General features: G+C 58.5%; 109 protein-coding genes and 6 pseudogenes (1 of these 115 running past the window's edge). 58 read left to right on the top strand and 57 right to left on the bottom strand.

Going from position 1 to position 114,296, the window contains the following annotated elements; all coding sequences use genetic code 11:
• From EOS_RS38260 to EOS_RS38210, 11 genes are all read left to right on the top strand, one after another.
• A protein-coding gene (locus tag EOS_RS38260) for an aldehyde dehydrogenase (protein WP_047897411.1) crosses the window boundary here: on the top strand, positions 1-415 show its final stretch. It extends 1,079 nt beyond the left edge of the window; only the last 415 of its 1,494 coding nucleotides appear in the window; the start codon falls outside the window, past its left edge; it ends in the stop codon at positions 413-415.
• A 127-nt stretch (positions 416-542) separates the two neighbouring features.
• The gene (speB, locus tag EOS_RS38255; protein ID WP_047897450.1) at positions 543-1,505 is read left to right on the top strand and encodes an agmatinase; all 963 of its coding nucleotides are present in this window, start codon (positions 543-545) and stop codon (positions 1,503-1,505) included.
• Between the two features lie 177 nt (positions 1,506-1,682).
• Positions 1,683-2,531, top strand: coding sequence for an ABC transporter ATP-binding protein (locus tag EOS_RS38250; protein WP_268760392.1), 849 nt, complete (start codon positions 1,683-1,685; stop codon positions 2,529-2,531).
• Positions 2,532-3,059: 528 nt separating this feature from the next.
• Positions 3,060-4,055, top strand: coding sequence for a YncE family protein (locus tag EOS_RS38245; RefSeq protein ID WP_047897410.1), 996 nt, complete (start codon positions 3,060-3,062; stop codon positions 4,053-4,055).
• 262 nt (positions 4,056-4,317) lie between these two features.
• Positions 4,318-5,040 carry an FCD domain-containing protein gene (locus tag EOS_RS38240; RefSeq protein WP_047897409.1) on the top strand — a complete coding sequence of 241 codons (723 nt, stop codon included), beginning with the start codon at positions 4,318-4,320 and terminating at the stop codon, positions 5,038-5,040.
• A gap of 241 nt (positions 5,041-5,281) precedes the next feature.
• A complete protein-coding gene (locus tag EOS_RS38235; protein ID WP_235443097.1) occupies positions 5,282-6,202 on the top strand; it encodes a substrate-binding domain-containing protein in 921 nt (306 codons plus the stop codon).
• A 37-nt stretch (positions 6,203-6,239) separates the two neighbouring features.
• Positions 6,240-7,250 (top strand): tripartite tricarboxylate transporter substrate binding protein, encoded by a 1,011-nt coding sequence (locus EOS_RS38230; protein ID WP_235443096.1) that lies wholly within the window; start codon positions 6,240-6,242, stop codon positions 7,248-7,250.
• A gap of 70 nt (positions 7,251-7,320) precedes the next feature.
• Positions 7,321-7,701 (top strand): VOC family protein, encoded by a 381-nt coding sequence (locus EOS_RS38225; protein WP_047897407.1) that lies wholly within the window; start codon positions 7,321-7,323, stop codon positions 7,699-7,701.
• A 72-nt stretch (positions 7,702-7,773) separates the two neighbouring features.
• Positions 7,774-8,283, top strand: coding sequence for a tripartite tricarboxylate transporter TctB family protein (locus EOS_RS38220; protein WP_047897406.1), 510 nt, complete (start codon positions 7,774-7,776; stop codon positions 8,281-8,283).
• A gap of 18 nt (positions 8,284-8,301) precedes the next feature.
• Positions 8,302-9,843, top strand: coding sequence for a tripartite tricarboxylate transporter permease (locus EOS_RS38215; RefSeq protein WP_047897405.1), 1,542 nt, complete (start codon positions 8,302-8,304; stop codon positions 9,841-9,843).
• A 210-nt stretch (positions 9,844-10,053) separates the two neighbouring features.
• Positions 10,054-11,199, top strand: a complete 1,146-nt coding sequence (locus tag EOS_RS38210) for a porin (RefSeq protein ID WP_047897404.1) — start codon at positions 10,054-10,056, stop codon at positions 11,197-11,199.
• 167 nt (positions 11,200-11,366) lie between these two features.
• Here EOS_RS38210 and EOS_RS38205 read toward each other — a convergent pair whose 3' ends face one another.
• Positions 11,367-11,681 carry a DUF4148 domain-containing protein gene (locus EOS_RS38205; RefSeq protein ID WP_047897403.1) on the bottom strand — a complete coding sequence of 105 codons (315 nt, stop codon included), beginning with the start codon at positions 11,679-11,681 and terminating at the stop codon, positions 11,367-11,369.
• Between the two features lie 349 nt (positions 11,682-12,030).
• On the opposite strand from EOS_RS38205, the gene EOS_RS38200 reads away from it, so the two are divergent.
• The 11 genes and pseudogenes from EOS_RS38200 to EOS_RS38150 all read left to right on the top strand — a co-directional run.
• Positions 12,031-13,971: a sensor histidine kinase gene (locus EOS_RS38200; RefSeq protein WP_053064191.1), complete on the top strand. Its 1,941-nt coding sequence runs from the start codon at positions 12,031-12,033 to the stop codon at positions 13,969-13,971.
• 7 nt (positions 13,972-13,978) lie between these two features.
• A complete protein-coding gene (locus EOS_RS38195; protein ID WP_047897402.1) occupies positions 13,979-15,322 on the top strand; it encodes a sigma-54-dependent transcriptional regulator in 1,344 nt (447 codons plus the stop codon).
• 386 nt (positions 15,323-15,708) lie between these two features.
• The gene (locus EOS_RS38190; protein WP_047897401.1) at positions 15,709-16,854 is read left to right on the top strand and encodes a porin; all 1,146 of its coding nucleotides are present in this window, start codon (positions 15,709-15,711) and stop codon (positions 16,852-16,854) included.
• Positions 16,855-16,951: 97 nt separating this feature from the next.
• The gene (locus EOS_RS38185; protein WP_152693257.1) at positions 16,952-18,118 is read left to right on the top strand and encodes a YncE family protein; all 1,167 of its coding nucleotides are present in this window, start codon (positions 16,952-16,954) and stop codon (positions 18,116-18,118) included.
• Between the two features lie 23 nt (positions 18,119-18,141).
• On the top strand, positions 18,142-18,912 hold the full coding sequence (locus EOS_RS38180) for a molybdate ABC transporter substrate-binding protein (protein WP_053064188.1): 771 nt from the start codon (positions 18,142-18,144) through the stop codon (positions 18,910-18,912).
• 81 nt (positions 18,913-18,993) lie between these two features.
• On the top strand, positions 18,994-20,034 hold the full coding sequence (locus tag EOS_RS38175; protein ID WP_047897400.1) for a fumarylacetoacetate hydrolase family protein: 1,041 nt from the start codon (positions 18,994-18,996) through the stop codon (positions 20,032-20,034).
• Positions 20,035-20,170: 136 nt separating this feature from the next.
• Positions 20,171-21,202 carry an alpha/beta fold hydrolase gene (locus EOS_RS38170; RefSeq protein ID WP_053064187.1) on the top strand — a complete coding sequence of 344 codons (1,032 nt, stop codon included), beginning with the start codon at positions 20,171-20,173 and terminating at the stop codon, positions 21,200-21,202.
• A gap of 318 nt (positions 21,203-21,520) precedes the next feature.
• Entirely contained in the window at positions 21,521-21,751 is a 231-nt protein-coding gene (locus EOS_RS38165; protein WP_047897443.1) for an antitoxin, read from the top strand.
• An 11-nt stretch (positions 21,752-21,762) separates the two neighbouring features.
• A complete protein-coding gene (vapC, locus tag EOS_RS38160; protein ID WP_200908749.1) occupies positions 21,763-22,152 on the top strand; it encodes a type II toxin-antitoxin system tRNA(fMet)-specific endonuclease VapC in 390 nt (129 codons plus the stop codon).
• Positions 22,153-22,490: 338 nt separating this feature from the next.
• A complete protein-coding gene (locus EOS_RS38155; protein ID WP_047897398.1) occupies positions 22,491-22,937 on the top strand; it encodes a DUF29 domain-containing protein in 447 nt (148 codons plus the stop codon).
• A gap of 588 nt (positions 22,938-23,525) precedes the next feature.
• Positions 23,526-24,168 (top strand): annotated as a pseudogene (locus EOS_RS38150) (terminase large subunit domain-containing protein); the annotation flags it as partial.
• Between the two features lie 175 nt (positions 24,169-24,343).
• Here EOS_RS38150 and EOS_RS38145 read toward each other — a convergent pair.
• Together EOS_RS38145 and EOS_RS45250 are read right to left on the bottom strand one after the other, a co-directional pair.
• A complete protein-coding gene (locus EOS_RS38145; RefSeq protein WP_047897397.1) occupies positions 24,344-24,610 on the bottom strand; it encodes a BrnA antitoxin family protein in 267 nt (88 codons plus the stop codon).
• On the bottom strand, positions 24,570-24,860 hold the full coding sequence (locus EOS_RS45250) for a BrnT family toxin (RefSeq protein ID WP_087882055.1): 291 nt from the start codon (positions 24,858-24,860) through the stop codon (positions 24,570-24,572). The genes EOS_RS38145 and EOS_RS45250 overlap by 41 nt, the downstream gene beginning before the upstream one ends.
• A 467-nt stretch (positions 24,861-25,327) precedes the next feature.
• Here EOS_RS45250 and EOS_RS38140 point away from each other — a divergent pair, with 467 nt between their 5' ends.
• The 3 genes and pseudogenes from EOS_RS38140 (at position 25,328) to EOS_RS38130 (ending at position 27,245) form a co-directional block, all read left to right on the top strand.
• On the top strand, positions 25,328-25,582 hold the full coding sequence (locus EOS_RS38140) for a type II toxin-antitoxin system HicA family toxin (RefSeq protein WP_047897396.1): 255 nt from the start codon (positions 25,328-25,330) through the stop codon (positions 25,580-25,582).
• Positions 25,579-25,914 (top strand): type II toxin-antitoxin system HicB family antitoxin, encoded by a 336-nt coding sequence (locus EOS_RS38135; protein WP_047897395.1) that lies wholly within the window; start codon positions 25,579-25,581, stop codon positions 25,912-25,914. The genes EOS_RS38140 and EOS_RS38135 overlap by 4 nt, the downstream gene beginning before the upstream one ends.
• 271 nt (positions 25,915-26,185) lie before the next feature.
• A pseudogene (locus tag EOS_RS38130) lies at positions 26,186-27,245 on the top strand (IS630 family transposase).
• A 43-nt stretch (positions 27,246-27,288) separates the two neighbouring features.
• Here EOS_RS38130 and EOS_RS38125 read toward each other — a convergent pair.
• The 5 genes from EOS_RS38125 to EOS_RS38105 all read right to left on the bottom strand — a co-directional run bounded on the left by EOS_RS38125 (position 27,289) and on the right by EOS_RS38105 (position 29,396).
• Entirely contained in the window at positions 27,289-27,549 is a 261-nt protein-coding gene (locus EOS_RS38125; protein ID WP_047897394.1) for a hypothetical protein, read from the bottom strand.
• 57 nt (positions 27,550-27,606) lie between these two features.
• Positions 27,607-28,242, bottom strand: a complete 636-nt coding sequence (locus tag EOS_RS38120; protein ID WP_047897393.1) for an AAA family ATPase — start codon at positions 28,240-28,242, stop codon at positions 27,607-27,609.
• A 106-nt stretch (positions 28,243-28,348) separates the two neighbouring features.
• Entirely contained in the window at positions 28,349-28,561 is a 213-nt protein-coding gene (locus EOS_RS38115) for an ogr/Delta-like zinc finger family protein (protein WP_047897392.1), read from the bottom strand.
• Positions 28,558-28,821 carry an ogr/Delta-like zinc finger family protein gene (locus tag EOS_RS38110; protein WP_047897391.1) on the bottom strand — a complete coding sequence of 88 codons (264 nt, stop codon included), beginning with the start codon at positions 28,819-28,821 and terminating at the stop codon, positions 28,558-28,560. The genes EOS_RS38115 and EOS_RS38110 overlap by 4 nt, the downstream gene beginning before the upstream one ends.
• Positions 28,815-29,396, bottom strand: coding sequence for a hypothetical protein (locus EOS_RS38105; protein ID WP_047897390.1), 582 nt, complete (start codon positions 29,394-29,396; stop codon positions 28,815-28,817). Before EOS_RS38105 ends, EOS_RS38110 begins: the two co-directional genes overlap by 7 nt.
• Before the next feature lie 462 nt (positions 29,397-29,858).
• On the opposite strand from EOS_RS38105, the gene EOS_RS38095 reads away from it, so the two are divergent.
• A complete protein-coding gene (locus tag EOS_RS38095; RefSeq protein WP_047897388.1) occupies positions 29,859-30,131 on the top strand; it encodes a BrnT family toxin in 273 nt (90 codons plus the stop codon).
• A gap of 1 nt (position 30,132) precedes the next feature.
• Positions 30,133-30,396 carry a BrnA antitoxin family protein gene (locus EOS_RS38090; RefSeq protein ID WP_407639222.1) on the top strand — a complete coding sequence of 88 codons (264 nt, stop codon included), beginning with the start codon at positions 30,133-30,135 and terminating at the stop codon, positions 30,394-30,396.
• Positions 30,397-30,684: 288 nt separating this feature from the next.
• Here the strand turns inward: EOS_RS38090 and EOS_RS38085 are convergent.
• Positions 30,685-30,888, bottom strand: a pseudogene (locus EOS_RS38085) (IS110 family transposase); the annotation flags it as partial.
• 147 nt (positions 30,889-31,035) lie between these two features.
• Between EOS_RS38085 and EOS_RS38080 the strand changes: the two are divergent.
• Complete coding sequence (locus EOS_RS38080) at positions 31,036-31,872, top strand: SOS response-associated peptidase family protein (protein ID WP_053064185.1); 837 nt, start codon at positions 31,036-31,038, stop codon at positions 31,870-31,872.
• A 46-nt stretch (positions 31,873-31,918) separates the two neighbouring features.
• Here EOS_RS38080 and EOS_RS38075 read toward each other — a convergent pair whose 3' ends face one another.
• A complete protein-coding gene (locus tag EOS_RS38075) occupies positions 31,919-32,164 on the bottom strand; it encodes a hypothetical protein (RefSeq protein WP_047897385.1) in 246 nt (81 codons plus the stop codon).
• A gap of 154 nt (positions 32,165-32,318) precedes the next feature.
• Here EOS_RS38075 and EOS_RS38070 point away from each other — a divergent pair, with 154 nt between their 5' ends.
• Together EOS_RS38070 and EOS_RS47305 are read left to right on the top strand one after the other, a co-directional pair.
• Positions 32,319-32,567: a hypothetical protein gene (locus EOS_RS38070; RefSeq protein ID WP_152693256.1), complete on the top strand. Its 249-nt coding sequence runs from the start codon at positions 32,319-32,321 to the stop codon at positions 32,565-32,567.
• A 73-nt stretch (positions 32,568-32,640) separates the two neighbouring features.
• The gene (locus EOS_RS47305; protein WP_047897383.1) at positions 32,641-32,946 is read left to right on the top strand and encodes a hypothetical protein; all 306 of its coding nucleotides are present in this window, start codon (positions 32,641-32,643) and stop codon (positions 32,944-32,946) included.
• Here EOS_RS47305 and EOS_RS48505 read toward each other — a convergent pair.
• Positions 32,947-33,087: pseudogene (locus EOS_RS48505) on the bottom strand (phage late control D family protein); the annotation flags it as partial.
• Positions 33,088-33,157: 70 nt separating this feature from the next.
• Entirely contained in the window at positions 33,158-33,682 is a 525-nt protein-coding gene (locus EOS_RS38060) for a MarR family winged helix-turn-helix transcriptional regulator (protein WP_047897441.1), read from the bottom strand.
• A gap of 336 nt (positions 33,683-34,018) precedes the next feature.
• Between EOS_RS38060 and EOS_RS38055 the strand changes: the two genes are divergently transcribed.
• From EOS_RS38055 to EOS_RS38025, 7 genes are read left to right on the top strand one after another with little or no spacing between them, the layout of a single operon-like run.
• Positions 34,019-35,281: an amidohydrolase/deacetylase family metallohydrolase gene (locus EOS_RS38055; protein ID WP_047897382.1), complete on the top strand. Its 1,263-nt coding sequence runs from the start codon at positions 34,019-34,021 to the stop codon at positions 35,279-35,281.
• Between the two features lie 21 nt (positions 35,282-35,302).
• On the top strand, positions 35,303-37,705 hold the full coding sequence (locus EOS_RS38050; protein WP_047897381.1) for a xanthine dehydrogenase family protein molybdopterin-binding subunit: 2,403 nt from the start codon (positions 35,303-35,305) through the stop codon (positions 37,703-37,705).
• Positions 37,702-38,523, top strand: coding sequence for an FAD binding domain-containing protein (locus tag EOS_RS38045; RefSeq protein WP_047897380.1), 822 nt, complete (start codon positions 37,702-37,704; stop codon positions 38,521-38,523). Before EOS_RS38050 ends, EOS_RS38045 begins: the two co-directional genes overlap by 4 nt.
• Entirely contained in the window at positions 38,520-39,047 is a 528-nt protein-coding gene (locus EOS_RS38040) for a (2Fe-2S)-binding protein (protein ID WP_047897379.1), read from the top strand. The genes EOS_RS38045 and EOS_RS38040 overlap by 4 nt, the downstream gene beginning before the upstream one ends.
• 14 nt (positions 39,048-39,061) lie before the next feature.
• Positions 39,062-39,712: an SRPBCC family protein gene (locus EOS_RS38035; RefSeq protein WP_047897378.1), complete on the top strand. Its 651-nt coding sequence runs from the start codon at positions 39,062-39,064 to the stop codon at positions 39,710-39,712.
• Positions 39,699-40,868: an oxamate carbamoyltransferase subunit AllG family protein gene (locus tag EOS_RS38030; protein WP_047897377.1), complete on the top strand. Its 1,170-nt coding sequence runs from the start codon at positions 39,699-39,701 to the stop codon at positions 40,866-40,868. Before EOS_RS38035 ends, EOS_RS38030 begins: the two co-directional genes overlap by 14 nt.
• Before the next feature lie 22 nt (positions 40,869-40,890).
• The gene (locus tag EOS_RS38025; protein ID WP_047897376.1) at positions 40,891-41,721 is read left to right on the top strand and encodes a phytanoyl-CoA dioxygenase family protein; all 831 of its coding nucleotides are present in this window, start codon (positions 40,891-40,893) and stop codon (positions 41,719-41,721) included.
• Positions 41,722-41,778: 57 nt separating this feature from the next.
• Here EOS_RS38025 and EOS_RS38020 read toward each other — a convergent pair whose 3' ends face one another.
• Genes EOS_RS38020 through EOS_RS38005 form a run of 4 tightly spaced genes read right to left on the bottom strand, consistent with a single transcriptional unit; the run spans position 41,779 to position 44,800 of the window.
• Positions 41,779-42,624: an amino acid ABC transporter ATP-binding protein gene (locus tag EOS_RS38020; RefSeq protein ID WP_047897375.1), complete on the bottom strand. Its 846-nt coding sequence runs from the start codon at positions 42,622-42,624 to the stop codon at positions 41,779-41,781.
• On the bottom strand, positions 42,621-43,277 hold the full coding sequence (locus EOS_RS38015; RefSeq protein WP_047897374.1) for an amino acid ABC transporter permease: 657 nt from the start codon (positions 43,275-43,277) through the stop codon (positions 42,621-42,623). Before EOS_RS38015 ends, EOS_RS38020 begins: the two co-directional genes overlap by 4 nt.
• A complete protein-coding gene (locus EOS_RS38010; protein ID WP_047897373.1) occupies positions 43,277-43,921 on the bottom strand; it encodes an amino acid ABC transporter permease in 645 nt (214 codons plus the stop codon). The genes EOS_RS38015 and EOS_RS38010 overlap by 1 nt, the downstream gene beginning before the upstream one ends.
• 12 nt (positions 43,922-43,933) lie before the next feature.
• Positions 43,934-44,800 carry a transporter substrate-binding domain-containing protein gene (locus EOS_RS38005; RefSeq protein ID WP_082163673.1) on the bottom strand — a complete coding sequence of 289 codons (867 nt, stop codon included), beginning with the start codon at positions 44,798-44,800 and terminating at the stop codon, positions 43,934-43,936.
• Between the two features lie 442 nt (positions 44,801-45,242).
• On the opposite strand from EOS_RS38005, the gene EOS_RS38000 reads away from it, so the two are divergent.
• Positions 45,243-45,749: a MarR family winged helix-turn-helix transcriptional regulator gene (locus EOS_RS38000; protein WP_235443094.1), complete on the top strand. Its 507-nt coding sequence runs from the start codon at positions 45,243-45,245 to the stop codon at positions 45,747-45,749.
• A 178-nt stretch (positions 45,750-45,927) separates the two neighbouring features.
• On the opposite strand, the pseudogene EOS_RS45240 reads toward EOS_RS38000, so the two are convergent.
• From EOS_RS45240 to EOS_RS37960, 8 genes and pseudogenes are all read right to left on the bottom strand, one after another.
• A pseudogene (locus EOS_RS45240) lies at positions 45,928-46,292 on the bottom strand (IS21 family transposase); the annotation flags it as partial.
• Between the two features lie 150 nt (positions 46,293-46,442).
• The gene (locus EOS_RS37990; protein ID WP_047897369.1) at positions 46,443-47,369 is read right to left on the bottom strand and encodes a 2-hydroxyacid dehydrogenase; all 927 of its coding nucleotides are present in this window, start codon (positions 47,367-47,369) and stop codon (positions 46,443-46,445) included.
• A gap of 72 nt (positions 47,370-47,441) precedes the next feature.
• Positions 47,442-48,536 (bottom strand): NAD(P)/FAD-dependent oxidoreductase, encoded by a 1,095-nt coding sequence (locus tag EOS_RS37985; RefSeq protein WP_047897368.1) that lies wholly within the window; start codon positions 48,534-48,536, stop codon positions 47,442-47,444.
• A gap of 100 nt (positions 48,537-48,636) precedes the next feature.
• A complete protein-coding gene (locus EOS_RS37980) occupies positions 48,637-49,368 on the bottom strand; it encodes an ABC transporter permease (protein WP_047897367.1) in 732 nt (243 codons plus the stop codon).
• Between the two features lie 2 nt (positions 49,369-49,370).
• On the bottom strand, positions 49,371-50,084 hold the full coding sequence (locus EOS_RS37975) for an ABC transporter permease subunit (protein WP_047897366.1): 714 nt from the start codon (positions 50,082-50,084) through the stop codon (positions 49,371-49,373).
• A gap of 18 nt (positions 50,085-50,102) precedes the next feature.
• Positions 50,103-50,912: a transporter substrate-binding domain-containing protein gene (locus EOS_RS37970; RefSeq protein WP_082163672.1), complete on the bottom strand. Its 810-nt coding sequence runs from the start codon at positions 50,910-50,912 to the stop codon at positions 50,103-50,105.
• Positions 50,913-51,012: 100 nt separating this feature from the next.
• The gene (locus tag EOS_RS37965; RefSeq protein WP_087882052.1) at positions 51,013-51,825 is read right to left on the bottom strand and encodes an ABC transporter ATP-binding protein; all 813 of its coding nucleotides are present in this window, start codon (positions 51,823-51,825) and stop codon (positions 51,013-51,015) included.
• Between the two features lie 167 nt (positions 51,826-51,992).
• Positions 51,993-53,393 carry an aminotransferase gene (locus EOS_RS37960; RefSeq protein ID WP_047897364.1) on the bottom strand — a complete coding sequence of 467 codons (1,401 nt, stop codon included), beginning with the start codon at positions 53,391-53,393 and terminating at the stop codon, positions 51,993-51,995.
• 316 nt (positions 53,394-53,709) lie between these two features.
• Here EOS_RS37960 and EOS_RS37955 point away from each other — a divergent pair, with 316 nt between their 5' ends.
• Complete coding sequence (locus EOS_RS37955; protein ID WP_047897363.1) at positions 53,710-54,192, top strand: Lrp/AsnC family transcriptional regulator; 483 nt, start codon at positions 53,710-53,712, stop codon at positions 54,190-54,192.
• 15 nt (positions 54,193-54,207) lie between these two features.
• On the opposite strand, the gene EOS_RS37950 is transcribed toward EOS_RS37955, so the two are convergent.
• The 5 genes from EOS_RS37950 to EOS_RS37930 are packed head-to-tail and all read right to left on the bottom strand — an operon-like array spanning position 54,208 to position 58,234.
• Complete coding sequence (locus EOS_RS37950; protein WP_047897362.1) at positions 54,208-55,305, bottom strand: FAD-dependent oxidoreductase; 1,098 nt, start codon at positions 55,303-55,305, stop codon at positions 54,208-54,210.
• Positions 55,306-55,359: 54 nt separating this feature from the next.
• On the bottom strand, positions 55,360-55,935 hold the full coding sequence (locus tag EOS_RS37945; protein WP_047897361.1) for a cysteine hydrolase family protein: 576 nt from the start codon (positions 55,933-55,935) through the stop codon (positions 55,360-55,362).
• Positions 55,932-56,702: an amino acid ABC transporter ATP-binding protein gene (locus tag EOS_RS37940; RefSeq protein ID WP_047897360.1), complete on the bottom strand. Its 771-nt coding sequence runs from the start codon at positions 56,700-56,702 to the stop codon at positions 55,932-55,934. The genes EOS_RS37945 and EOS_RS37940 overlap by 4 nt, the downstream gene beginning before the upstream one ends.
• Before the next feature lie 15 nt (positions 56,703-56,717).
• Positions 56,718-57,374: an amino acid ABC transporter permease gene (locus EOS_RS37935; RefSeq protein ID WP_047897359.1), complete on the bottom strand. Its 657-nt coding sequence runs from the start codon at positions 57,372-57,374 to the stop codon at positions 56,718-56,720.
• A gap of 59 nt (positions 57,375-57,433) precedes the next feature.
• Complete coding sequence (locus EOS_RS37930; protein ID WP_047897358.1) at positions 57,434-58,234, bottom strand: substrate-binding periplasmic protein; 801 nt, start codon at positions 58,232-58,234, stop codon at positions 57,434-57,436.
• Between the two features lie 347 nt (positions 58,235-58,581).
• On the opposite strand from EOS_RS37930, the gene EOS_RS37925 reads away from it, so the two are divergent.
• The 3 genes from EOS_RS37925 to EOS_RS37915 are packed head-to-tail and all read left to right on the top strand — an operon-like array spanning position 58,582 to position 62,290.
• Complete coding sequence (locus tag EOS_RS37925; RefSeq protein ID WP_047897357.1) at positions 58,582-59,913, top strand: NAD(P)/FAD-dependent oxidoreductase; 1,332 nt, start codon at positions 58,582-58,584, stop codon at positions 59,911-59,913.
• 44 nt (positions 59,914-59,957) lie between these two features.
• On the top strand, positions 59,958-61,460 hold the full coding sequence (locus tag EOS_RS37920; protein WP_047897439.1) for an NAD-dependent succinate-semialdehyde dehydrogenase: 1,503 nt from the start codon (positions 59,958-59,960) through the stop codon (positions 61,458-61,460).
• Complete coding sequence (locus tag EOS_RS37915) at positions 61,433-62,290, top strand: cupin domain-containing protein (protein WP_152693255.1); 858 nt, start codon at positions 61,433-61,435, stop codon at positions 62,288-62,290. Before EOS_RS37920 ends, EOS_RS37915 begins: the two co-directional genes overlap by 28 nt.
• 70 nt (positions 62,291-62,360) lie before the next feature.
• On the opposite strand, the gene EOS_RS37910 is transcribed toward EOS_RS37915, so the two are convergent.
• Entirely contained in the window at positions 62,361-63,842 is a 1,482-nt protein-coding gene (locus EOS_RS37910; protein ID WP_047897356.1) for an aldehyde dehydrogenase family protein, read from the bottom strand.
• A gap of 669 nt (positions 63,843-64,511) precedes the next feature.
• Here EOS_RS37910 and EOS_RS37905 point away from each other — a divergent pair.
• The 4 genes from EOS_RS37905 (at position 64,512) to EOS_RS37890 (ending at position 68,514) form a co-directional block, all read left to right on the top strand.
• Positions 64,512-65,417 carry an ABC transporter substrate-binding protein gene (locus EOS_RS37905; RefSeq protein WP_053064183.1) on the top strand — a complete coding sequence of 302 codons (906 nt, stop codon included), beginning with the start codon at positions 64,512-64,514 and terminating at the stop codon, positions 65,415-65,417.
• 92 nt (positions 65,418-65,509) lie between these two features.
• On the top strand, positions 65,510-66,772 hold the full coding sequence (locus tag EOS_RS37900) for an aspartate aminotransferase family protein (protein WP_047897355.1): 1,263 nt from the start codon (positions 65,510-65,512) through the stop codon (positions 66,770-66,772).
• A gap of 1 nt (position 66,773) precedes the next feature.
• Entirely contained in the window at positions 66,774-67,730 is a 957-nt protein-coding gene (locus EOS_RS37895) for an amino acid ABC transporter permease (RefSeq protein WP_047897354.1), read from the top strand.
• A 7-nt stretch (positions 67,731-67,737) separates the two neighbouring features.
• Entirely contained in the window at positions 67,738-68,514 is a 777-nt protein-coding gene (locus tag EOS_RS37890) for an amino acid ABC transporter ATP-binding protein (RefSeq protein ID WP_326972972.1), read from the top strand.
• 251 nt (positions 68,515-68,765) lie between these two features.
• On the opposite strand, the gene EOS_RS37885 is transcribed toward EOS_RS37890, so the two are convergent.
• The 9 genes from EOS_RS37885 to EOS_RS37845 form a co-directional block, all read right to left on the bottom strand.
• Entirely contained in the window at positions 68,766-69,719 is a 954-nt protein-coding gene (locus EOS_RS37885) for an ABC transporter ATP-binding protein (RefSeq protein WP_047897353.1), read from the bottom strand.
• Positions 69,719-70,753, bottom strand: a complete 1,035-nt coding sequence (locus EOS_RS37880; protein WP_047897352.1) for an ABC transporter ATP-binding protein — start codon at positions 70,751-70,753, stop codon at positions 69,719-69,721. Before EOS_RS37880 ends, EOS_RS37885 begins: the two co-directional genes overlap by 1 nt.
• Positions 70,753-71,532 carry an ABC transporter permease gene (locus EOS_RS37875; RefSeq protein WP_235443093.1) on the bottom strand — a complete coding sequence of 260 codons (780 nt, stop codon included), beginning with the start codon at positions 71,530-71,532 and terminating at the stop codon, positions 70,753-70,755. Before EOS_RS37875 ends, EOS_RS37880 begins: the two co-directional genes overlap by 1 nt.
• A gap of 118 nt (positions 71,533-71,650) precedes the next feature.
• Entirely contained in the window at positions 71,651-72,598 is a 948-nt protein-coding gene (locus tag EOS_RS37870; protein ID WP_047897350.1) for an ABC transporter permease, read from the bottom strand.
• Between the two features lie 36 nt (positions 72,599-72,634).
• Entirely contained in the window at positions 72,635-74,209 is a 1,575-nt protein-coding gene (locus EOS_RS37865) for a nickel ABC transporter substrate-binding protein (RefSeq protein WP_235443092.1), read from the bottom strand.
• A gap of 181 nt (positions 74,210-74,390) precedes the next feature.
• Positions 74,391-75,530, bottom strand: coding sequence for a porin (locus EOS_RS37860; RefSeq protein WP_047897349.1), 1,140 nt, complete (start codon positions 75,528-75,530; stop codon positions 74,391-74,393).
• A gap of 32 nt (positions 75,531-75,562) precedes the next feature.
• Positions 75,563-75,907, bottom strand: a complete 345-nt coding sequence (locus EOS_RS37855) for a DUF3088 domain-containing protein (RefSeq protein ID WP_047897348.1) — start codon at positions 75,905-75,907, stop codon at positions 75,563-75,565.
• Between the two features lie 87 nt (positions 75,908-75,994).
• Positions 75,995-77,497: a PepSY domain-containing protein gene (locus tag EOS_RS37850; RefSeq protein WP_047897347.1), complete on the bottom strand. Its 1,503-nt coding sequence runs from the start codon at positions 77,495-77,497 to the stop codon at positions 75,995-75,997.
• Between the two features lie 276 nt (positions 77,498-77,773).
• Positions 77,774-78,490 carry a PDR/VanB family oxidoreductase gene (locus EOS_RS37845; protein ID WP_326972971.1) on the bottom strand — a complete coding sequence of 239 codons (717 nt, stop codon included), beginning with the start codon at positions 78,488-78,490 and terminating at the stop codon, positions 77,774-77,776.
• A 355-nt stretch (positions 78,491-78,845) separates the two neighbouring features.
• Here EOS_RS37845 and ftrA point away from each other — a divergent pair, with 355 nt between their 5' ends.
• The 3 genes and pseudogenes from ftrA (at position 78,846) to EOS_RS49065 (ending at position 80,745) form a co-directional block, all read left to right on the top strand.
• The gene (gene ftrA / locus EOS_RS37840) at positions 78,846-79,826 is read left to right on the top strand and encodes a transcriptional regulator FtrA (protein ID WP_047897345.1); all 981 of its coding nucleotides are present in this window, start codon (positions 78,846-78,848) and stop codon (positions 79,824-79,826) included.
• Positions 79,827-80,068: 242 nt separating this feature from the next.
• A pseudogene (locus EOS_RS49070) lies at positions 80,069-80,329 on the top strand (hypothetical protein); the annotation flags it as partial.
• Between the two features lie 215 nt (positions 80,330-80,544).
• Entirely contained in the window at positions 80,545-80,745 is a 201-nt protein-coding gene (locus EOS_RS49065) for a hypothetical protein (RefSeq protein ID WP_047897343.1), read from the top strand.
• Between the two features lie 614 nt (positions 80,746-81,359).
• On the opposite strand, the gene ampC is transcribed toward EOS_RS49065, so the two are convergent.
• Complete coding sequence (gene ampC, locus EOS_RS37825; protein WP_053064193.1) at positions 81,360-82,547, bottom strand: class C beta-lactamase; 1,188 nt, start codon at positions 82,545-82,547, stop codon at positions 81,360-81,362.
• A gap of 267 nt (positions 82,548-82,814) precedes the next feature.
• On the opposite strand from ampC, the gene EOS_RS37820 reads away from it, so the two are divergent.
• Positions 82,815-83,723 carry a LysR family transcriptional regulator gene (locus EOS_RS37820; protein WP_047897342.1) on the top strand — a complete coding sequence of 303 codons (909 nt, stop codon included), beginning with the start codon at positions 82,815-82,817 and terminating at the stop codon, positions 83,721-83,723.
• Positions 83,724-83,740: 17 nt separating this feature from the next.
• Here EOS_RS37820 and EOS_RS37815 read toward each other — a convergent pair whose 3' ends face one another.
• Positions 83,741-84,397 carry a TetR/AcrR family transcriptional regulator gene (locus EOS_RS37815; RefSeq protein ID WP_047897341.1) on the bottom strand — a complete coding sequence of 219 codons (657 nt, stop codon included), beginning with the start codon at positions 84,395-84,397 and terminating at the stop codon, positions 83,741-83,743.
• 158 nt (positions 84,398-84,555) lie between these two features.
• Between EOS_RS37815 and EOS_RS47655 the strand changes: the two genes are divergently transcribed.
• On the top strand, positions 84,556-84,897 hold the full coding sequence (locus EOS_RS47655; protein WP_167348985.1) for a hypothetical protein: 342 nt from the start codon (positions 84,556-84,558) through the stop codon (positions 84,895-84,897).
• Between the two features lie 47 nt (positions 84,898-84,944).
• On the top strand, positions 84,945-85,343 hold the full coding sequence (locus EOS_RS37805) for a DUF3331 domain-containing protein (protein WP_047897339.1): 399 nt from the start codon (positions 84,945-84,947) through the stop codon (positions 85,341-85,343).
• A 29-nt stretch (positions 85,344-85,372) separates the two neighbouring features.
• Here EOS_RS37805 and EOS_RS37800 read toward each other — a convergent pair whose 3' ends face one another.
• Positions 85,373-87,013, bottom strand: a complete 1,641-nt coding sequence (locus EOS_RS37800; protein ID WP_047897338.1) for a tannase/feruloyl esterase family alpha/beta hydrolase — start codon at positions 87,011-87,013, stop codon at positions 85,373-85,375.
• Between the two features lie 202 nt (positions 87,014-87,215).
• Positions 87,216-88,076, bottom strand: a complete 861-nt coding sequence (locus EOS_RS37795) for a LysR family transcriptional regulator (protein ID WP_047897337.1) — start codon at positions 88,074-88,076, stop codon at positions 87,216-87,218.
• A gap of 126 nt (positions 88,077-88,202) precedes the next feature.
• Here EOS_RS37795 and EOS_RS37790 point away from each other — a divergent pair, with 126 nt between their 5' ends.
• The gene (locus EOS_RS37790; protein ID WP_047897336.1) at positions 88,203-89,588 is read left to right on the top strand and encodes a DHA2 family efflux MFS transporter permease subunit; all 1,386 of its coding nucleotides are present in this window, start codon (positions 88,203-88,205) and stop codon (positions 89,586-89,588) included.
• 83 nt (positions 89,589-89,671) lie between these two features.
• A complete protein-coding gene (locus tag EOS_RS37785; RefSeq protein WP_047897335.1) occupies positions 89,672-90,676 on the top strand; it encodes an aldo/keto reductase in 1,005 nt (334 codons plus the stop codon).
• 57 nt (positions 90,677-90,733) lie between these two features.
• On the opposite strand, the gene EOS_RS37780 is transcribed toward EOS_RS37785, so the two are convergent.
• From EOS_RS37780 to EOS_RS37770, 3 genes are all read right to left on the bottom strand, one after another.
• Positions 90,734-91,393 carry a Rossmann-fold NAD(P)-binding domain-containing protein gene (locus EOS_RS37780; RefSeq protein WP_047897334.1) on the bottom strand — a complete coding sequence of 220 codons (660 nt, stop codon included), beginning with the start codon at positions 91,391-91,393 and terminating at the stop codon, positions 90,734-90,736.
• Positions 91,390-92,319 (bottom strand): SDR family oxidoreductase, encoded by a 930-nt coding sequence (locus EOS_RS37775; RefSeq protein ID WP_047897333.1) that lies wholly within the window; start codon positions 92,317-92,319, stop codon positions 91,390-91,392. The genes EOS_RS37780 and EOS_RS37775 overlap by 4 nt, the downstream gene beginning before the upstream one ends.
• Before the next feature lie 83 nt (positions 92,320-92,402).
• Positions 92,403-92,987 carry a TetR/AcrR family transcriptional regulator gene (locus EOS_RS37770; protein ID WP_047897332.1) on the bottom strand — a complete coding sequence of 195 codons (585 nt, stop codon included), beginning with the start codon at positions 92,985-92,987 and terminating at the stop codon, positions 92,403-92,405.
• Between the two features lie 235 nt (positions 92,988-93,222).
• Between EOS_RS37770 and EOS_RS37765 the strand changes: the two genes are divergently transcribed.
• Positions 93,223-94,293: an AI-2E family transporter gene (locus tag EOS_RS37765; protein WP_047897331.1), complete on the top strand. Its 1,071-nt coding sequence runs from the start codon at positions 93,223-93,225 to the stop codon at positions 94,291-94,293.
• Between the two features lie 91 nt (positions 94,294-94,384).
• Here EOS_RS37765 and EOS_RS37760 read toward each other — a convergent pair whose 3' ends face one another.
• The 9 genes from EOS_RS37760 to EOS_RS37715 form a co-directional block, all read right to left on the bottom strand.
• Positions 94,385-95,905, bottom strand: a complete 1,521-nt coding sequence (locus tag EOS_RS37760) for a SpoVR family protein (RefSeq protein WP_407639221.1) — start codon at positions 95,903-95,905, stop codon at positions 94,385-94,387.
• Positions 95,906-96,033: 128 nt separating this feature from the next.
• A complete protein-coding gene (locus EOS_RS37755; RefSeq protein ID WP_047897329.1) occupies positions 96,034-97,299 on the bottom strand; it encodes a YeaH/YhbH family protein in 1,266 nt (421 codons plus the stop codon).
• Positions 97,300-97,545: 246 nt separating this feature from the next.
• Positions 97,546-99,468 carry a PrkA family serine protein kinase gene (locus EOS_RS37750; RefSeq protein ID WP_047897328.1) on the bottom strand — a complete coding sequence of 641 codons (1,923 nt, stop codon included), beginning with the start codon at positions 99,466-99,468 and terminating at the stop codon, positions 97,546-97,548.
• Between the two features lie 724 nt (positions 99,469-100,192).
• Positions 100,193-100,954 (bottom strand): 2-keto-4-pentenoate hydratase, encoded by a 762-nt coding sequence (locus EOS_RS37745; protein WP_047897327.1) that lies wholly within the window; start codon positions 100,952-100,954, stop codon positions 100,193-100,195.
• Between the two features lie 434 nt (positions 100,955-101,388).
• On the bottom strand, positions 101,389-103,116 hold the full coding sequence (locus EOS_RS37740) for a methyl-accepting chemotaxis protein (RefSeq protein WP_152693254.1): 1,728 nt from the start codon (positions 103,114-103,116) through the stop codon (positions 101,389-101,391).
• A gap of 503 nt (positions 103,117-103,619) precedes the next feature.
• Positions 103,620-104,723 carry a LacI family DNA-binding transcriptional regulator gene (locus EOS_RS37735; protein WP_082163669.1) on the bottom strand — a complete coding sequence of 368 codons (1,104 nt, stop codon included), beginning with the start codon at positions 104,721-104,723 and terminating at the stop codon, positions 103,620-103,622.
• A gap of 430 nt (positions 104,724-105,153) precedes the next feature.
• Positions 105,154-106,788, bottom strand: coding sequence for a sugar ABC transporter ATP-binding protein (locus EOS_RS37725; protein WP_047897324.1), 1,635 nt, complete (start codon positions 106,786-106,788; stop codon positions 105,154-105,156).
• Between the two features lie 322 nt (positions 106,789-107,110).
• Positions 107,111-108,103 (bottom strand): sugar ABC transporter substrate-binding protein, encoded by a 993-nt coding sequence (locus EOS_RS37720; protein WP_047897323.1) that lies wholly within the window; start codon positions 108,101-108,103, stop codon positions 107,111-107,113.
• A gap of 289 nt (positions 108,104-108,392) precedes the next feature.
• Positions 108,393-108,674, bottom strand: coding sequence for a hypothetical protein (locus tag EOS_RS37715; RefSeq protein WP_047897322.1), 282 nt, complete (start codon positions 108,672-108,674; stop codon positions 108,393-108,395).
• A gap of 552 nt (positions 108,675-109,226) precedes the next feature.
• Between EOS_RS37715 and EOS_RS37710 the strand changes: the two genes are divergently transcribed.
• The 3 genes from EOS_RS37710 (at position 109,227) to EOS_RS37700 (ending at position 111,268) form a co-directional block, all read left to right on the top strand.
• Positions 109,227-109,535, top strand: coding sequence for a PsiF family protein (locus tag EOS_RS37710; RefSeq protein ID WP_047897321.1), 309 nt, complete (start codon positions 109,227-109,229; stop codon positions 109,533-109,535).
• 277 nt (positions 109,536-109,812) lie between these two features.
• Positions 109,813-110,289: a hypothetical protein gene (locus tag EOS_RS37705; protein ID WP_047897320.1), complete on the top strand. Its 477-nt coding sequence runs from the start codon at positions 109,813-109,815 to the stop codon at positions 110,287-110,289.
• A gap of 388 nt (positions 110,290-110,677) precedes the next feature.
• Positions 110,678-111,268 (top strand): BPSL1445 family SYLF domain-containing lipoprotein, encoded by a 591-nt coding sequence (locus tag EOS_RS37700; RefSeq protein ID WP_047897319.1) that lies wholly within the window; start codon positions 110,678-110,680, stop codon positions 111,266-111,268.
• A gap of 131 nt (positions 111,269-111,399) precedes the next feature.
• Here EOS_RS37700 and EOS_RS37695 read toward each other — a convergent pair whose 3' ends face one another.
• Both EOS_RS37695 and otsA read right to left on the bottom strand, forming a co-directional pair.
• Positions 111,400-112,467, bottom strand: a complete 1,068-nt coding sequence (locus EOS_RS37695) for a glycosyltransferase family 4 protein (RefSeq protein ID WP_047897318.1) — start codon at positions 112,465-112,467, stop codon at positions 111,400-111,402.
• A 264-nt stretch (positions 112,468-112,731) separates the two neighbouring features.
• On the bottom strand, positions 112,732-114,138 hold the full coding sequence (gene otsA / locus EOS_RS37690) for an alpha,alpha-trehalose-phosphate synthase (UDP-forming) (RefSeq protein WP_047897317.1): 1,407 nt from the start codon (positions 114,136-114,138) through the stop codon (positions 112,732-112,734).
• Positions 114,139-114,296: the final 158 nt, after the last annotated feature.

The following is a 114,296-nucleotide window of genomic DNA, read 5'->3' as shown; positions in this document are numbered from 1 at the left end:
CAAGGAAGCGAAGCTGCTGCTGGGTGGCGAGCGCGTGGATCAGGCGAGCGGGGGGTATTACATCGAGCCGACCATCTTCGACATCACTTCGTCCGATGCGAAGATCGCACGCGAGGAAATTTTCGGGCCGGTGCTGTCGGTGATTACCTTCGATACTGCTGAGGAAGCGGTCAGGATCGCTAACGATAGCGACTATGGACTTGGCGCCGCCGTCTGGACCTCGGATCTCACGACCGCTCATGAAATGTCGCGAAGCCTCCGGGCCGGTACTGTCTGGGTTAACTGCTACGACGAAGGGGGAGACATGAACTTCCCGTTCGGCGGTTATAAGCAATCGGGCAACGGCCGCGACAAGTCGTTGCACGCGCTGGAGAAGTACACCGAGTTGAAGTCGACTCTGGTGCGGCTGCGCTAAAGGATTCGCAAGCCAGCGCGACGGGTACCGCCCGGGTGCCCGTCGCGTTCCCAATGAATCCGTCGTCCGCTTTGGCGTACCAACCTGACCCATGCGCCATTGCGGTCTGTTCCACAACAAGGCAATCATGACTGAACGCCACCTTGGCGACGGCGCCATCCGTCGCTCGTCGCTGTACGGTTCTTCCACTGAAAATACTTATGCCGGCGCGCTGTCGTTCATGCGCCGTAATTACACGCGCGTGCTTGACGGCGTTGATGTGGTTGTCTCCGGCATACCGCTCGATCTCGCCACTACCTTCCGTCCAGGTGCACGCTTCGGACCGGCCGCGGTCCGCGCAGCGAGCGTGCAGCTTGCCGAACTCAACCCGTACCCGTGGGGTTTCAACCCCTTCGACGATCTCGCCGTGACCGACTATGGCGACTGCTGGTTCGACGCGCACAATCCGCTCACGATCAAGCCCGCGATAGTCGAGCACGCACGCACGATCCTGCGATCGGACGCCCGGATGCTCACGTTCGGCGGCGATCATTTCATCACGTATCCGCTGTTGATCGCGCACGTGGAGAAGTTTGGCAAGCCTCTCTCGCTGATCCACTTCGATGCCCATTGCGACACCTGGGCCGACGATAGCCCCGAGAGCCTGAACCACGGTTCGATGTTCTACAAGGCGGTGAAGGACGGCTTGATCGACCCTGCCCATTCGGTGCAGGTGGGCATCCGCACCTGGAATGACGATTTCCTCGGGATGAACATCCTGGATGCGGCATGGGTTCATGATCATGGCCCGCGCGCGGCGATCGAGCGCATTGTCTCTATCGTGGGGGAACGTCCTGCGTATCTGACGTTTGATATCGATTGCCTCGATCCCGCGTTCGCGCCAGGCACGGGCACGCCGGTGGCGGGCGGGCTGTCGTCGGCGCAAGCGCTGGCGATCGTGCGTGGGCTCGGTGCGGTGGATATTGTCGGCGCGGACGTGGTGGAGGTCGCGCCCGCGTACGATCATGCTGACATCACTGCTATCGCCGCCGCGCATCTCGCGTGTGATCTGCTGTGTTTGTGGCGTGAAAAAAAGGTGAGACTGCTCTGATGCAATTCGCGAGGGCGTGTCGATTGAAGGGTCACGGTGACCGATTTGATCGCCAGCGATAAGCAAAGTCAGAGGGTAGGGACGGTCTGTTCGCGGACCGTCCCTACAGCAATCCGAGCATCGTGGACATAAAGCTAGCCAACACCGGCGAGATCTCAACCGGTTGAACGCTTGCCGGTGGAACGGCGGGAGATCGGCATGGTGTTCCAGAACTATGCGTTGTTCCCGAATATGAACGTCGCGGACAACGTCGCGTTCGGATTGTCGGTGCGGCATGTCGACAAGAGCGAGATCAAGCGGCGGGTGGGGGAGGTGCTGGATCTGGTGCAACTCGGCCGCATGCATGGACGCCGCATTCATCAATTATCCGGTGGCCAGCGCCAGCGGGTCGCGCTGACCCGCGCGATTGTCACGCGGCCCCGCGTATTGCTGCTCGACGAACCGCTGAGCGCGCTGGACAAGTCGCTGCGCGTGGACATGCAGGTTGAATTGCGCCGCATCCAGCGCGATGTCGCGATCACCACGGTATTCGTCACGCATGATCAGGAAGAAGCGCTTACGCTAAGCGATCGTGTAGGTATCCTACGCGATGGCCGGATGATCCAGGAGGGTAAGGCACGGGAACTCTACGATCAGCCGCCGAGCGAATTCGCTGCGAATTTTCTCGGTGATGCGAACATTCTCAATGGACGACTGGAGACGGGCGGCATGCGCATCGACGACGTCAACCTGATTCGTTTTGGGTCGCGTTCCACGGCGTCCAATCAGACAAAGTGTGCGGTTCGTCCGGAGAAAATCGCTCTCGAGCGTGCGGCAGGCGGGCCGATTCCGAGTGCGAGTGCGAATAACCGGCTGACGGCACAGGTCGTCCATCACGTTTTTGCGGGTATCAACACGACCTATATGCTCGACTGGTGCGGTCAGCGGCTCAAGGTCCATGTGCAAAACTCCGGCGATGACCTGATTCCAGTCGACTCGAAAGTGACATTGAGTTGGTCACCCGACAGCACGATCCTGGTTCACTAGTAAACGGTTGGAACAAGTTGCGCGGTGGTGCTGCGGAGAAAAAAGACCCGACTAGCGGTCATTTGCATCGTCGGGTCAAACGGGGTAGCGCCGCCCGTGGAACGCAGGCGACGCACTTCGTTAACAGCCCGGCGCTGGATAAATTCCTTCCAGACAAAACTCGAGTGCCACTCGGCGGCGTGGTACCTACTACGCGAGCGAGTCGCGGCTCAAGGCCTCTGCCGGCGATCACCGGCAACAGGTCGAGTCGCTAGACGATCGCACCTGCCGGCTGTGTGGCGGTTGAAGCGCTCGAACGCTAAGCGTAACCACCTATTCGTCAACTGTTGACAGTTTGCAGATTGCGACGATAATTCAGTCTGTCAACACTTAACAGTTTGCAATTAGAGACATGCGTGGTCCTTAACTCCTGCGGGCCTGGGCTGTATCCGTACAAAATCGCCGTCCCATGCGTCAAGACGCGCCGGGCGTCCCTCCGCTTTGCCGCTTGGGGGATCTCGATTCACGCTACTAGATAATAGGAATCACATGAAGACCTTCAAGCCTGCGCGATCGATTCGCTTAATGGTGGTCAGCGTGCTCGCACTAGCAGGTATAGCAAGCGCTAATGCCCAATCTCATTACAGTTTGATCAAAATCATCGATCTTCCCGGACAGGGTGGTCACGGCGATTGGGTTACGTACGACGAACAAACAAACACGGTATGGATTGGCCAGGCACCCGCGCATAATGTCATTGTCATAGATGCCGAAAAGCTGGCGGTCAAAGCAACGATTTCAGGTGTTCAGGAAGCTAATGGGATCGATATCGGTGACACTTATGCCTTCGTCTCCGATGCTAAAAGCAATACCCTGGTGGTGATCGACAAAAGAACTTTCGAGAAAGTGGCAACGATTAATTCGGGAGGGGAGGCGCCGGATGGCGTGAGCGTCGACGGACAAACGGGCAAGGTTTTTGTAGCGAACGACGACACAGACAACGAAGTTTTGTTCGATGGCAAACCGCCGTTTGCACAAGTCAGTACCGTGACCTTGAAGCCGCATCCCGCGAGACACGGGCCGGACGTAGGCTTGTATGTAGCGCAATTCGATCGGCTTTATCAACCAGTCGACAACATGATCGACGTTATCAATCCAAATACTAACCAGATCGAAGCTGTATGGGATCTGGGAGTCAAGACCGACGCCAAGCCTATGGTCTATGACGACAAGACAAAGCACCTCTTAATAGGAACTCGGGATCAGAAGATGTTAACAGTTGATCCCGCGACTGGAGAACTCGTTAATACCATGCCGTTCAAAGGTGGCGATGTTGATCAAACTGCGATCGATGTCATTGCGCGGCGAGCTTTTATGGGCGATAAATCTGGTAACGTCGAAGTTGTGGATCTTGATAGCAATTCCATAATCGACCATATTGCATCTGAGAAAAACGCACATACATTGACCGTTGATCCGAAAACTCATAGAGTTTTTATATACTTTAATGTCAGCAATAAGGTGGCGGTCTTTCAGCCGACTTGAGTGCCGATGATTAAACGAATTTAATTGCCCATTGACGAGCAAGCAGGAACGGAAGTGGAGCGGAAAGTCTCGATCAGCGAAGAATGCCGAATTGAAGGCGTTCGAAAGTAAAGGTAATAAGTGCGACGCATCGAACCCGATTGTTCTGATCAACTGCAGAATGCAGGAGACAGTTCGAGGTCGGAGCGGGGGCAATCGGATCGCAAACGAAATGGATGTGAGAAGTGTTGACAGTTTGCAATGTGCAATCTATTCTTGATGCATGAAAACCGATTACAGCACCTCTACCGTCACCGTCGCGGAACTTCAATCGCATACCCTCACCGGGGTGGTGCAACACGAGATCGAAAAAATGATCTTACGTGGCGAGCTGATACCTGGACAGCGCCTGAATGAGAAGCTTGTGGCCGACAAGCTGTCGGTCAGCCGCGGACCGGTGCGCGAAGCCTGCCGGGCGCTTGCGGAACTGGGTCTTGTGTACCTGATCCCGAACCGCGGTGTGTTCATCAAGCGGTTGACCAAGAGCGATGCGATTGAAGTCTACGATCTGCGCGCGGGCCTGATCGGACTGTCGGCGTCGTTGCTGGCGCCGATCCTGTCCACGCAGAGCGCGGCGAAGCTGGATGGATTCGTAGAAGAGATGGAGGACGCGGCCGAGAAGGGCGATTTCTCCCGCTTCGATCCCGTCAACCTCGAGTTTCACGACTTCATCGTCCGCTCGACCGAGAACACGCGACTGATCAAGCTGTATCGTGGCCTGGTGAAAGAATTCCATCTCTTTCGCACGTACGGGCTGGTGCAGCGCGGGGCATTGCTGCAATCGAATCGCGAGCATCGCGAGATCGTCGCGGCGCTGAAGTCAAAGGACGCGGAGTTGAGCTACAAAGCGAGTTTCAGTCATGTCGCACACGGCAAGGCGCGCATGCTGATGGCCCTCGACGGGCTCACGAAGGAGGGGAGCGCAGTTGCCGGCGACCTGAAATGAGCGGCACGGTCGTTTAGTGCGTCACGACTGGCCGATGAAGATCGGGATGTAATCAGAAACGACCGACTGTGATCGGTCGGCCTAGATATTACGGTGTACGAATCGTATTGGACGAGCACGCCTGGCAGCAATGGCCAGGGCGCCATGAAAAGAGGCTACCGGAGGGTTCGCCAATACCATGCTTGAGATTTCGTTAGCATGCCAAATCACGGACCGGACGCGAGCGTTGGTCGACGGTAGCGTGTCAATTGGGGGATGCAGGATCAACTTCATTCACGGTCCTGCGGAGGAGCTGTTTCAAAGGGCGTTCCGCCATGAGGAATTCGACGTCGCGGAACTTTCGCTCGGCACGCACCTGCTGACCACAGCGCGCGGCCAGAGTTACTACATCGGTGTGCCGGCTTTCGTGTCGCGCTCGTTCCGGCATTCGGCCATTTACGTGCGCTCGGACCGAGGCATCGACTCAGCGGAGGCGTTGCGCGGCCGGCGGATTGGAGTTCCTGACTTCCAGCAGACGGCGGGTGTCTGGGTGCGCGGTTTTCTCGACGACGAGCACGGTGTACGCACCCGTGACGTCCACTGGCTCACAGGCGGTCTCGAGCAGGCCGGGCGTGAGGTGCGCATGCCGCTCGACCTGCCGGCAGACATCAGCATAGTGCCGATTGCCCGGACCGCCACGTTGTCGAACCTGCTCGACGCTGGTGACATCGATGCGATCATTGCGCCCAAGCCGCCGTCGTGCTTTGGCCGTAACGAACGCGTGCGGCGGTTGTTCCCCGATTTCCGCGAGGCTGAAGAGGCGTATTTTACGAAGACGCGATTGTTCCCGCCGATGCACACTATCGGCATACGGCGCACGCTCGTAGAAAAGCACCCGTGGCTGCCGGTGAACGTTTTCGCAGCCTTCCTGAAAGCAAAGGAAGCTGCCATGACCGAACTGTCGATCACCGACACGCTGCGCATCACCCATCCGTGGATCAACGCTGAGATTGAACGGGTAAAGGTGCTGATGGGCGAGGACTACTGGCGCTACGGCGTAGAAGAGAACCGTCACGACCTGAGCGCGCTACAACGCTACGCCCGGACCGACGGGTTGATCAGAGAAGACGTACCGCTGGACCAGCTGTTTGCCGCGACCACGTTTGACGGCTTCAATTTTTGAGTCTGGCGAAAACACAAAATAATCAGGAGACGATGTGATGGGTAAGTCCAGTATCAGAAGCGCGAAACTACGCGGCGCGGTGCTGCTGTCGTGCACCGTACTGCTGTGCATGCAGACGCTCACCGCGAATGCGGCCGACACATGGCAACCGCACCGCCCGATCGAGATCGTCGTGCCGAGCGCGCCGGGCGGCGGGCTCGATCTCGTCGGCCGCACGCTGCAAAGCGTGATCCAGCAGGACAAGCTGTCGAGCAAGCCGGTGACGGTGATCAACCGTCCGGGCGGTGGCGGTACGGTCGGTATTGCGTACATCAATTCGCACTCCGGCGACGGCCACTACGTGAGTGTGCAGGCGCTGCCGCTCATCACGAACCGTGTCACGGGCTTGAGCACGGTCGGCGTCGACGACGTCACGCCGCTCGCCGTGTTTGTGACCGAGCCGGTGGTGTTCGCGGTCGCGGCGGACGGACCGATCAAAAACGGCAAGGATCTAGTTGCGATGCTGCACAAGGACCCATCGGCGGTGAGCATGGCGGTGTCGAGTTCGCCGGGCGGCCAGAGTCACGCTGCCGCCGCGCTCGTCCTGAAGGCTGTCGGGCAGGACCCGAAGAAGCTGAAGATCGTCTTCTTCGATTCGGGCGGCGAGGCAGTCACTTCGCTGATGGGCGGACACGTCACGGCCAGCGCGACGCCGGCTGGCGTCGTGCTGGGGCCGAGTCAGGCGGGGCGCGTCAAGATGATCGGGATTCCTTCGGATGTGCGACAGGCAGGCGATCTCGCCAACGTGCCGACGTGGAAGGAGCAGGGCGTCGACGCCGAGTTCAGCACGTGGCGCGTACTCGTCGGGCCGAAGGATATGACGGCCGCCGAGATTGCCTGGTGGGATGACGTCCTGAAGAAAGCCACAGCGTCGCCCGAATGGGCCGCGGCGGTAAAGCGCAACCTCTGGACCGCCGACTACAAGGATAGCGCCGACACTAAGGTCTTTCTCGCGGGTGAGCAGAAGCGGCTCACGTCGCTGCTCACCGACCTCGGCCTCGCGAAGTAACCGGGTAACAGAAGCATCCAGGTAGTAGCTGATTTTTTCCACTGTAGCAATCAACGCCATGGAGATCCATATGTCACGCATCGTCCACCTCGCCGTCAAAGTCAACGATCTCGAAGAGGCGACCAAGTTTTACTCCGAAGTATTCGGCTTCACGGAAGTGAAGACGGGCCGCAATCGCGAGCACATCTCGCGCCACATGACCGACGGCCATATCGACTTCACGCTGATGAAGTACGACAGCGAGGATTCGCACGAAGCCACCCTCGCCGGCGAAGGGCCGCGCCTGCACCACTGGGGTGTGACCGTCGACGACCAGGAACTTGCTGCCGAGAAGATCAAGCAGTACGGTGGCACGATCCTCTCGCAGAAGGGCGAAGGCGCGCTCAAGTTTCGCGCACCGGACGGCACCATCGCCGAGGTCGTCAAGCCGGGCCGGTACAACGAGAAGTAGGCCGGATCAGCCAGAGCCGGCGACCTGCGCAAAGATCGCGTGCGCCGGCGTGCAGAACGCTAGGGAGGAGACATGAAAAGCTTAAGAGGTGACGCGCAGCTTGCTATTGGCGTCATCGTGCTTGCGTGCGTCTATCTGTACATGGACATGCGGCTGCCCGAAATGCGCCTGGGCGACCCGCTCGGGCCCAAGGCCTTTCCGACGCTCGTCGGCATTGGACTGATCGCGTCCGCGCTGTTGCTGCTGATCGAACGGCGCCACAAGGTGCGCATCGATCCGCTGTCCGCAGCCAAGGCTGCACCGCCTCACGACGAACCTGGCACCAACCCGGGCGACGGCGTGAAGCATTCGCCGTTGGTTCTCGTCGGCATGGTCATGTGGACGGCGCTCTACTATTTCTGCTTCGTGCGCGTGGGCTACCTGATTGCGACTACGGTTTTCCTGCTGGGTCTTCTGACCTATTTCAACCGCAAACGCTATAAGACGAACATCGCAGTCGCGCTCGGTTTCACGCTCGTCTTCGATCTGCTTTTTTCCCTGGTGCTGGGCGTTCCGATGCCTGCCGGCTTGTTATCGATCTGACGCGGAGCGCGCCAAAAAATGGAAAGCTTGTACGGGATTCTGCATGGATTGGCCGTTGCCATCCAGCCGACCCATCTCCTCTACACACTGATCGGCGTGTTCATCGGCACGATGATCAGCCACCTGCCGGGCATCGGGCCGTCAGCGGGCATCGCGCTGCTGATTCCAGTTACGTTCGGAATGGACCCGATTACCGCGCTGATGATGTTGACCGGCATCTATTACGGGTGCATGTACGGCGGTGCGGTGACTGCCATCCTGCTCAACACGCCCGGCGACGCCGCCGCGGTGATGACCGTGCTTGACGGTTACCCGATGGCGCGCAGGGGCCGGGCAGCAGCCGCGCTTGCGATTGCCGGAGTGAGCTCGTTCATCGCCGGCATGATCGGTGTAACGTGCCTGTCTTTCGTTGCCGTGCCGCTTGCCGCGGTCGCGCTGCACTTTGGACCGACCGAATACTTTGCGCTGATCTTCTTCGCGCTTTCCACCGTGGGTGCGCTGAACGGCAACTCGATCGCCAAGGGCATGATGGCGGTGTTCATGGGACTGGGGCTGGCAACGATCGGTATCGACCTGCAAAGCGGCGTGCCACGTTTCACGATGGGTCTCTCGCAACTGCAGGACCGGGTGAGCTTCCTCGTTGTCGTGGTGGGGCTGTTCGCCATTGCGGAAGTGAGCCGTATGGTGGAAGGCACGCTTGGCGGCACCCTGCACTCGGTAAAAGTGGAAGGCAAGCTTTGGTTCACGAAGAAGGAATGGAGACGCGCTCGGCCGGCGATCTTTCGCGGCACGGCGGTGGGTTTTCTCTGTGGCGCCGCGCCTGGTCTTGGCGGCACGCTTGCCGCCATGCTGTCCTACGTTCTGGAAAAGAAGATCTCGAAGCACCCCGAGGAGTTTGGTAAGGGTGCGGTCGAGGGCATTGCGGCGCCGGAGGCGGCCACCAATGCGGACACGTGCGGCGCGTTCGTCCACCTGTTGGCCCTCGGCGTGCCGGGCTCCGGTGCCACGGCCGTCATCATGGGCGCGTTCATCATGTACGGCATCCAGCCAGGGCCGATGCTGTTTCATACGCAACCTGATTTGGTATGGGGACTAATTGCGAGCATGTACATCGGCAATATCATGCTGCTGGTGCTGAACCTGCCGCTGGTGGGCATCCTCTCGAAGATCCTCTATGTGCCGCCGGGTATTCTGCTGTGCCTGATTCTCGGCATTGCGTCCGCTGGCGTGTACTCATTCAACAATGACGTCTTCGATCTCTACCTCGCGCTCGCCTTCGGCGTGCTCGGCTATCTGTTCCGCAAGCTCGACGTGCCGAAGGCACCGTTGCTGTTCGGCCTGATCCTCGGGCATACACTCGAGCAGTCGTTTCGGCAGGCGCTGACCATCTCCAACGGTGACCCCACCGTGTTTTTCCGCAGCCCGATCGCCGCTGGCCTGCTGCTCTGCGCGGCAGTCATGGTCGCCGCGTCGGTCTGGAGCAAACGTCGTCCTGTGAAAGAGTTGCAGCAGGCCGAAGAGCGCATCGCACAGCAGCGGCTTGCGGAAGAACAGCGCTAACGATCATGTGATTGCGTGGCCGTTGGTTCACATAAATGAAAGGACCGGCGGCAGGTGTGTGAAATGGACGAGCACTCGGCGTAGGCGACTGCTGGTCAACAGTAACCGTAACGACGTATTCCATGGAGAAATGGCAGCCAGGCTAAATACATCGGTGTACTAAGTAAATAAACCGTAACTAAAAAAATCTACGATATTTATGGAGATGGTATGAGACGCCTCGCAATTGTCAGCCTCCCCTTGGCGGTATTAAGCGGGATTCCGGCTGCCCAAGCTCAAAGTAGTGTGACGCTGTATGGTGAAATAGATAACGCGTTCGCCTATTACAACAACGTTGGTCACCATTCTTTAGTCGCCTTACAAGGCGCTGACTTCACGGCTAACCAATGGGGGTTGAAGGGCAAGGAAGATCTTGGAGGAGGCTTCCAGGCAATCTTCAACCTCGAAAATGGATTCGATATCAATACGGGTACGCTGCGACAAGGGGGACGCGAGTTTGGTAAAAACGCATGGGTAGGGCTTGCGTCCAAGTCCCTTGGCTCAGTGACGATCGGTCGACAGCTCGATCCGACGGTTGATCTGGTTCAGCCACTCACAGCCGATGGCTATGGCCCGGCGTTTACGACTCCTGGCGACGCGGACAACAATGACAATACCTTTCGCGTCGACAACTCCATCAAATACACAAGCCCGACGTACGGCGGACTTCAGTATGAGTTGATGTATGGATTGGGCGGTGTACCGGGCAGTGTCTCGTCTCAGGAGACTTCTTCTGCGGCGGTCGCTTACACCCGAGGCCCCTTAAGTTTGGCGGCCGGCTACATCTTCGCAAAAAACGACGGTGTGGCAGGCGTAGGTACGGCTGATCTGACGCATAACAATTCTGTTACGCCATTGTTCGGTAGCGTCCCATTCATCGGATCGCGTTCGATTGCACATGTCGCAGCGCAATACGTGATAGGTCCTTTCACTGTCAACATCCGGTATAGCAATGCGCAATGGAAACCGTATGTGAAATTGGCCGCTTTCAACAGGACTGAAACGTTCAATACCGGAGCGACGTCACTGGAATACCTGATATCACCTGCATTTGCCGTGAATGCCGGGTACACCTACATGAGATCGAGCGGCGCATCTTCGGCCACGTATCACACGGTCGCCGTAGGTACAGAGTATTTCTTGTCGAAGCGAACCACTCTGTACGCGATCAGCGCCTACTCTCATGCGCGCGGTACCACATTCAGCTCGGACGGCAACTCCTTGGTAGCCGCCGGCGGAACAGTCGGCGACCTCGAGTCGAGTTCCGGCACGCCTAATCAAGTAGCCGTCATCCTGGGCATAACGCACAAGTTTTAACGCGAACCGGCGCCGCACCGCACATCTCTCTATCCAGGGCGACTGTGGATTGCCGGAGCGCCGAAGCTGCTGTCGAGAGCCACTACAAAGGGATTCAATACGATGGATGCATGCTTGATTCGAGTGACCTGGTCGGAGAACGCGCGGGTCGTAGAGCGTGATGCGCGTCAGTTTGATGCGGCGCGTGTGCGGGTAGCCTGAGTATCCGGTCCGGAACTGGAACTCGACACCGAGCCTTGGTCCATCGATCCGTATGAGGTATTTGCAACACCGTTTTGAGCACGAAGTCGAGCTTCGGCGGCTTCGATGTTATAGGGATAACCGTTTTTGTCGGTGGAGGGCCGATAGCCGGCCTCTCGCAGTTGCGCAAGCTCGTTTTCCAATTGTGCCCGCGTGACAGGTTGGGTGACTTGCGCCACCGCCAAGCTGTGGACCACAAGGGTCGTCGTGACAAGCGACGCGGAAATCAAGGGTTTGAGCATAGCGAATTCCTGTGAGATGAATTGACAAGCGTCGACTGACGGACTTTTCGCCTGTCGTCCGAGTTGCCTAATCTAGGGCAAAACCCTTAAGAGAGACTTATGACTGAGCTTATCGCCTGGAATTGCGGCGCTGTTGTGTCAGGTCTGTGCAATGAGAAGGTAATTAAGCCGACGAAGTAATCCGGTAGTTCATGCAATACGACAAACCATTCAAGGTTTGCAGGAGACAGAAATGAATGTGAACGCAGGAGCACGGCTGGACTGCCTCCTCGAAGACCTTCAACCGGCGGATGCGCTTGCGCATCTTGATGCCGGTGCCGATGCGCGGGTGTTTAGCGAGAGCTAACACATGTCACTCGGTGGCCTTCAACCCGTGGTGGGTGTGCGCGACCGGCCGGTGCGGAGCTGGCTCCGCCAGCGTTTGCGTGCTCGCCACGGCTTGTGGAGCCATATTTGCGTCCTGTTGCTCATTACTGCGGGCATTTACTGGTCCTATAGCTACACAGAGCAACTCGGCATCGAAACTATTCGCAGCGCGGCGATCCATCGCGTCGAAATCTACGACACGGCGCTAAAGAGCGAACTGGCGCGCTATGCCTACTTGCCGTCGCTCGTGAACCTCAACCCCGAAGTCGTTCGACTGCTGCAGGAGCCTGACGATGTTGCGCTCACCGGTCAGGTCGATCGATATCTGGCCGCGGTCAATCGGGGGGCGCATTCGGACACTCTGTACATCATGGATGTGCAGGGCAACACCCTGGCGTCGAGCAACTGGGACCAGTCATATAGTTTCGTCGGGATGAACTACGGCTACAGGCCCTATTTCCGGAAAGCGCTCTCGACTGGCAGTGGCTCGTTCTATGGCTTAGGGGCCGCGAGCAAGGAAGCTGGCTACTTCTATGCCGAGCGCATCTACGCCAGCGGCAAAGTCGTCGGCATCGCGACCGTCAAGATCAACCTCGACAAGATCGAGCAAATTTGGCGACGCGCGGGCGATACGGCAATGATCAGCGATGCTCACGGCGTTATTTTTCTATCGACCCAGGACCGCTGGAGATTCAAGTCACTCGGCGTTTTATCGCAGGATGCTCGCGCGACGATCGCCGCCGATCATCAATATGATGCGCCTGGCGCATTGGAACCCGTCGGCTTGATTAGGCAAAAGCCAGAAGGCGACATGGCCAGTATCGCCAGGTTCGCGTCTGACGCGATTCTGGGCCCACATGCTCCGTCATTTCTAACATCGCGCTTTTTGCTATTGAGTCGCCCGGTGCCAGGCACAAGCTGGACGATCAACACGCTGTCCGATATTAAATCGGCTAGGGTTGCCGCAGTGAATGTCGCCCTTGGGGTCGGGTCGGGGATGACGTTGGTGACGGTTTTCGCTTTGTATCTTTTGCAGCGGCGGCGGATCATCGCGCAGGAACTTGCTGCCAAGGAAAACCTGCGCCACATGAATGAAGAGCTCGAACGCAAGGTGATGCGCCGAACCGATGCGTTGAATCGAATCAACAAGACGTTGAAAATCGAGATTGCGGAGCGCCACCGTGCGGAAGCCGTACTCAAATCGACGTTGCAGGAGTTGGTCCAGGCCGGAAAAATGGCAGCGCTCGGGCAGATGTCCGCAAGCATTACGCATGAACTCAATCAACCTTTGGCGGCGCTCCGGACCTTGTCGTCGAACGCGCTGATGTTCATGCAGCGGCTTGAACTCGACGAGGCGCAGCAGAACCTGCGGGTCATTTGCGACATGACCGAACGCATGGGGAAAATCACTAGCCAGCTCAAACGCTTTGCGCGTAAATCGCCCACCTACCTGGAACGGGTGCTGGTTGGCTCTGCCATCTCCAATGCCATTTTTCTGCTTGATGCCCGGATTCGTAGCGGCGATGTCGAGTTGGTGCGCGAGGAGCCACAAGACAACTTGTACGCAATCGCGGAACCCAACCGGCTTGAGCAGGTATTGATCAATCTGATCGGCAACGCGCTGGATGCGATCGCCGAAGTCGACATCGACCACTCAGCTCGAGCGCGGGTGCTGACAATTACCGTTTGTGGCGAAGAGGATCACGTTTCGATTAGCGTGCGCGACACCGGTGTTGGCATATCGGACGAGGTCCGCAGTCACTTGTTCGAACCGTTCTTCACGACTAAAGATAAGGGCGAAGGGCTGGGATTAGGTTTGACGATTTCGATCGGCATCATCCAAGAGTTCGGAGGTACTCTGGTCGCCCAAAACAGGCCTGACAGCACTGAATTCACCGTCAGGCTAAAACGGACCACACTGTGAGGAGACGATGTCTAAAAATCTAAAAGTGCTATTTGTGGAAGATGACGCGGCGGTGCGCCTCGGCGGCATGCAAGCGCTTCGTTTGAGCGGCCTGGAGGTCCAGTCGTTCGAGCGGGCCGAAGATGCCCTGCGTTATATCGAGTTTGGTTTCCCCGGCATTCTGGTCAGCGATATCCGGCTGCCCGGTATGAGCGGCCTCGCGTTACTGGAGCATGCGATTGGAACCGACGCGTCGCTACCGGTCATCCTCGTGACCGGACACGGCGATATTCCAATGGCGGTCGACTCGATGCGTCGGGGTGCTTATGATTTTGTCGAGAAACCCTACTCGTCGGAGCAACTGGTCGACGTTTCACGCCGTGCGCTGGAAAAACGTCGCCTGACGCTCGAACTTGCAGCCGTGCGCCAGACACTTGCCCATCGCGATAGTATAGAAGCGAAAATTCTTGGACGTTCTCCTGTCATCGAACGTCTGCGCCGAATGATCCTGGAGCTTGCCGACACCGACGCGAATGCGCTGATTTTCGGCGAAACCGGAACGGGCAAGGAACTGGTCGCCCGTTCCCTGCACGATTACGGGCATCGAAAGGCGAAGAACTTCGCGGCGATCAATTGCGCGGGTATCCCGGAGCTATTGTTCGAGAGCGAGGTGTTCGGCCATGAGGCTGGCTCCTTCACCGGTGCGATCAAACGGCGTATCGGAAAAATTGAGTACGCTCAGGGAGGCACGCTGTTTCTTGACGAGATCGAAACAATGCAGATGTCGCTTCAAGTAAAACTGTTGCGCTTGCTGCAGGAGAAAAAATTCGAGCGTGTCGGCTCCAACGAACTGCTCCAGATGGACTGCCGGATCGTTGCCGGGTCCAAGGCGGATCTATTGGCGCTGTCTTCGCTAAATCATTTTCGCGACGATTTGTACTACAGACTAGGCGTTATCGTGCTTGAGATTCCTCCGCTGCGGGAACGCCGCGAGGATATCCCGCTATTGTTCGAGCACTTCGTCTTACGTGCTGCTGCTGAATACAACAAGCCGATCCCGGATATCTCGTCCGCGCAAATGCGCGACCTGATGTCAAGATCGTGGGCGGGAAACGTAAGGGAATTACGTAATGTGGCCGAACGCTTTACATTAGGTATGCCGACGCGCGTCGACGCAGCGAGTATCGACGACAGTACTGAGAAACCCTCCCTCGACACGAAACTTAATCTGTTCGAGCGCCAGTTGATCGAGGAGGCATTGCGCGAATGTTCAGGCCGCGCGGTTGTGGCGTGCGAGCGTTTGGGTGTTCCCAAAAAAACGCTATACGACAAGATGCGTCGTCTGGGCATCAGTTCCGAGGAGTTCAAATGAACGTTCTGGATTACCGTTTGGCAGCGCTTGACACTTTTTCCAGCCATTAGATAGCCGCTTGTCTGGTTTTTCGCAATAAGGCTGAGTGAACGAAGCGCTAATGCGCTTCAAATCAATAGCTTAGTATCCCTTTATACTGGCACGCCGCTTGCATTGTTGTTTCCAGTAATGTTAAAAACAACCGAGACCCGTGTATGACTGCGCGCATCAGAGTGTATCAACCTAACCGAATCCCCTTGCTGCTCATGCCTTAAAACGCTTAGCCAACCGATCCGCTGCCGTGCAGCACGGCGGCGTACGGTGCTAGGGTTTTTACGCAATTTAAATCGGTGTACTAACTTAACCGATTTGTGAATTTCTTATACCTATAATATTTCGGAGATTTTATGAGACGACTCGCAATTTCGAGTTTTACCCTGGCTATGCTATCCGTAGCTTCGACCGCCCAAGCCCAAAGCAGTGTCACGCTTTACGGCGAGATTGATAACGCACTGGCGTACTACAACAATGTAGGTCACGCATCCTTAGTGACGATGCAGGGCGCTGACCTGACCACTAACCAGTGGGGCATTAAAGGCAAGGAAGACCTGGGCGGAGGCTTCCAGGCGATCTTCAACCTCGAAAACGGTTTCGACATCAACACCGGGAAGTTGAGGCAGGGTGGCCGCGAGTTCGGCAAGAATGCATGGGTTGGCCTGGCGAGCACCTCCCTGGGCACGGTCACCATCGGTCGCCAGTTGGATCCAACAGTTGATCTGGTTCAACCCCTTACAGCCGACGGTTATGGTCCCGCGTTCACCACCCCGGGCGATGCCGACAACAATGACAATACCTTCCGGGTCGACAATTCGATCAAGTACACGAGTCCGACGTATGGCGGCCTGCAGTATGAATTGATGTACGGCCTGGGCGGTGTGGCGGGCAACGTATCGTCGCAGGAGATGTCCTCGGCTGCTGCATCTTACACCTACGGTGGCCTGAGTCTGGCAGTTGGTTACGTCTTCGCCAAGAACGACAGTGCAACTGGTGTGGGCACTGCCGACCAGACCCAGAACAACTCCGTCACGCCGCTCTTTGGCGGCGTCGCGTTTGTCGGCTCACGGATGATCACGCATGTGGCAGCTCAGTATGTTATCGGTCCGTTTACCGCTAACGTGCGCTACAGCAATGCGGAGTGGAAGCCCTATGCACACTTCGCGGCATTCAACCGTACTGAAAACTTCAATACCGGAGCGACCTCCCTCGAGTACCAAGTGACGCCATCGCTTGCGGTGAATGTCGGCTACACCTATATGCGGTCAAGCGGCACCTCTTCGGCTACGTACAACACCGTTGCGGCGGGCACGGAATACTTCCTGTCCAAGCGCACGACCGTCTATGCAATCGGCGGTTACTCGCATGCACACGGCACCACGTTCAGCGAGGACGGCAATAGCATCGTCGCTGCCGGTGGGTCGGTGGGTGACCTCGAATCAAGCTCAAGTACTCCAAACCAGGTCGCTCTCATCTTGGGTATTACCCACAAGTTCTGACGTGATAGCGCGTCAGTACCCGGAATCGTCGCCAGAACGGCGCTCGATTCCGAGTTGCACCTGTCCTGTAGAGCGGCGCAGGAAGTGCCTTCTTTCGATGCTTCCGCAAGACACCCCTCGGCGAAAAACATCGGCCGTTAACCCTGAAACAGGCAATGGCAACAATACAAAATGGATGGAGATGATGTCACACAAGCTCAAGTCGCTAGCGCTGCTCGGCAGCCTGTTCTCTTGTGTTCTGACCGGCCATGTCGGTGCCGCTGAACTCAAGATGATTTCCAAAGTACAGGTTCCGGGCGCCCCGCTGGATTCGTTCGACATCAGTTATGTCGATCAAAAGACAAACCGGTATTACCTGGCCGACCGCAGCAACAAGGCCGTTGATATCGTCGATGCAACAACAGGGAAGGTGATGGGCCAGATCCCCGGTTTCGTCGGCTTTGACAAGGACAACGATACAGCGGGGCCTAACGGCGTCCTGGTAATCGGCGATGAAGCCTGGGCCGGCGATGGGGATAGCTCGGTCAAAGTCATCGACCTGAAGTCCCAGAAAATCGTCGATACGATCAAGACGGGCGGGAAAAACCGCGCTGACGAAATGGCGTACGACCCCAAGCACCATATCTTTATCGTCACCAACGATGCGGATGATCCTCCCTTCGTGACGCTGATCTCGACCAAGCCAGGACATAAGATCCTCAAAAAGATCGTCTTCAATGACGCGACCGATGGAATCGAGCAGCCAATCTATTACGCGCCGAAAAGCATCTTCCTGATGACGGTTCCGGAAATCAAGGGCGACAAGTCAACGGGCGGAATCGCTTTGATCGATCCGCTTAAGGGCGAAGTCACGAATGTCATGAAGGTTTCCGACTGCACACCTGCCGGGCTGGCACGCGGGCCGGGAAAGAATCTGGTGATCGGTTGCAACGCCGGCGGCAAGAAGTCGACGCTCAAACCGGTTACGCTGATCGTCAACGGAGATAGCGGGGCGGTCGTCGCCACGGTTCCCGATATGGGCGCATCTGACGAAGTGGCTTATAGCGCTAAAAACGGGCAGTACTACATTAGCGGCCGGCAGATGCCGAATGGTCCGGTTCTGGGCGTGATCGATGCCAAGACCAACACGCTCTTACAGAGTATCCCGACGGGAGGTAATGCCCATTCGGTTGCCGCGAGCGACGTGAATGGACATGTGTTTGTGCCGCTTCCTAAAACAGGTGGTCCGTGCGGTGGTTGCATCGGCGTCTACAGTACTCAATGAGGCTCATCGTGAGGACAGTTCTCATGAAAACCAAGGCGGGATTTTTAATCGGTGTGCTGCTCGCTGTGATTCAGCCGGCTCACGCAGCAGATCTGGTAGTTTTTTCGGCGGCGGCGCTGAAGGGCGCTCTTGAGAAACTGCCCGAGCAATACTTTGCGGCGAGTGGCGATCATGTACGCTTGATCTATGGCACCGCAGGCCAGGTGCACGATCGGGCGGTGTCGGGGGAAGCTTTCGATCTCGTCATTGTTCCTCCCATGCCGCTGGCCAATTTGGTCGAGCGTCATCTGGTGCAGGAGGGATCGGAAAGAGACCTCGCGCGCGTGCGACTCGGTATAGCGGTCAAAACCGGCACCGCCGCGCCCTGGATCGGGGATGACCAGGCGTTCGCGCATGTCCTGCTCGACGCTCCGTCGATCGGGATGGCCAACCCGGCAACCGGAGCGACTTCGGGCATATATCTCGCCAAGCTGATCGACCGCCTCGGGATTGGTGACCGGGTAGACGCCAAGATCAAGTACTACGCCGAAGGACAAACCGCTATGGAGGCCATGGCGCGGGGCGAGGTATCCCTCGGACTGGGGCAGATCAGCGAAATCAAGCCTGTTCATGGCGTCACGCTCGTCGGGCCTATTCCAGAAGACCTGCAGCTCAAAACGACCTACGCAGTGGGTATCGGCACCAACAGCGCGTCACAGGAAGCGGCAAAAAAGCTGCTCTCTTATCTCACCGGACTGGCAGTGGAGGCGTCGTTGAAAGCGAACGGATTCGACCTCGTTTCGCCGGCGAACTAGCTGGAGCCGGACCTCGTTAGCCACACGTTGCCAGGTTTCCCAGGCACTATTATCTAGGTTTGCTACTTAGAAGGAGCGATCTTGGACAAAGCGCGCCGCACCCTCCTTAAAATAGGCACGGGGCTCGCCCTCAGCTCGGCAGTGATCACTCGAGCTGGAGCGACTCCTGCAGCAATCAAGGTTCCCGTAGAGCCAGGACCGGCCGGCAATGCATTGCGGTTGGTGACCTATCGCCATGCTGCAGCAGAGGCGCCGCGCCTTGGCGCGGTGACGGCGCAGGGCATGGTAATTGACCTCGGCGCGACCGCCCGGGACTTGGGTATGACGCTGGCCTTCGACCCGGCGAACATGGTCTCGTTGATCACCGCCGGGCCCGATGCCATCGCGCAGGCGCGTCGATGCGCTGCCTCCGGGCGGCCGCACGCGTCGCTTGACAACGTGCGGCTCTTGGCGCCGATTCCGGTTCCTGCCCGCAACGTCTACGCTGTTGGGTGGAACTACCTGGAGCATTTCGGTGAGAGTCTGACCGCAAAGCAGGCAGCTCTGCCGAAGCACCCGGTGTTCTTTACCAAGGGCACGCACACCATCAACGGTCCCTTTGACCCCATCCCCTTCAATCCGTCGGTGTCCGTGAAGATCGATTGGGAGGGCGAATTGGCGGTCATTATTGGCAAGCGTGGCTATAACATCGCGGAAGCCGACGCGATGCAGTACGTGTTCGGCTATGCCGTAATCAACGACACGACCGCGCGTGACATGCAGGTCGATCACGGCGGCCAATGGTTCAAGGGCAAGAGCCTGGACGGTCACGGCCCGATTGGCCCCTGGATCATTCCGGCCAGCGACATCGACTACAACAACCTGCAACTGACCACGCGTGTGAACGGTGTGGTGAAGCAGCAAATCAACACGAGTCAGATGTATTTCAAGGTGCCGCGCATCATCGCCGAGTTGTCTCTGGGTCTGACCCTCGAGCCCGGCGACATCATCGCAACGGGGACACCATCGGGCATTGGCGCCGCTCGCAACCCGCCGGAGTTCCTGAAACCTGGCGACGTGATGGAAACCGAAATCGATCGGATCGGCGTGATTCGCAATGTGATTCGTCAGGTCACTGCGTAGCGGCAGGTGTCGCGAGGGAATAGGGGGAAGTCGCCGCCGGGGCAATTGACTTGGCCGGCGGCCTGATCGACAGGCCGGCGTTGGCGTGGTCAAAGCTGGCGTGGTCAATATAGTTGGACAGTCATAGGGAATCAGAATGAGCGATGTGGGCGATGTGAGTGAGAAGCAGAACGTATTACAGCGACGTCGTTTTTTGCAAGGCGCAGCACTGACATTGGTCACCACGGCCGTGATACCGATAAGCACCAGCGCTGCAACCACCCAGATCGTTGCCGAAGATTATTGGGCGCAAAAAGGCGCGGTGAAACTGTACCTGTACCGCAAGCGCCTCGCAGACGGCGCAAACGCAGGTGCGGGCCCGAAGCCGGTATTGTTCCTGGTGCATGGCTCGTCGTTCTCGGGGCGGGGCGGTTTTGACCTGCAGGTACCCGGATCGGCAAACTACTCGTTCATGGACGAGTTCGCAAGATACGGCTTTGACGTCTGGACCATGGATCATGAGAACTACGGCCGTTCGTCCAAGACCGAATCGAACTCCAATATCAGATCTGGCGTCGAAGACTTGAAAGCCGCGCTGCCGATTGTCGAACACGTTACGGGACAGAAGAAGGTCATGTTCTACGGCCAGTCTTCTGGCTCGATTCGTCTGGGTGTCTTTGCAATGGAAGAGCCGGAGCGAGTCGATCGCATTGTGCTCGATGCGTTCACCCATACCGGGGAGGGCGCGCCCGAGATCATGAAGCGGCGCGCGAACATTGCGAACCTTACAGCCAGCAATTTCCGGCCGACCTCGCAAGCGAGCTTTGACGCCATTTTTTCGCGCGATGACCCGTCGACGGTCGACCCGGCAGTACCGAAAGCCTTGGGTGACTACGAGCTGAAGCTGACGAACCGGACGCCGAACGGAACCTATGTCGACATGGCGATCCACATGCCGATGGTCGACCCCAAAAGGCTTCAGTGTTCCGTTTGCATGACGAGAGCCGAACACGACGGCAATGCGACGGATGCTGAATTGCTCGATTTCTTCTCGCAACTGCCGAACAAAGACAAACAATTCTGTGAGATCAAGGGGGTCGCCCATGTCGCGGTGCTTGGCATCAACCGGCACCGCATCTGGCACGCCATGCATGCCTTCTTCACGATGCCGCCTCAACGTACCGCGTAAGCGAGTGACTTGCCTTGTAATTACCCAAGCGGGCCGGGGTCAAGAGAGCAGTCAATACCATGGCCGCGCCGGCGGCCAGTTTCTGTTGCTGCGTCCCAATCGCAGGGGCTGAACGCGCCCGGTTCTTCACATCATGGCTGCGACGGATCGCGCCACACACCCATTAGGATCAAGCGGTGCCGTGCGTCATGAGCAGAAACATCAGCGCGGCAGTCACAAACAGGCCGAATGGTTGCCGTGCGAGCTATAGTAGATATTGACATACCTACTATAGTAGCTATACTTGTAGCTACGTTGATTCATGGACCGGAGTTCGACATGTCTCGTATTGCAAAGTTATTCACTAGCGGCGGCAGCCAGGCCGTTCGGCTTCCCGCCGAATTTCGTTTTGAGGGAAAAGAGGTCTTTATCAGCCGTGATGGGGAACGCATTGTTCTTTCTCCGAAGCCGGACTCGTGGGCCGAATATCTTGCGTCGGGGCCGCGTGCAACGCCTGACTTCATGGAGGACGTGATCGATTTGCCTGTTCAGGACCGGGAGCCGATCTGATGCAGTTGTACATGCTCGACACTGACACGTGTGCATTTGTAATGCGTGGCCCGTCCGAAAATCTACGCGGGAAGCTGCTGGCAACGCCGATTGATGAACAAGCGATTTCAGTTATCTCTCTTGCGGAGTTGCTGTTTGGTATCAAGTTGTCGTCGCAGGCAAAACGCAATCGGCCGGCGCTGGACGCCTTTGTGAAACACTTGACAGTAATGGAGTGGCCTGAAGAAGCCGCCGAGCACTATGCGGAGATTCGCGCGCATCTACATAAAAGCGGTCAGATGATCGGCGCGAACGATCTCTTGATCGCTTCACATGCACGCTGCGTCGGCGCTGTTGTGGTCACGAATAACGAGCGGGAGTTCCGGCGCGTGCCGGGGCTGAAAGTTGAGAACTGGCTGTAGCAGACACAACGGAAAAGCGCAGCCTTTGCACGGCGCACACCAATAAGGGGACGGTCGCGAGTTCACGGCGAACGTCACCAGTTCGGTTGGCTGCATGGCGAGCTCCCATCGTTGGATTGGAGGCTCCCAGCATCGCACCAGCACCAAAACACGACATTTCTATTTGGCTCAAGATGTCGCGAGCGATTGGGGCTACTTCTGGCAAACGGGGCTAATTTCGGCAGTGCGCAACGGCTCTGGAACGACGGGAGCGGGGTGTTCTGGATGGCGACCGGGAACACCGTCTGAGCGGATGCTATACTTTTTTCGTGTGCCAATAGCTTGAATGGGGTGATCTGATGGCTGCGACTCATGACGCGCTTTATGAGCGGGATTTTTATGGCTGGGCGAACGAGCAAGCAGCGTTGTTGCGCGAAGGGCGGTTGGCCGATGCCGATCTTGGTCATATTGCAGAGGAAATCGAGAGCATGGGGCGCAGTGAAAAGCGTGAGCTGGTGAATCGCCTGACGGTTCTGTTGACGCATCTGCTGAAATGGCAGTTTCAGTCTGCGTTTCGGGGGCGTAGCTGGCAACTGACGGTGATTGAGCAGCGGCGTAAGGTTGCGGCTCATTTGGATGACAATCCAAGTTTGGCGTCGGTGTTGCCTGCTGCGTTTGCGACGGCTTATGGCTATGCGCAGATTGAGGCTGAGCGGGAAACGGGCTTGCCTGAAAGTACGTTTTCGGATGTGTGTCCGTATACGATCGAACAGACGTTGGATGAACGCTTTTGGCCGGGCGCGTGAAGCTGCGGCGCTGCCAATATGAAACCCGCTGCTGGCGGGTTTTTTTACGCTCGTGGAAGGCCGGCGCATTCGCATTGATCACGTATGCGTCTGCGTTTGCTGCGGGTTCACGTCGGTGGTCTTTGGTGGCGGGTTCGTCCAGGTCGCGTGTGACGCCCATTTCGTCGAGCTTCAGTTCGTGTTCAAGGGTTTGCAAACGTAGGACGGCCACGGCCCATGTTGGAATGATTCGTGTGCCGTTGAATCATTCGGTGATGGTCCGGTTGCTGCGCTGTAGAAGTCGGCAAAGGATCGGCAGCGGTATGCCGGTGCGTAGTAGGAAAATTCGGTGACTGGCGAGGCGTTGTGGCGGGTGAGGATTTTCCGTGTGGAGGGTGTCATGATGGGCTCGACTGACAGCGGAAAAAAAAGACCGGATAGGTGCCCGGTCCTATGTTTACGGCTGCAATCAACGAGCGCTTAACTTTGAATTATCTGGACAACTTAAAAGTTGATAATTTATGTTATGTCAAATTTTAAACGCCGTAAGAGGCATCTCCAAAACACAACATATTCCCTCCTTCTAGCCGCCTGATCTGGCGCGCTTCTCTTCCAGTTTCCAGCACTTCAATCGAATCGTGGAAGCAGCGCGACGGCTGGGACAAAGCGACGATTGCCGAGAAAGTCGAGGCGTCGCTTGAAACGCGCCTGATCGTGCTGATTGCCAAAGAAGTCAAAGACCCGGTTGACTTCAAAGAGATTGACTTGCTCGGCCGCGAGCTTGAACGCATGGCACGTGTGCGCAAATACAGCGACACAGGTAAAGAGTCGGACCTGAACCCGGCAATCAAGGCGCGCAATGAAGGACCGAAGAAAAAAGCGGTGCGCAACCAGATCACCGAGGAACAACAAGCGAAGCTGCACGACGCGTTTCTCAAATCGCAGTTCGACTATCAAAAGGTCTGGTATCGCAACGGCCACAATCGCACGCGCAACTTGCTCAAGTCGCGGCAGATCGGCGCGACCTACTATTTCTCGCATGAAGCGCTCGAAACCGGCCGCAATCAAATTTTCTTGTCGGCAAGCAAGGCGCAGGTGCACGTGTTCCGGCAATACATCTGCGCGTTCGCTCGTGAAGTAGCCCAAGTGGAGCTAACCGGCGACACCATTCTCTTGCACCAATGGTGCCGAACTGATTTTTCTGAGCACCAACGCAAAGACCGCGCAGAGCTATCACGGCAACTTCTATTTCGTGGATTTACATGATGCCGTAGGTCATCTTTACCATCTTCACGTTTTGGCTTCGGCCCAGGATTAATGTGATTAGACATGTTTTTCTCTCATAGGAAAATAAAACAATTTGCCCTCTACGAGAGGTCACTATGTCTGTTTTAAACGGCTCCGTGCGGCACAAAGTTAAACAATTGTTATAACGGATGCTCTTTGAGGTACGTGCGCAACGCATCGTTCATTCGTGTTTGCCACCCGTCACCCTGGGCCCTGAAGCGCTCGATAATGTCGGCGTCGTACCGGCTGGTGACAAGCACCTTCGGGTTGTCTTTGGGCGGGCGGCCCATGCGCTTTTTTTCCAGCAATTCCGAAAATGGCCGCATCGCCTTGATGTTGGCGCTCGGCACTTCGGCGGAATCGAACTCATGTTCGATTTCCGCAGGGGTTTTTTCTCGCTTGCTCATAGTCTCTCACCTCTCTAGCGTTTGCTTTGCGCAGGCTAATGACGCGCATCGTTTCATCTCGGAACGTGAACGCGACCATGTGGAGCCGACCACCGATGTAGCCGAAGCCGCGATAGCGTTCCTCGCCATAATTGAACCGGGTATCGACTTCATACCGCAGGCTATCCCAATCGAAGCGGCACGCATCGGCAAGCGAGATGCCGTCATGCCCTTTTTGGTTGATGGCGTCTTTCGCCGGGTCGAATGTGATTTACATGCACATATTGTAGTAACAAAAAGTCTCACCCTGAAAACCGGGCGCAACGCGTGTAAACGTTGCATCAGAACCCCGCTTTTGCGCGTCAAGATGCGTCATTTTTACAATATCCGATGCGGCTCAAGCCCTAGCACCCGCGCGGCTCGCGCCGAATTCACGGCTGCATCAAAAGTAGGCAGACAAGAACCGGGCAGGCGTGGAGGGGGGACCGCCGCTAGTCGGCTGGAACGGACGGCACGAACCGCACGAGAGATGGGTCGGGCTGGGCTTGAATTACCCCTCCCTACTCCATTCCGGCCCCTTGGCGGCTCTCCCACGTCGCTCTTGGCGAAGTCCACGCCCCGACTTACCTCCATCGAACCTAGACCCCGTGACGATGACTCGCCCGTGAAACGCCTCATGCGATATCAAACGATGATTGCAATCTTGAAAGTGATATCACTTTATGCTATCGTTTCGGTATGAAATCCAAACACGCCAAGACGCTAGAAGCGATATTCAGGAAGCCCACAAACAGCAACATCGTGTTTGCGGAAATCGAATCACTGGTTACCGCGTTGGGCGGTGAGGTAAGGGAAGGTTCTGGCTCGCGGGTAGCCTTCGAACTGAAGGGGCATCGACGATATCTGCATCGACCGCATCCGGGCAAGGATGCGAAGAAGTATCAGGTGGAAGAACTGCGAGAGTGGTTTATCGAATTGGGGGTAAAGCCGTGATAAACGCAATGAGTTACAAAGGGTATTTGGCGCGGGTTGAGTTTGATCCGCGCGACAACATTTTTGTCGGGCACGTGCTTGGCGTGTCGGATCGCATCAGTTTCCACGGCGAGACCGTGCAGGAACTGACAACGGATTTCCATGAAGCCGTCGATCACTATCTCGATGACTGCGCGAAGACCGGCCGTGATCCACAAAAGCCTGCATCGGGTAAGCTTATGCTGCGAATTCGGCCGGAGGTGCATGCCGCCGTTGGTGTTGCTGCCGCAGCAGCCGGCAAGAGCATCAACCAGTGGGCTGACGAGGTGTTAGAACGCGCCTCGCACGCGTGACGGGTGGGCGTAAAAGCATGGCCGTCTAAATAGTATTAGTCGACGACACGCTTTACCGCAAAGGATCGCTCGATTACACGCTCGGAAAAATACATCACACATACAGCCTTACCGATCATGTAATGCGCTCTATGATTGAGGACAAAAATATCTACATAGATGCATTCGTCGGTTTCAATCGAGGCGATTTCTGCGACGTGTGCGCTGCTAGGGGGATCGAAATGCTGTACTAGTTGGTTGAACCATTGAAATTGCACTGATCTAACGGTGCATGGACAAGATGAATCTGAGCGAAGCCGAGCGCGAGGAATTGATGGCGATGCAACGCAGTCGCACGATGGCCGTAGGTCAAGTGCGACGTGCGCGGCTGATCCTGCCGCTCGACCACGGGGCCTCGCGCGAGGCGATCATGAATGAGTTGCGATGCGACTCGCGCTTCATCACGACCTGGAAAACCCGCTTCGCGAGCGAGCGTCTGGCGGGACTGTCTGGGCGACATCCGGGCCGTGCGCCGCGCCGGGATCTAGCACGCCTGGAAGCCCGGGTGCTTGATTACACGCTCAGACGTAAGCCGCAAGGACGGCTCGACCCACTGGAGCAGTCGCAAGCTCGCCGCGCCGTTGGGCGTGCCGTTCATGACGGTGCAGCGCATCTGGCGCAAGCACGATATCCGTCCTCATCGACTCGACACCCACATGGTGTCCAACGATCCCGACTTTGAAACGAAGGCGGCCGACGTCATCGGGCTGTACCTGAACCCGCCGACGCATGCGGTGGTGTTCTGCGTGGACGAGAAGACCGCGATTCAGGCGCTGGACCGCAAGGACCGGATGTTGCCGCTCTCGCCCGGGCGTGCCGAGAGTCATGGCTTCGAATACAAGCGCAATGGCACCCTGAGTTTGTTCGCCGCGCTGAACACGGCCACCGGCGAAGTGCTGGGCAAGACTGCATCGCGCCACACCAGTGCCCAGTTCGTCGCCTTTCTCACTGAGGTCGTGTCGGCCCACCGCACCACGCAAGAGATTCACGTGATCTGCGACAACGTCAGCAGCCACAAAACACCGGCTGTCCAGACGTTCCTGCTCGATTATCCCAACGTCACGATGCATTACACACCCACCTATTCGTCATGGCTGAATCAGGTTGAGAGCTGGCTTGCACGCATTCAGCGCGATGTCATCACGCGCGGCGTGTTCACCAGCACCAAAGACCTCGACAAAAAGCTCATGCGCTATATCCGCCAGTACAACAAGCAAGCCGCACCGTTGAAATGGAAGTACGCCAACCCCAAGCGCCGCATCCGGTGCGATTCATCGGGTTCAATGGACTAGGAGGGGCAAATCTTCCGCCTCCCCTAGTGTTGCGCCCTTTGCTTCACGCATTACTCGCAGTCTTATCTTCCATTTCGATGAAGCGCGACATCGCAAGCGCTATCGTTGCCGCCCGACTGATCCCGAGCCGGGACGAATGGCGATCGATGCGCGCAAGTAGTGCCGGGTCGATGCCTAAGCTGATTGTTTCTTTGCGGCGTTTTACCGGTTCCGCTGCACTGCCCCTCCCTGCGTCCGGCGCGCGACCTATGAATTCCTCGATCGTTGTGGCATTGGCGACCGCGGGACGTTTCGTGATTGTCATATCGGATTCCCATGCATTGGATATTGAATCGATAGCGATTCCATATTGATTCAATGGTTAAGCAGCAAACACTGCATCTTTCAGACGTTCGATTTCCGCGCATGCGACCGGGTCTCGGTGCTTCATCTCTTCGACGTGCAACCCTGCACCGCTGGCATTAGAGAACGCCTTGCGCCGGTTCAACCGGTACGGTAATAGTTCGATCGATGAAAAATCGCGGATAGCGGCCGCTGCATCGCGGTTGTCCGCGCCTTGCGGATCGGCCGCATTCATGAACGCAAGCGGCTTCAGATCGTGAACGGCGCGCGCCTCTTCCACCAACTCGGCGATATCGTGCAGCGCCCACACGTCGAACGAGCGTGGCAGGAACGGGATCAGTACCGCGTCGGAGACGGTCAGAGCAGCGCGCAGCGCGCTCGAATCGCGCCCGCCTGCATCGATGATGATGTGATCGTAGGCATGGCGCTGTGCCTGCACCTGAGTGCGCAGCGTCGCCCCGTTCGCGTACGCCGATGCTGCGATCGGTGCTCGGCCGCTGTCTGTACGGATCGTGATTGCCGTCACGCTCGTTTCCTGGCGGTCACCATCGACTAACCAGACGCGCGCGCCGTCAAGCGACAGGCCCAAGGCGAGTTGCAACGAACTAGTCGATTTGCCGACGCCACCCTTTGAGTTTCCGACTGTGACAATCATGTGCTCCCCCGAGCGTAAAACCTGCTTGATTCGATATCGATTCAATATTGTTTTGATATTGTTTCGATGGTGTTTCGCTATTGGATCAATGGCGATTCGATAGCGGCTAAAGGTCAAACTCAAATGCCTGCGTTGAGCGACGTTCCCGCTTCGGTATCGGAACCTCTGGCGGGTACATTTCAAGCTTGGTACGGTATGTGTGGCCGCACGTCACGTCGTCACACTGGAAGTCGATTTCCCATTCCGTCTCTGACTTCTTTTCCATCGCTCGGGCGATACCGCGAGCGCTGCAATGCGGGCATGCAATCGTGAATCTCACGGTCGGTTCTCCCGCGCCAGCGTTGTGCGAGCGTTGACCGGACCGCGCAGCATCAGCGACGGCTTCACTTCGAGCGAGACGCCCGCGCGTGACCGTGACGATGCCGACAGCGAATGCAGGATTTCGAAGCCCGCAGGAGTGCGATAACCGCAGTCCTCACAGACGAAATACATACGTCGCAACGTCGTCGATAAGCCCTCAGTGTGGCGGGCGTCAATCTCTCCACCGCAGCACGGACAATCGATCTTCATTCCTAGCATTCCGGCCTCCAATCATGGTCAAGGGAGCCGCCCCCGGCTGTTTCTTGCGTCGCGGCGAACGGCGTACCGGCCGATCGCGGATCGTTTTGTCGTGTTCTGTCGTCGTCTTCCCGCTCGCGCGTACAGTTATTCACACGAGTCCAAGGGCCGATTTCATCGGCCTCAAAACCAAAATTCAAACCATCAAGCCCGACCGGCGCATATCCACCATGCGCGGCATCGGCGGCACTCGTACGCTCGTAGACCGGTCGCCCAATTACTGACGATCCTGAGATGGCACTTGATGCAGGACGTAGGATTTCCCATGTGAACCTCTTCGATTCGATAATCGTTGTCATGTCGCGCACGTCAGTCCAATTGCCGATCGAGTCGCGCACCTTGTATTCCTCGTGATACTCGATACCGATCACGCGAGGCGCAACCTCTTCGCCATAGCGCCCGGTCTCTTCGCTCGACACCTTCGACAACCGAATGCGGTAGTCGCGGCCCGCAAACACCCCACCCTGCGCTTCGCAGTAGTAGTTCCAGGCGACGGACGCGTTATCGCGCCCTTCGAAGATGGCGACTTTATTCACGGCGTTGTGAGCCTTGCGAAGAAAGGCCGGTGCGTCAGAGGGAACCTCAGCAACACGGCGAAGCTCTCGCCACGCTGTGACCGGGGGGCCGCCGAATTTGCGGCGGTTGATTCTTGAGGTAGTCCGCTATCGGAGCGTGATCTACCGCGCGCTCGGCGAAGCGCAGCGGATCGAAGATGGCCTTCGCGAGAAAGATAACGGGAAAATCGTCGGACCGCGTTTGATCGGCCGCCATGCAAGTACGCAACTTCAGCGCGGCCGGGTTACTTTGACCCGCAACCGCCCTCCCCGGTCCCACGTCAGTCCGCTGGCGACCTTGCAAGCGGTCGTGCGACCCTCCGCACCCATGTTTCGACCATGCGCCAAGGCTACGCGGACTGATTGTGCGAGACGCGCCCACTCATATCTCTGGGGATACAAAAATAATTGCATTTCCAATTTATTGGGGATACAATAAATACCATGAAAATAACCTTCGACCCGGCCAAGAGAAGCCGGACGTTCGACGAGCGCGGGCTTGCTTTTGAGGATGCCGCCCTCGTCTTCGAAGGTCGGACTCTGGATATGGTTGATGACCGCTTCGACTACCCCGAAGAACGGATCATCACAGTCGGTCACCTGGCGGATCGCATGGTGATCGTGGTATGGACCCAACGAGGCGAAGCTCGCCACGTTATTTCAATGAGGAAGGCAAATGAACGCGAGAAAAAGCGGTTTGCACAGCGACTTGACTAAGGTGGACGCGAAAAGCGTCAGCCAGTCTGACTATGACGAAATCCCGGAACTCGGCGACGAGTTTTTTAAGGGGGCGGACGAGCATCACGACGGCGTACTCGTGAAGCGTGGGCGTGGTCGTCCGGCTGGCTCGAACAAGGCTCAAATGAACCTGCGTATCGATCTGGATGTGATCGAAGCATACAAGGCTCAAGGGGAAGGCTGGCAAACGCGCATGAATGACGCATTGCGCGATTGGGCAAAGTCTCACGGCATGATGCGTTGAGCGAGCAGAGTATTGGGGCACGCGTCACACGATTAACAATCGGTCCGCTTCGAGCAGCACCAAAAAGCCGCTGCGTGTTTCACGTCAGCGGCTTTTCGTCATGTTAGGCACGGCGCGCAAGGCTCTCAGGCTATGCGTTTGCACAACTCAGCAGCTTCAGGAACGTCAAGTAAAAACGGCTTTATTGGACTTTCTTTGACCGTCCATAGAAAACGAAACTCATCTTGGTCTCGGTATTTATCTGGTGGCTTCACGAACCCCAAACGCCCCGGCACCGCTTCAATCCCTGATCAGCTCATCCACCAGCCAGTACCAGTTGAACGTCGCTTCGATGACCACCCCTACCAAGTCCCCGCGATGCGGTGCCAGTGCCGCCCGGATCTGTACCGGATCGTTCGGTAACCGCCGTTGGTAGACGATCCGGTCAGCTTCATCGCTGACCACTACGACACTGTTGTTCGAGTGCAGGTCGATTCCACTAAACTTGTTCATGCCGGCCTCCTGTGCGTCAAGTCGGTAGGTTTGCACCCTGACTCTACGCCAGCCGTTCTAATGGAACGGAGGCAGGCCGGCTATATGATTATCAGAGCCGTTTTTACTCCAGCGGGCCTACTTCCGCAGCCCTCCCATAGCATCTACATGCTGCGCATCCGGCTGTTTCGTCATATCGTCATATCAGAAAGCCATGCCTTCGCCATCAAGACGTCAATCGACGCATTCGACGCCGACCAGATCGCAAAGTTGGAGCAGGATCTGGCCAAGCAGCAGGCGCGCTTGGCCGATGCCGAGCGCTCGCTTCAGACGAAACCGACTAAGGCGGCGGCCGAGAGCAAGCGCATTGCCACTGACAAAATCGCGTGGACGATAAGCAAGTTGGCGGACCTTCGGCGCGCAGTTTTAACGCAGAGCGATTCGCGTATCTTTCCCGGCCAGTATGCCCCGGTCATGGTGGTTGAAAACGGCCGGCGAATCGTCAAACCGATGCGCTACCAATGCCGGCCGGCAGGAAAGCCAGCGATTTACGACACGACATATCCCGGCACTTACAACGCTCGCCGCGACAACCTGGAGGGCTTCTGGAAAGACCTGTTCGGTCATTCGCACGGCCTGATGATCGTCAACCCATTCTATGAAAACGTGAGCCGACATGCGCTTGAACGCCGTGAGCTGGCCGAGGGCGAGAAGAATGAAAATGTCATCCTTCAGTTCAAGCCAAAACTGAGCCAAGACCTGCTCGTCGCGTGTCTGTGGTCGCGCTGGCAAGGCAAGGGAGAACCCGATTTGCTTTCTTTCGCGATCGTCACGACCGATCCGCCACCCGAAATCGCGATCGCCGGACATGATCGCTGCATCGTTCCGATCAAGCCCGAGTACGTCGATGCGTGGCTCAATCCTGATCCGAGGAATCTCGCGGCTCAGTACGCAATCCTCGACGATCCACATCTTCCGTACTACGAATACCAGGTAGCAGCTTAGGTGACTGGCATGTTCGAAAGGTGCGGTGCGCGCCGTAGCGGCCGCCCTAAAGGCTGCTCTCGAACATGCGGCCGACCAGGGAGCCGAACTCCGTGTATGGCGTTCCTTTGATTGCGCGGCACATGTCGAAGACCGCGCCGGTATCTGGACGATCGGCAAGGGCGATCACCTCGTCGAGCGATAGCGTATCCTGCGCCGAATGCGTCGGCTCCTCGCACAAGGAAAAGTTGAATTCCCAATACGGCGCTAAGATGCCCTGCTCTTTCTTAACCGCGATTATCTTGACGACCATGGTCGGCACTCTCTCAGTAGTTTCTACTAGTAAATAACAAATGTGCGGTCATTTTGACAGCATCTAAAAATATGCGCAGAGTTTGGTTTCGGACGATTGTCTACTTGGGCATGGACCGTGCGTCCGATAGCGATATGTGTCGGGCGGAGTGTCCATGAGAGCAACTATCCTTTCCCATTCCGACGTGCCTGATGGGCATGCCGAGATTCATCGGTTCGGCTTCGTGCTTGAGGATGGCGACAATGCGCCTCCCCACGAGGAAACGATCTCGTTGCGCACCGCTCGAGTCATTGCGGCCGACTCGGAAAACGGTAATGCGTTTGTCAATATGCTTAGGGAAATCGTGGCTGCGGCACCGGGCAGCTATGACTCGCTGGTCGGCCGCGCTTTCGCGGACGAATGAGCAATAAGTGGAATTGCGGTTTTTGTTTGGTCGGCCATATACTGTACATTCATACAGCTTTTTGCGCTAGATCATGCGACTAAAGATCGAGGACTTCGACCCGGTTTCTAACGGCGATCTAAGAGAGTTTTGGAAGATGAACCGCGATCCGAACTTGACGCGGTTGATCCTTGAAGCGGTCCGCTACCGCAGAGTCATCTACCGAGCGCTAGATGAAGCGCAGCGGATTGAAGACGGCCTTCGCGAGAAACACAACGGCAAAATCGTCGGCGCTTCCGGTTCTCTGGTCATGCGTCTTCGGGACGAACAAACAAGACTTCGATCGCAGGGCGGCTACGTCATCAAGCTGACGACTGACGATCAATACTCTCGGGCCTGACCGGCGCACCATCGGATCGTTGCGCACCTCTAATTCGACGTTTGTCCCGAACCCGCCGTCAGCAACGGCATGCGTGGCCTCTTTAACAAGCCATGGCGTGGCATCAATTTCAGGTTTGAACCCGGCAACTGTCACCGGCATTTATGTAAAGTAAAACGTCTGCCTACGGTTGGTCGATGCCACTGGTAGGCCAAACGACATGCTCCCTGGCCTATTCGGGCAACTTGAACGGAACAAGACTTTCGGCGTTATTTGCTTCGACCAACTTGATCATCAACAGCATGAAAAGGTCCTGTTCCTCCGGCGACAGATGATCGATCGTCCGATCGTGCGCGCGTTGCACCGCAGCCGACATCTTCGCCACCAGACGCTTTCCCTTCAAAGTCAATTTAACCAGCCGCAGTCGCTTGTCATGCGATGCCTGCGTCCGGTCCACCAGCCCTCGGGCATGCAAACGGGGAATCACCTCGGCCACGCTCGAGCGCTCCAGGCCGACCTGTATCGCCAAGGTGTTCTGATCGAGTTCCCCGAATGCATCGAGCGTCGTTAACAGGCTGTACTGAACCGGCGTGATGTCGTAGTCGCCCGTTTCTTCGGCAAAGAGAAAGCCGTGAATCTGATGCATCCGGCGGATCAGGAAACCGGGCCGGCTAAAAAGAGGTGAACGCGCCTGCAATGCACGCAGTTCGCTGCGGACCGATTCGTGGCTGGGCTTTTCCGGGGTAACTGTCGACATGAACATACCGTAGTTAAAACACGTCCGATGCCGCCGACGTGATTGTCAAACCAAGACCGCGTGGTTCCTCGATTGTATGCGAATCACAGAACTCGGACAAATTCGTGGTACACCGCGAATTCACCAGTTTTGACCGCGATGATACGGTTCGGTGCACCCGCGTTTCTCCTGGTGCAAGCCGTTGCCAAATAATCCGTGGTATAGCGCGTAATATTCTAACTTAATGAGGTTATATTATTGAATATAAACGATAATTATGAGCCAATAGACAGATCCAATAAATCGGCACAGTATTTGCGGTACACCACACATCTCACACTGTGCACGGCATCCCTCATGTCTCAGCTTCTGCTCAAAGGTGGTCGGGTTATCGATCCGGCTTCGTCGTTCGACGCGGTATCGGACGTTCTGGTCGACGGCGCAACGATCACTGCGATCGGTCCCGATCTGGCGCACATTGCGCCGCATGCGGAGATCATCGACTGCGGTGGGCGTCTCGTGCTTCCCGGCCTGATCGATACCCACGGCCACGTTTATCAATACGTCACCGGCCGCTTCGGCCTGAATGCCGATCAGTGCGGCGTGCAATCGGGCGTGACGACCCTCGTCGACCAGGGCGGACCGAGTTGCATCACCCTGCCCGGCTTCCGGCATTTCGTCGCCGAACCCGCTGCCACGCGCGTGCTCGCCTTCATGTCCGCCTATCTGGTCGGCGGCCTCGAAGGCCACTATTACCCCGACCTGTACCGGCCGGATTGCCTCGATGCCGCCGCAACCGTGAAGGCCGCGCTCGCCAATCCCGATCTGGTCAAGGGCATCAAGGCGCACGCGGAAATCGGCGGCTTTGCGCGATGGGGGCTCGACGTGATGAAGATAGCCTCGACCATTGGCCGCGATGCAAACCTGCCGCTCTACATCCATTTCGGACAATTGTGGCCAAAGCCGGAGAGCGGCGGCCTTCCCGTCAATCCTGACTCCATTTTCAATCAGGTAGTCAGCACGCTCAAGGCCGGCGATATCCTCGCGCATCCGTTCAGCCGGCATCCGGGCGGGTTTGTCGAAGAAAACGGCAAGCTGCATCCGCTGGTCCAAGAGGCCATCGCGCGCGGCCTGAAGGTCGATGTCGGCCACGGCTCGCATTTCAGTTTCAAGATGGCGCGCATTGTGCTCGACAGCGGTGTGATCCCCGACACGCTGGGCGCCGACATGCACGGCTACAACACGCACGTCCCCGCTCCCGCCGGCACGCCCGATAGCCATCCGGACGAAGAACATTCGTTTCTTGGCCGCACCCAATTCAGCCTGGTCAGCGCGATGACCACCATGTTGACGCTAGGCCTGCCGCTGAATCATGTGGTCGCGATGGCCACGCATCACGCCGCGAAAATGATCGGCATGGCGCATGAAATCGGCTTCCTCAAAGCGGGCGGCATCGCCGATATCAGCGTGCTGGAAGACCGTCGCGGTCGCTGGGTTCTGGAGGACAACGAAGGCACGCAGGTCGTGACGGACCGCATGCTGACGCCGCTGTTCTGCCTACGCGACGGCGTGCGCCACGACGCCATGTCGCCCATGTTGCCGCTCGCGCGCGCGGCGTAACGCCTTCCGGACACAACTGCCATGAAACGTAAAACCCCGACGTCGCATCCGGATCGTCCGCAAGGCATCGGCGCGTCTCTGTTGCGCAAGGAAGACGACCGTTTCATGCATGGCCGCGGTGAATACGTCGGCAATATCCGCATGGTCGGCATGGTCGATGTCGCGTTCGTGCGCAGTCCGATCGCGCACGGGCACATTGTGGGGATCGAAAAGCCGGTGGGTCTCGAGCACGCAGTCTATTCGCTCGCCGATCTCGACGACGTGAAGCCAATCGTCGCCAACTCGGGCTTGCCGGGTTTCAAGAGCTCCGAACAACCCGTGCTCGCCAATGGCAAGGTGCGTCAGGTCGGTGAGATGATCGCCATGTGCGCCGCAGCGACCCGTGCGCAGGCCGAGGACATCGCCGCGCAGGTCTTCGTGGACTTCGAGGAATTGCCTGCGGTTGTCGACATGCTCGACGCGCGACGCGCCGACTCCGCTCTGGTGCACGAGCAATGGGGTGACAACATTTTCCTGGAGACATTCGTCGATGCCCATCCGGATATCGACCTCGATGCGATTCGCCGCGATGCCCCCATCAAGGTCCAGCGATCGCTGCGCACGGCACGGCAAAGCATGGCACCGATGGAAGGGCGCGGCGTGGTCGCGCACTGGGACAAGCGGCTGTCGCAACTGATCGTGCATACGTCGGCACAGATGGTCCACGTCACCCGCTCGGGGCTCGCCCACTGCCTGGGCCTGGACGAAGGGCAGGTCCGCGTCATCGCCCCGGACGTGGGCGGCGGTTTCGGCTACAAGGGCATCCTGTTGCCGGAGGAAGTGTGCTGCGGCTGGCTCGCGATGCATCTCGAGCGGCCGGTGCGGTGGATCGAGGATCGCCGCGAGCAGCTGACCGCCAACGCAAACTGTCGCGAGCACGATTACGACATCACCGCCTATGCCGAGCGCGATGGCCGCCTGCTCGCGGTCGAATGCGAGGCGAGCGTCGACTCGGGCGCATACTCGTCCTATCCGTTCTCGGCATGCCTCGAAGCCGCGCAAGTGGGCAGCATCCTGCCGGGCCCGTACAAGATGGATCGATACCGGTGCCGCACCTGGTCGGTCGCGACCAACAAGCCGCCCATCCTGCCGTATCGCGGCGTTGCGCGAACCGGCGTGTGCTACGCCATCGAAACCATGCTCGACGCGATTGCAGTGGCCGCGGGCATCGAACCATACGAAGCGCGCCTGCGCAATCTCGTCGAACCGCACGAGATGCCGTACGACAACATCACGAACAAGCACTTCGACAGTGGCGACTACCCAGAAGCGGTGCGCCGCGCGGTCCGCTCGATCGACCTGCCGGCCGTGCGCGCGCGGCAACAGCGAGGCGAGCCTGACGGACGGCGCATCGGCTTTGGCATGGCGATCTTTTGCGAGCAGGGCGCGCATGGCACCTCCGTCTATCACGGCTGGGGCATTCCAATGGTGCCGGGCTACGAACCGGCAGTCATTCGCCTGACGCCCGACGGTATCCTCGAAGTGCGCGCCGGGGTTCATTCGCACGGACAATCGATGGAAACCACGCTCGCGCAGATCGCGCACGAGGTACTTGGCATCGATACGGACAGGGTGCGCGTTGTGCTCGGCGACACCGGCGTGACGCCCTACTCCACGGGAACCTGGGGTTCGCGCTCGATCGTCATGGCCGGCGGCGCGGTCGCACAGGCGGCGCGCGAACTGAAGGAGCGTCTGATGCAAATCGGTGCGTGGCTGCTCAGGGAACCGGCCGATGCCGTGCGCTGGGAAAACGGCGCGGTCGCGGGCACGCAGGCGCGCAGGACGCTCGCGGAACTCGCGCACACGTGGTATCGCGCGCCGCAGCTGCTGCCGCCCGATGTCGATCCGCGCGGGCTCGAAGTATCGACGTCGTATCAGGCAAAGCGCGACACCGGCACGTTCAGCTATGCGTGCCACGCGGTTGTCGTTGCCGTCGATACCGAGCTTGGCCTGACGGAGATCCTCGACTACGTGATCGTCGAGGACGGCGGCGTGTTGATTAACCCGATGGTGGTCGACGGTCAGGTCATGGGCGGCGCGGCGCAAGGCATCGGCACGGCCCTCTATGAGGCCATGCGTTACAGCGATGACGGCCAGCCGCTCGCATCGACGCTCGCGGACTATCTGCTGCCGGGCGCCACGGAAGTGCCGGCGATTCGCATCGAACATATGGAGACGCCTTCTCCGTACACGGAATTCGGTCAGAAGGGGATCGGGGAAAGCGGTGCGATCGGCTCGCCTGCGGCCATCGCAAATGCGGTGAATGACGCGCTCAGGCCGCTCGGTGTCGAGATCTGCGAACTGCCGATCTCGCCGCGCGTGGTGGTCGACGCAATGACGCGTGCGCGCGCCGTCGCGTCGAAAGCCGCGAAGGTGATGGCATGAAGGCAGCCTGCTTCGATTACGCCAGGCCGCTGAACAGCGTCGATGCGATCCGTCTCGTCACGCCTACCGACGGCATGGCGAAGTTCGTTTCCGGCAGCCAGTCGCTCGGACCGATGATGAACCTGCGCCTCGCTCAGCCCGAGATGTTAGTCGACCTGCGCGGCATTCCCGCGCTGCGCGAATGCAGGGCCGAGGGCAACACGATCACGTTGGGCGCATGTATCACGCACGCGGAGATCGAGGACGGCAAGGTCGCCGATGGCACCGAAGGCCTCATGCCGTACGTGGCGCGCGGCATTGCGTATCGCGCGGTGCGCAATCGCGGCACGCTCGGCGGCAGCCTCGCGCATGCCGATCCCGCCGCCGACTGGATCACGACGCTGCGCGTGCTCGATGCCGATTTTCTCGTGGCGGGTCCGGCGGGCGAGCGCACGGTATCGAGTGCTGACTGGATGGCAAGTGCGTTCACCACCGCGCTCGACGCCGATGAAATCCTGTGTGCGGTGCGCTTTCGCCGCCTGTCGCCGACCGCACGCTGGAGTTACTACAAGTTCAACCGCAAGCCTGGCGAGTTCGCCGAAGCGATTGCCGTGTGTATCGATGACAGCGCGAACGGTGTGTGCCGCGCCGTGATCGGTGCCCTCGACGGGCCGCCCTACTTGATCGCGAATGCCCGCGCGCTCATCGATACGTCCATGCCTGACGCGCATCTGGAAGCTGCCGGACTCGCGCCCGGCAGCTACGAATATCAGGTTCATCGCGTGGCACTGATGCGCGCTGCGGCGATCGTCCGAGAACACGGCAGGAATCCGCAATGACCGATACTTTCACGCAAGCCGTCCAGCTCGTCATCAACCGCGAGACCGTCAGCAGCACAGTCAGTCCACGCACGCATCTGGCGGATTTCCTGCGCGAGCAGCAGATGTTGTGCGGCACGAATATCGGCTGCGAACAGGGCGTATGCGGAGCCTGTACGGTAATGATCGACGGCGTGCCCGCGCGCTCCTGCATCACGCCGGCGATCGCATGCGCGGGGTCGATGGTGCAGAGCATCGAAGGCTTCGACGACGATGCCACGATGAACGCACTGCGCACGGCGTTCAGTGCGGAACACGCGCTGCAGTGCGGCTATTGCACACCCGGCATGCTGATCACGGCGCTCGATATCGTGACCCGGTTGCCGGCCGTCGACGATGACCGCGTGCGCCTGGAGCTGTCGGGCAATCTTTGCCGATGTACGGGCTATGCCGGCATTGTCCGCGCCATTCGCCGCGTCCTCGATAAGCAGCGCGAACAGAGCGCCGCGCCAATCGCGAGAGCTATCGCAGCGGCGACCGCCTGACCGACAGGATCTCCATGGAAATCGAACAGAGCTTTACCGTGCCCTATCCACGCGATGCCGTGTGGGCATGCTTTCACGACACGTCGGGAATCGTCGCGTGCCTGCCGGGCGCATCGCTGAGCGCACCGCCGGAGGGCACGCTGCTGAAACTCTCCATGCAGGTGAAGCTCGGGCCGATCGTCGCTGCGTTTGCCGGCGATGGCGAGATGACGCTCGACGAAGACCAGTGCCGCGGCAGTGTCAGCGGCGGCGGCGTCGATCGCAAGAGTGCATCGCGCGTCAAAGGCGTCGCGGCGTTCGCGCTCGACAATTCGACACCCGGCGAAACGCGTGTCGATGTTAAGGTCGACTACACCATTGCCGGAAGTCTGGCGCAATTCTCGCGCGGCGGCATCGTGAAAGAACTGGCATCGAGAATGACCGAGGCGTTCGCGGCCAATCTGAAAGCGAAGCTCGATGAGCTTGCCACGCAGCGAGTGGAGGACATCGCTGCCACGCGTGCTGAAACCGGGGTGATACCTGAGCCTGAGATCGCCGCACCTGCCACACCCGCCGCTCCGCTGAACCTTGGGAATTTGTTCTGGAGCATTGTCTGGTCGCGGTTGAAGCGTGTGTTCGGCATCGCAAGGTCCCACGAAGCACGCGCAGATCATGACGGCGCTTGAGACGCTCGCCGCAGTCCAGCCGCAATGGCGTGGCGTGCAGTGCGCGCGCGACGCGGTCGGCTTGATCGACATGACCCTGCTGCACGCGGGGCCGCCTTATAAGGACCCTTGCAGGCCGCCGCCGCCGGTGCTGTCGTCCGCGGTCCTGTGCTGCCTGTACGAACGCTGGGCGAACGACGAGGCGCAGGCGGAACGTCTTATCGTCGATGGCCGCGTCAGGCTGATGAGCGCGCAGTCATTCAACGTGGTCACGCCGCTGGCCGCCGTGATTTCCCCGCGCACGTCGCTGGTCGATATCACCGATGCCAACGCGACCGGCAAGCACGCGTGGTCGCTGCTCGGAAGCGGCGCGGGCGCGCAGATTCGCTTCGGCAGCCGCAATCCGGCGATCATCGAACGCATGGCCTGGCGCGACAACGTGCTTGCGCCTGTGATGCAGCGAGCTTCATGCGCGAGCGCGGTTGATTTGATATCGCTGGCCCGGACAGGACTCGACGGCGGCGACGATCTGCACGCCCGCGCGACGAGCGCTTCGGCGGCGTTGCATCGGCAGCTTGTGCCGCATCTGGACGACGCGTCCGTTGCCGCCATGCTCGGCGAATCGCCGCTCTTCTTCCTCACGCTCTGGATGGCGGCATGCCACCTGATCCTGTCGGCGGCCGTGCACGATCCGACCTTGTCGACGCTCGTCATCGCGCTCGCCGGCAATGGTATCGAAGCAGGAATACGGCTCGCAGGTGAGCCTTCACGTTGGCATACCGTCACCGCTGTTGCACCCGCAGGACCCCGAATCAATGCAGCGATCACAGTCGATGCCGCGCCGCTGACCGGCGACAGCGGCGTCATCGACGCGGCCGGTTTCGGCGCCCAGGCGCTTGAATTCGCGCCCGAGCCGGCAAGTGCTTTCGCGCCGTGGCTCCCCGACAACTGGCGCGCGCGGCAGGCGGCGCTTTATCGCGGCGCGAATCCTGCGTTTTCACGCCTGCGTATGGGCCTCGATGCCGCGCAGGTTGCCGCTTCGGGTACCGGCCCGCTCGCCGCCATCGCAATGATCGGCGCCGACGGACGCACGGGCCTGCTCGGACGCGGCGTGTATGAAGCGCCCGTCGCGTTGTTTACCGGTGCGCTCGACGCGGTATCGCCCCGTCTTTCCTGACTTCCTTCAACCGGGTTCTCTTATGGCCAAGCATCTCACCGCAGAACAGATCGACCATTTCAGGCAACAGGGTTACGCTTACCCTTTTCGCGCGATGAGCGCCGAAGACGCGCTGAAGTACCGGAAGATCGTGGAGGCTTACGAAGCAGCGTCCGGCGAGGACGTCAACAAGACACTCAAGATCAAGGGGCATCTTGCCTTGCCAGCGATCGTCGAACTGGCGCGTAATCCCCGGATTCTCGATGCCGTCGAAGACCTGATCGGACCTGACATCATGCTATTCGGGGCATCGATATTCGCAAAAAACGGCAAGGACCCGCGCTATGTCTCGTGGCATCAGGATTCGACCTATTTCGGCCTCACGCCGCATGAGGAAGTCACCGTATGGGTCGCGCTTACGCCGGCGAACTCAGTGAACGGCGTACTGCGTGTGCTGCCCGGATCGCATGCTGGACCTGACCTCAAACATGTGGAAACCTATGCGAAGGACAACATGCTCGCGAAGGGCCAGTCGCTCGTGGGTATCGACGAGAATCTTGCCGTCGAAATGCCGCTCGAACCCGGACAGTTTTCTATCCATCACGAACGCACCGCGCACAGTTCGCTGCCCAACCGCTCCGATGACCGCCGCATCGGCTTCGCCTTTTTCTACGTGCCGACGCACGCGCAATCCACGACCGGCAGGCGTCGCGCAACGCTGGTGCGAGGTATCGATGAATTCGGCTATTGGGACCCGGAGACCTTGCCCGCATGCGAGCGCGACCCCGCTTCGATGAACGAACTCGCGCAGACCTGGGGTCAGTACAAGGATGGGGAAGTCAAGCAGGCGGTCGACATGGTGCACGCGCAATAGGCGGAACACGCTGAATAAGACACGCAGCGGCTCCGCGATCATGTGGAGCCGTTTTCATTACCACGGACGCGCTTCGTGAGGTGCCCGGAAGCGCGCGAGAAACTGCTGTGCCCGCTGCGTTTGCGGCGCGGCGAAGAACTGCTCCGGATGTCCGGTTTCAATCACTTCGCCCGCATCCATGAAGACGATCCGGCTCGCGACCTGACGCGCGAATTCCATCTCGTGCGTGACGATCACCATGGTCGCGCCCTCTTCCGCGAGTCCGCGCATGACGCCAAGCACTTCGCCCACGAGCTCGGGATCGAGTGCGCTCGTAGGTTCATCGAAGAGCAGCACGTCGGGCTTCATCGCAAGCGCCCGCGCAATGCCGACGCGCTGTTTCTGGCCGCCAGAAAGACGCGACGGAAACGCGTCCATCTTGTCCGCCAGTCCCACGCGATTCAGGAGCGACTCCGCTTCGGCGCGCACTTCATCGCGCGGACGCTTGAGCACGTGAATGGGAGCCTCCATCACGTTGTGTAGCACGCTGAGATGTGGCCACAACGCGAAGTGCTGAAATACCATGCCGATGCGCGCACGCGAGTGGGCCAGTTCGGCATCGGTCATCTTGTGCGCCGAGCCATCGCGCACGCCCATGCGTTGATTCGACACGTGAACCGTGCCGCCATCGGGCACTTCAAGCCAGTTGATACAGCGCAACAGCGTCGATTTTCCGCAGCCTGACGGACCAAGCAGGCAGACGGTCTCGCCTTGATGAACCTTGAGCGAGACATCGCGCAAGACGTGACTACTGCCGAACGATTTCGAAATGCCATTGAGCTGAAGCACGACCGGGGCCGTGTTGTCATCGAAGGAAAGCGGCGCGTTGCCCGCGCGCAAAGGCAGATCGCCCGAAAAATTCATGCTCGCCTCTCCTCGGCAAATTTGGATAGCAAGCCCGTCATGCTCTCGATCACGAGGCAGATCGCCCAGTACAACGCAATGGCCGTGATGAAGGCGGCGAACGGAATGAAGTAGGTCGCCTGAATGCCGTTCATCTGATGCGTCAGTTCGGTCACGGCAATGATCGTGAGGAACGCACTGTCCTTGACGATCTGCACGACCTGATTGCCGATCATCGGCATGGCGCTCGTGAACACGGGAGGCAGTATGATCCGCCGCAGAAGAGTGAAGCCGCTGAAGCCATACGCGCGCCCCGATTCGATCATCGATGCCGGCAGTTCGCGCCACGCACCGCGCAATAGCTCGGCCATGTACGCCGTGTTGTACAAGATCAGGGCGATCGCGCCCGACCACCAGTTACTCATTCGAATCCCCGCCGATGGCAGGGCGAAGTAGATCAGGTATACAAATAACAGGAATGGCGCGCAGCGCATGGCATCGACGTAAAGGGTGGCGAGCCGCGCGACTGCCGCGCGCCGCGACATCAGCGCCGGCGTGAGCAGTGCGCCCAGAACCAGCGACGCGATCGCCGACACCACCAGCAGACCCAGCGTCCCGGCGAGCCCTTCCAGCACGTCGACGCGTTGTTGCCAGACAATCAGGAAATCACCCATCACGCCCGCCTCTCGACGGATTGCCGCCGCTCGATAACGCGCTGCGTTTTGATGAGCACGTAGACAATCAACCCATACAGTACAAGCGCAAAAATAAACGGTGGCAATGGATCGTACGTCCTGGCGCCCACGCGCAGCGCGGCCCGCGTGATTTCGACAATGCCGATCACCGCGACGGCCGGCGTCGACTTGATCTGCAGCGTCATCTCGTTGACGAGACCGGGCAGACTCGCGCGCCAGATCTGCGGCAGCACGATGCGACGAAAGCGCAGCGCGCGCGGCATGGCGAACGACAGCGCTGCGTCGTACTGTTCGCGGGGAAAGTTCACGAGCGCCGAGCGCCACACTTCGCAGTTGAACGCAGCCGTGCTGATGGTCAACGCGAGAATCGCGGCCGGCGTGGGATCAAGCGAGATGCCGAATTGCGGCAGCGCGAAGAAGATCAGCAAGGTCAGCGTGACCGCCGGGCATGAGCGAATCAGGCTGACATAGCCAATTACGAAGCGGTTAAGAAGCGGCACCTTCGCCCATCGAATGAGTGCCAGACCCAAACCAAACGGAACGCCCAGCGCGATGCTGGCAAGCGATAAGGTCACCGTTGCCAGCGCGCCGCGAAAGATGCTCCAGTAATCAAAAGCGTTCATGTTTGAAGACCATCAGTTGACGGACGCCGGCATGTCCTTGTAGGTCGCTCCGAGCCACTTTTGCTGCAACTCGTACATCTGGCCGTTCTTACGCAACTCGAGAAGGATGCTGTCGACCATCTTGAGCACATCGGCGTTGCCCTTTTTCACCGCCCATGCAATGTAGGTCGGCTTGCCTATCGCCTGGCCGACCACGAACGTGTCGGGCCGCGTCTTGACCAGCGAGTTCAGGCTAATCTGCGTATTCGCGACAGCGTCGACGCGACCCAGCCCCAGATCCTGATACGCCTCCGGATACGCCTGGTATTCGATGATCTGCTTGACGCCTGCACCACCATGTTTCTTCTTCAGTTCCTCGTTGAAACTCTTCAGGTCGCTGAGCATCGCGCTGCCCGTTTCGGCGCCCACGACCTTGCCGACCAGATCGTCGCCAGTCTTGATCGGCGAGTCCTTCTTAGTGGCAAAAAACGTGATCGACTCGCATGTCGGCGATGCGAAATCGAACGTCTTCTTGCGCTCGTCCGTGACGAGGACGGCAGTAAGCGCCATGTCGTACTTGCCGGTCGTCACGCCCGGCAGAATCCCTGCCCATGGCATGACCTGCTGCTTGACCTCCAGACCGATCTTCTTGCGCACGAGCGCGAGCAACTCGTTGTCGTAGCCGGTCGAGACGCCATCGCTGACGAATTCGAACGGCGTGTAATCGTCTTCCGTCGCCACGCTCATATAACCGCGCGCCTTCATTTCGGCCGACGTGGCCGCACTCGCCGACGAGCACAGCGTCGCCGCAGCCATCAGCGTCACGACCGACACCTGAACGACGCGGGCGAGTGCGCCCATGTTCAACCGCCTCGTTTCCTTGCTTGCGAACACTGACATGAGAGCCTCTTGAGGTTATGCGCGGACCGGCTTCGAGGAAGTCATCGGACACCACTGAAACCGGCCAGACACGATGCGCGGATTAGCGATTCGGTAATTCATCTGCCTACTGACGATTCTCGGAAAGCTAATGCAAATCGTATGCCAGAGACGACCCCTCGCGCCGGGCTTGATCTGGTGCCATGTCTCGTCGATTACGACGGTGCATGCGCACCTGCAACGTTCAAATAGCGCTTAAAATGGGCATCTTCGCACTGATATATGCCATGCGCCGCCTGCTCTTAGCGAATCGTTCAGAAATGAGGGCGAACTTAATCGTCGCCGTGAAAGCTGATGCTCGAAGAATTACGGTGTATGCTGATCAAATACGCTCCCGGGAAAGTCCGCGGACACATCCACACCCGTCACCTGATTCTTTATGGCAGCAACATCGACCCCATCCGTGAGCGATCTGGACGACACGCAGGAAATGTCGGCGTGGAGAAATACCGCACTCGAACAGCGGCCCGGCTTCCTGATCCGCCGGCTGCATCAGATTCACGTCGCACTGTTCATGGAAGAGTGCGCGCCCGAAGGGATCACGCCCGTGCAATACAGCATCCTGACGGCGCTGGAGCAGATCGGGCCGTCGGAACAGATCGCGTTATCGCGGGCGGTAGGGCTGGATCGGGCCAATATCGCCGATGTCATGACGCGACTGGTCGAGCGCCGTTTTGTGCAGCGCCGGGTATCGCGCAGCGACCGCCGCAAGAAAGTGGCCGAGTTGACCGAGGTCGGCCGCGCGCTGCTCGCGCGACTGGAAACGCGAGTCGCGAGAGCGCATGAACGGACCATTGAAGCGCTGCCGGAAGAGGAGCGCGCGCAGTTCCTGAAGCATTTGTTATTGCTGGTGGAAACCAACAACGAACTCAGCAGAACGCCGATCGTGCGAACTACTGATTCGATTTAAGAGCCAACCGATGGCCGGCGCATAGGTGCCAGCGCAGGATCGGCGAAAAGGCGCCAGTCGATGATCGCCGTAATGGCGCCACCTGCGTCGTACAGTAGGACTGCGGTTCGAACTTTCCCAACTCGGTGCGCTTCGTTCTTGTCTGAGCGGAACGCCCATGGCCTACCGGAGGTTCGTTATCGTCCCGGACGGTACGCACGACCCCGGTGAGGTAACTAAAGCCGGTGAGCGGTAGGGGCCACAGATGCAGCTTCTCCGCCTGGAACATAGCCTCGACCTGCCGCCGGGTGCGGCCCTGAATTCGCTTGGAGGCCCAGGTCGCTTCCTTGTGCATCAGGAATTCGTTCTGCGCTTCGAGCGATTCAAAACGTCGGCCGGCGAGCGCCCGCCTTGGGTATGTTGGATCGCATTCTCGACGGTCCCCTTTCGATTCGGGTCCCGCACACGTGTCGGATCAGTGACGACGGCGGAATACTCAAGCATGGCGCCGTAGAGCCGATCGATCTCGAGTTCGTACAGGTCCGGTGTGATGACGCTTTCCTTGTGTTGCCGGCGGTGTAAAAGCGCGACTAAACATAGCGTCTTAAAAAATGCAGCATAAGAGGGTCTGCAATTTCGAGCTTGCGCATGGTTGCCTCTCCATAAGAGTACCCACGCGATCATATATTGCTGCCAATATTTACGTCGCTTTGTTTAATATCCTTGGTTGGCGTCCACCATGCCCTCAATCGGTTCTCCAGTCTGGTAGCACCGAATATTGTCGAGCAATACGTGAGCAGCTGTTTCTGGCTGGGTCATACCTGCGATATGTGGTGTTATGAGAATTCCCGGATGCTCCCAGAACGCGTGGTTTTCGGGTAGCGGCTCCGTTGAAAGGACGTCAAGGATGGCGCTTGATATCTGTCCGCATTCGAGTGCGTCAAGAAGATCGCTTTCAACCAGATGGGCGCCCCGCCCGACGTTGATCAACGCGGCACCTCTTGGCATCGCGCCAAAAGTGTGCCGATTAAGGATGCCCCGCGTTTCCGACGTGAGGGGCAATAGGCAAACGAGGATGTCGCAGGCGGAGAGGAAGTCGCGAAACTGTTCCGAACCAGAGAAGCAAACGACGCCTTCGATGACCTGCTGCGAACGACTCCATCCCATCAAGGGAAAACCAAAGGTTTTCAGACGATCGAGAGCCGATCGACCCAGTACGCCAAGGCCCATCACGCCAATCCGCCGTCGCGAAGCAGGCACGAGCCGGATGGACTTCCACTGTTTACGCCGTTGGTCGCCGATGTAGTTAATCAAATTACGGTGAGTTGCAAGGATTGACAACACTACGTATTCAACGATGCCTTCGGCAAGGCTCGGTTCGATCATCCGGACGAGTGGAATGTGGGATGGCAGTAACCGCAGATCGAACTGATCAACTCCCGCGCCCACCGAAAAAACGACCTGCAAGTTTGGAAGGAGCTCAAGAAAGTTGTCGGGAGGCTGCCATGCGACCAGATAGCGGACTGCTGTTGCGTCTCCGATATCCGGCCAAATGAGAAACGGCAAGTCGGGAGCGTGCTCGGCGAAGATCGCTTGCCAGATGAGACCGCGTTCCGGGTCGGCCTTGTAGAGAATGGTCATGTCGTTGTTCTTGCTTCGCTAATTTTTGGCTGCGCAGGCATTTGCATACTCGCGAGACTCAGATCAATCCGATCAATACCCTGCGGCCCAGCGGTTCAAATCTGCTGCGGATTGCTTGCCGTCGAAGCTCTCGATGACGCGTGCTCCGATGAGTGGACCGAACTTGAACATCTGTCCGTCACAGTTCGTGACCACCACGGTGCGTCCCTGTGCTTCCACGCGGAAGCGCCCACTCGCGTCCATCACGTAGTAACCAACCTGCATGCGAACCGGCTTGTATTGATCGGCCTGCCTAAGAAACGGGGAAAAGTGACGGATGACCTCATGACCTTCGGATGGCTGGGCTCGGAATCCATCACTGGGTCGCCCGCGCTTCCTGTGATTGCCAGAGCCAAATTTCAATCCCGTTCCTTGCGTGGGGGAGATTGCGTAGTTGTCGCCGGGGCCGAGATCCGTGAGGCAGGGGCCGTTGCACCAGGCATCGAGGTATTCTTCCGGTGGCTCCACGTAGCAGACAGCCTGCCGGAAGGTCGGTATCCCGGCATAGTCGGGTAAGAGTTCGGGAAGCCAGGCACCAGCGGCAACGACCACGAGATCGCCCGACACGATCGCCCCATCCTCCAGTACGACTTCGCCACGCGCTGGATCAACCCGCATCGCTTTGCTATGAACTCGATTTTCGATGCCCCTGGCCGTGACCCAGCGGGCCAAGTCGTCGACGATGCGACTGGCAAAAAGCGCACCTCCTGCAGGCGCAAGAAGTCCCCAACTCCCTTCGGGCAAGTTTAATTGAGGACATGTCCGTTCAACGGCTTCCCGATCGAGCACTTCGTGCTGGATGCCTAGCTTGCGAAACGTCGATAGGCTGCGGGCGGTGTAGTCTTCGGCCGCCAGAGAAATACCCATCGTTCCGGTGTTGGAGAAATGCCGGACGCCAAGATCGTCCCACAGACGATCCCACGCATCGAATGCGTCGCCCACCATCCGGGTATAGCCCTCTGCGTCGCCGTATTGGTAGCGGATCATTCGATGCTGATCGTAGGACGCCGCGCTCGGGTTGGAGATAGTGCCTTGCTCAAGAAGAGTGACCGCGTGTCCATTCAGTAATGCAGCACGACACACAGAAAGGCCCACGATTCCAGCCCCCACAACGACAACATGGCCCATAAGGAATGCACTCCAAGGATGTATTCAGTCAACCACTTCTCATGTTTCGAGCGATTACGCGACGACGTTGCGACACACGTTGCGCGCCGCACCCTGGTCTTCACACTCGTCGACGATGGGGCCGAAACCAAAATACCGCTCTACTCGTAGTCCGATGCATAGACAGCTTCGGTTCGAGCCACGATCTCATCACGAGCAAGACCGCGAAGTTGACGATCAGATAGAGCAATCCGGCCAACGTGAAGACTTCAATAACTGCGAACGTCTCGCTCATCAAGCGTTTAGCCAAGCCGGTAATCTCGAGAACCGTGACGGTCGATGCGAGACTTGACTCCTTGACAATGACAGTGATCTCGTTCGTATACGCCGGGAGCGCTAGGCGAAACGCGATCGGAAATCTGATGCGCCGGAAGCATAACCAGTTCGACATCCCGCATGCACGTGCAGCCTCTATCTCTCCGGCAGGAATTCCCATCAGGCCACCTCTGAGAATTTCCGACGTATAGGCTGCCGTATTCAGCGTAATGGCGAGCGTCGCGCAGTTAAAGCCATCGCTGAAGAACCACCATAGGGCTGTTTGGTCCCTGAGCAACTGCAACTGTCCCAGTCCAAAATAGATGATGAAAATCTGCACTAGCAGTGGGGTGCCTCGAAACACCATGCTATAGAGGACGGCGAATGCGGCGAGGGTGCGGTTCGACGACAGTCTGGCGAGTGCGAAGCCAAGGCCCAATGGAAAACCGATGACGATTGCCACGAGGCCTATTTCTAGCGTCGTTGCGAGTCCCTTGAGGAGCACGGGAATGGCACGCTGAATGAGTTCGACGTCCATGGTTAAACTGCCCTCACGCCGCGATTCAGGTTGCGCTCGACCAGACCGAAGGCCGTTTGGCTAAATAGGGTGATCACGAAGAACACCACTGCCGCGATGACAAAGAAGATCAGTGGTTGCCGGGTTGTGCCTGCGCCGATGTAGGCGACGCGTATGAGCTCTGCCAATCCTGTCACCGAGACAAGCGATGTATCCTTGATCGTCGCCTGCCAGACGTTGCTGATGCCGGGTAATGCGTAGCGGAACATCTGGGGCCCAATGATGCGTGTGTAGAGTTTGCGCGTTTGCATTCCGACAGCTCGGGCTGCCTCGATCTGCCCCGGATGAATCGCGTCGAGCGCACCGCGGAAAACCTCGGCCGCGTAGGCGGCCGCAATTGCTCCCACCGAGACCACCCCGACGATGAACGAGTAAGCACTTTGAAACTCGTCGGCGTAGCCGAAGAAGGTACCGACTCTCGCCACGAATTCGACTGATCCGAAGAAGATCAGGTACACCACTAGCAGCCCCGGCACGCTCCTTACGATTACCGTATACACGTCCACCACTTGCGACGCGACAGGAACTCGGGCCCACTTCACCGCGGCCAGCAATAGTCCAAGCATCATCCCAAGACCCATTCCGAGCACACCGACCACCACGGTGACCGCGCTCCCGCGCAGAATGGACAAGCCCCATCCGTCTTCCCATAGCAAGCGTGAAAGAGCAATGCCCATGATGGCTCCCAAGTTAGGTTACTTGCACGTCAGCGAGAAATCGTCGTTGAACCACTTCTCGCTCATCGCTTTCATTCGACCGCTCTTAATGATGTCGCAGAGCGCGACGTCAATTTTCTTCGTCAGGTCTTGATTGTCCTTGCGGATACCGACGCCCATTCCGTGACCTAGCGTGGACGGGTCATCAGTGGCTATAACCTTGACAGGAACCTGTTCGAAATTCGTCCCTTCCGGCTTTTTCAGGTAATCGGTCCAGGAAGAACCGTCGTCGAACGCGGTATCGAAGCGCCTTGCGCTCAAGTCGCTCTCCATCTGGGTCAAAGAATCGTAGCTCTTGATCGTTGCATCGGGAATGTTCTTCGCGATAAATCGTGAGTAGGTCGTGCCTGTTACGACGCCAATGGATTTCCCCTTCAGCGCAGCGAGGAGCGGAGGCAGTGAAGTGAACTTCGCGAGGGCCGATCCCTTGGGCACGATGAAATATTGCGGTGCCGAGGCGTAGGGGATCGAGTAGCCGATCTTCTTTTTTCGCTCCTCGGTGATCCCCAGACCGGAGATGATGATGTCGAACCGCTTCGCATCGAGTGCCGGAATCAATGTATCGAAAGCCTGGACGACAAATTTGCAGGTGACATCGAGCTTTGCACAAATCGCCCGCGCGACATCCGCGTCAAAGCCCGTGACGTTGCCGGTCGCGTCAGCCATGCTGTACGGAGGGGCGTCGCCCTCGGTTCCGACAGTCAGGGTCCCTTGTGCGGCCATACCGGAGGTGGAAATGGCGGCGAACAACAGGCCCAGCAGACAACTTAAGAGTTTTCCTTTCGACATTTCCATTCTCCAAATTGTTCGGGCGGCCACTATTGGTCGCCTTTGGTTGCATCAAACGAAAAGCTGATTGCCCGCGATGAGGCATTGACCTTGCGGCTAATCAGAAATGTTGCCGCAGGAATTTCCTTGTCTGGTCCGACTCTGGCCGGTCGAACAACCGGTCCGGGGATCCCTCTTCCTCGACTCGTCCCTGATGCAGGAACACGATCTTGTCCGATACCTCCCGGGCAAAGCGCATTTCGTGCGTGACGAGCAGCATCGTGCGGCCCTCCTCGACCAGCCCTCGGATGACGCGCAGTACCTCGCCGACGAGTTCCGGATCGAGCGCGGACGTCGGTTCATCGAAGAGCATGACTTTCGGTTGCATGGCAAGCGTGCGGGCAATCGCGGCCCGTTGTTGCTGGCCGCCTGAAAGCCGGCTGGGATAGTGGTTCAGCTTGTCGGAAAGTCCGACTTTTTCCAGCAGGTGCAACGCGTGGTCGATCGCCTCCTTCCGTGGCTTTTGAAGCACGTGAATTGGGGCTTCGATCACGTTTTGCAGCACAGTGAGATGCGACCACAGGTCGAAGCTCTGAAACACCATCCCCGCGGTTCGGCGAATGCGCTCGATCTGGTGCCGGTCCGCAGGCCCATTTTGCCCGTGGCTTCCCGATCGCATCCTGATCACCTCGCCGCAGATCTCGATCTCGCCGGCATCAGGCGTCTCAAGCAGATTGATACAGCGCAACGCCGTACTTTTGCCTGATCCTGACGCCCCGATGATCGAGATGACGTCTCCCTGATTTGCCGTCAGGTCGATGCCCTTCAGGACAGGAACGTTCCCGTAGCTCTTCCTCAGCCCACGGACAGCGACGGCGGCCATGGCACGCCCTACGCCCGACGCTTTCTTACTCGAGATCGAGCAGTCAAGCATTGGACTGTCCAGCGGGGCCTGCCCGATAGGACCGGAGCTTTCTGGACTGTGTCCAACGCCGGGATAATGTGCGACCCGTTTAAGAATCGATCCAGCGACAGCGTCTGAAGCGAAAATCTCGTCTGACATGAAGGCACTCCGAGAAAGGACGGTAGGCCGCGATGGGTTTAGAACCGTAAGCCGTCGCGGACCAGTTCGTCAGTCACCTGTTTGATCGCTGCTGCCGTGATCTCCATCATTTCGTCGACCTCGCTCTCGGTCATGATCAGCGGCGGCGCAAAGCCGAGGATGTCTCCATGAGGCATCGCTCGCGCGATCAGTTGCCGGTCCCGGGCGGCCTTGGATATCCGTGCGCCGACTTTCATAGCAGGATCAAACCGCAGCTTTTTGTCGCGATCGGCTACGAACTCGATGGCCGCGAGCATGCCCACGCCACGTACCTCTCCAACGATCGGGAGGTGAGCGAAGCGCTCGTGCATGCGTGCCTGAAGATAGGCGCCTGTCGAGGCGGCTTTTTCGACGAGGTTCTCCCGCTCGACAATGTCGAGAACTGCATTAGCGGTTGCAGCACCAATCGGATGACCTGAGTACGTGTAGCCGTGGGAGAACGCACCTACCCGTTCTGCGCCATCCTCCATCACCGCATAGATTTTTTCGCTGACGATCGAGGCCGACAGGGGGAAGTACGCCGAGGTCAATCCCTTCGCGACGGTAACGAGATCAGGCACGATCCCGTACATGTCGCAGCCAAAGGGCGTTCCGATACGGCCGAATCCGCAAATCACCTCGTCGGCAATGAGCAGGATGTCGTATTTGCGCAGTACCGCTTGAATTGCGGGCCAGTAACCCTTCGGCGGCGGTGTAATACCACCGGTACCCAACACGGGCTCGGCGATGAAAGCAGCTACGGTATCCGGGTCTTCCGCGAGGATCAGTGTTTCGAGTTCCTGTGCGCGCCGCAAGGAAAAGGCTTCCTCGGTTTCGTCGGGCACTGCCCCCCAGTAATGGTGCGGCACACCGGTATGCAGGATTCCAGGGAGCGGCAAGTCCATGTGGTCATGATAAAAGCTCATTCCCGTCATGGACCCGGATACCACCGTGCAGCCGTGATAACCACGCTCTCGGGAAATGATTTTTTTCTTCCTCGGCCGGCCTAACAAATTGTTGTAGTACCAAACCAGCTTAGCCTGAGTCTCGTTGGCATCTGATCCGGAAAGTCCATAAAACACCTTACTCATGTTTCCTGGTGCCATCTTCACCAGCCGGCTCGATAGCCTCGCCAACTCCTCCGTCGTGTGCGCGGCGTAACTGTGGTAGTAGGCAAGCTTGTTTGCTTGCCGCGTAATGGCGTCCGCGACTTCGGTGCGCCCATAGCCCACGTTGACGCAATATAAGCCACCGAATCCGTCGATGTACTCCCGTCCGGTCGAGTCCTTGATCTTTACCCCTTGGGCGGTTTCGATGATGGTCGGGTCGCCCAACGTACCGTTGGCAAAGTCCTTCAGGTTTGTAAAAGGATGCAAGACACTCGCGCGGTCCAGCTCGGCTATGCTGCTACTGAACGTCATTTCTAATTCTCCGATGGTCTACCCGGCCAGATTGCCGAGGCAGGCGTGTTTGAGTTTCATGTAGTCATCGACACCGTGGCGCGATCCGCTACGAGAGAGTCCGTGCGGAGAACGGCCTAATAGCGCAACCGCTTCAGGACGTTCAGGAAGGACCAAGCACGCTAGCGCTTCACAAATGAAGAAATTGGGGTAGTCGACAGAATTCACATGAGTTAGATTAGCCGGGCAATAAAGTGAAAAGCTGCGACAAAATTCCTCCTAGCGCGGTATTCAGGTGTATTTAACAGAAATGCGCAGTTAACCTGCGTTGGCAATAATGGCGAACATTGACCAAATTGACGCGCGCATTCTTAACGCCGTGCAAGCGAACAACCGCCTCACATCGGATGAGCTTGCCGCGGAGGTGAATCTGTCTTCGACAGCCGTACAACGTCGATTGAAGAGACTTCGTGCGGAAGGTGTGATCAAGGCGGATGTTTGCGTCATCGACCCGAAAGCGGTCGGGCGTCACATCTCGATGTTCGTGCTGGTGTCGCTTGAGCGAGAGCGCGCGGATATCGTCGACCGCTTCAAGGAATCGATACGTTCAACGCCTGAAGTGATGAACGGGTACTACGTAACGGGAGAGTCGGATTTCGCGTTGGTCGTTACCGCGAAAGACATGGAGGACTACGAGAAATTCACCCGCCGCTTTTTCTATGAAAACCCGGACATCAAGGGTTTCAAAACGATGGTCATCATGGACCGGGTAAAGGTCGGATTTGCTATCCCGGTCAGCGTAGCTGACGACCCCGCGTAGGGCAAAACCGACCAATCAGTAGCCCGCTGCCCAGCGGCTGAGATCGGACGAGGCTTGTCGTCCTTCCAGGCAGCCAAGCACCCGCTCCCCAACGAGCGGTCCAAACTTGAACATCTGTCCGTCGCAATTCGTCACCAAAGTTGTTCGGCCGTGCTGCTCGATACGGAACCGGCGGCTCACGTCTCTGACGTAATAACCAACCTGTATCCGGACTGGACGGTAGTGATCGGCCTGCCGCAGGAAGGGGGCAAAATTAGCAAGTATCTGAGCACCCTCCAGCGCGAGATCGGACTGAAAGCCATCGCTGGGTTTGCCCAGGCGCCGATAGCTTCCCGAGCCGAACTTCAGACCATTTCCGTCGGTCGGCGGAAGCGCGTAGTTGCCACCCGGGCCGAGGTCGCTGATGCATGGCCCATGGAGCCATGCGTCCGCATACGCCTCCGGTGGCTCGACATAACATAGCGCCTGACGATAAGACGGCACATCTGAAGCATCCAACGAGAGGTCCCCGAGCCACGCGCCGGCGGCGATCACCAGATGATCACCCAGAATCGACGAACCATCTTCGAGTATCACCGACGCACTGGCCCGGTCAACCTTGACGACTTTGCTGTCCGTTCGCATGTCGATCGTTTTCCCCACGAGCCATTGGGCAAGCGCTTCCACGATACGGCCGGCGTAGAGCGGACCGCCGGTAGCGGCCAGTAGTCCCCAGGCGCCGTCAGGCAACGTCAACTGTGGGCAGACCTGCTCCACGCCGTCACGGTCGAGCACTTGATGCGAGATTCCGAGCTTCTGAAATGTTTTGAGACTTTTTGTCGTAGAGTCATCAGGTGACAGCGAGATCGCCAACGCACCGCTGTCGTGGAACAACTTCACGCCAAGGTCTGCCCACAGCCGGTCCCACGCGCCGAATGCATCACCGACCATGCGTGTGTAGCCTTCCGCCGCGCCATACTGATAGCGGATCATACGGTGCTGATCGTACGACGCGGAATGAGGATTCGGGATAGGTCCCTGTTCGATCAAGGTGACGCGATAGCCTTCCTTCACGGCCGCACGCGATACCGATAAGCCAACGACACCGGCTCCAACTACGACGAGATGTTTCATGGGTTGCGTTCGGTGAATGAGTTGTTACAGCGCTGCCGGTTTTCATGGCGGTCACTAGACATCGACGTCAATCCATTCGTGACGGGTGCTCTGATTAGTCATCGACTGCTTGCGCAAAACCGTCAGCGCCGCGTCAATGACAAGTGCGTTCGAGTCGGTACGTCCGCAACATTCTTCGATCGCGTACGTGAAAAAGTCTTGATCCAGCGCGTCGTAAGCGGTCGCGAGCACGCAGTCGTTGATGTCGAAGCCGGCGAGATGCACCTCGTCGATGGCGTTTTCTGCGAGAAAACCTGCCACGTCTTCGCCTTGTGTGCCCTTGAAGATCGACCGCACCGTCTTCGTGATGTGGAGCACCGGCTTACCTCGTGCAGCGACCGCCTGTTCGATACGGGCATCGGCCGGACCGGCTGCTTCGGCCGACAACGACCATCGCATCTGCCGCACGAACATGGAGTTCTCCGGCGCAGAAAAAACCGCGATGATGTACGCATCATAAGTTGATCGATCAATGTAGCGACGCAATGTATCGAGCACTTCATGCGCGCCACCGCTGCTCAACGTAGCGGTCTGGACGTCGATGATCAGCAGCGCGCGCTTTGCGCCAGTTGTCGGGAAACGGATTTTCATGAGATCGAGTGGCGTTCAATAGATGAAGTCAGTTCAGCATCTTCGCCGATCACCCGGCGCAGGAAGTCACGTGTGCGAGGCTCTTTCGGCGCGCCCAGAACTTGGCACGCTGAACCCTCCTCCACAATCTTGCCGCCATGAAGAAACCAGACGCGATCGGCCACCTGCTTCGCAAACTGCATCTCGTGCGTGACGATCACCATCGTCATGCCGTCATTTGCAAGCGACCGCATGACGCTCAGGACCTCTCCCACAAGTTCGGGATCCAACGCCGAAGTCGGTTCGTCGAACAGCATGATTTTCGGCGACATCGCAAGCGAGCGCGCTATGGCCACACGTTGCTGCTGCCCACCGGACAACTGTCTTGGGTACGCATGCAGCTTGGTCCCAAGGCCGACTTTACCGAGCAGTTCTTCAGCTAGGCGCTTGGCTTCCGCCTTCGGCCGGCCGTTGACGTGAACCGGACCTTCCATCACGTTTTCAAGCGCAGTGCGATGCGGAAACAGGTTGAAGCGCTGAAACACCATGCCGACCTGCTTGCGCAATGCGTTGGCGTTCTTGCCCCGCGAATCAACGCGGCTACCTAGCACGTCGATACTGCCCTCGTCATGGGTCTCCAGCCCGTTAATGCAGCGCAGCAGGGTCGACTTGCCAGACCCGGACGGTCCGATCAGGCAGACCACCTCACCGGCCGCGACGCGGGCCGACACACCCTGAAGGACGGGATTCGCGCCGAAGCTCTTGTACACATCGGTGATCTCAATCATGCGTGACAGCTCCGTTCAGGTCATCTCGTGCTTGCCGAAACGGCGCTCGAGGATTTTGGTGATGCGCATCATCGGCAGGCTCATCGCCAGATAGAACACAGCGACCATGGTGTAGACCGTCGTGTTCTGGAACGTCGACGCCGCGATCAGTTGACCCTGCCGCGTCATCTCGGCCACCGCGATAGTGGACGCGATTGCCGAATCCTTGAGCATCATCACGAGCGTACTGCTGTAGGGCGGCAACGCCACGCGAAACGCCTGGGGCAAGACCACACGGATCATCGCCTTGATCCGTCCCATGCCGATCGACTGCGCCGCTTCCATCTGCCCCGGATCAACCGCTTCGATCCCGGACCTGAACACTTCGGCCACGTATGTGGAGTAACCGAACCCTAGACCAATGATGCTCGCCTGCAGCGAGGTCAGGCGAATACCGACATCAGGAAACACGAAATAGATATAGAAAAGCAGCACGATCATCGGTAGTCCGCGGACCACGTTGATGACGGACGACGCGATCAGGGAGACCGGCCTGTACCGCGAGCGCTTCAGCATGGCCCAGACGAAGCCCAGCGGCGTACTGATGATAAGCGCGCCCACCGTGATCATGACCGTGATGACCGCTCCATCGAGCAGGATTGGCGTGTACTCGACGATGTTGTTCCAGACCATGCTTCCCCGTTCGCGTTATGCAGTTGAAGACCGGTTGCGCGTGCAGACGCCCGACACGTTCAGTGCAAACCCCATTTGTTCAAAATCGCTGCAAGAGAACCATCGGCCTTCATCTGGGAAATCCCGGCGTTAATCTTGTCGAGCAATACCCTGTTGCCTTTCTGAACCGCGATGGCGACGCCGGCGGTGTCGAGCGGCTTATAGGCCTCGTCGACGTGGACGCCCGGCATACCACCCTTCGCCGCGAGCGCTTTCAGCAACGGGTAGTCCTGAAACGCGCCCTTGATGCGGCCGTTCGCGAGGTCATGAAGCATGTCCGACGTGGTGTCGTAATACTTTACTTCCTTGAAGATGCCCAGTGCCTTCAGCTTGTCGCCGTAGGTCGTGCCCGCCGGGGCGCCGACCGTCTCGCCCTTCAGGTCCTGCGCGCTCTTGTAGTCGCTCTTGTCGCTATCAGCCACGACCAGACCTTCTCCGAATGAATAAACAATGTCGGCAAAATCCACGACTTCAGCGCGCTTAGGCGTAGGTGTCATGGCCGACACGATGATGTCGATCTTTCCCGACACCGCCGACTGGATCAGCGCCGCGAACGGGATTGCATCGAACTGGACATCGAAACCTTGGCGCTTGCCGATCTCTCGAATCAGATCCGGCATGACGCCTTGAAGCGTCTTGGTCTTCACGTCGAGGAACGTCATGGGGGCACTAGTGGGGGGCGAACCAGCGGTCAGCGTCTGTGCTGCAAAGACCGCGTTGTGGCCCGCGATCCCTAACGACAGGACTACGCCCGCGAGCGCCGTTCGATGCCACTTGCGGAGATTGAAGGATTTGAGAGAACGAGCGACAAGCGACGGCATAAGGAACTCCTCAACTTGCACATTGAATGGAGAGACGGCAACCGGCGGTGCCGGCGATACGCTGTTACGACAGTACAGATTCGAGCCAGGACGGGCGAGACGAAGAAGCGGCGCCGATACACTTGGGCACCTTGGAAACGACGTTACGGAGCGGGTTCAAAAACTCACGATTTCGTTCAATTTATTGAAACAAACTGAAAACCCACTGTCAAGCATCGATTCAAAATTATGAGATTGTGCCTATATTAATGGATAAAAAAGTAAACACGGCTTGACCCGATTAATTTCGAAGGTTCAAAATATTGAATCAAGAGACATTTCCGTCTCCGATCTTTCGAGAGGTCAGCGTGCCGGTTACCGCGAACATCTTTTCATCCGACTTCAGCGAGAAGCCCTACTGGTGGAACGACTGGCACCCGCACGACGCCTCGCTCGCCGAGGTCCCGAAAGAAGTCGACGTAGCCATCGTCGGCGCAGGCTATGCGGGCCTCACTTGCGCGCTGGAACTGCGCAAGGCGGGCCTGGACGTCGTTGTGCTCGAAGCGGATGTGCCGGGCAGCGGCGCAAGCACCGTCAGCGGAGGACAGACATCCGGCGGCGCCAACATCGGCAAGAAGCCCACGGGACGCAGTCTCGACTCGGCGGCTGCGTCGGGACGCGAGGTCGCGTTGCTTCAGGAGGCCGCCGAGGGCTACCGGATCTTTGAGAGGCTCGTTCAAGAGCACCAGATCGACTGCCTCTACCGGCGCAGCGGGAGGATCGTCGCCGCCTGGACGCACGAGCACCTCGACGCATGGAAGATCAAGCTGGAGAAGCTCAATCACTACACGGGCGCAGATGGCCACCTCATGTCGCCCGACGAGATGCGTAGCGAACTCGATTCTTCCATCTATGCTGGCGGTGTTTTGCTGAAGCATGCCGGACAGGTTCATCCGTCGCTCTTCTTCGCCGGTCTGCTCAAGGCGGCACGCTCTCTCGGCGTGACTGTCTGTTCCCACGCAGGCGTGAAACACATTGTCAGGCAAGACGGAGGCTTCCGTCTTGACACCGCGCGTGGTCCGGTGAAAGCGAAGCGCGTTGTGATAGCCACGAACGGATACACCGGCGCATTCATGCCGGACCTGCAACGCCGCGTGATTCCTGTCACGTCACACCAGATCGCGACCGAGGAGTTACCGGACGACTTGCGCAACAGCCTCATTCCGAACGATCGCGTGGTTGCCGAGACCAAGCGGGTCTCCAACTACTACCGCATGTCACCCGACGGCAAGCGCATGCTGTTTGGCGGCCGTGCACGCTTCTTCAAGATGGACCGGCGCGAGTCGGCGTCGGTTCTGCATGCTCAGCTCGTCGCACGCTTTCCGCAATTGCGCGACATCAAGGTGGCGTATAGCTGGGGCGGATTCGTCGGCCTCACCTTCGACTTCCTGCCGCACTTGAATATGACCGAAGGAATATATTACGCACTTGGCTGCAACGGCAGCGGTGTCACGATGATGACCTACCTCGGCTACAAGACGGCTCATTTGATCATCGACGGCCAGGCCGTCGAAACGAGCGCCTTTGGCCGGCCTCTGCCGTCGAATCCGTTATATCGGGGCAAGCCGTGGTTCATGCCTCTGCTCGGCACTTACTATCAGGTCCGCGACGATCTGGAGAAGAGACGGGACCGGCCATGAGCAACATCGAAGGCCGCACGCAATTCAATCGCCCACCGGCATCGATAGTGCTGAACGAACCTAGCCTGTGGCACTCGTCCTGTTATGTAAACGGAGAGTGGGTTACCTTGCCCGGCCTGCGTTCGCGCGCAGTCGAGAACCCCGCCGACGGCAGCATCATTGGCTATGTTGATTTCCTAGAGCCCGAGCATGTGACGCATGCCATCGCGGCGGCGCATGGGGCCTTCGAACGCTGGCGCTGGACACCGGTGAACCGGCGCAGCGACTTGCTTCACGCATGGGCGCAGGCGATGCTCGATCACCGCGTCGATCTCGCGACGATCATGTCGCTCGAACAGGGCAAGCCGCTAGCAGAGTCTCTCGACGAGATCGACTATGGCGCGAGCTTCGTGACGTGGTTCGCCGAGCAGGCGAAGCGCCTGAACGGTCGCACAATTCCCTCGCACATACCCGACGCGCAGCTCTCGACGATGATCGAGCCGGCCGGTGTCGCGGTCTTGTTCACGCCGTGGAACGCGCCGAGCGCAATGATCGCGAGAAAGGTCGCGCCCGCGCTCGCGGTGGGCTGTACCGCGGTCGTCAAGCCGGCTCATGAAACACCGTTCTCGGCCTTGGCGCTTGCACATCTCGCGCATCAGGCGGGGATCCCTAAGGGCGTGTTCAATGTCGTCTTCGGCGAGCCGGACGCGACGATGCAGACGTTGATCTCCGATCAGCGCGTACGGTGCGTGAGCTTCACCGGATCGACGCGCGTGGGCAAACTGGTGCAGCAGGCGGCGGCCGCGGCGGGCATCCGAAAAATCGCCCTCGAACTGGGCGGCAATGCACCGATGATCGTGATGTCGGATGCCGATCTCGAACGTGCGACCGATATCGCCATCGCCATCAAGTTCGCCGTGTCGGGACAGAACTGTATTGCGGCGAACCGGATCTTCGTCGAGCGGCCGGTCTATGAAAATTTTCTCGCGTTGTACGTGCGTAAGGCTGCGAAGCTGTTGGTCGGCGCGGGTCTCGATCCGTCAACGCAAGTCGGGCCGCTCACGCAGTCGGCGCTTGTCGACGAGTCGTTTGAGCGCATCCGCGACGCAACGATCAAGGGTGCGCGCCTGCTGCTCGGCGGCGAAACGCATCGCCTGGGCGGAAACTTCATGCAGCCGACCATTCTTGCGGATGTCACCGCGGACATGCGCGTCTATCGCGAGGAGAATTTCGCGCCCGTGTCGGCAGTCGCGACTTTCGACTCGCTGGAGGAAGTCATCGGCCTCGCGAACGACACCGAATATGGCCTCGCAGCATATGTGTGCGGTCGCGACATGGCAACGATCATGCAGCTCGTGCATCGCCTCGCATTCGGCATGGTGGCCGTCAACACGGCAACGTTCACCGGTGCCCCTATACCGTTCGGCGGCGGCAAGGCATCGGGGCTCGGACGTGAAGGCGGCATCGAAGGCTTCGATCCGTTTGTCGAAACAAAGTATGTGTGCCTCGGCCACCTCGGCTTGCCGCAACCGCGAGATGCTTGCGAATCGAATGCGCCGTCCGACTGATATCGTCGAAGGTTATGCCAGAATCAGACAATCAACTTTCGGAACTACGTAGCATGAGCATAACCAAGCAGCGACTGCGCGAATCCGCGTCGACGAAGACCCACAGCGAAGCTCGCGCGCCCGGTACGGCCGACAGCATCGAGCAGCCGAGCGCCAAATCCGAGACCGTTGGCCGCGTGAAGAGAGACAGCGGTACGTCAAAAGCGAAAACGCCTGCGCCCGAGGCGACGGACGGCTCCATGCCTCCTGCTTCACCGCAGCATCGGACTTTCGGGGAAAAGCTGCGGTTTCATCGCGAATCGCGCGGCCTGAGCCTCAAAGAACTGGCGACTCGCGCGGGCATCTCGGTTGGTATCCTAAGTCAGGTCGAACGTGGCATCAACAGTCCCTCGCTTAGGACCCTGTCTAAAGTCCGAACCGCGCTGGGCTTGCCCAGCAGCTTTTTCTTCGACGACGATCACCCTCCGGCGAGCAATTCCGGCGAGGCGGAGTTCGTTTGCCGCGTCGCTGACCGCCCGCAGCTTCATCTCGGCCCCGATGCCCCGCACAAGGAGCTTCTGCACCACGGCAGTTCTCGCGTCTTCGAATTCATGACGATCGAACTGCCTCCGCACTACCAGTCCGGCTCGTCGAGTTATCCGTCTGAGAAAGGCGGTTATGTGCTTGAAGGAGAAGTCGTGATGACCGTCGGGAAAAAGACCACCACCCTGAGCGTTGGCGACAGTTTCCTCTTCGACGGCATTCTTCCACACGACCTACGAAACCCAACAGATCGGACCACTAAGCTCCTCTGGATCATCGCGAAGCTTCCGAACGACTTGCTGCTTTGATGCCTGGATGTTCGCAACGATTGTAATATTTCGAGCGAGGCCCTCCTCGACTGGATCTGCGGCGCGACATTCATTTGGAGATGTCGATCAGCACGCTTTTGTGACGAAGATTCGCTTCGAAGGCGTCACGCCCGAGATCCTTTCCGATACCTGAGCCTTTGTAGCCTCCAGTCGGAATGATGAAGTCTGCGCTGCGGCCGTAGCGGTTCACCCACACCGTGCCTGCTTCGATCCGGCGGGCAAAACGCAATGCGCGCCCAAGGTCCGCCGTATGCACGCCAGCGGCCAGCCCATAGTCGGGATGACCGGCGAGTTGGAACGCTTCCTCCTCAGAATCGAATGTCTGCACGGTAAGCACCGGTCCGAAAATTTCCTCTCTTACCGCACAACATTGCTCGGACGCAACATCGAGAATTGTCGGCAAGTAGTAAGCGCCCGGCAGATCGACATCGGCACGCGCGGCACCGCATCGGACGACGGCTCCGCCCTCCGCCACTGATCGCGCAACGATGGACTCTATACGTTGCGCCTGGCGCTCAGAAATGATCGGCGGAAGTGTCGTCCCGCTGCGCCACGTCGGGCCTGCCCGTAGCTCGGAGAAGAGCCGTTCGATACGATCGACGAAACGCTCAGCGATCGAACGCTCCACCAGCAACCGCGATCCCGCGACGCATACCTGCCCCGCGTTACTGCTGATCGCAGTCGCCACGCGACGCGCGGCCTCGTCGAGACCCGATGCATCCGCGAACACCACTTGCGGACTCTTGCCGCCTAGCTCAAGCGTAACCGGCTTGACGCCGGACTCCGCGCAGGCTGCCATGATCGCCGCACCCGTACTCGTTGAGCCTGTGAAGGTGACCTTGCCGACACCGTGATGACGAACGAGCGCGTCGCCGGTCGTGCTGCCATCGCCCTGGATGACGTTGAAGATGCCAGGCGGAACGCCCGCCGCAATCGCTAGTTCCGCAAGCCTCAAGGCGGAGAATGGTGTCATCTCGGATGGCTTCAGCACGACCGCGTTGCCCGCGGCGAGCGCGGGGCCAATTTTCCACGACGCCATGACGAGCGGAAAATTCCATGGGGTGATCGCAGCGACCACGCCGTAAGGTTCCGCTATGGTCAAGCCGAGGTGATCGTGATTCGTGGCGGCGACTTCGCCGCCCGCCTTGTCAGCGAACTCCGCATAGAATCGAATTCCCTCAGCAGTGAAGGGCACGTCGCCGACGAACACGTCCCGTACCGGTCGTGTCGAACCAATGGCCTCGAGCGGCGCCAGCGTCCTTGCATCGGACTCGATCAAGTCCGCGAAGCGCCTGAGTATGCGTGCGCGTTCCCGTGGCGCCATGCTTGGCCAACCGCTTGTTCGAAACGCCGCCCGCGCGTTCTCGACCGCGCGATCAACCATCGCAGCATCAGCAACCGGCACGGACGAATACGCTACGTTGTCGGATGGTCGCGCGACCTCGATGCGTCGTTGCCCCTCATCTACATACGCTCCCCCGATGAAATGACCAGTCCTTACACGTATTTCCATTGGATTGAAACTATCCATCCTTACCTCATCGTGGTCCGTTATGTTGGAAATGATGTTCTGTCAATCGGGGGCTTGTTCAGATAATCACGTATTCGAGCGGAAGACAAAGGATCGCCAGCGTCGCTAACGGCCCCCTCCTCAAGCACGTGCGCCGCTTCGGACACATGTCTTCGCGAAAGCGGCCCGGCAACAATTTGCGCCCGGAGGGCACGTTTCGATACAGACCCAATTGCACAGCAATAATCTGTGCCATATGGTGGAACGGTGTGCCGAAATTCTTGCCTACGGTATCACGCTCATTTTTACGCTGCAATCCCTACGCAGGTGCGGACAACCAATCGTCTTTTAGTTGAATCAAAACCGCGCCTGGCACCTTCCGATCAAACATCGCTTTGTGCATACGAAAACGATCAGTTATGCGAACGTTATCTCATTGATGAATGCAGTGGACAGACTGGCAATCTTCTCTTCGAACAACCCTCTGTAAGCGCCGAAAAGAGCTTTGACCCGGATTTTATTTATTCCCCATTGTTCTCTGATTTTCCCCGTGATAATTTTAGGTCAGTTATTTGGAACGGCGTTCCACCATATGGCACACCCAAAAGCTGCGTCAGAAGATCCGCCAAAGATGCTGTAACTCCGATCGACTCATTTCCGAGCAAGCGCGCCCACTTATCGAGGACCAGGATGACCACTTTCCGCAGTAGCAGCCTGTTACACGTCGTTCGCTTATCTACTACGCTATTCGCACTCGGTGTCGCGAGCCTCGCCACGCAAGCGGCCGCGCCAACAGGCATCGAAGCACTTACGAAGAGCGCCTCGATCTACGCATCCGTTCCGCAGAAATATAAGGACGCGGGCGTGATCAACGCGGCTACCGAGTCGGACTATCCCCCATTCGATTTTCTGGATGAGCAGGGTCAACTGATCGGCGCAGACATTGATATCTCGATGGCGCTCGGCAAGGTAATGGGTGTGCCGATCAAAAACATCAACACCGATTTCTCCGCCATCATTCCCGGTATCCAGGCGGGCCGGTTCGACGTCGGCATCTCGTCGATGGGCGACTATGTGGCACGCGAGAAGACCGTCGATTTTGTCGACTACTACCAAGGCGGCACATCGTTCCTGATCAAGGCCGGCGCGGCGGAGCCCAAGCAGATTGCAGACCTGTGCGGGACCGCGGTCGGTGCACTCAAAGGCACTTCGTCGGAGACGCAGGCGAACGATACGAGCAAGCGGTGCACGGATATGGGCAAGCCCGCCATCACGGTCAGTGCCTATCCAACGCAGAGCGCGGCGATTCTCGCGCTGACTTCAGGCCGTATCCAGTCAGTCTCCGGTGACTCCGCGACGAACGGCTACTCGGCAAAGAACCCGTCGCTTGGAATCAAGAACGTCGGGTTCACGGTGTACAACGATCGCCCCTACTACGGCATTGCCATTCCGAAGGACTCGCCACTCTTTGCGCCCTTCATGGCCGCCATGAAAGTCGTAATTGACTCGGGTGTCTATATGCAGATCCTGAAGAAATGGGGCATTGAAGACGGCGCCCTCGCCGCGCCGATGAAGAACCAGGCGAGCCCAGGCTGAGCCCTTACCTATGGCAATTGCAAAGCCGTCCCGTCGATGATTGATCCTCCGCACCGTGCGTAACGCACGAACAAGCATCAGGAGTCTCGTACATGGCACATCTTTCACCAGTACTCATGCAGGCCACGCCACTAGTCGTCGAGCGCGGCAGCGGGAGCTACCTTTTCGACCAGACGGGTCGCGCTTATCTCGACTTTACGGCGGGAATCGGCGTGACCTCCACGGGCCATTGCCATCCCAAAGTCGTGGCGGCGGCGCAGCGTCAAGTTGGCCGCCTGATCCATGGACAGTACGGCATCGTGAAACACGATCAGTTGCTTGCGCTGATGGAGCGCCTGCAGTCATTCATGCCGGCTGGCCTCGATACCTTCTTCTTCGCCAACTCAGGCGCCGAGGCAGTAGAAGCCTCTGTACGGCTCGCCCGCAATGCCACGGGCCGACAAAATATAGTCGTCTTCCAGGGCTCGTTCCACGGCCGGACCCTTGGCGCGGCAGCGCTCACAACATCGGGTGCGCGCTATCGGTCGGCCGGTTCGGGCGCGTTGCCGCCAGGTGTTGTCGTGGCGCCGTTCCCCTCTCCGTTTCGTTACGGCTGGGACCTTGAGAGCACTAACCGGTTCTGCATACGCGAACTCGATCACGTCTTCGCCACGCTCACCTTCCCAAGCGACACTGCAGCAATCCTCATTGAGCCAGTGCAGGGGGAAGCCGGCTACCAGCCAGCTTCCGCAGTCTTCTTTCGCGCCTTGCGCAAGCGCGCGGACGAGCATGGCATCGTCCTGATTGTCGACGAGGTGCAAGCCGGCATCGGTCGCACGGGGCGCTTCTGGTCGCATGAGCACTTCGACGTGCATCCAGATATTGTCGTGTTCGCAAAGGGCATCGCGAGCGGCTTTCCGCTCTCGGGTATCGCGGCAAGCAAGGACTTGATGAGTGGTGCGCTGCCAGGTTCACAAGGCGGCACTTTTTCGGCGAACGCCGTCGCATGCGCCGCTGCCATTGCGACGCTCGACGTGATCGAGAGCGAGAGTCTGATCGAGAATGCGCGTGAGATGGGACAGATGCTGCGCGACGGGCTGGAACGTATCGCGGCGCGCTACCCGGGTATCGGCGAAGTGCGCGGCATTGGACTGATGCAGGCGTGCGAACTCACTCGGGAAGACGGCTCACCGGACACCGATACCGCGAAGGCCGTGGTAGCAGCCGCCCTGAAACGCGGGCTGATCATGCTGACATGCGGTCCATACGGAAACATTGTTCGCATGATCCCCGCGCTAACGGTGTCCGCAAAGGAGATTGGCATCGCACTCGATACGTGGAACGCAGTTGCCAATGAAGTCCTTGCACGAGACTAACATGCCCGTGCCGACCAAGACCTTACAGACACCGGCGCTTCAGGACGCGGCCGCCGAGGAATCCCCAATCGTGCGGGCGCGACACCCGGGTCGCTGGGCTGCGGCGGTTGTCAGCATGTTAATGCTGGCAGCGCTCGCCCATTCGCTAGCAACCAATCCGGGTTACCGGTGGGATGTTGTTTGGAAGTACCTGACTGTCAGGACTGTTCTGACCGGATTCGGCTGGACGCTGGCGCTTACGGCCGCGTCGATGGCAATCGGCATCGTACTCGGTGTGGTCGCGGCACTCATGCGGCAATCCGCAAATCCCGTCGTATCAGCGTGTGCCGCCACCTATATCTGGCTGTTCCGTGGCACCCCCGTCCTTGTGCAACTGATCTTCTGGTACAACTTGGCAGCGTTGTATCCGCGCATCGATATTGGCTTCCCATTTTTTGCACCCTTCCTCACCCTGTCCACCAATGTGCTGATTACGCCTATCGTAGCCGCACTGCTTGGCCTGGGTCTCAACGAGGGCGCATACATGGCGGAGATCGTTCGCAGCGGGTTGATGTCCGTCGATCCGGGGCAGCGCGAAGCAGCCTACTCACTTGGATTGACGCCCGCGCGCACAGTACGCCGCGTCATTCTTCCCCAGGCGATGCGCGTCATCGTTCCGCCGACCGGCAACGAGGTCGTCGGCATGCTGAAGGCGACGTCGCTGGTCAGCACGCTCGCTATTTCCGACCTCCTTTACTCCGTACAGGGTATTTACGGCCGCACCTTCGAGACGATACCGCTGTTGATAGTCGCAAGCGCCTGGTACCTGTTGGCATCCACTCTGTTGTCCGCATGTCAGATTGCATTGGAGAATCGACTGCGACGTGGCCACACCGCCGCGCCGACCGACGGCGTAAGCGTCCTCATCGCGCGCGTCAGACGCAATATCGGACCGCTGCCGCGCAATTCTTCACGTTGAGAGAAGTATGGAAACCTTGACTGTACCGATGGTTCAGCTTGCCGCCGTCCACAAGAATTACGGCGCCCAGGAAGTGCTTTGCGACGTCAACCTGAGCGTATTCCCCGCAGAAGTCTGCTGCCTTGTGGGCCCGTCCGGAGCAGGCAAGAGCACGCTGATCCGATGCATCAATTATCTCGAAAAGATAGACAGAGGGCGGATCCATGTAAATGGGCAACTCGTCGGCTACCGCATGCACAAGGGGCGACTGCACGAACTGAGTGAGCGCGAAGCGGGTCGCTCTCGCGCGGATACTGCGATGGTTTTTCAGCACTTCAATCTGTTTCCACACATGTCGGTACTGGAAAATATTGTCGAAGCGCCGATACAAGTACGCAGGGAAAACCGCATTTCAGCCGAACAGCATGCACGAGCGCTGCTCGCCCGTGTCGGGCTCGAGGGTAAGGAACGAGCGTACCCGCGAGAGTTGTCAGGCGGGCAGAAGCAGCGCGTCGCGATCGCGCGGGCGCTTGCGATGCGCCCGAAGCTCCTGCTCTTCGACGAACCTACCTCGGCACTCGATCCGGAACTCGTTGGCGAAGTGCTTGAAGTCATGCGTACGCTTGCTCGAGACGGGCAGACGATGGTGGTCGTCACACACGAAATGGGCTTTGCGCGTGAGGTCGCGGATACGCTTGTGTTCATGGATCGCGGGCGTATCGTGGAAAAGGGGAACGCGCGAATGATGATTGACAACCCAGTCGCCGATCGAACGCGGGCGTTCTTCTCGAAAGTGTTGAAGTGACGCTCGATGCCCCCAACAACACGCCACTATCCGCGCGCGGTGGTCCACATCCCCTAAAGGTAAGTGGTACAACCCAGTGCTGGCTGTGCTCCGCTCGAAACCGCTTCAATGCCGCGTTAGCCCTCAACATCTTTACTTGATTTGACGCTGGCCGCTGCGTAACGCATGTCCGGCGGGACAACGCTTCGCCAGGATACTCTGGATCATCGCGAAACTTCCGAACGATCTGCTACTTTGACCAACGCCAGCTATCAAGCTACGTGACAAGCCACCTTGGTACGTTCATCCACCAGTCTCAGTATTGGCTCTTCGATTTCGCAGACCGGCGCTGAAAAGGGGCAGCGAGTATGGAATCGGCAGCCTGACGGCGGCGAACTGGGGCTCGGCGGATCACCCGAAAGTAATTGCACATGGCACGAACGTTCAATCTCGGGGTCGATCGACGGGGCTGCCTCCAGCAGGGCCCGCGTATAGGGATGGCGCGGTCGCGCAAACAGTTCGGATGTGGGGCCAGTCTCAACGATTTTGCCCAGATACATCACGCTCACTCGCGTACAGACCAGGCGAATGATCGCCAGATCATGCGCAATCAACACGATTGAAAGATTCAGCTTCTTCTGCAAATCTGCGAAGAGGTTGAGAATCTGCGCCCGAATCGAAACGTCGAGCGCGCTCAATGGCTCGTCGCAGATGAGGATACGAGGATCGAGCGCCAACGCGCGGGCGATTGCCACGCGCTGGCGCTGACCGCCCGACAACGCGCGAGGCAGCCGATCAAGGCAGGTCTCTGGCAAACTCACGAGTTGAAGCAATTCCAGGATTCGTTCGCGGCGCTGAGAGGCAGATCCCAAACCATGAATTTTCAGGGGCTCTTCAAGAGATTGCGAGATCGTTTGTCGCCGGCTTAGCGATGCTAACGGATCCTGGAAAATGAACTGGACGTGCCGGCTGAAAGCAAGACGCTCCCGGCGCCAGTCATCGAGCTCCCGGCCATCAAACGTCACGCTGCCGCCTGTTGGCCGCTGAAGCCCAGCAATCGTGCGCGCGAGAGAAGTTTTGCCGCAGCCAGATTCGCCCACGATGCCGTGAAGCTCACCCTGCTGTATTTCCATATCGACGCCGTCCACTGCACGCACCGGGGCGCCCCGAGAACTCGCGAAGTGCACTTGAAGCTGCTTCACCGTAATAGCCGCTGAGGCATTCATCAGATCGGCTCCTGGCATTTTGACTGCATCACGAAACAAGCAACCCTGTGTGTAGGCGTCGTCGACGTAACCGATGATAGGGGCGCCAAAGGCGGACGAGCCAGAGCGCATGAAGGGGTGGCAGCAAAGCAACGTGGCACGAACCGACATCCTGCTTTTAGGCTCGAAAGATCGGGCGGTGCTCCGGGGATTTCGGTCAGGCGCTCGCCGATCGGCGTATCCAGGTCGGGGACAGAGGAAAGCAGCCCCTGCGTATAGGGGTGGGTGGGCGTTTTCAGTACATCTGCGACCGCTCCTTCTTCGACGATGCGCCCCGCATACATGACGGCAACTCGATCCGCCATGCCTGCCACTACACCTATATCGTGGGTGATAAGAACGATTGCCAGACCATCCTCCGCCTGGATCTGCTTGAGCAGCGCGAGGATCTGAGCCTGGACTGTCGCATCCAGAGCGGTCGTTGGTTCGTCAGCGAGGAGTATCTTCGGTCGGGATGCCAGCGCCAATGCGATCATGGCGCGCTGGCGCATGCCGCCCGAGAACTCATGCGGATAACGCCAGTACCTGTCCTCCGGATCCGCGATACCAACCCGCCGCAGGTTAGATATGGCGTCTGTCTTTGCCGCGACAGCAGAGAGGCCGGCGAAGCGCCGGGCTTGCTCAGCCAATTGCGGGCCGATGCGCCGCATCGGGTTGAGTGCACTCAATGGATCCTGGAAAACCACCCCAAAGTCGTTGCCTCTAACCGCCGACCGATGTCGCCCACTCACAGCAAGGAGATCACCCCGGGCCGTGAGCGCCTTACCGCGAAAATGAACCGCGATCCCTTCAGGGAGCAGTCCCAACGGACCGAGCGTCATCACGGTCTTACCGCTTCCGCTCTCCCCAACGATCGCCAGTGTTTCGCCGGGCTTAATTGAAAATGAACAGTCATCTACGGCGCGGATCGTTCTCTTGTCCGTATACAGGTCGACGATCAGTCGATCAACCGCGTAGATCGGCTGGGAGCGTGGCTCTTGAGTCGTCACTTGCATTATTGGGCACCCCGCTTAATCGTCTTTTCTTCATCCGCTCTGGCTCGTATGCGTCTTGACAAGGCGCGGCCCTTTATCGCTCGCGGCAACTTCTGCAACGCGATCGCCTCACCGAGCACATTGAAACTGACCACAACGAGCGTTAACGCAAGACCCGGCAGCAGAACCATGCTCGGCGAGTCTTCGAGGTAGTTCATGCCATCGACCAACATCTGGCCCCACTCCGGCGTCGGCGGAGTAACGCCGAGCCCGAGGAAGCTAAGGGTAGCGATGGACAGGACCAGAGCACCTGCATCGGCGCTCGCGTAGACGAGCACTACGCCCAGTACAGCCGGCAGAATATGTCGCGTGAAAACCCACCAATGACTGGCGCCAATGACCCCGCAGGCTTCGATGTGCGGTTGATGGACTTCGCTTGCCACGACTGCGCGACTCATCCGTGCGTAGTTCGCCCACCAAGCGAGTGTGAGTGCCGCGATCATCGACCAGTAACCGGGCCCAACGATGCCAATCAGCGCTAACGCAATGATCAAGCTTGGCAAGCTGAGCATGATGTCGATGACACTGATCAGGACGAGGTCCATCTTGCCACCCACGTAACCGGCGATAGATCCAACCAGAATGCCGATTGCCAAAGCCGAGACCAGTACGATGGTCATTGCCGCCAGAGAGACGCGAGCCGCCCAGATGAGACGGCTCAAGAGATCGCGTCCCAAATAGTCGGTGCCAAGCCAATGTGCGACGCTCGGTCCTTGCATGGCATCGGTGATCACCTGCATGCCCGGAGCGTATGGCGCTAGTATCGGTGCGAAGACCGCAACCAACACAAACAGCAAGACGGGTATCAAGGCATAAGGGCTGATACCACCCAGCCGTTCCCTAAGTCGATTGATCATTTCACGCACTCTCGAATTGCGACCGGCGAATACGTGGGTCGATCAACATACAGACCATATCGACCAATAGATTCACGAATACGAAAAACACGACAAAAGTCATCAGAATCGCCTGCATCGCGGGGAAGTCCCTGAAACGGATAGAGTCGATGAAGAACGCACCAATGCCCTGCCACGCAAAAACGGATTCAACGACAATTGCACCAATGATCATCAACGCGAACTGCGCACCGAACGTTGTGAGAAAAGGAACCGCGAGGTTGGGCAAAGCTTCGTATATAAGCACTCCGGCGCGGCCATATCCTTTCGCAAAACCGGTCGTGGCAAATGGTCGAGCCATAAGTTCTTGCAGCGTTACGCGGACCACACGACTCAACACGCAGGTCGGGAAAAGGCCTACTGTCACCCACGGCATCATCCAAGACAGCAATCCAGAGGTGCCAAAAGCGGGTAGCCAATGCAACTTCACGGAAAACAAAAGCACGAGCAGCGCGCCGACGAAGAAGTTTGGCGCCGATGCGCCTACAATCGCCAGCACCCGCAAGCTCCGATCAAGAACACCGCCGTTGCTTAACGCTCCAGCCACACCAATCACTAAAGGCATGAAGAATGCGATCACCCCGCCACCCAGCAGAAGTCGAATCGTCGTTGGAAGCCGTTGAGCAAACTCGTCGCTAATCGGGTGCCCCGTGCGTAGGGATTCGCCCAAACGCCCCTCGGACACGTCTCCGACCCAATGACCGAAACGAATGTACAGCGGGTCGTTCAGACCAAGGTCGCGCTCGATCTTCTGGACCAACTCGTGAGTCGCCTTTGGGCCCGCCGCTCGCTCCGCGAGGAAGTTGGCGGCATTGCCGGGAGCCAACGCAATTAACGCGAAGGTCAGCGCACTCGCGACAGCGACAAGGCAAATTGCCAGCGTGAACCGCCTGTAAAATAGCTTAAGCATCACGTCGATCTTCTTTGATATCCATTGCGCCGCACCTCATGGGGCAAGAGACAAATCGGACACCGGCATGTCGTACTCCGTAGGCGGCAGAGCGAAGCCTTTAACGCGTTTGTTATAGGCCCATAGTCGTTGCGGATAAACGAGCGGACAAGTGGCTGCGTTCTGATTCATCCAGTCATAGACCTTCTGCACTTTGGCCTTTCTATCCTCTCCCGTTGCCGACAGGGCCGCGTTAATGACGCCATCGAGTTCCTTCGACACGAATATCTTTCCATCTGGACCGCTGTCAGCGGTCGAAACAAACATAGTGGAAAGCGAACCCTGCGGATCATAGGGCGCTGCATAGGTGGTGAAAAAGGCCAGGTCGTAGTCGAATTTCTGTCGACGATCGTGATAGGTTGCGTCATCCAGTGAAGAGACGTTTACCGAAATACCCAGGTCGGAAAGCTGGCCGAGGATCAGTTCGGAAAGGCGGCGAGCCCCCGGCAAAACCTGGTCCGATGCGAGCAGGTTTAGCGTCAGATCTTTTCCGTCCTTCCGCCTTACCGTCCCTGTTTTGATCCAACCGGATTGATCAAGCAACTTGTTGGCCGCGGCAACGTCCCTTACGACCACAGGTTCACGCTTGCCAGCATCCGGAATGGTCGACGGGAAGAGATTGCTCGCAGGATCTGCATAGCCCTGGTAAAGAATCTTTGCGATCGAGGTCCGGTCAAGACCAAGACTGATCGCTCGCCGAACATTGGCGTCCACGAGAGGACCGCGAGCGTTGTTGTACCCTAGCAAGACGGTTGACACGCCGGGGGCAGCAAACACGCCGACTCCCGGGTCGCTAGCCAAAGCTTTCGCACGATTCGGAAGAAGAGGCGCAACCCATTCGCCACCGATTACGTCGAGATCTCCCGCACGTAGTGCATTTACGCGCGAAAGCTCGTCGGGAACAACCGACAGCTCTATACGGCTGAACGACGGTTTGGGCCCCCAGTAGTATTCATTTCGGACAAGCACGGTCTCGCTCTTATCGTTTTGGACTACCTTCCACGCGCCCGTGCCGACCGGCGCGATCTGCTGCCCCTTCGCGTCTACCGCTTTCGGCGAGATAAAGCGCACCGGACGCACGATGGAAAGTTCAGCCAAGGCGACCGGCGCCGGAGCCTTTAGAAAAAGTTTGAGCGTGTATGGACCGGTTACCTCCATGTGCTGGAAGTTTTCCGAAACGCCGATCCATGAGAAGTCGGTTTTGCCAATCCACCGCGCCAAATTCCATTGCGCTATCTTGGCGTCAAATGGCGTGCCGTCGCTGAACCGTACGTCTTTTCGCAACTGGAACGTTATGGTTTTCCCATCGGGTGACACATCCCACTTCTCCGCGAGATCTGGCTCAAGCTTCCCACCCTTTCCATAATGCACAAGGCCGTCGAACACCAGGCCGTATGAGCTCAACGCCGACTCGTTTTGAAGCAGGTCGAGGCTACCGGCCTCCTGCGCCAAAGCAACGTGCAACGTATTCGTATCTTTCGCTTCCACTGCTGTCACGCTCTGAAAGAACAGCAGGAGTGGAAGGCAGGCAGCGCTGGCCTTGCGCAAACGAGTGTGCATCACGGTTTTCATATCGATTTAGCGCGGTAGTTGGGAGACGATCGGTTCAAGCCGCCACGTCATTTCAGGCCGAGAAATAAAATCCAATATCATTAGTTATACTTAGTTACTAAGTATCACTCTTTGACTTGATAATCTCTTGACGCTTCAATTGCAGCTGTTACCGATCTTCAATTTATAGAAGCAGAATTTTCTAGAAGCTATGCTTGAGTCCGGCCACAATGAGGATCTGTTTGTTTGTGGACGACGCCTGGTCTAACTCGGCAATCTCGGCGTTCTTTGCATCTCCGGCGGCTTGTTGGTATATGCCGACCAGATATACCGAAGTTCGCCTGGAGAGAGAATAATTGGTACCGAGTTCCGCTTGATGGTAGCGCGGACGCTGGGTGCCTGACAGCAGATTGCTTTTGCCGTCTGTGTAGGTGTAGGCGATCCCGAGCAGTAAAGCTGGCGTCAGTTGGTACTGACCGTTGATCTCATAGTTGTCCAGATGCAGGCTTGTCTGATCGAAGTACGATAGTTTGACGTTCGAATAGACAGCGCCGAGCGTTGCTTTGCCAATTGCGTACGTGCCACCGGTGGCGATAACCGCATCGGAAGAAGCTGCAGCCCCAGATTGCGGACTCACGTAGAGGGTGCCACCGTAATCGCCGCTAACTGCGCCACTTGTATTGTTGGCCGCGCCCGGATTGTTGAGCTTGAGATAGGCGACCGCGAAGTTCAACGGACCATTCGCGTAAGAGGCCGATGCGGCATAAGCGCGGTTGTTTGAAAACCCGGCGCCGTTCCCCGCACTTGCCTGGTTGCTGAGTCCGTACAACGCTTCAAACTGCAAGCCCGCGTATGTTGGACTGACATATTTCACCGCGTTGTTGATTCTGAACGACCCGTCAAGGTTATCAGCGTCGCCAGGATGGGCCGCATAGTCCGTTGCCCATTCATTTTGCGCTGAAAAGTTGGCAACGGTGTCGACCAAAGGGTCGTATTGACGGCCGAGCGTCAACGTTCCGTAGCGCGCGTCGGATAAGCCAACGTAAGCCTGCCGGCCAAACTCGCGACTACCCTGACCCGAGCGCCCGCTAAAACCATTAAAGCCCCCCTCCAGGGTGAACACAGCTTTCAACCCCTGTCCAAGATCCTCGGCACCTTTGAGCCCAAATCGATTGCCATACAGATTTGCAGTCGATGCCTGCACGGCATGTGCTCCGCCAATATTGTTCACATAGGCGATACCGTTATCGATGATGCCGTACAACGTGACGCTGCTTTGGGCGTGTGCCGCATTTGCGATGCTGCCAATTGCGGCGACTGCCAGAAAGTGCCGGGTTTGCATGAGAGGCCTTTAAAGATTTGTGAGGAAAGTTGTCAGGCCGGCCGGGCGACACCGTACTGAGAAGACAGGTAACGACGGATATGTTCCGGTGAATCGATAAAGCGAGTATTTCCGTAGAGGTGGACTTGCACCCCTTCGTCGACGGGTTTTCTACCCTCAGCCAGAACCAGAACGGGCGCCGATTGATTCTCCTGCCCGATCATCTCGACGATGGCAGCGCGCGGGCGAGGCGCATCGATATACTCGACTTCGATCTCGCTGCGAAGCTGCGGAAAAAAGCCGAGCAGGCCTTCGACAGCGACAGAGTCCCCGCAATAGAACGGACCCTCGGATCCTTGAAAAAAACCGGGACGAAGCATGAATAATTTGTCTTTCACTTTCTCTCTCACTACGGGTTGAAGACTTTCGATGCATGCGGCCACCTTGCTCCCCGCATGATCATCCGTGTTTAGGGCACGCGGGCGCTATGCCCGGCGAAACGAGAACTTGCGCATGAGGCGCTTCCATCCGATGGTGACGCCGGTGACACAGAATGCGAACCCAAGCGCGAGCAGAATCAGCATCAGCGGCTTCCAGATCACGTTGCTGGATAGGAACGGGAAGTCCAGCGTATGTAGGCCGAAATAGAGCCAGCGATAGGCACGGCGACTCGTATCCATTACCTCGATGACCTTGCCCGTGACGGGATTTACATACACGTCCGAGTTGCTGTCGTCATGCACCACCACGCGTACGCCGTCCCCGCCGATTCCGTCGGTGCTGCGCAATCGAGCGTAGATGTCGTCCAGCGGAATCGGCGTGGGCGCGTCGACCTTGATCCCGGGCCATGCAGCCCGCACGGCGGCCCAAATGTCCGAGTCGGCAAACGCGCTCGCAGGCGTGGCGGAACCCACCGCGAGGACTTTCGGCTCGGAACCTGCTCCGCGAGCCACGACATAAGCTTTACCTGCAAGCGCCGTCACTTCGAGTTCGGAAGCCGGCAGCATGCGTCGTAATAGTTCGGGTGTGACTGCTTTGGCTGCATCGCGAGGTGAAATGCCGGTGTAGGCCGAAGCCTCCGCGTCGCTCATGTCGCCTGTTGAGAACAGACGTCCGTGATCCATCGACAGCCAGCCACTGAAGATCCATGTAAAGACGAACCCGGCCACGACGATGCCGCCAATGTGGTGCCACTTCATCCAACCACGATAGGGGGTCATCCCGCCTCGGCCTGACTTCGCCTGATTTCGCCAGCGAACGATGCCCAGCCAAATACCTGCGATCGTAACCGCCACACCAACCAGGGAAAGCCACCACACAGTGCGGTCCCAAGTGACCCAGCTCTTGCGAAGCACGGTGGGATAGATCCAGTGAAGAACAGCACCCACGTAATTCCATGAGCGTTCGAAATGGGTTGAACGCTGAATGACTTCGCCGGAGCGCTGAGAAACATACAACTGCGTCCCGGCGTCGTCGGCGAGGTCTATGCGGTACAGCGGACGATAACGATCAAACCGGTGATGAACGACCCATTGGTCGTAATCGAAGGGTTCGGAGACATCCTTTACGGGGGTTTGCGCGAAATGTTCTCCGACTACCTTTGCTTGCTCCGAGGTCACGCCATCGACTCGCTTGCCCGTTGTCGCTGACACCGCTACCTGGGGACCCTTAGGCGGATTCACCACGTACAGAGCCTGCCCCGCGACTTCGAGCAAACGGATACGACTCGGACTGACGATGCCCGCCTCTGTGACCGCTGCTGACGGTGCCACGCTAATCTGATCTGCACGCAGCGGTTCAATGTGGGCGATGCGCGCACCGTCGCCTAGAAACGGGTACGGGACGAACATCATCACAGCCCCAGTGGCGAACCACATCGCGAAAAACAGGCACAGGACGATGCCGACCCATCGATGGCCCACGACGAGCCATCGAAGCGGCGTCAAACGCGATTTCGGACGCGCCGCTGGACTTGCTGTTGTGCTCATTTGAAAGCTCCCTTAAAAAACATGCTTGCCAAGCACTGCGCGGTGGCTATGTAACGACCTGACACACAGGTTATGCAGCGCAAAAAAGCTGTGCCAGTGGCGCAAATGACTATTAGCGTCCTGATCTTGCCAAAGTGCGACGACATCGATATTTCGACGACGGGAGATCGCCACTGACGGTCGTCGCCGGTGAAAGATGCATCGTATTGAAATGTGACCCGTGAGTGCCGCGTTCGTCTTGTGGCGCTTAATGCGGTAGAAAACAGCGGCAAAATATCAAAGATCGAGAACAAGCATGGGTGTTTTGGACCGTGAGCAACACGGCAGAAAGCGGTCGTTCATCTTGCGTTCGCGAGCGGTCAGATAGCTGTCGCGGTGATCGGGCTCGCCCCCGAGTACGCCGGTCAAGCACGTCCCGCACACACCCTCTTCGCAAGAGATCGGAACCTTGACCCCGGCTCGTGCAAGCGCATCAATCACTCGTTCGTTCGAGCCAACTTCGATGACCCGATCGCTCTTCGCGAGCCGAAGGGCGAACGAACCGGCCTTCCCGGAGAGCGCAGGTTGTGCGGCAAAGTGTTCACGATGTACGTTCGCCTCATTCCAGCCCGCTGCCATTGCGGCGCCTACAGCGGACTCGATAAACCCGGACGGACCGCAGACGTAGAGGTGTTTCGCGGGGTGAGGCGTTGCCAAGATCGATTGCATTTGCAATCGATCGCAGGCCGGGCTGTTATCAAAATAAAGACGGGTCTGGTCCCGCAGGTCGGGCTTGAGGAAGCGCTCATGAAACGCGGTGTGCGCAGGACTACGAGTGCAATAGTGCGCCTCGAAAGACGCGCCTTTTCTCGCTAACCACAGAGCCATCGACAGGATCGGTGTTACACCGATTCCTCCTGCCAGCAATACGGAATGTTTCGCCGTTGATTCCAACGAAAAATGATTTCTGGGCTCGCTTACTTCAAGCGTCGCGCCTTCTTCGAGTGCATGCATAGCCCTCGATCCTCCCCGCGTCCTGAGATCGTGCAGCACGCAAATCAGGTACCGACAAGTCTCGCTCGGGTCGTTGCACAACGAGTACTGCCGTACCAATCCATTCCCGACGAACACATCGATATGAGCGCCAGCGGTGAAAGCCGGCAGAGGCGCTCCGCTCGGATCCGCAAGCGCAAACGCAGCGATGCCGACTGCCAGCTCAGTTTTCGTGACTATCTTTACTTTCATGCAACTACCTCACTCGCACAGGACGCGAAATTTCATCAAGATGACTTATTGACCCGTAGCGTAAATAGTGCAAAATGCTGACACCAGTGGCACGAATGCCTATTAACGTCCGAATAATGCCAAAGTGAAAAATACTCGTCAGACCGATGCGGGCCTGGTCGTTGTTGTTGTCTACGATGGTTTGAGCCTGTTTGAATACGGGTGCGCCGTCGAGGTGTTCGGCCTTCCAAGGCCGGAGATGGGCGACGGTTGGTATCGGTTCGCGACCGCGGCCGCCGAGCCGGGTTCGTTGCGCGGCGGCGGCGGCATCCAGGTCCAGGCGGATGGCGGACTCGAGCTTCTGTCCAAGGCGAAAACGATCATCATTCCCGGGTGGCGTGGCATCGCCGAACCAGTTCCTGATGAACTTTGCCTTGCCCTGAGAAAAGCAAACAAGCGCGGTGCCCGCGTCATGTCGATTTGCACAGGTGCCTTCGTCTTGGCCGCTGCCGGTCTACTCGACGGTAAGCGCGCGACAACGCACTGGCGTCACGCCGCAGGCTTGGCCGACCGGTATCCCTCGATCTCTGTCGAACCCGACGTTCTCTATATCGATGCGGGCGACGTTCTTACGTCGGCAGGCAGCGCCGCGGGAATTGACCTGTGTCTGCATCTGATCCGCCGTGACTTGGGACCTCGGGCCGCCAATCAAGTCGCCCGACGCCTCGTCATGCCGCCACATCGGGAAGGCGGTCAGGCCCAGTATGTCGAGGAACCCGTTCAGCGCCGCAGCGGCTCGACGCTAACACCGCTGGTAGACGCGGTTCGTTGTGGGTTAGCGGAGGACTGGTCGATCACGCGCATGGCTGCCGCCACCGCAATGAGCGGACGAAGTTTCCAACGGCATTTCGTCAGCACGATGGGAATGCCACCCGGAGAGTGGCTTCTGGGTGAACGCCTGGCACGTGCCCGTGAACTACTTGAAGAGTCGACTCTGTCGGTTGACGAGATCGCTTCGGCAGTAGGTTTTGGCGCCGCCGCTACCTTGCGCAATCACTTCCGGACCCGACTCGGTACGAGTCCAGGTTACTACCGTGAACGGTTTAAGGCCTCTGACCTGGCTTAACTCCAATACCGGCGCCCCCGCACTGACTCCCATTACTTCCCCGCTTTAAGCCGATCGCCGTGGCACACCACGATCCGGCAATCGCGTCGCGATGATGCATCGCATGATGCCGACGGCATCTGTGCGCTGCGTATCTCACGCAGCCTCCTCGGCAGCGATGATTCTGTCGCGCGCGAAGTGATCACGCAGAAAAACCCACGACTACTGGCCGATTTCCCCGCGAGCAGCGTGAGCAGGGCAATCTGCCCAGCCTGTCGACGGTTCGCTTCAGCCATGATCACACGGGCAGCTTCAGCACCGCGCTGGCCGGCGTCAACACACCGGAAACCCAGCAGGCCGACGACGACCTGGCGGTTGGCCGGCTCGTCGAGGCCGTGGCCCATAGCCCCTATGCGGCGAACACCCTGATCATCGTCACTGAAGACGACTACCAGGACGGCCCGGACCACGTCGATTCGCATCGCGCGACGTCATATGTCGTTGGCCCGTACGTCAGGCAAGGCGCGGTGGTCAAGACGCGTTACAGCCAGGTCAATGTGCTGCGGACGATCGAGGACATTCTCGGCACGCAGCACATCAATCTGAACACCGCCTATCAGCGGCCGATGACAGACGTCTTCGACACCCGTTCATCAGGTGCCTGGACCTACAACGCCACCGCCTCTACCGTTCTGAAGACGAGACGACACTGCTGGCGCAAGGCCGGCCGGACGGCAGCGTGCAATTCGCACAGGGCCCGGACGTCAAGCCCAGGCACGACGCCGCCTACTGGGATAAAGTCACCGTCGGCTTCAATTTCGACGAGGCCGATCAGGTCCCCCCCGCCAAATACAACAAGGTGCTGTGGTCCGGCATCAAGGGGAAGAAACCGTATCCGACGCGGCCCCACGGTCAGGAGCTTGCTCAAACGGACGACTGATACTCAGCCCGAATGCTCAGGGGCGCGAGGCAACGACGCCTCGCCTCTGAGCGCCAACCGCGCAAAGGGCTTTGGCCCAGAACCTACGAACGATGGGCGGCCAACGCAACGATCGGCGGAGAGGCTTCGCAGACAGCGGTCGTTCGCGGACGTCCTCGAAGGGCCCCGGGCCAATGTGCAGCTCTCAGCCCAACCGTTGCGAACTGCACGGGCCGCACGGCGAGCAAATCGAGTCCTCGCAGGGAATCGAAGGCATAGGCACTTCTGCTTCCGCCACTGCCACCTGGCGGCCAATACTCAGCCTGCCGTAACGGTGATAGCGTGCACATTTTTGTTACGTTGGTGGCGAATGACAGGTGTGCACGCTTACTTTTTTGAATGCTTGGAAATTCGTCGCTTTTTTCCGCGAATCTCGCTAAAACCGCGCCAGGCCTAGAACGGTGTGTGCTTACTTTTCCTCCTGAGCACTTCCCTGGGCGCCCCAACTTCTCCCGCGACTCAGATGACCCGCGCCTGTTGATTTAGCGGCGCGCAGCGGCCGGAATCGTCCCTTGACGAATGAAGCACAATCCCGGCCGGCGGAAAACCATCCGACCGAGCTACGCGGAGAACCCTCAGTTCTGTGGACTGAGCCGACTGCCAAGTTGGGTCAATATTTGATATGCAGCAGTCACCCTTTGCGCGATAGGATAATTTTTATTTGCAAGCATGACGATGCCCAATCTTCGAGCGGGAACAAAGGCGACGTAGGATGCAAATCCATTGGTTGATCCGGTTTTGTTGATCAGCGAATTGGCTTGTGGCTGGAGCGGAGGGTTTAACTCAGTTGCTTTCGTCGCCTGATAAGTCATCGTGTTCGAATTGCCTGCCAAAACCTGTTTCAGTTCCAGGGGATAGGGGTATTGCTCCCATATGAGGTCTTGCGTTATTTCGCCCGACCTGAAATATCCGGTGTGAGTGTCGTCGATCGCGCGTTGCAACTTGCTGTCAATCTTAATCATCTGCATGTTGGCCGCAATAAATCGGATCATGTCCGGCGTACTCGATTTAATTCCGTAGGCTTCCGAGGACAGAACCCCCGCGTTCAGCCTGATCGGAGCGCCCTGCTTCGTGTAGCCTTGCGCGTAATCCTTCATCCGATCCGGCGGCACATTAATATAACTATGCGTCATTCCAAGCATAGGGAATAACTTCTTTTCAATCGCGTCAACAAAAGACTCATTCATGCTCCGGGCGGCAATCATGCCGAGCATGCCAATACTTGGATTCGAGTAGACTCGGTATGTACCAGCAGCATAAGACGGTTTCCATTGCCTGAAATAATCCATTAACTGATCGTCATTGTGAATAGCCTCAGGCACTTGCAACGGGAGACCACCGGACGTGTGCGTGCCAAGATTGAGCAGACTGATGTTGTCAAAGCTGCTGCCGCGCAGGAATGGCAAATATTTGCTGGCGCTGTCGGACAACGCAAGGTTGCCATTAACCTGAGCATACGAAGCCAATGTTGCCGTATATGTTTTGCTTGCTGACCCAATTTCAAAGAGGGTTTGGCTTGTAACCGGTCGCTGTGTTTGGAGTGACGCCACACCATAGTTATAAAAGTAACTTTCGCCGTTGACGATTACTGCGATTGCCATGCCGGGAATTCGATATTCCTGCATCAAGGGACGAATTACGCCATCGACCATGTCCGAGATCTCTTTCTGCTTATTTTCACCTTCTGCGAACGTGCTGGAGGCGAGCAAACATGAAGGCATCAAGATGGAAATCAGTAACTTCTTGAAAAAACCGGAACGCATGTAATCTCCGTAGGCAAACAGCATGAATATAGGGTGAAAGGTTGTCTCGTTCGTATTGGGTCGAAGGGTCAATCCCGGTCTTGCTCAATCACATTGACGCAACACGGCGATTGGCTGCTGCATTTGGAGAGAGGTCGGGCCACTCGCCACCGTCTGGTTTTTACAAATTCACGGATGAAAGCGTCGAGTGGCGACGAGAATATCGCCCCTTTGCGAGTCGTCTACAAGCGAGCATAATTTCTGCCCGGGTAAAGAAAAACTTATGTCATGGCGTCCATCCGTCCTCACCTCCCATTGAATGCCCTGCGCGCATTCGAATCGTCGGCACGACACCTGAGCTTCACGCGCGCGGCACTTGAACTCAATGTGACACAGGCTGCCGTCAGCCAGCAGGTTCGCATGCTCGAAGAACGGCTCGGCACTACCCTGTTCAAACGGTTGCCGCGCGGACTGGGCATGACCGACGAAAGTCGCGCACTGCTTCCGGTATTGACCGATGCATTCGGTCGCATCGAGGGCGTGCTGAAGCAATTCGAGGGCGGGCATTTTCACGAAGTGCTTACGATCGGCGTTGTCGGGACTTTCGCAGTCGGCTGGCTGCTGCCACGGCTCAAATCGTTTCGGGAGGCGCACCCCTTTGTGGAGTTGCGGCTGCTGACCCATAACAATCTGGTCGACCTGGCAGCGGAGGGACTGGATTTTGCCATTCGCTTCGGTGACGGAGCCTGGCCCGCGACACACAATGTCATGTTGCTCGATGCGCCGCTGACCGTGCTTTGCGCACCGGACATTGCGAGAAGGCTTTCCGGACCGTGTGATCTTGCGAGGGAGACGCTGCTTCGTTCGTATCGCGCCGACGAGTGGACCGGCTGGTTTAGCGCCGCCGGACTCGATCCATGGCCGGTAAATGGTCCGGTTTTCGACTCGTCACGCTTGATGGTGGAAGCCGCCGTACAAGGCGCGGGAGTGGCCCTGGCTCCGCCTCTGATGTTCGCCCGGGAACTGCAGGCGGAACTGCTCTTTCGACCCTTCGATACGGAAGTGAGAACGGGCAGTTATTGGCTGACATGGTTGAAATCGAGGCGCATGTCGCCCGCCACGGAATTGTTCCGTCACTGGATTCTCGCGGAAGCGACCGGCGAAACGATCGATCAAACTGGCCGTGCTTCGCCGTAGGGTCCGAAAAATCCACCTCAAAGCATGCTGAGCGCGGCAGCGAGCACCGTGCGCTTGAACTTCGCCTCATGCTGCGGGAGCGATGAAAATATCGACAGGACATGGCTGTACGAAACCGTCTTGCCGACGGCGTTGGTCAGCATGGCGAACAGCACTTCCGGATCGTTGCGCGTCAGTTCGCCCGCATCCATCGCATCGGCAAGAAGCACGACGAACGCGTCGTGATAAGGGCGTAGAAGGCGCTCGACCAGCACGTCCAGCCGCTCGCCTTGCTCGGTTGCCGCCGTCGAGAAAAACATCCCGATATCCGGCTCGCTGAACACCTTATCGATAAAAATCGCGAGCGCCCGCTCCACGCGCTTGCGCGGCGAGAAATCGGAGCTGCGCAGCTTTGCCGTCGACTCGATCATCGGTGCGGTTTGCTCCGCGATCTGCTCGACAACCGCAATCCACAACGCCTCCTTCGAACCAAAATGATGCGAGATCAGCGCGGGATCGACGCCGCAATCCCGCGCGATCTCCCGTACGCTGGTCGCATCGAATCCGCGCTTGGCGAAGGCTTGCCGCGCGCTTTTCAGGAGCGCGTCGGAGCCGGCGATCGCGCTGCACGCGGGGCGTCCGCGTGAGCGTTTCTCCTTGGCGGCTTGCGCCGGGCGTGCTGTTGAAACTGTCATGGTTCGATCCGGATTCAGGTGCAGTAAGGCGAGCCCGAAGTTTAACCGACGTAAAGCGCCCCGCCGGTACACCGCAGGTAGCCGTAATGTGCGGCGTTTGACATGGGTCGCCCGATTGCCTTACTATCTCATTAATTCATCACTCGTTGAATATTTTCATGACTCAGGTTGTACGAATCGTGATCATCGGTGGCGGCATTGCCAGCCTGGTGCTGGCGGTGAAGCTCGGCGAACGGATGCTCGCCCTGCGCAGCATCGACCACGGCGTCATGGAGCCCTACCTTGGTAGTGATACTAACTATTTTCGGCGTGCCGGGTGTGATCGATCACTACCATTTCGTCGGCAGCCAGCAGCGAGCCGAAACCTTCAATACATGCTTTACCGGCGGCATCAGCAGGCTCTGCATGGTTTTCGTAAAGCGCCCCTGCTGTGGACGGCCCGAGAGAATCAATGGTCTTGTGCAACCGAAAATCGGCATGACGTGATCGCTTCGTCGTGACACCGGTGACGCCGGCTGCGTGGAATTTCTTGTAAAGGAAAGGTGAGATGCTCGAGAAACACACTAGTGCATGGTCCCAAACTGTAGCGTTACTCGATAACGCACGCGCCCGGCAGGTGGCCGACGAAGCAACGCGAATAGCGCAACGGCGCCCGGCAAAAACCATCTGGAACGATCACGCGACGTTGATGGTCAGCGTGATCGAACGCCCCACTCCACGAACGGCCACGGTCTCATGGTGCGATCCGCTCTCTGGTTACTATGGGCACCAGACGTGGCGGGTAGCACTCGCCAAACAACGCGGCGAGTGCGTGCTGAGCGGCAAGATGATCAAGCCAGGCGACTTCATCTATCGGCCGGCGATCAGCCAGCCGCCTCCTGGAAATGCAGGCGCAATGATCATCGCGTCCGAGTTGGTGCCGTTTGGCACGCTCAGACAGTCGTAGCCAGCGCCGGCTTATCCAGCGAGCGTCGATCAGGGATTCTCACATCGAAAGCTCGCGGCATTGTTGACATTGCCCTTGCCCAGATACTTCGGGAAGCCAGGATACCGGCAGAGCGGACGCGAGCGCCCATTGGTAGCGCTCGCTATGTCCGTCCCGATAAGCGTCTCCGGCGCGATGTTCATCGTCACCCACCGGTCCAGCGCACCGAGTTCGTCCCAAGCCGGAATGAACACGCCGTTGCCGTGCTGAAATCCCGGCACCATATAAAGCCGCATGAATGAATCGACAATGCTCTGCCCGTACTTCTCGACCAGCGAATGATAAAAAGCGATGGTCTGGTTCGGGCTGATGACTTCATCGGCGAGACCGTGCATGGTGATCAGCTTGCCGCCGTGCGCAATGAACTCCGATATGTCCGGATTCATCGCTCCGACCGTCGCCGACAAATCGATCAGGCGGGATTTATAGATCCCCGGTTGATCGACATCGAAGCCGAGCGTATTGAAGCGCAGGTCATGCGTGACGAAAAACTTCATGTAACTGTCGCCCTGCGTGAACAGGTAACCGTTGGCATCGAAGCGCAAAGGCTGGGTGGCGACCGGTGAATTTCCGAGTCCCAGCCCGCTGGAATAATCCACGCCCTGGAACACGTTGTAGCCGTAATACCGCGTGACTCCGAAAGCGAGTTCATAAGGCAGCGTAAAGCCGTCGCGCAAAATCTCCAGCGTCGCGAGCTGCGCCTCCGACAAACAACTGTCACGCAACGAAGGCCGTTGTCCGTTCGCGCATCGCAGTTGCGCGACGATCTGCGGTTCGTGCTCGCGGCATGCTTCCACGTTCGAGACAATCCCGTCGACGACGCCATCGAGGCCATCGCATTCTTGAAGCACGGTCTCGAACACGCGTTTTTGCTGGGCCGGCCCGACGAAACCACCCGGTGTCCCATACGCTGCCTGCCCTACTTTCACGCCCATCAGGCGCACGCCCGAAAAGTTGATGGCCGGTGCGTTGGCAATCACGCCGTCGTAGTCGTCGGGATATCGTTCGATCACCGTGAAGGCTTCGCGCCCGCCCGTGGAGCCACCGGCGAAGTAGGTCTGCTCGGGCTTGCGGCCATAGCCCATGATGATCAGCGCGAGCGCGACGTCATGGGTTTTCTTAAGATGACCGTAGCCGAAGTTGATCACGGCTTCGTCGTTCATCGCGAAATCGGCGCGGCCGGAGTTGCCTACATGGCCTGAATCGGAGCCGAAGGTCGCGTAACCGGTGGACAGCGGCGAGGCGGCGGGCGCAAACGCGGTCGGCTCGGTGCCGCTCACGATCACGCCGTTGTAGCCGCCCCCGCCCATCTGCAACGCCCGGCCGTTCCAGCGCGCCGGCAGATTGACCTCGAAGCGGATGTCGGGCGTGGTGTCGAGTTGCGCCTTGATCACGCCTACAAGCCGGCAGTATTCGCCGTTGCGGTTTTTCGGCGCGGCTGCGGCTACAACCGACGCACTCAGGATAGTCGCGCCGCGAGTAGGCAAGCTGATCACCGATGCCGGCACCTCTGTGCCTTCCAGTTCGGCGCAATGCTTGACGAGGTACGAAGCGGCGCTTGCGTGAGTGCTGCACGCGAATAAGGCGGTGAGCAGCAGGGCATGCAGGAGAGTGGTTGTAGCTTGGGGCATCGCCTAGAGATTGGATTGCTGCGCCGGGGATGAAGCGGAAAGCCGACAGCGTTTTTCGCCGCACAATATATAAGAAGCATCCTATTGGCAGAAATCCGATTGTCTGAATTCGTTGCGTTTGCACAACCGTCTGGCCTGAGCGGCTCAGCCCGATTGGCCCGATGAAAACCGCGGCGCACGGGTCGTGCCCGGCACGCAGCGCTCATTCCCCTGGCCATTCCCCTCGCAGATCGCTGTTCTGCAAGATTTGCAGCAATGTCTCCGCAGGCCGGCTCAAATGCTTCGCCCCCAACGCAATGAACTCGACCTGAGGCAATTCCGGCAGCGCGGCGCGATTCACCGGCGGTGAAAGCCCCCTGCCCGCCAGGAAATGGGACCGCACGGTGAGCCCCAACCCGCCACGTGCAGCCGCGATACATCCTGCGTATGAACTGCTCGTGCAGACCACCTGCCAGCGCGCGCCGACCGCAGCCAGCGAGTCGAGCACCACGGCGCGCGTCACGCTCGGCTCGGCGACGAGGATCAGCGGCAGCGGCTGCTCGAGGTCCACCTCGGTGCCCGTCAGCCCAAGCCATTCGAGTTGTCCTGAAAACAGCGGAATGCCGCGCGGATCGCCGATGCGCCGTTTGCCGACCATCAAATCGATCGATCCCGCGTCCAGATGCTCGTAAAGCCGCCCCGTCATGCCGATGGTGATCTCCAGTTCGACATCGGGATGGGTCCGGCGAAAGGCCGCAAGCACGCTGGGCAAGGGACCGAGCGCGACGTCGTCGGAGCTTCCCAGGCGCACGCGGCCCCGCAGGCGCGGCGAGCGGAACTGCAACTCGGCGTGGGTCATCGCCTCCAGGATCATGCGGGCGTGAACCAGCATGGCTTCGCCGTCGGCGGTGAGCGAGAGCGAATGGGTGTCGCGCACAAGCAGCCGGCGGCCGACGTGTTCTTCCAGCCGCCGGATGTGCTCGCTCACGCTGGATTGCGTGAGCCGGAGCTGGCGGCCGGCATCGGTGAAACTGTGCGACGCGGCCACCGTCGCGAACGTGTTCAGCCAGACCGGATTGAGCATGACGCATTGTGATCGAATTTATCGATGATAGTCAACGTAGCCAGCGGGGTTCCCGATTACCAATCGACGTCTTAAAATCGACACATCGCGTGAACCCCGCGCGACACCGTTTTCAGCAGTAACTGGATGACTTCAAAAAACTCACACACGGCGCTTTTGTGGATCGTGGCTGTCGGCTTTTTCATGCAAGCCCTCGACACGACCATCGTCAACACGGCCCTGCCCTCCATTGCGCACAGCCTGCATGCGCAACCGCTCGCGATGCAACCTATCGTCGTCGCCTACACGCTGACTATGGCGCTTCTCACGCCTGCGTCCGGCTGGCTCGCCGACCGCTTCGGCACCCGCCGCGTTTATTTCGTCGCGATCCTGCTGTTCGTGATCGGCTCGCTCTGCTGTGCTAACGCGCAATCGCTGAATCAACTGATCGTGGCGCGCGTGATCCAGGGGATCGGCGGCTCGATGCTGCTGCCCATCGGCCGGCTGGCCGTGTTACGCAGCGTGACGGGCGAGGCGTATGTATCGGCGCTCGCGGTCATCTCCATTGCCGGCCAGGTCGGCCCGATTCTTGGACCGACGCTGGGCGGCTGGTTCGTCGAATCGTTTTCATGGCACTGGATCTTCCTGATCAACGTGCCCATCGGCGCGCTGGGTTTGATCGCCGTGCATCGCTTTCTTCCCGACGATGCGATTGCTCATGCCCCGCCCTTCGACTTTATCGGCTGCGCGATGTTGTCGCTCTGCATGGTCGCGTTTTCGATGGCGCTGGACAGCCCCGCGCAATCGCACAAGCTGCTGGTGTCGGGCGGGTTGTTCGTACTCTCGGCAATTGCTGCGCTCGCTTACGTTCCGTACGCCAAACGTCGGCCCGATCCGCTCTTCAAGCTGTCCCTGTTCAACGAGCCGAACTTCAGCGTGGGCTTGATCGGCAACCTGCTGTGCCGGATCGGATCGAGCGCCGTGCCGTTTCTCCTGCCGCTGCTGCTGCAATTACAGCTGGGTTACACGCCGCTGCATTCGGGCTTGATGATGTTGCCCGCCGCCTTCGCCGGGACCGTTGCAAAGGGCTGGATCTCGCCACTCGTGAAGCGCTACGGCTACGATAATTTCCTGTTGTGGAACACGATCCTCGTAGGGGCATCGATAGTTGGCTTCGCTTCGTTTTCGGTTGGCACGCCGCTCGTCATCGAGATCGCGATCCTTGCCGTGTTCGGCGCGTGCAATTCCATGCAGTTCGCCGCGATGAACAGCGTCACGCTCAAGGGTTTGTCGATCAAGGATGCCGGTAGCGGCAACAGTCTCTTTTCGATGGTGCAGATGCTGGCGATCGGACTGGGTGTATCGATTGGCGGCGGCCTGGTGTCGGTGTTCTCGGCGAACCTCGGCTCGGCGGCGCTCGCGTTCCGGATCGCGTTTGTATGCGTGGGCCTGGTGACGCTGGCATCGGCCATCGTGTTTCGTTTTCTGGATGCAGTGCCTTCTCGCCCGGCACCGCAAGCTGCCACTTCGTGAACATGGAAAATGCAGGCTCGAGCCTGAACGTTTAAGCTGGTTGGATACTCAACCCGCATTCAACACCGCTCAAGGAGTTTGTCGTGCAATACCGCAAATTTGGCCGTACCGGCCTGAATGTTTCGCGTCTGTGCCTCGGCACCATGACCTTTGGTCTGCAGACGGAAGAGAACGTGTCACGCAGCATCATGGATCGTGCTGCGGAAGCGGGAGTCAATTTCATCGATACCGCCGACGTCTATCCGCTCGGCAGCACGGAAAGCGCGGCCGGACGCACGGAGGAGATTGTCGGACGCTGGTTGAAGGATGCGCCCGCGCGGCGTAGCCAGTTCATCCTGGCGACGAAAGCAGTCGGCAAGATGGGGCCTTCGGCGTGGGATCAGGGTGCGTCGCGCAAGCACTTGCTTGACGCCATCGATGCGTCGCTCAAGCGGCTCAATACCGATTACGTCGACCTGTACCAACTCCATTCCGACGATCTCAACACGCCGCTCGACGAAACCCTGGAAGCGCTCGATACGATCGTGCGTCAGGGCAAGGCGCGGTACGTGGGCGTATCGAATTTCCTGGCGTACCGGCTTGCGACTGCATTGGGTCGTTCCGATGTCTTGCGCGTGGCGCGCTTCGTTTCGGTCCAGCCGCGTTACAACCTGTTATTCAGGCAGATCGAGCGTGAGTTGCTGCCGCTTGCCACCGACGAGAATTTGGCCGTGATTCCGTATAACCCGCTAGCGGGTGGTTTGCTGACGGGTAAGCATAGGCACGATGCCGCGCCCTCCGAGGGTCGTTTTACGGCGACGGTCGGCAAAGCCGGGTCGATGTATCAGCAGCGCTACTGGCATGAGCGCGAGTTTGAAACCATCGAAAAGTTGAAGCAGATCGTGGGCGCAACCGGTGAGTCGTTGACGAAGACATCAGTGGCGTGGGTGCTGGCGAATCCGGTGATCACATCGGCGATCATCGGGGCCAGCCGGCCCGAGCAGCTCTCGGATAGTTTGGCCGCAGTCGACTTTGCTCTCGATGCCGAGCTGAAGACGCAACTGGACGACGCCACGGTGGCATATCGATGGGGCGATGCCGCGCGATAGAGGGTTTCGTTCGCATGGCGGGGCGATTCCACTCGCTTCTCCATGCGAACATGCTGTCTAGTACTTAGTAATATCGCGTGTCTCCAACACCCGCGACGCCGCGCGCTCCTTAGCTACCGCGATCATCGCCCGCCCCAACTGACTGGTCGTGGTGATTGCGTTCGGGAACGCGCGCTGCAACACGGGAAACAACGGCCGCCCCAGCGAAATCACCATCTGATACACGGGCGTCTTCGAGCGAATACCGTCCATCGGCTGAATCATCCCCGGACGAAACATATACGCGGCCTTGAACGGCATGCGCATCAGCGCGTTTTCGGTGCGGCCCTTCACGCGTGCCCACATGCTGCGCCCGCGCTCGGTTGTATCGGTCCCCGCCCCCGTCACATAGGCGAAGGTCATGTCCGGATTAAGACGCGATAAAGTCCGCCCGACCGCGAACGTCAAATCGTAAGTCAGGCGAGTGTAGTCAGCCTCGCTCATCCTGAACGACGACACGCCCAGGCAGAAAAAGCATGCATCGAAGCCGGTGAGTTCGGACTCGATCGAGGTGAGATCGAAGAGATCCTTATGCACGATGTCGGTAAGCTTCGGGGATCGCTGCCCTGTTGCACTACGCCCCACCGTGACCACGCGCTCGATGTCCGTATCGAGCAGGCATTCGCGCAACACGCCTTGCCCGACCATTCCTGTCGCGCCAAAAATAAGCACTTTCATGATTTCTCCGGCCACGACACGCCGGTGAGTTTCACTGACGCGTCCCAAAGTTTCGCGGCAACGGCTGTGTCCATGGCTTGCGGGTAGATGCGCGCCTCGGCGGGCGCCCCCATCATTTCCTGAAAGCCCTTCGGACCATAATAAGCTGCAGGCCGTGCATCGGGCGATGTGGCGGCCAACAGCGTGGGCAATGCACCGTCCGCGGCGCTATGGCTTAAAAATGGCTTCATCGCGCGGCTCACCAGCGCCATCACGCCCGTCTCTCCCGGCCCATTCGCGATGAGATCGGTCCGCGCAAACCCCGGATGCGCCGCATTGCTCATGAGGCGCCAGCCGTTCGCGTCGCTGCGGCGTTGCAGTTCCAGCGCGAACATCAGCATGGCGAGTTTCGACTGTTCGTATGCCGGCCACGCTTTATAGGCACGCTCGCCTTGCAGGTTATCGAAGGCAATCTTCCCTCGCCGATGCGCAATGCTGCTGAGATTCACCACGCGCGGCGCGGCGCTCTTTTGCAACAATGGCAGCAACTGCGCGGTCAGCGCGAAGTGACCGAGATAGTTGGTGCCGAACTGGCGTTCGAAGCCATCGGCGGTCTTTTCGTGCTTGGGCAGCATCATCACGCCGGCATTGTTCACGAGCACATCGATCGCCAAGTCTTCTTCAAGCAGCCGCTTCGTGGCACGGGAGATAGACGCGAGGCTCGCCAGATCGATGGGTTCAAAACGGATCTGAGCCGCCGGCACTTCGCGGCGAATACGTTCGAGAGCCGTTCGCCCTTTCGCGTCGCTCCGTCCGGTGAGAATTACTTCGGCGCCCGCGCGGGCCAGTTCCAGCGACGTTTCATAACCCAATCCGCCGGTCGCGCCGGTCACCAACGCGCGTTTGCCTGCTTGCGAAGGGATATCGGCTGTGGTCCATGTACTCATGTGCTTGTCCTCCAAAACGCTTATTTGCGTGAGTAATCAGTCATTAAATTGACGTTTACTGTCCACAGGACCGACTTGGCGGTTCAGCTTTTCGTGTTGCCAGTAACGCCGTTCCAGAACACCTCGAAACCAACCTTCCGATACCGCGTGGCTTCCGCCGGATACGCTGTCATGAACGCCATCGTGGTTTCCGCCAGCGCCTTCATGCTTGCGGCTACAAACTCGACCGGGTAAGCCTGTAACACGCCGGTCTTGATGCTGGTTTGCGCGAGCGTTTCGATCTCGGCGAACGGTTCGTAACCCACTGCCTTCGATTCGTCGCTGACCGTATCCGCCACCGACAACTGGTCCAGCACGTTCAGCCGCTGCGGGTTCGCCACACCCCAATCGACGAACGCGTTCCACAGATATTCAAGCCGGTCACGCACGGGTCCCTGCCGGGGGAACCGGGACATGAGTGCATCGGCGAGATCGAGCTTGATGGAACGGTAGAGCGCATTCACGAGCTCGTCCTTCGTGCGGAAGTACGTGAACAAGGTCCCTTCCGCGACGCCCGCTTGCTTCGATATCGCCGATGTCGGTGCAGCCGCCAGTCCGCGTTGTGCAAAAACCTGTTCGGCGGCGAGAAGCAGCGCGTTGCGTTTGTCGTCGCTTTTGGGTCGAGCCATCGTACGTGATCGAACTGATTAAATAAGTGAGTGAGTACTCAATTATATCTATTTTCGAGATGACGGCAAGATCCATGCAGAAAAAGCCTGACGTTATGCAGTGGAAAATCTTACAAAGCCTGCCAAACGGGCCAAAACTTGACCGTGCTAGCATCCGGCAATCGCATTGGTAAGGGTGTCCGGGGCATCGAAGCTCGCTATGGCGCCACGACTCCAGCTTCACTTCAGGGATCTTATGAATAACCACTCAGTTCACCAGAAGTTCTTCCACATCTTGCTGTTTGTCGTCACCGTTGCGCTCTGCTGGATCTTGCTGCCGTTCTTCGGCGCGATCTTCTGGGGCACGATTCTCGCGATCCTGTTCCAGCCGTTGCAGCGCTATCTGGCCGTTAAATTCGGCAAGCGACGCAATCTGGCGGCGTTCGCGACGCTGGGGTTGACGATCGTGGTGGTGATCCTTCCGCTCAGCTTCGTAGCGGCTACGCTCGTGCAGGAAATCGGCCTCGCCTACGCGCAGATCAAGGCCGGCCAGCCGAATTTCACGACCTACTTCCAGCAGGCCATTCACGCACTGCCGAACTCCTTGCAGACGCTGCTCGGCCGCTTCGGCCTGACCGATATCCCGAGCATTCAGCAGCGGCTGACCAGCGGCGCTGCCGCCATCAGCCAGTTCGTGGCCACGAAGGCGTTCAGCATCGGCCAGAACACGTTCCAGTTCGTGATCAGCTTCGGCGTGATGCTGTACCTGGTGTTTTTCCTGCTGCGCGATGGCGGTGAAATCGGCCGTCGCATTCGCCGCGCCCTGCCCCTTGACGAAGGTCCCAAGCAGCACTTGATCGCCAAGTTCACGACTGTCGTGCGGGCGACGGTGAAGGGCAACATCGCGGTCGCCGCCGTGCAGGGTTTCCTCGGTGGGATGATCTTCATGACGCTGGGCATCCAGGGGTCGCTGCTGTGGGGCGTGCTGATGGCGTTCCTCTCGCTGCTTCCCGCGATCGGCGCCGCGCTGGTCTGGGCGCCGGCTGCAGCCTATTTTCTGCTCACCGACGATATTTGGCGCGGCGTGATCCTGATCGTGTTCTGCGTCGTGGTGATCGGCATGGTGGACAACGTGTTGCGTCCGATCCTGGTCGGCAAGGACACGAAAATGCCTGACTGGGTCGTGCTGATTTCCACGCTGGGCGGAATGGGATTATTCGGGATCAATGGCTTCGTGATTGGACCGCTGATCGCCGCGCTGTTCATGGCGAGTTGGGATTTGTTCACGCAGGAAGAAGAAGGACGGACCATCGACAAGAAGGTCTAGCGTCTGGCTTTTTGCCCACTCGCCTTAAAAAAACCGGCTCGCTGATTACTCAGTGAGCCGGTTTTTTTATACCGCAACGTAGACGGAAAACTCAGCGTTTCTCCGCCCCGGTGTATTTGCAATCGAAGCGCTTTCTCACCGTGCCGTTTTCATCGACGCTCTCAAGATACACGTCGAATTGCCACAGCCGCGCCATGTGCTTGAGAACCTCTTCGCTGTCATTGGTGAGGTGACGGTTGTCGGTCATGAAATGGCGTAGTGTCAGGCTGCGATCGCCGCGCGTATTCACCGAATACACCTGGATATTCGGCTCACGATGATGCATGTCGTACTGCCGCGACAGCGCCTGACGGACATACCTGTACCCGCTTTCGTCGTGAATAGCGGATACTTCCAGCGAGTCGCGCATGTCGTCGTCGAGAATCGAGAACAGGCGCATTTCGCGAATCAGATGCGGCGACAAATACTGCGCGATAAAACTCTCGTCCTTGAAATTGCGCATCGCGTAATGCAGCGCTTCCAGCCAGTCGCTGCCGGCAAGCTCCGGAAACCATTCGCGGTCCTCATCCGTCGGGTTTTCGCAGATGCGGCGAATATCGCTCATCATGGAAAATCCCAGCGCATACGGGTTGATGCCGCTGTAATACTGCTTGGTCACCGGCGGCTGATACACCACGTTGCTGTGCGAATGGAGGAACTCCATCATGAAGCCGTCTTCCAGACGGCCTTCCGCATAAAGCGTATTCAGCAGCGTGTAATGCCAGAACGTGGCCCAGCCTTCGTTCATGACCTGCGTCTGCCGCTGCGGATAAAAATACTGGCCGACCTTGCGCACGATGCGAATGACTTCGCGTTCCCACGGTTCGAGCAGCGGCGCATTCTTCTCGGCGAAATACAGCAGGTTTTCCTGCGGTTCCGGCGGATACCGGCTTTCAATTTCCTCGGTGGTGGTCGCCTTTTTATTCGGCAGCGTGCGCCAGAGTTCATTCACCTGAGACTGCAAATACGCTTCACGTTCGCGCCGCGCGGCCACTTCCTTCGCCAGCGAGAGCTTCTGCGGCCGCTTATACCGGTCGACGCCATAATTCATGAGCGCGTGGCAGGAATCGAGCAATTCCTCTACCCGGTCGATGCCATGCCGCTCCTCGCATTCCGCGATGTAATTCTTCGCATAAACGAGGTAATCGATAATCGCGTGCGCGTCTGTCCACAGTTTGAACAGGTAGTTGCCCTTGAAAAACGAGTTGTGCCCGTACGCCGCGTGCGCGATGACGAGCGCCTGCATCGTCATCGTGTTCTCTTCCATCAAGTACGCAATACACGGATTCGAGTTGATGACGATCTCGTACGCGAGGCCCATTTGCCCGCGCCGGTAACTCTTCTCGGTGGACAGGAAGTGCTTGCCGAACGACCAGTGCCGGTAGTTCACCGGCATGCCGACCGACGCGTACGCGTCCATCATCTGCTCGGCGCTGATCAGTTCGAGCTGGATCGGATAGACGTCGAGCCCATACCGCTGCGCGACACGGGCAATCTCGGTGTCGTATTCCTCGATCAACTCGAAGGTCCAATCCGATGGACACGGCAACGGCCTTTTTTCCGCCACGTTCATGGTGTCTCCTTCCGACGCCGCGCTTTTGCGTGGCTTCCTGGCCTTTTGGGGCGCGCTGTCTTGTGCTTTCAGTTCTTCGCCGGGTTTGAGGTGATACCCACGTGCTTCGTTATCCAAATGCCGTGTCGTCATGCAGCCGCCTGCTGTTTCTCGAACAGTTCGCGAAAGACCGGATAAATATCCGCAGCCGATTCGACTTTCTTCATCGCGAGCTCAGGCGCGCTCTGTGCCAGATGAGCATATTCGACCCAGAGATTCTGCTCTTCAGGCGCTACTTGAATATAGGCAAAATAGCGCACCTTCTGAAGAATGTCCTCGGCGAGCAGCTTGCGGCACTTGGGCGAATCGTCAGTCCAGTTGTCGCCGTCGGACGCCTGAGCGCCGTAGATATTCCACTCGTTGGGCGAATAACGCTCATCCATGATCTTCTTCATCAACTCGAGCGCGCTGGACACGACCGTGCCGCCGCTTTCGGTCGAATGGAAGAAGGTTTCTTCGTCCACTTCTTCCGCGCGCGTGTGATGCCGGATGAAGACGACTTCGATTTTTTCATAGTTCCGGTTCAGGAACAGGTACAAAAGAATGAAGAAACGTTTCGACAGATCCTTGCGCTGCTCGTCCATGGAACCGGACACGTCCATCAGACAAAACATCACGGCCTTGCTTGATGGCGTGGGTTGTTTGGTCCGGTTGACGTAGCGTAAGTCGAATGGGTCGATGAACGGAATCCGCGTGATGCGCCCTTTCATGATCACGATGTCGGCTTCCAGCCGCGCAATTTCCTCGGGGTCGCCATTTTCCAGTTGAAGCGCTTCCAACTGCCGCTCCAACTCCAGCAACTGGCGCGATAACGGCGACCCTAATGCAATCCGCCGCCCGAGCGCACTGCGCAGCGAACGCACGACATCGATATTGTTTGGCGTTCCTTCCGCCGAAAACCCCGCCCGCACGTTCTTCCATGTCGGCACGGCTGCTAATTGGGTTTTGACGAGACGCGGAAGCTCGAGGTCGTCGAAGAAATACTGCATGAATTCTTCCCGCGATAACTCGAACACGAAGTCGTCCTGCCCTTCGCCCTCGTTGCTCGCGGTCTTGCCGCCACCACCGCCTCCGCCAGTCGGGCGCGCGATCTTGTCGCCACGAATGTACTCGGCGTTACCCGGATGCACGAGCTCGCGCTTCCCGCCAGGGCCATGCCGGAACGACGGTTCGGCGATGTCCTTCTTCGGAATCGTGATGCTTTGCGTGCTCTGGATATCCTTGATGCTACGGTCCCGAACGGCATCCGACACCGCGCGGCGAATATAGTTTTTGACACGACGCAAAAAGCGTTCGCGGTTGGCAATGCTCTTGTTCTTACCGGCTAACCTGCGGTCGATGATTTGATGCAGCACATCCAGTCTCCCGCGTAATTGGCGAGGAAGCGAAGCGCTGTTGGCCCGGAACCGCGCGCTGTGGCGCCAAGGCCAGCACTCGCCAAGGTGCTCGCGTTTCGCTGGTTCCAAAGCCAGCGTTACGCGAACGTATGACTCAAAACTGACAACACAACTACGATTCAATCACGTTTTACCCGCTTTCGCTGAAAAGTCATCAATCTCCCTGTGGAAAAGACCAAAAAGCAGACCAAAAAGCAGGCCGCATTACGACGATTTGCGCACCCGGAGATACCAGTCGCAGAGCAGACGCACTTGCTTCGGCGTATAGCCCTTCGCGACCATCCGGTTCACAAAGTCTTCGTGCTTGCGCTGTTCTTCCGCCGATCCTTTGGCATTGAACGAGATCACTGGCAGAAGTTCTTCGGTATTGGAGAACATCTTCTTCTCGATCACCACCCGAAGTTTCTCGTAGCTGATCCACGCCGGATTCTTGCCACCGTTCGCCGCCCGAGCCCGCAGTACGAAGTTCACGATCTCATTGCGGAAATCCTTCGGGTTGCTGATGCCAGCCGGCTTCTCGATCTTCTCCAGCTCCGCATTCAACGACGCACGGTCGAAACTTTCGCCGGTATCGTGATCGCGGAATTCCTGGTCCTGGATCCAGAAATCGGCATACGTGACGTAACGATCGAAGATGTTTTGTCCGTACTCCGAATACGACTCCAGATACGCGGTCTGAATCTCCTTGCCGATGAACTCGGCATAGCGCGATGCCAGCACATCCTTGATGAACGACAGGTATTTCTGTTCGGTTTCCGGCGGAAACTGTTCGCGTTCGATCTGCTGTTCCAGTACGTACATCAGGTGCACCGGATTGGCCGCGACTTCGGCAGAATCGAAGTTGAATACGCGCGACAAGATCTTGAATGCGAAGCGGGTTGAAACGCCGTTCATGCCTTCATCGACGCCTGCAAAATCGCGGTACTCCTGGAACGATTTCGCCTTCGGGTCCGTATCCTTGAGGTTGTCGCCGTCGTAGACCTGCATCTTCGAAAAGAGGCTGGAATTTTCCGGCTCATGCAAGCGCGTGAGCACCGCCATCTGCGCCATCATCTTCAACGTACCCGGCGCGCAAACAGCGTTCGTCAACGAAGAATTACGCAGCAGCTTCTCGTAGATCTTCATCTCTTCGCTGTAGCGCAGACAGTACGGCACCTTGACCACGAAGATACGATCGAGCAGTGCTTCGTTGTTCTTGTTATTACGGAACGTCTTCCATTCCGACTCGTTCGAGTGAGCGAGGACCACGCCATCAAACGGGATCGCACCGAAGCCTTCCGTGCCCTTGAAGTTGCCTTCCTGCGTAGCCGTGAGTAACGGGTGCAGCACCTTGATCGGGGCCTTGAACATTTCGACGAACTCGAGCAAGCCCTGGTTCGCGAGACACAAGCCACCGGAGTAGCTATACGCATCGGCGTCGTCCTGCGAGTAAGTTTCGAGCTTGCGGATGTCGACCTTGCCGACGAGTGACGAGATGTCCTGATTGTTCTCATCGCCCGGTTCGGTCTTGGCAATACCGATCTGGCGCAGGATGGAGGGGTAACGGCGAACGATGCGGAACTTGCGGATGTCGCCATTGAATTCGTGAAGGCGCTTCACTGCCCACGGACTCAGGATGTTCTTGAGATAGCGGCGCGGAATGCCGTATTGCTCTTCGAGGATCGGGCCGTCTTCGTCGTAGTCAAAAAGCCCAAGAGGCGACTCATTGACGGGCGAACCCTTGATTGCATAGAACGGAACACGCTCGGCGAGTTGCTTGAGACGCTCAGCAATGGATGACTTGCCGCCGCCTACCGGTCCCAACAAATACAGGATCTGTTTCTTCTCTTCCAGCCCTTGGGCTGCATGCCTGAAGTACGACACCACCTGCTCGATCACTTCCTCCATTCCGTAGAACTCACGGAATGCCGGATACACCTTGATCACCTTGTTTGCAAACACACGCGATAAACGCGGGTCGGTGCGCGTGTCGACTGATTCCGGTTCCCCGATAGCCGCCAACATCCGTTCGCCCGCTGTTGCATACGTTGCAGGATCGTCTTTGCAGAGCGCGAGATACTCTTCGAGCGAGAATTCCTCCTCGCGGGTCTTTTCGAAGCGGGTCGCGAAACTGCTGTAGATATCCATGCTACCTCCTCGCCGAAGTCAGAAAGCAATGTGTGCGCGGCGCGCCTAATCAGAACAACATCGCTTCAGTTCATCCTAAACCTATTCGAATTTTTTTTCATGCAAATGCGTTGTTGATTTGCTTCGAAGTATTCCTAGCTTGGTGGAATATTTTCGTTCACCTACAATCATCATCCCGACTCGCGAAACGTTTTCCGTATTGGCTGCACAGCCTTGCTGTACAAGCCCTGGACCCATGCGACATGCTGGCAGCCGGATACCCCGACTGCTGCTGCCGAGGCTCAGCGTACCCCGCGTTTATGCATTGAGTGCTTATGTCGTGCTTAAGTCTCGCGCATGTCGAGTTATCCCTGTGTTGTCCCCCGCTCATCCACACGTTATCCACTGGTTATCCCAACTTCCGGGGTCGTTCCCGGCGCTTGTCCCGACGGGTTTTACCGTGCGTATGTCACATACGCTTCGTAGCACCGGAACGATGCAAGTTCCAATGTGTTTTTTGGCATCGTCACTCTCATGTCCATTCGATTGCAGGCTCTCAAATGTCGCGCGTTTCTCTCTTACTAAACGATGCGCAAAGGCATCCGTTGACCGCCTATACCCGCTACGTGCAGAGGGATTTAGAAGGTAAAAAGGCCCTCGTTCGAGTGCCTTTTTTGATGTAACAACAGCGCATGGATATCTGTTTCAGCATCCTTTCATTGCGCTTCGACATTCCGTCCGAATGTCACTCCAACGTCAGTTCGATCTCGCCGATGCGGTCGATCCGTCCGCTCACCACGCCCGGCCCATCGACCCGCCGCGCGCCCGTGTAGGAGCCGGTCGTCACCGTCCAGAACGGCTGGACCGTGTGGCCGTGCGCGCTGCAATGATTGACGAACCAGACTAGCAGTTCGCGCGGATCGCCGGCCGGATTGCCGGTGCTCGGCGGCACGATCGAGACGCCGTCGACGGCCAGTTCGAGCAGCGGTGAAAGGAAGTCGAAGTTCGGCGCGATCACCTCGTACGGCTCCATCTTGCCCACGATCAGTGCACCGTTGTTCTGCGAATCGGCAAGTTGTGCCAGCGTCGCGAGGTTCGGCCATTGCGCGAAGCGGCTATCGACAATTTCAAGCGCCACCGCCATGCTGCCCAGCGCCGCGAACACTTCGCTGCGGCTGTAAGGTTCATCGCGGGGCGGCAACGCGTATGAAAAGCGAAACGCAATCTCCAGTTCGACCAGCACGCGAAAGAACGCCGCATGCGGGACGCGCGCGGGCGACGTGTGGACGAGTTCTGCATCGATAGGCGCCGCGTTCGCCTGCGCGCCGGGTGCCCGGGCACCGACTTTCCAGGCGCCAATGCGCGCGCCGGATAGGGACAGAACCTTGTGCTGGATGGCGTAGGCCGCTTCGGCATCGGCGGGGATATCGACCGACTCGAGGTCTTCTATCAGGGTGCGCTGTCGGCGGGCCTGGACAAGTTGCGCAGCGAGGGTGGATTCGGTCATGGCGAGCGTCCTGTGGTGGGCATCGAAAACGAATTCCGATCCGATGCGGGTTGAACGAAGTGCGCTCAGTGTACGGGGAAGTCGGTAGGAATCGCGAGTTCGGGTCTGGACGACAGGGCTTCTGCGATGGCAAACGCCCGGTAAGCGCAGCTGGGTATCGACGGCCTTTTGATTTGGCCAAAGGCTGTATTCAAGCCGCTGACAGCCGAACGATGATCGGACCCTCACCGCTCCGGTACTCGCTGGAACGTGTATTTAAAAACGCGTATTTAAAACGTCGGGACGGTTTTCGAGTGAGGGTTCGGTCGCTGAAAGCGGGCCGGCAGCGAAGGCTTAAGGAAAAACAAACCATCAATTAAAACGCGCCCCGCGAAACAACTTCGCGGGGCGCGTGCACATCGGTTGTCCGACCCGATAAATCCAGGGGCAGCCGATCAGAAGGTTTGCCAGTCGCCGGTAGCCGCGACTGCCACCGGCCGCGCTGCTGCGAGCGGCGTTTTCGGCGATGCCATCGCCGGTTCGGCGCGCCGTGTTCTCGCCGGAACGGCCAAGCGCGACTTCGCCGCCGCGGATGACGCGGGCCGCGCAGCCGGGCGACTCAAACTGGTCTCGACCGAGCTGTCATCGTCGAGATGAAACACAGCTACCGCCTGCCGCAACTTCGCCGCCTGATCTTCCAGCGATTGCGCCGCGGCCGCCGCTTCCTCCACGAGCGCCGCGTTCTGCTGCGTCACTTCGTCCATTTGCGTGACCGCGCGCGCCACTTGCTCGATGCCGCTGCTCTGCTCTTCGGAGGCCGCCGCGATCTCGCCCATGATGTCCGTCACGCGCTGCACCGCGCCGATAATCTCGTTCATCGTGCGCCCGGCTTCATCGACCAGCGAGGTGCCCGATTGCACACGTTCGACCGAGGTATCGATAAGACCCTTGATCTCCTTCGCCGCCGCCGACGAGCGTTGTGCAAGGCTGCGCACTTCACCCGCTACGACCGCGAAACCGCGCCCTTCTTCACCGGCGCGGGCTGCTTCCACGGCCGCGTTCAGCGCCAGGATATTGGTCTGGAACGCAATCCCTTCGATGATCGTAATAATGTCCGCGATTTTCGCCGAACTCTGGTTGATGTCGCCCATTGTGCCGACCACCTGCGCCACCACGCGGCTGCCCTTGTTGGCGATCTCCGACGCGTTGGCAGCCAGCGAACTTGCCTGACGGGCGTTATCGGCGTTTTGCTTAACGGTGCCGGTCAGTTCGTCCATGCTCGACGCCGTTTCCTGCAACGCTGAAGCTTGTTCTTCCGTGCGCGACGACAAGTCGATATTGCCCGCCGCAATCTGCTTGGTCGCCGACGCAATGGATTCGCTGCCCGAGCGCACACTGCGCACCGTCCCGACGAGGCTTGCCTGCATCTTGGCAAGACCTTGCATCAGGAGGCCCATTTCATCGCGCGAGGTGATGGTGACCTTGCCGCGAAGATCGCCGGCGGCGATCGCTTCGAAGTGCTCGATCGCTTCGTCCAGCGGCCGGCCGATCGCGCGGCGCAGCGCGAACCACGAGAACGCGGCAGCGCCCAGGCCGATCAGGATTGCAGTCAGGCTCAACGTGCGGAACGTGACGGCAGCCGATTGGGCAGCGTCGTAGCCTTGCCTCGCTTCGTCGAACTGGAATTTGCGCAGAGCGTCGTTGGCGGTCGAAAGCTCGCCGTACGCGGCCTGCATCGCCTTGGCCGTTTCGATAATGCGCGCCTGTTCATTGGCCTTGACGGCCTCGTAACCGCTGTCGATTGCTTTCTGCAGCGCCAGGCGCTTGGCGTTGGAGGTATCGGCGAGTTGCTTTTCGGCCGGGGTCTGCGGCAGCTCGCTGTATTTCTTCCAGAAATCGTTGGCACGGCCGCGCATCAGTGCGCCGCGCTCGATGGTCGGAGCGGCTTCCGGCGTACCGGCAAGAAGCGCTGCGCGGTCAAACACGAGCCGTTCGCGCGCCGTATAAAGTTCCGCGTTGCTGACGGCGTTGGCGCTTGGCATCTGGTTTTCAAACGTGTCGCGATACGCACTGGTTGATTCATTCATGCCGTAGAGCCCCAATCCGCCGATGGCTACGAGGAGCAGCCCCAGGAATGCCATCGTCAGACCGAGACGGGCCTTGATCGTTAAACTCATGTTCATGATTTTCCTCGTAGCGGCAATTGAAAGTGTCGGCGGTGCGTTCTGGAATCACGATTCAATGTGTGGCCAAAATTCGTCTGCTTGGACTTCTTTTACGGCGTGTTTGCGAAGCACTTGAGGAAATTCGTGAAATGTTATTTCGTCTAATGAATAACCCTAGGACTTTTCGATGCGCGGTTACAAGTAAACCCGCACATTAATGACACCCGCACATTAATGCGCTTGTTTAAGTGTTAGCAGGATTATTCGCGAGGTCACTCGCGCTGGGGCAGGCGGGATGGATTCTGCAGACGGATGGAAGCGGGTTGTTAGCCGCAGCTATCGACTTGGTTCGAATAGTCTCTTTAGTTTTATTAGTCCCTGTCAGATTAGTCCCTGTCAGAGATGGTTTCGCTCGCGCGGTCTTACAGCCGGGTTTTGCTTGCGCCAGCAAATCAACCCTGCTGCAAGCAAAACACCGCCTACACGCTAAAAATCAAGTGCGAACAAACGCTCGTCTCCGTTCAAGCCTTTTCCGTATTACCTCGTGCAACCGATTGCGCTGCAATGGCAGAAGCGCTCGCCGGAGCGGACGTTGCTCCCCTCCTATAGGCCTGCGGCAACACTTCCGGCACGACCCCCGTCGATTCACGCAAGATCATCCGCGGTGTCACCACCCGCCGCCGCGTGGTCGCCGGCACCTTCCCCGCAATCCGGTCGATCAGCGTCTGAGCCGCCAGCTCTCCGAGTTCGCGCACCGATTGCCCAACCGTCGACAACGCCGGATACGTGTACCGGCTCAATTCGATATCGTCGAAACCGATAATTGAACAGTCACGCGGCACGTTAATGCCCCGCTCCGCTGCCGCGCGCAACGCACCCACGCCCATCATGTCGTTACACGCGAAAATGCCGGTGGGTTTGAGGGTATCGAAGAGCTGCGAGGCCGCTTCATAACCGCCCGTCGCGGAAAACGCGCTCTGCTGAATGGCGTTTGGCTCAATCTCGATACCGCGTTCGGCCATTGCGCGGATAAACCCGTGAACGCGCATCGCGCTGACCGCGGTGGCAATCGGGCCGGTGATGCAGCCCACTCGCGAATGGCCGAGTTGCAGCAAGTGGCGCGTGGCTAGATAACCGCCCTTCTCGTGGTCGATCTGCACCAGATCCGCCGATACCCCTTCAATATTCCGGTCCAGGATCACTAGCGGTTCGCGCGATCCGGCAAGACTTTGCGCCAGCACCGCATCTTCTCCCGCCGACGCAATCACGAGCCCGTCAATGCGTTTTTCCTGCAGTACACGCAAGTAGCTGCGCTGCTTGGCGGGGTCGTCGTCGGAATTGCAGAAGAACATGCAATAGCCGTTCTTCGCACATCCGTCTTCCACCCCTCGCGCCAGTTCCGCGAAGTACGGATTGGTGGCATTCGGCACCAATAAGCCGATGGTGAGCGTGTTGCGCGCCTTGAGCGAGCGCGCCACCGCCGACGGCACGTAATCCAGCTCCTGAATCGCGCGCTCGACCTTCAGCCGCACTTCCGCCGAAACGGGCCGCGAGTTGTTCACGACATGCGACACCGTAGTGAACGACACGCCCGCAATGGCTGCTACATCTTTGATCGTCGCCATACTTGGTCCTTCTCTCTGACTTGGTCTTGCTTTTTGATCTTCTTAATAGCCACAGCAACGCACATCCCTCTTGCGCTGCCCCTCCAGCCTTGCGTTCCCAGTTGCCTGCTCGGTCCTGCCCTTCAATCCCTGCCTGTTTGCGGCCGTTCTGGCCGTCCACCAACGTGTTTCCCCGCGCCGGCTTTCCTGCACTTCTGGCGCCGCAGCTTTTGCTGCTGTTCACCTGCTTCAACTCGCTGCGCGTTAGCGTTTGCGTTGTCACTATCCTGACGCAAAAACACGATCATCGCACCCGCCAAACCCGGGTAATTCTCAATTCCAAGCCGCGTGCCAACCGGCTTTACGTCCTTCCGCGCGTCGGCGGTCAACACACATCCTTCGCGGCCTTCTCTTTCCTTCCGGCCAGCGAATCGGTTGCCTGTTCGCTCATTCAGCGCTCCGCGGCCGGTCGCCCCGCTTGCCCGTCAATCTCCGGCTGAGGCGGCGCTTTCGCGTCCGGCTCAATCGGTTCCTGGAGAATCTCGTCGCGTTTCGCGTAACCGGCAAAAGCCGCTGCCAGCAGTGCGTCCTGCGACCATTTGTCTCGCTCGAAAACCCCGGTCATCCGTCCCGCCGACATCACCCCGATCCGGTCGCAAATCAGCATCAATTCACGCAGATCGCTCGACACCACCACCAACGCCCGCCCTTCCAGCGCGAGCGCGCCCATCAAGGCGTATATATCGAACTTCGCGCCGACGTCGATGCCGCGCGTGGGTTCGTCGAAGAGCAGTACCGTGGAATCTCGCGCCAGCCAGCGCCCGATCACCACCTTCTGCTGATTGCCACCCGACAGCTCCGACACCGGCTGCAACGGACCGGCGGCGCGAATATGCATCGCGTCGATCTGCGTTTGCGCCAGCGCCGCTTCACGCCGTCCATCGACAACACCGTTGCTCGACACCGCGCCGATGTTCCCCAGCGAAATGTTCGCGGCAATCGGTTGCGGCAGCAGCAAACCCTCGCCCTTGCGATCCTCGGTAATCAACGCGATGCCGTGCTTCACGGCGTCCGTGGGCGACGTTATCTTCACCGCCGTCAGCGCCGTGCCTGCACGCGCCACCGAAACCACGCCGCTATCGGCCCGGTCGGCGCCGTAGATCAGCCGCATCAACTCCGTACGGCCAGCGCCGATCAACCCGCTGATGCCGAAAATCTCACCCGCCTTCACCTCGAAAGACACGTCGCGGACCACGTCGCCGCGGCTCATGCCCGCCACTTTCAGCGCGACCTCGCAAATCCGCCGCTCGCCCAGATCGATCCGCTCGCCTATGTCGCGTCCCACCATCAGCGTGACCAGCCGGTCGCTGGTCAGGTTCTGCATGGCGTCGACATGAACCAGCTTGCCGTCGCGCAACACGGCCGCGCGCCCCGCGATCCGCCTCAGCTCTTCCAGCCGGTGCGAGATGTACACCAGCGCCACGCCCCGCGCCTTCAGCCGCTCGACCTGCTCGAACAACAAATCCACTTCGCGCGCGGTCAGCATGGCGGTGGGTTCGTCCAGGATCAGCACCCGGCAATCGCCGATCAGATTCCGCGCGATCTCCACCATCTGTTGATGCCCGATCCCCAGCGCGCCCACGAGCGTGTCCGGGTCGATCGCATCCAGTCCGACCTGCTGCATCGCGTGCCGGGCATCCTCGCGCAACGTCGCCCGGTCGATCCAGCCGAACTTGAACCCCTTGCGCTGCGGCAGGCGGTTCAGGAACAAATTCTCAGCCACCGACAAGGTAGGCAGCAGGTTCAGCTCCTGCATCACCATCCGCACCCCGAGCGCTTCGGCTTCCTTGCGGCTGGCCGGCGCGTAAGGCGCTCCACCCAGGGTCATGGTGCCGGTGGTCGGATCAACCAGGCCGCCGATGATCTTGGACAGCGTGCTTTTCCCCGCCCCGTTTTCCCCCGTCAACGCGAGCACTTCGCCTGCGTGCAGATCCAGCGTGACATCGGATAAAACCGGTTCTACGTAAGTCTTGCCGATACCGCTCACCGTCAGCACGGGCGCGGTTTCCACCATGTCGTCCATCATCTTCCCCGGCGAAAAGCCGCCGCGCTCCTGAAGAGCACGCGCGCCCTGTCGCTGCGCTGGGCCGCAAACCGGGCTTCGGTTGTCGGCGTTTGCATCCCGCTTCCAACCCGGTACTGACCTGATCGCAATCGTTTGCAATCAGGTTTGTCCGCGAAACCCCGATCGGCCCACTACGTTGGTAGACAAGATGCTGGGCACCGCTGCCGCTCATCGAGAAAAATGTTTGATCGTCCCATTCTCTCGTTTATCGGCAGTAGCGCCCGGATCTTGAGATTTTAAGCAGACAAATCCTATTTTCTATGCGCGTAATACCTACCCTTACCTACTTTTTTGTAATCAGGTCAACTGGCGTTTCAACCACGCCCGACAATTCCGACTGTTTCTTGTGCTCGGAAATCGCCTTCAAAGCCGTATCGATACCGAATACCGCCTGCTTCGCGGCGTATTGATCGGCGGTCGCGAGCACGCGGCCGTCGGCGAGCATCGGCTTGATGGCGTTGATGTTGTCGTAACCGACCACCTGCACCTTGCCCGCCTTGCCGGCCGCCCGCACGGCGGAGACGGCGCCGATCGCCATGTTGTCGTTGCCGCACAGCAATGCTTTCACGTTCGGGTTCGCGTTCAGGATCTGCGACGCCACTGCGTTGCCCTTGTCGATCTCCCAGTCGCCGGATTGCAGCGCAACAACCTTCATGCCGCCCGCCTGCATCGCTTCCTTGAAGCCGGCCGTGCGTTGCTGCGCGTTGGTCGTGGTCGACACGCCTTCGATAATGCCGACTTCATCGCCGGATTTGAGCTTCTTGGCGAGATATGCCCCCACCTCTCTCGCACCCTTCGCGTTATCCGGGCCGACAAACGGCACGTTCAGGTCTTTCGACTTGAGCACGTCCGGATCGAGCCGGTTATCGATATTCACCACGATGATCCCGGCATCCACGGCCTTCTTGATAACTGGGACCAGAGCCTTCGAATCGGCCGGGGCAATCACGAGCGCGTCGACCTTCGAGACGATCATTTGCTCCACGATGCGAATCTGGTTCGCGGTGTCGGTTTCGTCCTTGATGCCGTTGGTGATCAGGTCGAACTGGTTCGCGTTGTGTTTCTGATAATCCTTGGCGCCGGTTTCCATGGTCAGGAAAAACTCGTTCGCCAGTGACTTCATGACGAGCGCGACCCTCGGCTTGTGTGCGGCTTGCGCGGCGGCACTCGTGGAGTACAGCGACAACGGCAACGCGGCGCAGGCGCTCAGCGACAGCGCGATCGAGATGAAACGGCGGCGCAGTGCGGGTTTGACAGACTTGCGATGTGAGTTCATGCAGCGAATCTCCTGGTTTTGTTTTGAGTTGTTGGATGAAACAGGATGAGTGTCTGGGTTCTCGGCTCCGGCAGATCCCCGCGCGGTCTTGCGTGTCATCGGTCTGGCGAATGTAAGCTCCGCAGCAAGCTCGCACAGCCCGATGAGCGTGGACGTTTCCGCCACGCGCCGCAATTGCTGTCGGCCCTGATTTTGTGGCGCCGCGTGATGACGATGACCGGGCAGCTAATGACCTCCCGCTCGCGAAACGCATATGCATTCCGCCCGGCTCCATAAGGCCCGCAAGCTCTCACAGATCATCGACGGATTCCCCGTCCACCTTCTTGTCGATGATCGCCCGCGCATAGTCGATCCCCGCGCGGGTCGCGTCGATAGGACTGTCGAACGGTTCCTGCTCCGGGACGCCGAACATCTCCGACTTGCCGCTCTCGCCGCTCGCGCTGCGCGAAATGGTCACGACAATATCGAAATGGCGCGGGCCGTTGTCGGGTTCGTCGCGTTCTTTCGAGCGGCGCAACGCCTGGACGGAGATCTCAAAGCCTTTGTAGTGATCGGACGAGGGGTGGGACATACGCGACTCCTCAGGGCAGGTTGAACAACAGGATCGCACGGCTTGATGACTCAACACATGGCAGCGCACGGACAGTGCCTGAAGAGACTGTGCTAAGGCGCTTTGTCGACGTGATGACAGACCGTTATCGCGAATGTTGTGACGTTACAACGAGGGCTTCCCGCCATTGTTACGGGCCGCGAAATCGTCGACCGTTCACACACGCGGGCGGACAAGCGGAAATTGTAAGCCTCCTGCGCAAAATCGTTGCTGTTATGCAGCAGAAGCTTACAAAGCGTATGTCGAGGCGTTGAGAAAGCGCGATTCGGGTCATGTCCCCGGCTTTTGAAATCAACGAACCCCGCACGCTTTTCGGTGCCGTGGGTTCGAAACCGTACGGCATTTGTATGGCTTTTTGCCATAATGGGCTGCCTGACTGGCCTACCCTGGCCTACCGATTGATCCGCCTGACAATAATGGCAAATGACGGCAAAAGCCACAGTGGTATTGATCCGCGCCTGACCTTGCATCACCTCACCTCGTTTCACGTCATCCACTTAAAGGGAGCATCGAATGAAGATCCAGGCAACCATGGCAGCGCTCGCACTGGGCGTAGCTTTAAGCGTGACCTTCGCTGCAACACCGGCGTTTGCCGATAACAGCCAGCAATCGAAGATGACCACCTGCAACGCGCAGGCGGCGGGCAAGAAAGGCGATGACCGCAAGGCCTTCATGAAGGACTGCCTCTCCTCGACGCCGACAGCCGCCGCCACGCCGATGACCCAGCAACAGAAGATGACGGCGTGCAACAAATCGGCGACGGGCAAGACTGGCGACGACCGCAAGGCCTACATGAAGAGCTGTCTCAGCAACAAGAGCTGAAGCGGCGCGAGGTGGCGTTCGATTGTTTGTTGAAGCCGCGGGGCCTTTGGGCACGCGGCTTTTTTCACGGTTTTTCGCGATTAAATCGTGCGTAGGTGAAGTCCCGGACGCGGGAAAACCCCGCCCCGTCTTATTGCAGTGCAGCTACGGTCGTGCTACGCGGCGCGCGTTTTATCTCATAAGATGGACGCGAGGCGGCCCACCAGAACAACTAATGCGCCATCGGTCCGCCGCAGTCTAGCCGGCTTGCAGCACCGCAACGGACGGAGGCCCGAGGATGGTATGGCGATATAAAAACCGCTGGTTCAGGCGGTGGCTGGTCTTGATCATTTTCTGGGCGGTTCCAGTCATGATCGTTGCTGTAAACGAGATTCGCGAGCAACTGGCCTATGACGCCCAAGACCTCGCGCGCATCCAGTCCGCCTGGATATTCACGGACGCACAACACGCCGCCCCCACAGCTTCGCGTTGCCACGGTTCTCTCGATGAAGCTCGCATAGCCGGCTGTCCGCAGGACGTGCTGGCAGCCAATGCCGCCAAGAATCAGGACGCAGTCGAGGAATATTCGATTCGCCGCAGCGTGCTGTTCGGTTATCTATGGCATGCGTTTGTCGGCTACTGGATCGTGCCGGCCGTCACGCTGTTTTTGCTCGGCGCGGTGATCGGCGTAATTCGACGCTCGCTCCGGCGGCCCCCTACTAAAAAACAAGACGCGAAGCCCGCCAGCGAATCGACTCGCATCGCCAAGCCTTAAACAGGGTCTTGCGGCGTGGCGACAAGAGCTTTGTGCGTTTTTTTTGCACCATCCACGGCAGTTTTCAATTTATTTCAACGGGTAAGTTTGACCGGAAACCGGGCAATCTGGACGGGCTGGCCCGCCGTTTGCGTCCTTGGGTTGTGTCTGGCGTGAAAGACGAATATTTCGAACAAACAAGCGTTTTCTCACGCCGACAGCGCCTTGGCCGGGTAGGTCAAAATTACCTCATTGCGTTGGCGTGATCGGGCACAAGCCAAGCGGGGTAAGGCTTCGCGAGGTTTCATGACATGTTGCGCAAGTACGTGCCGTGTTATAAAACGCCAAGCTGCAACACCCGTAAACACCCGTAGATGGGGTTTCCCAAAAAACCACGATGGAGAAAACAATGCAAAGACGAAACTTCATGATCAAATCGACTGCCGCGCTTGCGCTGGGGGGTCTCGCGCTTGCCGGATGCACGACCACGTCGAATCAGGGCGCACAGCAGACCGCTGGCGACGCGGATGCACGCCGTTCGATCGATGCGGATATCGACGCGACCATGCAACGCCTCTACGTCACCGCTCGCGGTTCGCGTGAACTGGTCGGCAAGGCGCGTGGCGTGCTCGTATTCCCGTCGGTGATCGCTGCAGGTTTTATCGTCGGGGCGCAGTACGGCAAGGGCGCGCTGCGGGTTGGCGGCAGATCGATCGGCTACTACAGCACGACATCGGGGTCGATCGGCCTGCAAGCCGGCGCGCAATCGAAAGCCATCATCTTCCTGTTCATGACGCAGGACTCACTCGACACATTCCGCAATACGGACGGCTGGTCGGTAGGCGGCGACGCATCGGTCGCGCTGGTGAAGATGGGCGCGAACGGCAATATCGATTCGACCACCGCTACGGCGCCGGTCGAAGTGTTCGTGCTGACGAACGCCGGCCTGATGGCGAATCTCTCGCTGGAAGGCACGAAGGTGTCGCGTCTGAAGATCTAAGGGTGTTGGGAGGCCGGCGAAAGCCGGCCCGGATCCTGATCCACGCACGCCAAGACAAAACCGCCGCGCCGCGCGACCCGAAGGTCGTACGGCGCGGCGGTTTTTTGTGACGTTCCTGCTGGAAGCGTCTTTTAGCTGGTCGCGCTATCGATCAGTTTGAAACGCGAGCGCTTTTGCGCGCGCACGACCGCTTGATAAGCATCAACATATTGCTGCGCCATGCGACGCGACGTAAAGCGTTCTTCGAAGCGCTTGCGCACGCCTTCGCGCGACACGGTATGCAGCCGGTTCACCGCAGCCACGGCGCCAATCTCGTCCTCGACGATAAACCCCGTCACGCCCTCGTCCACCACTTCCGGCACCGCGCCGCGATTGAACGCGATCACCGGCGTGCCGCACGCCATCGACTCGATCATCACAAGACCGAACGGCTCCGGCCAGTCGATCGGGAACAGCAGCGCGTGGGCGCCGGAGAGGAAGTCGGCCTTCTGGCCATCGTCGATTTCGCCGATGAATTCCACGTACGGCAATTCCATCAGCGGCGCAATCTCGCGTTCGAAATACTCGCGGTCCGCTGAGTCCACCTTCGCCGCGATCTTGATTTTCATGCCGCAGGTGCCGGCGATCCGGATGGCGGTGTCAACCCGTTTTTCCGGCGATATCCGCCCGAGGAACGCCAGGTACTTTTGTTCGACCGGCTGCGGCATGTAACGCATTTCCGGCAGCCCGTGATACACCGTCGTCAGCCACTTGGCCTGCGGCAACGGATGACGTTGCGCGTCCGAAATGGAGATTACCGGTGCGGTATTGAACGTGTTGAAGATCGGCTGTTGTTCCGGCAGATCGAGACGGCCATGCAGCGTCGTGACGAACGGCGTGTCCTGGCGTTTGAACAGGGAGAACGAGTAGTAATCCATGTGGAAATGCAGCACGTCGAACTCGTCGGCGCGGCGTCGCACCATTTCCATCAGCAGCATGTGCGGGGCAATCCGGTCGCGGATGGCCGGGTCCAGGCGCAACGCGCGCGGCCAAACGGCTTCCAGCTTCGCCTTGGTTTGCGAGTCGCCTGAAGCGAACAAGGTCACGTCGTGTCCGAGTTCGACCAGCGCCTCGGTGATATACGACACGACCCTCTCAGTCCCGCCATACAGCTTGGGCGGTACCGATTCGGTCAAGGGGGCTATCTGTGCAATTCTCATTGTTCGCGTCTCCACTCGGTCTTACGTCGCCGTGATGTTTAGTCGGCGATAGTGCCTGGCACAATCGCCGGTCGCCCTCGCGCGACGTGCAACGCCCGAGTACGACACCGTATTATTGGCCGCAGATGCGTGAAAGTTGGCAAAACTTTCATTTCCGCGACGCTGTTACAGTCGCGAAACACTCGAACATCGTTGATTCCTTGCGGTTTTCGGCTCGATATCCGATCGTCGAGCGCCGCATTCGGGTCGGCGCTTAACGGGGTTTTATTTGCTGCTCGCCGGGCGTTTGTTGAGCTTCACGCCGCGCAGGTCGGCGAGAAAAGAGTCGCGCCACACGCCAAGATCGTATTTACGCAGCATGACCATGTTGGCCTCGTAACGCTCGCGGCGTTCGGCGAGCGGCATGGAAAGCGCCCGTCCAATTGCCTCGCTCATCCCTACGATGTCGTGCGGATTCACCAGCAACGCGCCCGTCATCTCGTCGGCGGCGCCCGCGAACTGGGACAACACGAGTACGCCGGGATCGTCGGGATTTTGCGCCGCGACATATTCCTTCGCCACCAGGTTCATGCCGTCGCGCAGCGGCGTGACCAGCCCGATCTGCGATTCACGAAACAGCGACATCAGCTTCCAGCGGTCATAGCGCTGGTTCATATAGCGGATCGGTGTGTAGTCGAGGCCCGAGTAACGGCCGTTGATACGTCCTGCTTCGTATTCCAGGTTATGACGGATCTGCTGATACGTATCGACGTCCGAGCGCGTAGGCGGCGCGATCTGCACGAGCGTGACATTGCCCCGCCATTCCGGCGATTTCTCCAGGAAGTGCTCGAACGCCTTGAAGCGCTCGACCAGACCCTTCGAATAGTCCAGTCGGTCCACGCTCATGATGAGCTTGCGGCCTTCCAGGCTCTGCTTCAGGTCCATCACGTCCTGACGCGCTTCGCCGCGAGTAGCTTGTTCGGCGATTTCATCGGGGAAGATGCCGATGCGGTACACGCCGGTTTTCAGCTTGCGGCCGAACGCTTCGACTTCGCCGTCGGGTGACGCTTTTCCATGCGCGTGACGGACGATGTAATCGTGGAAAGCGGTCTGGTCTCCGGGCGTCTGGAAGCCCACGACGTCGTAGCAACACAGCGACTTGACCAGTTCCTCATGAGGCGGAATGTTGAGCAGGATCTGCGGCGACGGGAACGGGATATGCAGGAAAAACCCCATCCGGTTGGTCACGCCTTCCGAGCGCAGCGCTTCGCCGAATGGGATCAGATGATAGTCGTGGACCCAGATGACATCGTCGGGTTGCAGCAGTTTGATTGCACGATGCGCCAGCCACGAATTGACCCGCCGATAACCCGCGTATTCGTCGCGGTCGTAGACAGCAAGATCATTGCGATAGTGGAAGACGGGCCATAAGGTTGCGTTCGAAAAACCGCGATAATACTGGTCGTAGTCTTTCTTCGGCAAGCCCACGGTCGCGAACGTGACCGCGCCGTCCTGTTCGAGTTTCGGGCCCTGGTTCGCCACGCTGTCGCTCACTACGTCGCCGCTCCAGCCGAACCAGACCCCGCCGCTGTCCTTCAGCGCGCCGAAGACACCTACTGCGAGGCCACCGGCCGAGCCTTTGGTTTCCGTCGGCGAGGCTACGCGATTCGATACAACGACTAAGCGGCTCATTGCTGGCTTCCTTTTTTGCAATTCAGTCGGGTGTGTGTATTTTTCAGGGCGGTATGCGGCGCGACAGTTGCGGCCCTTTGTCAGTGACCGGTGCGCTTCTTTTCATTCTCCATGAGCGGTCTTCGTTCGGCTTCGTGCGGAGGCCCCAGATGAACTCT

The organism is Caballeronia mineralivorans PML1(12) (assembly GCF_001028175.1).
Lineage (GTDB): Bacteria > Pseudomonadota > Gammaproteobacteria > Burkholderiales > Burkholderiaceae > Caballeronia > Caballeronia mineralivorans.
This window is presented reverse-complemented; position numbering and strand designations above follow the sequence as displayed.

What these genes read in the sequence shown, in the direction of transcription:
- EOS_RS38055 (WP_047897382.1), top strand. Translation starts at nt 34,019, where the DNA reads ATGTCTCAGCTTCTGCTCAAAGGTGGTCGGGTTATCGATCCGGCTTCG.
- EOS_RS38245 (WP_047897410.1), top strand. Translation starts at nt 3,060, where the DNA reads ATGAAGACCTTCAAGCCTGCGCGATCGATTCGCTTAATGGTGGTCAGC.
- EOS_RS38015 (WP_047897374.1), bottom strand. Translation starts at nt 43,277, where the DNA reads ATGGGTGATTTCCTGATTGTCTGGCAACAACGCGTCGACGTGCTGGAA.
- EOS_RS37895 (WP_047897354.1), top strand. Translation starts at nt 66,774, where the DNA reads ATGCCCGTGCCGACCAAGACCTTACAGACACCGGCGCTTCAGGACGCG.
- EOS_RS38240 (WP_047897409.1), top strand. Translation starts at nt 4,318, where the DNA reads ATGAAAACCGATTACAGCACCTCTACCGTCACCGTCGCGGAACTTCAA.
- EOS_RS38155 (WP_047897398.1), top strand. Translation starts at nt 22,491, where the DNA reads ATGGCTGCGACTCATGACGCGCTTTATGAGCGGGATTTTTATGGCTGG.
- EOS_RS38045 (WP_047897380.1), top strand. Translation starts at nt 37,702, where the DNA reads ATGAAGGCAGCCTGCTTCGATTACGCCAGGCCGCTGAACAGCGTCGAT.
- EOS_RS37985 (WP_047897368.1), bottom strand. Translation starts at nt 48,536, where the DNA reads ATGGGCCATGTTGTCGTTGTGGGGGCTGGAATCGTGGGCCTTTCTGTG.
- EOS_RS37865 (WP_235443092.1), bottom strand. Translation starts at nt 74,209, where the DNA reads ATGAAAACCGTGATGCACACTCGTTTGCGCAAGGCCAGCGCTGCCTGC.
- EOS_RS38180 (WP_053064188.1), top strand. Translation starts at nt 18,142, where the DNA reads ATGAAAACCAAGGCGGGATTTTTAATCGGTGTGCTGCTCGCTGTGATT.
- EOS_RS38210 (WP_047897404.1), top strand. Translation starts at nt 10,054, where the DNA reads ATGAGACGCCTCGCAATTGTCAGCCTCCCCTTGGCGGTATTAAGCGGG.
- EOS_RS37910 (WP_047897356.1), bottom strand. Translation starts at nt 63,842, where the DNA reads ATGGATAGTTTCAATCCAATGGAAATACGTGTAAGGACTGGTCATTTC.
- EOS_RS37960 (WP_047897364.1), bottom strand. Translation starts at nt 53,393, where the DNA reads ATGACGTTCAGTAGCAGCATAGCCGAGCTGGACCGCGCGAGTGTCTTG.
- EOS_RS38095 (WP_047897388.1), top strand. Translation starts at nt 29,859, where the DNA reads ATGAAAATAACCTTCGACCCGGCCAAGAGAAGCCGGACGTTCGACGAG.
- EOS_RS37955 (WP_047897363.1), top strand. Translation starts at nt 53,710, where the DNA reads ATGGCGAACATTGACCAAATTGACGCGCGCATTCTTAACGCCGTGCAA.
- EOS_RS38120 (WP_047897393.1), bottom strand. Translation starts at nt 28,242, where the DNA reads ATGATTGTCACAGTCGGAAACTCAAAGGGTGGCGTCGGCAAATCGACT.
- EOS_RS38110 (WP_047897391.1), bottom strand. Translation starts at nt 28,821, where the DNA reads ATGCTAGGAATGAAGATCGATTGTCCGTGCTGCGGTGGAGAGATTGAC.
- EOS_RS37990 (WP_047897369.1), bottom strand. Translation starts at nt 47,369, where the DNA reads ATGACCATTCTCTACAAGGCCGACCCGGAACGCGGTCTCATCTGGCAA.
- EOS_RS38080 (WP_053064185.1), top strand. Translation starts at nt 31,036, where the DNA reads ATGCTGCGCATCCGGCTGTTTCGTCATATCGTCATATCAGAAAGCCAT.
- EOS_RS37760 (WP_407639221.1), bottom strand. Translation starts at nt 95,905, where the DNA reads ATGAACGTGGCGGAAAAAAGGCCGTTGCCGTGTCCATCGGATTGGACC.
- EOS_RS38070 (WP_152693256.1), top strand. Translation starts at nt 32,319, where the DNA reads ATGAGAGCAACTATCCTTTCCCATTCCGACGTGCCTGATGGGCATGCC.
- EOS_RS38035 (WP_047897378.1), top strand. Translation starts at nt 39,062, where the DNA reads ATGGAAATCGAACAGAGCTTTACCGTGCCCTATCCACGCGATGCCGTG.
- EOS_RS37880 (WP_047897352.1), bottom strand. Translation starts at nt 70,753, where the DNA reads ATGCAAGTGACGACTCAAGAGCCACGCTCCCAGCCGATCTACGCGGTT.
- EOS_RS38200 (WP_053064191.1), top strand. Translation starts at nt 12,031, where the DNA reads ATGTCACTCGGTGGCCTTCAACCCGTGGTGGGTGTGCGCGACCGGCCG.
- EOS_RS37860 (WP_047897349.1), bottom strand. Translation starts at nt 75,530, where the DNA reads ATGCAAACCCGGCACTTTCTGGCAGTCGCCGCAATTGGCAGCATCGCA.
- EOS_RS37765 (WP_047897331.1), top strand. Translation starts at nt 93,223, where the DNA reads ATGAATAACCACTCAGTTCACCAGAAGTTCTTCCACATCTTGCTGTTT.
- otsA (WP_047897317.1), bottom strand. Translation starts at nt 114,138, where the DNA reads ATGAGCCGCTTAGTCGTTGTATCGAATCGCGTAGCCTCGCCGACGGAA.
- EOS_RS37700 (WP_047897319.1), top strand. Translation starts at nt 110,678, where the DNA reads ATGCAAAGACGAAACTTCATGATCAAATCGACTGCCGCGCTTGCGCTG.
- EOS_RS37740 (WP_152693254.1), bottom strand. Translation starts at nt 103,116, where the DNA reads ATGAACATGAGTTTAACGATCAAGGCCCGTCTCGGTCTGACGATGGCA.
- EOS_RS37850 (WP_047897347.1), bottom strand. Translation starts at nt 77,497, where the DNA reads ATGAGCACAACAGCAAGTCCAGCGGCGCGTCCGAAATCGCGTTTGACG.
- EOS_RS37735 (WP_082163669.1), bottom strand. Translation starts at nt 104,723, where the DNA reads ATGGCGACGATCAAAGATGTAGCAGCCATTGCGGGCGTGTCGTTCACT.
- EOS_RS37775 (WP_047897333.1), bottom strand. Translation starts at nt 92,319, where the DNA reads ATGAGTACATGGACCACAGCCGATATCCCTTCGCAAGCAGGCAAACGC.
- speB (WP_047897450.1), top strand. Translation starts at nt 543, where the DNA reads ATGACTGAACGCCACCTTGGCGACGGCGCCATCCGTCGCTCGTCGCTG.
- EOS_RS37845 (WP_326972971.1), bottom strand. Translation starts at nt 78,490, where the DNA reads ATGCATGCACTCGAAGAAGGCGCGACGCTTGAAGTAAGCGAGCCCAGA.
- EOS_RS38205 (WP_047897403.1), bottom strand. Translation starts at nt 11,681, where the DNA reads ATGCTCAAACCCTTGATTTCCGCGTCGCTTGTCACGACGACCCTTGTG.
- EOS_RS38230 (WP_235443096.1), top strand. Translation starts at nt 6,240, where the DNA reads ATGGGTAAGTCCAGTATCAGAAGCGCGAAACTACGCGGCGCGGTGCTG.
- EOS_RS37930 (WP_047897358.1), bottom strand. Translation starts at nt 58,234, where the DNA reads ATGCCGTCGCTTGTCGCTCGTTCTCTCAAATCCTTCAATCTCCGCAAG.
- EOS_RS38185 (WP_152693257.1), top strand. Translation starts at nt 16,952, where the DNA reads ATGCTTCCGCAAGACACCCCTCGGCGAAAAACATCGGCCGTTAACCCT.
- EOS_RS38075 (WP_047897385.1), bottom strand. Translation starts at nt 32,164, where the DNA reads ATGGTCGTCAAGATAATCGCGGTTAAGAAAGAGCAGGGCATCTTAGCG.
- EOS_RS37805 (WP_047897339.1), top strand. Translation starts at nt 84,945, where the DNA reads ATGCTCGAGAAACACACTAGTGCATGGTCCCAAACTGTAGCGTTACTC.
- EOS_RS37940 (WP_047897360.1), bottom strand. Translation starts at nt 56,702, where the DNA reads ATGATTGAGATCACCGATGTGTACAAGAGCTTCGGCGCGAATCCCGTC.
- EOS_RS37695 (WP_047897318.1), bottom strand. Translation starts at nt 112,467, where the DNA reads ATGAGAATTGCACAGATAGCCCCCTTGACCGAATCGGTACCGCCCAAG.
- EOS_RS38145 (WP_047897397.1), bottom strand. Translation starts at nt 24,610, where the DNA reads ATGAGCAAGCGAGAAAAAACCCCTGCGGAAATCGAACATGAGTTCGAT.
- EOS_RS38195 (WP_047897402.1), top strand. Translation starts at nt 13,979, where the DNA reads ATGTCTAAAAATCTAAAAGTGCTATTTGTGGAAGATGACGCGGCGGTG.
- EOS_RS37745 (WP_047897327.1), bottom strand. Translation starts at nt 100,954, where the DNA reads ATGACCGAATCCACCCTCGCTGCGCAACTTGTCCAGGCCCGCCGACAG.
- EOS_RS38215 (WP_047897405.1), top strand. Translation starts at nt 8,302, where the DNA reads ATGGAAAGCTTGTACGGGATTCTGCATGGATTGGCCGTTGCCATCCAG.
- EOS_RS37820 (WP_047897342.1), top strand. Translation starts at nt 82,815, where the DNA reads ATGGCGTCCATCCGTCCTCACCTCCCATTGAATGCCCTGCGCGCATTC.
- EOS_RS37890 (WP_326972972.1), top strand. Translation starts at nt 67,738, where the DNA reads ATGGAAACCTTGACTGTACCGATGGTTCAGCTTGCCGCCGTCCACAAG.
- EOS_RS37725 (WP_047897324.1), bottom strand. Translation starts at nt 106,788, where the DNA reads ATGATGGACGACATGGTGGAAACCGCGCCCGTGCTGACGGTGAGCGGT.
- EOS_RS37875 (WP_235443093.1), bottom strand. Translation starts at nt 71,532, where the DNA reads ATGCAGGTGATCACCGATGCCATGCAAGGACCGAGCGTCGCACATTGG.
- EOS_RS37870 (WP_047897350.1), bottom strand. Translation starts at nt 72,598, where the DNA reads ATGCTTAAGCTATTTTACAGGCGGTTCACGCTGGCAATTTGCCTTGTC.
- EOS_RS37720 (WP_047897323.1), bottom strand. Translation starts at nt 108,103, where the DNA reads ATGAACTCACATCGCAAGTCTGTCAAACCCGCACTGCGCCGCCGTTTC.
- EOS_RS37705 (WP_047897320.1), top strand. Translation starts at nt 109,813, where the DNA reads ATGGTATGGCGATATAAAAACCGCTGGTTCAGGCGGTGGCTGGTCTTG.
- EOS_RS37795 (WP_047897337.1), bottom strand. Translation starts at nt 88,076, where the DNA reads ATGCTCAATCCGGTCTGGCTGAACACGTTCGCGACGGTGGCCGCGTCG.
- EOS_RS37950 (WP_047897362.1), bottom strand. Translation starts at nt 55,305, where the DNA reads ATGAAACATCTCGTCGTAGTTGGAGCCGGTGTCGTTGGCTTATCGGTA.
- EOS_RS37710 (WP_047897321.1), top strand. Translation starts at nt 109,227, where the DNA reads ATGAAGATCCAGGCAACCATGGCAGCGCTCGCACTGGGCGTAGCTTTA.
- EOS_RS38010 (WP_047897373.1), bottom strand. Translation starts at nt 43,921, where the DNA reads ATGAACGCTTTTGATTACTGGAGCATCTTTCGCGGCGCGCTGGCAACG.
- EOS_RS37965 (WP_087882052.1), bottom strand. Translation starts at nt 51,825, where the DNA reads ATGCTTGACTGCTCGATCTCGAGTAAGAAAGCGTCGGGCGTAGGGCGT.
- EOS_RS37905 (WP_053064183.1), top strand. Translation starts at nt 64,512, where the DNA reads ATGACCACTTTCCGCAGTAGCAGCCTGTTACACGTCGTTCGCTTATCT.
- EOS_RS37935 (WP_047897359.1), bottom strand. Translation starts at nt 57,374, where the DNA reads ATGGTCTGGAACAACATCGTCGAGTACACGCCAATCCTGCTCGATGGA.
- EOS_RS38125 (WP_047897394.1), bottom strand. Translation starts at nt 27,549, where the DNA reads ATGACAATCACGAAACGTCCCGCGGTCGCCAATGCCACAACGATCGAG.
- EOS_RS37800 (WP_047897338.1), bottom strand. Translation starts at nt 87,013, where the DNA reads ATGCCCCAAGCTACAACCACTCTCCTGCATGCCCTGCTGCTCACCGCC.
- EOS_RS38140 (WP_047897396.1), top strand. Translation starts at nt 25,328, where the DNA reads ATGAAATCCAAACACGCCAAGACGCTAGAAGCGATATTCAGGAAGCCC.
- EOS_RS37885 (WP_047897353.1), bottom strand. Translation starts at nt 69,719, where the DNA reads ATGAATGCCTCAGCGGCTATTACGGTGAAGCAGCTTCAAGTGCACTTC.
- EOS_RS47305 (WP_047897383.1), top strand. Translation starts at nt 32,641, where the DNA reads ATGCGACTAAAGATCGAGGACTTCGACCCGGTTTCTAACGGCGATCTA.
- EOS_RS38060 (WP_047897441.1), bottom strand. Translation starts at nt 33,682, where the DNA reads ATGTCGACAGTTACCCCGGAAAAGCCCAGCCACGAATCGGTCCGCAGC.
- EOS_RS37715 (WP_047897322.1), bottom strand. Translation starts at nt 108,674, where the DNA reads ATGTCCCACCCCTCGTCCGATCACTACAAAGGCTTTGAGATCTCCGTC.
- EOS_RS38005 (WP_082163673.1), bottom strand. Translation starts at nt 44,800, where the DNA reads ATGTCAGTGTTCGCAAGCAAGGAAACGAGGCGGTTGAACATGGGCGCA.
- EOS_RS38040 (WP_047897379.1), top strand. Translation starts at nt 38,520, where the DNA reads ATGACCGATACTTTCACGCAAGCCGTCCAGCTCGTCATCAACCGCGAG.
- EOS_RS37815 (WP_047897341.1), bottom strand. Translation starts at nt 84,397, where the DNA reads ATGACAGTTTCAACAGCACGCCCGGCGCAAGCCGCCAAGGAGAAACGC.
- EOS_RS37975 (WP_047897366.1), bottom strand. Translation starts at nt 50,084, where the DNA reads ATGGGCATTGCTCTTTCACGCTTGCTATGGGAAGACGGATGGGGCTTG.
- EOS_RS38190 (WP_047897401.1), top strand. Translation starts at nt 15,709, where the DNA reads ATGAGACGACTCGCAATTTCGAGTTTTACCCTGGCTATGCTATCCGTA.
- EOS_RS38170 (WP_053064187.1), top strand. Translation starts at nt 20,171, where the DNA reads ATGAGCGATGTGGGCGATGTGAGTGAGAAGCAGAACGTATTACAGCGA.
- EOS_RS37790 (WP_047897336.1), top strand. Translation starts at nt 88,203, where the DNA reads ATGACTTCAAAAAACTCACACACGGCGCTTTTGTGGATCGTGGCTGTC.
- EOS_RS38220 (WP_047897406.1), top strand. Translation starts at nt 7,774, where the DNA reads ATGAAAAGCTTAAGAGGTGACGCGCAGCTTGCTATTGGCGTCATCGTG.
- vapC (WP_200908749.1), top strand. Translation starts at nt 21,763, where the DNA reads ATGCTCGACACTGACACGTGTGCATTTGTAATGCGTGGCCCGTCCGAA.
- EOS_RS38165 (WP_047897443.1), top strand. Translation starts at nt 21,521, where the DNA reads ATGTCTCGTATTGCAAAGTTATTCACTAGCGGCGGCAGCCAGGCCGTT.
- EOS_RS38225 (WP_047897407.1), top strand. Translation starts at nt 7,321, where the DNA reads ATGTCACGCATCGTCCACCTCGCCGTCAAAGTCAACGATCTCGAAGAG.
- EOS_RS37970 (WP_082163672.1), bottom strand. Translation starts at nt 50,912, where the DNA reads ATGTCGAAAGGAAAACTCTTAAGTTGTCTGCTGGGCCTGTTGTTCGCC.
- ampC (WP_053064193.1), bottom strand. Translation starts at nt 82,547, where the DNA reads ATGCGTTCCGGTTTTTTCAAGAAGTTACTGATTTCCATCTTGATGCCT.
- EOS_RS37770 (WP_047897332.1), bottom strand. Translation starts at nt 92,987, where the DNA reads ATGGCTCGACCCAAAAGCGACGACAAACGCAACGCGCTGCTTCTCGCC.
- EOS_RS37750 (WP_047897328.1), bottom strand. Translation starts at nt 99,468, where the DNA reads ATGGATATCTACAGCAGTTTCGCGACCCGCTTCGAAAAGACCCGCGAG.
- EOS_RS38020 (WP_047897375.1), bottom strand. Translation starts at nt 42,624, where the DNA reads ATGAATTTTTCGGGCGATCTGCCTTTGCGCGCGGGCAACGCGCCGCTT.
- EOS_RS38030 (WP_047897377.1), top strand. Translation starts at nt 39,699, where the DNA reads ATGACGGCGCTTGAGACGCTCGCCGCAGTCCAGCCGCAATGGCGTGGC.
- EOS_RS38050 (WP_047897381.1), top strand. Translation starts at nt 35,303, where the DNA reads ATGAAACGTAAAACCCCGACGTCGCATCCGGATCGTCCGCAAGGCATC.
- EOS_RS47655 (WP_167348985.1), top strand. Translation starts at nt 84,556, where the DNA reads ATGACTCAGGTTGTACGAATCGTGATCATCGGTGGCGGCATTGCCAGC.
- EOS_RS37780 (WP_047897334.1), bottom strand. Translation starts at nt 91,393, where the DNA reads ATGAAAGTGCTTATTTTTGGCGCGACAGGAATGGTCGGGCAAGGCGTG.
- EOS_RS37980 (WP_047897367.1), bottom strand. Translation starts at nt 49,368, where the DNA reads ATGGACGTCGAACTCATTCAGCGTGCCATTCCCGTGCTCCTCAAGGGA.
- EOS_RS37900 (WP_047897355.1), top strand. Translation starts at nt 65,510, where the DNA reads ATGGCACATCTTTCACCAGTACTCATGCAGGCCACGCCACTAGTCGTC.
- EOS_RS37945 (WP_047897361.1), bottom strand. Translation starts at nt 55,935, where the DNA reads ATGAAAATCCGTTTCCCGACAACTGGCGCAAAGCGCGCGCTGCTGATC.
- EOS_RS38025 (WP_047897376.1), top strand. Translation starts at nt 40,891, where the DNA reads ATGGCCAAGCATCTCACCGCAGAACAGATCGACCATTTCAGGCAACAG.